The sequence below is a fragment of the Halorarum halophilum genome (genome assembly GCF_013401515.1).
In the GTDB taxonomy this organism is placed as follows: domain Archaea; phylum Halobacteriota; class Halobacteria; order Halobacteriales; family Haloferacaceae; genus Halorarum; species Halorarum halophilum.
In genome coordinates this window covers 1,551,500-1,663,009 of record NZ_CP058529.1, presented here as the reverse complement: position 1 = coordinate 1,663,009, position 111,510 = coordinate 1,551,500, and the positions used below count along the sequence as shown (strand labels likewise).

At 69.7% G+C, this 111,510-nt stretch carries 114 protein-coding genes (2 of these 114 only partly in view); 65 read left to right on the top strand and 49 right to left on the bottom strand.

The genetic code is table 11. The features are described 5' to 3' along the window. Positions 1-755 carry the 5' portion of a formate/nitrite transporter family protein gene (locus HUG10_RS08470; protein ID WP_218780667.1) on the bottom strand. It extends 91 nt beyond the left edge of the window, so 755 of the gene's 846 nt are visible here — the first part of the coding sequence; it begins with the start codon at positions 753-755; the stop codon falls past the left edge of the window. Positions 756-867: 112 nt separating this feature from the next. Between HUG10_RS08470 and HUG10_RS08465 the strand changes: the two genes are divergently transcribed. Then, positions 868-2,253, top strand: coding sequence for an oxidoreductase (locus HUG10_RS08465; protein ID WP_179169158.1), 1,386 nt, complete (start codon positions 868-870; stop codon positions 2,251-2,253). Positions 2,254-2,300: 47 nt separating this feature from the next. Here the strand turns inward: HUG10_RS08465 and HUG10_RS08460 are convergent, their stop codons facing one another. Further along, positions 2,301-3,419 (bottom strand): ABC transporter permease, encoded by a 1,119-nt coding sequence (locus HUG10_RS08460; protein ID WP_179169157.1) that lies wholly within the window; start codon positions 3,417-3,419, stop codon positions 2,301-2,303. A 94-nt stretch (positions 3,420-3,513) separates the two neighbouring features. Here HUG10_RS08460 and HUG10_RS08455 point away from each other — a divergent pair, with 94 nt between their 5' ends. Next, positions 3,514-4,500: an ABC transporter permease gene (locus HUG10_RS08455; protein WP_179169156.1), complete on the top strand. Its 987-nt coding sequence runs from the start codon at positions 3,514-3,516 to the stop codon at positions 4,498-4,500. Here the strand turns inward: HUG10_RS08455 and HUG10_RS08450 are convergent. The 7 genes from HUG10_RS08450 to ribH form a co-directional block, all read right to left on the bottom strand. Then, entirely contained in the window at positions 4,497-6,458 is a 1,962-nt protein-coding gene (locus HUG10_RS08450) for a DEAD/DEAH box helicase (RefSeq protein ID WP_179169155.1), read from the bottom strand. The genes HUG10_RS08455 and HUG10_RS08450 overlap by 4 nt on opposite strands. Positions 6,459-6,512: 54 nt before the next feature. Further along, the gene (locus HUG10_RS08445; protein ID WP_179169154.1) at positions 6,513-6,983 is read right to left on the bottom strand and encodes a nitrile hydratase accessory protein; all 471 of its coding nucleotides are present in this window, start codon (positions 6,981-6,983) and stop codon (positions 6,513-6,515) included. Continuing rightward, entirely contained in the window at positions 6,980-7,615 is a 636-nt protein-coding gene (gene nthA, locus HUG10_RS08440; RefSeq protein WP_179169153.1) for a nitrile hydratase subunit alpha, read from the bottom strand. The genes HUG10_RS08445 and nthA overlap by 4 nt, the downstream gene beginning before the upstream one ends. Positions 7,616-7,956: 341 nt before the next feature. Continuing rightward, positions 7,957-8,631 carry a nitrile hydratase subunit beta gene (gene nthB, locus HUG10_RS08435; RefSeq protein WP_179169152.1) on the bottom strand — a complete coding sequence of 225 codons (675 nt, stop codon included), beginning with the start codon at positions 8,629-8,631 and terminating at the stop codon, positions 7,957-7,959. A 64-nt stretch (positions 8,632-8,695) separates the two neighbouring features. Beyond that, the gene (locus HUG10_RS08430) at positions 8,696-9,328 is read right to left on the bottom strand and encodes a DedA family protein (protein ID WP_218780666.1); all 633 of its coding nucleotides are present in this window, start codon (positions 9,326-9,328) and stop codon (positions 8,696-8,698) included. 110 nt (positions 9,329-9,438) lie between these two features. Then, entirely contained in the window at positions 9,439-10,593 is a 1,155-nt protein-coding gene (locus HUG10_RS08425) for a pyridoxal phosphate-dependent aminotransferase (RefSeq protein WP_179169151.1), read from the bottom strand. After that, positions 10,590-11,000, bottom strand: coding sequence for a 6,7-dimethyl-8-ribityllumazine synthase (gene ribH / locus HUG10_RS08420; protein ID WP_179169150.1), 411 nt, complete (start codon positions 10,998-11,000; stop codon positions 10,590-10,592). The genes HUG10_RS08425 and ribH overlap by 4 nt, the downstream gene beginning before the upstream one ends. Positions 11,001-11,675: 675 nt before the next feature. Here ribH and HUG10_RS08415 point away from each other — a divergent pair. The 15 genes from HUG10_RS08415 to HUG10_RS08345 all read left to right on the top strand — a co-directional run bounded on the left by HUG10_RS08415 (position 11,676) and on the right by HUG10_RS08345 (position 26,974). Beyond that, positions 11,676-13,565 carry a flippase activity-associated protein Agl23 gene (locus HUG10_RS08415; RefSeq protein ID WP_179169149.1) on the top strand — a complete coding sequence of 630 codons (1,890 nt, stop codon included), beginning with the start codon at positions 11,676-11,678 and terminating at the stop codon, positions 13,563-13,565. A 92-nt stretch (positions 13,566-13,657) separates the two neighbouring features. Then, positions 13,658-14,848 carry a 5-(carboxyamino)imidazole ribonucleotide synthase gene (locus HUG10_RS08410; protein ID WP_179169148.1) on the top strand — a complete coding sequence of 397 codons (1,191 nt, stop codon included), beginning with the start codon at positions 13,658-13,660 and terminating at the stop codon, positions 14,846-14,848. Beyond that, on the top strand, positions 14,845-15,459 hold the full coding sequence (gene purE / locus HUG10_RS08405; RefSeq protein ID WP_179169147.1) for a 5-(carboxyamino)imidazole ribonucleotide mutase: 615 nt from the start codon (positions 14,845-14,847) through the stop codon (positions 15,457-15,459). Before HUG10_RS08410 ends, purE begins: the two co-directional genes overlap by 4 nt. A 30-nt stretch (positions 15,460-15,489) precedes the next feature. Beyond that, the gene (locus tag HUG10_RS08400; protein ID WP_179169146.1) at positions 15,490-15,990 is read left to right on the top strand and encodes a hypothetical protein; all 501 of its coding nucleotides are present in this window, start codon (positions 15,490-15,492) and stop codon (positions 15,988-15,990) included. A 119-nt stretch (positions 15,991-16,109) separates the two neighbouring features. Then, a complete protein-coding gene (locus HUG10_RS08395) occupies positions 16,110-16,526 on the top strand; it encodes an NADH-quinone oxidoreductase subunit A (RefSeq protein WP_179169145.1) in 417 nt (138 codons plus the stop codon). Then, positions 16,523-17,224, top strand: coding sequence for an NADH-quinone oxidoreductase subunit B (locus tag HUG10_RS08390; RefSeq protein WP_179169144.1), 702 nt, complete (start codon positions 16,523-16,525; stop codon positions 17,222-17,224). The genes HUG10_RS08395 and HUG10_RS08390 overlap by 4 nt, the downstream gene beginning before the upstream one ends. Then, entirely contained in the window at positions 17,224-18,903 is a 1,680-nt protein-coding gene (locus HUG10_RS08385; RefSeq protein ID WP_179169143.1) for an NADH-quinone oxidoreductase subunit D, read from the top strand. The genes HUG10_RS08390 and HUG10_RS08385 overlap by 1 nt, the downstream gene beginning before the upstream one ends. Further along, positions 18,903-19,970 (top strand): complex I subunit 1/NuoH family protein, encoded by a 1,068-nt coding sequence (locus HUG10_RS08380; protein ID WP_179169142.1) that lies wholly within the window; start codon positions 18,903-18,905, stop codon positions 19,968-19,970. Before HUG10_RS08385 ends, HUG10_RS08380 begins: the two co-directional genes overlap by 1 nt. A 2-nt stretch (positions 19,971-19,972) precedes the next feature. Continuing rightward, a complete protein-coding gene (locus tag HUG10_RS08375; protein WP_179169141.1) occupies positions 19,973-20,434 on the top strand; it encodes a NuoI/complex I 23 kDa subunit family protein in 462 nt (153 codons plus the stop codon). 518 nt (positions 20,435-20,952) lie between these two features. Further along, entirely contained in the window at positions 20,953-21,228 is a 276-nt protein-coding gene (locus tag HUG10_RS08370; protein ID WP_179169140.1) for an NADH-quinone oxidoreductase subunit J, read from the top strand. Beyond that, complete coding sequence (locus HUG10_RS08365) at positions 21,225-21,599, top strand: proton-conducting membrane transporter (protein WP_179169139.1); 375 nt, start codon at positions 21,225-21,227, stop codon at positions 21,597-21,599. The genes HUG10_RS08370 and HUG10_RS08365 overlap by 4 nt, the downstream gene beginning before the upstream one ends. Then, positions 21,599-21,901, top strand: a complete 303-nt coding sequence (gene nuoK / locus HUG10_RS08360; RefSeq protein WP_179169138.1) for an NADH-quinone oxidoreductase subunit NuoK — start codon at positions 21,599-21,601, stop codon at positions 21,899-21,901. Before HUG10_RS08365 ends, nuoK begins: the two co-directional genes overlap by 1 nt. A gap of 1 nt (position 21,902) precedes the next feature. Beyond that, positions 21,903-23,948 (top strand): NADH-quinone oxidoreductase subunit L, encoded by a 2,046-nt coding sequence (gene nuoL / locus HUG10_RS08355; RefSeq protein ID WP_179169137.1) that lies wholly within the window; start codon positions 21,903-21,905, stop codon positions 23,946-23,948. Next, positions 23,945-25,465, top strand: coding sequence for a complex I subunit 4 family protein (locus tag HUG10_RS08350; protein ID WP_179169136.1), 1,521 nt, complete (start codon positions 23,945-23,947; stop codon positions 25,463-25,465). The genes nuoL and HUG10_RS08350 overlap by 4 nt, the downstream gene beginning before the upstream one ends. After that, positions 25,466-26,974: an NADH-quinone oxidoreductase subunit N gene (locus HUG10_RS08345; protein ID WP_179169135.1), complete on the top strand. Its 1,509-nt coding sequence runs from the start codon at positions 25,466-25,468 to the stop codon at positions 26,972-26,974. 83 nt (positions 26,975-27,057) lie between these two features. On the opposite strand, the gene HUG10_RS08340 is transcribed toward HUG10_RS08345, so the two are convergent. Continuing rightward, positions 27,058-27,528 carry a hypothetical protein gene (locus HUG10_RS08340; protein ID WP_179169134.1) on the bottom strand — a complete coding sequence of 157 codons (471 nt, stop codon included), beginning with the start codon at positions 27,526-27,528 and terminating at the stop codon, positions 27,058-27,060. A gap of 111 nt (positions 27,529-27,639) precedes the next feature. Here HUG10_RS08340 and HUG10_RS08335 point away from each other — a divergent pair, with 111 nt between their 5' ends. The 3 genes from HUG10_RS08335 to HUG10_RS08325 all read left to right on the top strand — a co-directional run bounded on the left by HUG10_RS08335 (position 27,640) and on the right by HUG10_RS08325 (position 31,240). Then, positions 27,640-29,100 (top strand): DHH family phosphoesterase, encoded by a 1,461-nt coding sequence (locus tag HUG10_RS08335; RefSeq protein ID WP_179169133.1) that lies wholly within the window; start codon positions 27,640-27,642, stop codon positions 29,098-29,100. A 360-nt stretch (positions 29,101-29,460) separates the two neighbouring features. After that, entirely contained in the window at positions 29,461-30,234 is a 774-nt protein-coding gene (locus tag HUG10_RS08330; RefSeq protein WP_179169132.1) for a hypothetical protein, read from the top strand. Positions 30,235-30,415: 181 nt separating this feature from the next. After that, entirely contained in the window at positions 30,416-31,240 is an 825-nt protein-coding gene (locus tag HUG10_RS08325) for a CBS domain-containing ParB/RepB/Spo0J family partition protein (protein WP_179169131.1), read from the top strand. Positions 31,241-31,391: 151 nt separating this feature from the next. Here HUG10_RS08325 and HUG10_RS08320 read toward each other — a convergent pair whose 3' ends face one another. The 3 genes from HUG10_RS08320 to HUG10_RS08310 form a co-directional block, all read right to left on the bottom strand. Further along, entirely contained in the window at positions 31,392-31,619 is a 228-nt protein-coding gene (locus HUG10_RS08320) for a DUF7543 family protein (protein WP_179169130.1), read from the bottom strand. Positions 31,620-31,695: 76 nt separating this feature from the next. Beyond that, positions 31,696-31,848, bottom strand: a complete 153-nt coding sequence (locus tag HUG10_RS08315; RefSeq protein WP_179169129.1) for a hypothetical protein — start codon at positions 31,846-31,848, stop codon at positions 31,696-31,698. A gap of 184 nt (positions 31,849-32,032) precedes the next feature. Continuing rightward, a complete protein-coding gene (locus HUG10_RS08310; protein ID WP_179169128.1) occupies positions 32,033-33,010 on the bottom strand; it encodes an aldo/keto reductase in 978 nt (325 codons plus the stop codon). Between the two features lie 186 nt (positions 33,011-33,196). Here HUG10_RS08310 and HUG10_RS08305 point away from each other — a divergent pair, with 186 nt between their 5' ends. From HUG10_RS08305 to HUG10_RS08290, 5 genes are all read left to right on the top strand, one after another. Continuing rightward, the gene (locus tag HUG10_RS08305; protein WP_179169127.1) at positions 33,197-34,855 is read left to right on the top strand and encodes an acyl-CoA synthetase; all 1,659 of its coding nucleotides are present in this window, start codon (positions 33,197-33,199) and stop codon (positions 34,853-34,855) included. A gap of 115 nt (positions 34,856-34,970) precedes the next feature. Further along, positions 34,971-35,093, top strand: a complete 123-nt coding sequence (locus HUG10_RS22015; protein WP_281375717.1) for a hypothetical protein — start codon at positions 34,971-34,973, stop codon at positions 35,091-35,093. A 9-nt stretch (positions 35,094-35,102) separates the two neighbouring features. Beyond that, positions 35,103-36,020 (top strand): right-handed parallel beta-helix repeat-containing protein, encoded by a 918-nt coding sequence (locus HUG10_RS08300; protein WP_321169544.1) that lies wholly within the window; start codon positions 35,103-35,105, stop codon positions 36,018-36,020. A gap of 65 nt (positions 36,021-36,085) precedes the next feature. After that, entirely contained in the window at positions 36,086-36,307 is a 222-nt protein-coding gene (locus tag HUG10_RS08295) for a zinc ribbon domain-containing protein (RefSeq protein ID WP_179169126.1), read from the top strand. Continuing rightward, positions 36,308-36,517 carry a hypothetical protein gene (locus tag HUG10_RS08290; protein WP_179169125.1) on the top strand — a complete coding sequence of 70 codons (210 nt, stop codon included), beginning with the start codon at positions 36,308-36,310 and terminating at the stop codon, positions 36,515-36,517. It begins immediately after the preceding gene. A gap of 32 nt (positions 36,518-36,549) precedes the next feature. Here the strand turns inward: HUG10_RS08290 and HUG10_RS08285 are convergent, their stop codons facing one another. Continuing rightward, on the bottom strand, positions 36,550-36,948 hold the full coding sequence (locus HUG10_RS08285) for a CopG family ribbon-helix-helix protein (RefSeq protein ID WP_179169124.1): 399 nt from the start codon (positions 36,946-36,948) through the stop codon (positions 36,550-36,552). A 101-nt stretch (positions 36,949-37,049) separates the two neighbouring features. Between HUG10_RS08285 and HUG10_RS08280 the strand changes: the two genes are divergently transcribed. Both HUG10_RS08280 and HUG10_RS08275 read left to right on the top strand, forming a co-directional pair. Beyond that, positions 37,050-37,979 (top strand): hypothetical protein, encoded by a 930-nt coding sequence (locus tag HUG10_RS08280; RefSeq protein WP_179169123.1) that lies wholly within the window; start codon positions 37,050-37,052, stop codon positions 37,977-37,979. 215 nt (positions 37,980-38,194) lie between these two features. Continuing rightward, a complete protein-coding gene (locus HUG10_RS08275; RefSeq protein ID WP_179169122.1) occupies positions 38,195-38,530 on the top strand; it encodes a DUF7344 domain-containing protein in 336 nt (111 codons plus the stop codon). On the opposite strand, the gene HUG10_RS08270 is transcribed toward HUG10_RS08275, so the two are convergent. The 3 genes from HUG10_RS08270 to HUG10_RS22095 form a co-directional block, all read right to left on the bottom strand. Beyond that, positions 38,522-38,899: a HalOD1 output domain-containing protein gene (locus HUG10_RS08270; RefSeq protein WP_179169121.1), complete on the bottom strand. Its 378-nt coding sequence runs from the start codon at positions 38,897-38,899 to the stop codon at positions 38,522-38,524. The two genes, HUG10_RS08275 and HUG10_RS08270, sit on opposite strands and share 9 nt — an antisense overlap. Positions 38,900-39,126: 227 nt before the next feature. After that, positions 39,127-39,540, bottom strand: coding sequence for a TrmB family transcriptional regulator sugar-binding domain-containing protein (locus HUG10_RS22100; RefSeq protein ID WP_321169543.1), 414 nt, complete (start codon positions 39,538-39,540; stop codon positions 39,127-39,129). Continuing rightward, positions 39,540-39,842 (bottom strand): TrmB family transcriptional regulator, encoded by a 303-nt coding sequence (locus tag HUG10_RS22095; RefSeq protein ID WP_321169542.1) that lies wholly within the window; start codon positions 39,840-39,842, stop codon positions 39,540-39,542. Before HUG10_RS22095 ends, HUG10_RS22100 begins: the two co-directional genes overlap by 1 nt. A 386-nt stretch (positions 39,843-40,228) precedes the next feature. On the opposite strand from HUG10_RS22095, the gene HUG10_RS08260 reads away from it, so the two are divergent. Continuing rightward, positions 40,229-41,083 (top strand): TrmB family transcriptional regulator, encoded by an 855-nt coding sequence (locus tag HUG10_RS08260; protein WP_179169120.1) that lies wholly within the window; start codon positions 40,229-40,231, stop codon positions 41,081-41,083. A 145-nt stretch (positions 41,084-41,228) separates the two neighbouring features. Here the strand turns inward: HUG10_RS08260 and HUG10_RS08255 are convergent, their stop codons facing one another. After that, a complete protein-coding gene (locus HUG10_RS08255) occupies positions 41,229-43,808 on the bottom strand; it encodes a heavy metal translocating P-type ATPase (protein ID WP_179169119.1) in 2,580 nt (859 codons plus the stop codon). 181 nt (positions 43,809-43,989) lie between these two features. Between HUG10_RS08255 and HUG10_RS08250 the strand changes: the two genes are divergently transcribed. Further along, positions 43,990-44,187: a heavy-metal-associated domain-containing protein gene (locus tag HUG10_RS08250; RefSeq protein ID WP_179169118.1), complete on the top strand. Its 198-nt coding sequence runs from the start codon at positions 43,990-43,992 to the stop codon at positions 44,185-44,187. Between the two features lie 58 nt (positions 44,188-44,245). Here the strand turns inward: HUG10_RS08250 and HUG10_RS08245 are convergent, their stop codons facing one another. Beyond that, positions 44,246-44,842: a peroxidase-related enzyme gene (locus tag HUG10_RS08245; protein ID WP_179169117.1), complete on the bottom strand. Its 597-nt coding sequence runs from the start codon at positions 44,840-44,842 to the stop codon at positions 44,246-44,248. Between the two features lie 245 nt (positions 44,843-45,087). Here HUG10_RS08245 and HUG10_RS08240 point away from each other — a divergent pair, with 245 nt between their 5' ends. Continuing rightward, positions 45,088-45,744 (top strand): dihydrofolate reductase family protein, encoded by a 657-nt coding sequence (locus HUG10_RS08240; protein ID WP_179169116.1) that lies wholly within the window; start codon positions 45,088-45,090, stop codon positions 45,742-45,744. Between the two features lie 73 nt (positions 45,745-45,817). On the opposite strand, the gene HUG10_RS08235 is transcribed toward HUG10_RS08240, so the two are convergent. Beyond that, positions 45,818-46,312 (bottom strand): metal-dependent hydrolase, encoded by a 495-nt coding sequence (locus HUG10_RS08235; protein WP_179169115.1) that lies wholly within the window; start codon positions 46,310-46,312, stop codon positions 45,818-45,820. A gap of 95 nt (positions 46,313-46,407) precedes the next feature. Here HUG10_RS08235 and HUG10_RS08230 point away from each other — a divergent pair, with 95 nt between their 5' ends. After that, positions 46,408-47,568, top strand: a complete 1,161-nt coding sequence (locus tag HUG10_RS08230) for a mechanosensitive ion channel family protein (RefSeq protein WP_179169114.1) — start codon at positions 46,408-46,410, stop codon at positions 47,566-47,568. 55 nt (positions 47,569-47,623) lie between these two features. Here HUG10_RS08230 and HUG10_RS08225 read toward each other — a convergent pair whose 3' ends face one another. Further along, positions 47,624-48,421, bottom strand: coding sequence for an aldo/keto reductase (locus HUG10_RS08225; RefSeq protein ID WP_179169113.1), 798 nt, complete (start codon positions 48,419-48,421; stop codon positions 47,624-47,626). Between the two features lie 149 nt (positions 48,422-48,570). Between HUG10_RS08225 and HUG10_RS08220 the strand changes: the two genes are divergently transcribed. After that, positions 48,571-49,191 (top strand): DUF998 domain-containing protein, encoded by a 621-nt coding sequence (locus HUG10_RS08220; RefSeq protein ID WP_179169112.1) that lies wholly within the window; start codon positions 48,571-48,573, stop codon positions 49,189-49,191. Here HUG10_RS08220 and HUG10_RS08215 read toward each other — a convergent pair. Next, positions 49,172-50,794, bottom strand: coding sequence for a potassium channel family protein (locus HUG10_RS08215; protein ID WP_179169111.1), 1,623 nt, complete (start codon positions 50,792-50,794; stop codon positions 49,172-49,174). The two genes, HUG10_RS08220 and HUG10_RS08215, sit on opposite strands and share 20 nt — an antisense overlap. 127 nt (positions 50,795-50,921) lie before the next feature. On the opposite strand from HUG10_RS08215, the gene HUG10_RS08210 reads away from it, so the two are divergent. After that, complete coding sequence (locus tag HUG10_RS08210; RefSeq protein ID WP_179169110.1) at positions 50,922-51,143, top strand: CDGSH iron-sulfur domain-containing protein; 222 nt, start codon at positions 50,922-50,924, stop codon at positions 51,141-51,143. Positions 51,144-51,160: 17 nt separating this feature from the next. Here the strand turns inward: HUG10_RS08210 and HUG10_RS08205 are convergent, their stop codons facing one another. Next, positions 51,161-52,024: a cytochrome c oxidase subunit 3 gene (locus HUG10_RS08205; RefSeq protein WP_179169109.1), complete on the bottom strand. Its 864-nt coding sequence runs from the start codon at positions 52,022-52,024 to the stop codon at positions 51,161-51,163. 123 nt (positions 52,025-52,147) lie between these two features. On the opposite strand from HUG10_RS08205, the gene HUG10_RS08200 reads away from it, so the two are divergent. From HUG10_RS08200 to HUG10_RS08180, 5 genes are all read left to right on the top strand, one after another. Continuing rightward, the gene (locus HUG10_RS08200) at positions 52,148-52,303 is read left to right on the top strand and encodes a DUF7563 family protein (protein ID WP_179169108.1); all 156 of its coding nucleotides are present in this window, start codon (positions 52,148-52,150) and stop codon (positions 52,301-52,303) included. A 101-nt stretch (positions 52,304-52,404) separates the two neighbouring features. Then, positions 52,405-52,818, top strand: coding sequence for a DUF488 family protein, N3 subclade (locus HUG10_RS08195; protein WP_246310240.1), 414 nt, complete (start codon positions 52,405-52,407; stop codon positions 52,816-52,818). A gap of 64 nt (positions 52,819-52,882) precedes the next feature. Continuing rightward, positions 52,883-54,268, top strand: a complete 1,386-nt coding sequence (locus tag HUG10_RS08190) for a hypothetical protein (protein WP_218780664.1) — start codon at positions 52,883-52,885, stop codon at positions 54,266-54,268. After that, complete coding sequence (locus HUG10_RS08185; RefSeq protein WP_218780663.1) at positions 54,265-54,564, top strand: DUF7410 domain-containing protein; 300 nt, start codon at positions 54,265-54,267, stop codon at positions 54,562-54,564. Before HUG10_RS08190 ends, HUG10_RS08185 begins: the two co-directional genes overlap by 4 nt. Positions 54,565-54,792: 228 nt before the next feature. Next, on the top strand, positions 54,793-57,180 hold the full coding sequence (locus HUG10_RS08180) for a DUF7527 domain-containing protein (protein ID WP_179169106.1): 2,388 nt from the start codon (positions 54,793-54,795) through the stop codon (positions 57,178-57,180). 21 nt (positions 57,181-57,201) lie between these two features. On the opposite strand, the gene HUG10_RS08175 is transcribed toward HUG10_RS08180, so the two are convergent. After that, entirely contained in the window at positions 57,202-57,507 is a 306-nt protein-coding gene (locus HUG10_RS08175) for a hypothetical protein (protein WP_179169105.1), read from the bottom strand. Between the two features lie 293 nt (positions 57,508-57,800). Between HUG10_RS08175 and HUG10_RS08170 the strand changes: the two genes are divergently transcribed. The 3 genes from HUG10_RS08170 (at position 57,801) to HUG10_RS08160 (ending at position 60,078) form a co-directional block, all read left to right on the top strand. Beyond that, on the top strand, positions 57,801-59,123 hold the full coding sequence (locus tag HUG10_RS08170; RefSeq protein ID WP_179169104.1) for an adenylosuccinate synthase: 1,323 nt from the start codon (positions 57,801-57,803) through the stop codon (positions 59,121-59,123). A 104-nt stretch (positions 59,124-59,227) separates the two neighbouring features. Continuing rightward, complete coding sequence (locus tag HUG10_RS08165; RefSeq protein ID WP_179169103.1) at positions 59,228-59,422, top strand: methytransferase partner Trm112; 195 nt, start codon at positions 59,228-59,230, stop codon at positions 59,420-59,422. A 53-nt stretch (positions 59,423-59,475) separates the two neighbouring features. Beyond that, positions 59,476-60,078: a DUF7524 family protein gene (locus HUG10_RS08160; RefSeq protein ID WP_179169102.1), complete on the top strand. Its 603-nt coding sequence runs from the start codon at positions 59,476-59,478 to the stop codon at positions 60,076-60,078. A gap of 21 nt (positions 60,079-60,099) precedes the next feature. Here HUG10_RS08160 and HUG10_RS08155 read toward each other — a convergent pair whose 3' ends face one another. From HUG10_RS08155 to HUG10_RS08145, 3 genes are all read right to left on the bottom strand, one after another. Further along, a complete protein-coding gene (locus HUG10_RS08155; RefSeq protein WP_179169101.1) occupies positions 60,100-61,200 on the bottom strand; it encodes a DR2241 family protein in 1,101 nt (366 codons plus the stop codon). Then, on the bottom strand, positions 61,201-62,082 hold the full coding sequence (locus HUG10_RS08150) for a CbiX/SirB N-terminal domain-containing protein (protein WP_179169100.1): 882 nt from the start codon (positions 62,080-62,082) through the stop codon (positions 61,201-61,203). A 151-nt stretch (positions 62,083-62,233) separates the two neighbouring features. Then, a complete protein-coding gene (locus HUG10_RS08145; RefSeq protein ID WP_179169099.1) occupies positions 62,234-62,503 on the bottom strand; it encodes a hypothetical protein in 270 nt (89 codons plus the stop codon). 154 nt (positions 62,504-62,657) lie between these two features. Here HUG10_RS08145 and HUG10_RS08140 point away from each other — a divergent pair, with 154 nt between their 5' ends. Beyond that, complete coding sequence (locus HUG10_RS08140; protein ID WP_179169098.1) at positions 62,658-63,155, top strand: DUF7523 family protein; 498 nt, start codon at positions 62,658-62,660, stop codon at positions 63,153-63,155. A 337-nt stretch (positions 63,156-63,492) separates the two neighbouring features. Continuing rightward, on the top strand, positions 63,493-65,025 hold the full coding sequence (gene cysS / locus HUG10_RS08135; protein ID WP_179169097.1) for a cysteine--tRNA ligase: 1,533 nt from the start codon (positions 63,493-63,495) through the stop codon (positions 65,023-65,025). On the opposite strand, the gene HUG10_RS08130 is transcribed toward cysS, so the two are convergent. Next, positions 65,026-65,925 carry a universal stress protein gene (locus tag HUG10_RS08130; RefSeq protein WP_179169096.1) on the bottom strand — a complete coding sequence of 300 codons (900 nt, stop codon included), beginning with the start codon at positions 65,923-65,925 and terminating at the stop codon, positions 65,026-65,028. A 41-nt stretch (positions 65,926-65,966) separates the two neighbouring features. After that, positions 65,967-66,251, bottom strand: coding sequence for a DUF357 domain-containing protein (locus HUG10_RS08125; protein ID WP_179169095.1), 285 nt, complete (start codon positions 66,249-66,251; stop codon positions 65,967-65,969). Positions 66,252-66,570: 319 nt separating this feature from the next. Between HUG10_RS08125 and HUG10_RS08120 the strand changes: the two genes are divergently transcribed. The 3 genes from HUG10_RS08120 (at position 66,571) to HUG10_RS08110 (ending at position 68,375) form a co-directional block, all read left to right on the top strand. Then, positions 66,571-66,792 carry a hypothetical protein gene (locus HUG10_RS08120; protein ID WP_179169094.1) on the top strand — a complete coding sequence of 74 codons (222 nt, stop codon included), beginning with the start codon at positions 66,571-66,573 and terminating at the stop codon, positions 66,790-66,792. Positions 66,793-66,918: 126 nt separating this feature from the next. Next, on the top strand, positions 66,919-67,971 hold the full coding sequence (locus tag HUG10_RS08115) for an NAD(P)/FAD-dependent oxidoreductase (RefSeq protein WP_179169093.1): 1,053 nt from the start codon (positions 66,919-66,921) through the stop codon (positions 67,969-67,971). Between the two features lie 119 nt (positions 67,972-68,090). Then, complete coding sequence (locus HUG10_RS08110; RefSeq protein WP_179169092.1) at positions 68,091-68,375, top strand: DUF7545 family protein; 285 nt, start codon at positions 68,091-68,093, stop codon at positions 68,373-68,375. 264 nt (positions 68,376-68,639) lie between these two features. Here HUG10_RS08110 and HUG10_RS08105 read toward each other — a convergent pair whose 3' ends face one another. Next, entirely contained in the window at positions 68,640-69,758 is a 1,119-nt protein-coding gene (locus HUG10_RS08105) for a M24 family metallopeptidase (protein ID WP_179169091.1), read from the bottom strand. Between the two features lie 92 nt (positions 69,759-69,850). Beyond that, complete coding sequence (locus tag HUG10_RS08100; RefSeq protein WP_179169090.1) at positions 69,851-70,801, bottom strand: carbohydrate kinase family protein; 951 nt, start codon at positions 70,799-70,801, stop codon at positions 69,851-69,853. 199 nt (positions 70,802-71,000) lie between these two features. On the opposite strand from HUG10_RS08100, the gene HUG10_RS08095 reads away from it, so the two are divergent. Continuing rightward, positions 71,001-71,402: a hypothetical protein gene (locus HUG10_RS08095; protein WP_179169089.1), complete on the top strand. Its 402-nt coding sequence runs from the start codon at positions 71,001-71,003 to the stop codon at positions 71,400-71,402. Here HUG10_RS08095 and HUG10_RS08090 read toward each other — a convergent pair. Further along, positions 71,399-73,537 carry a histidine kinase N-terminal 7TM domain-containing protein gene (locus HUG10_RS08090; RefSeq protein WP_179169088.1) on the bottom strand — a complete coding sequence of 713 codons (2,139 nt, stop codon included), beginning with the start codon at positions 73,535-73,537 and terminating at the stop codon, positions 71,399-71,401. The two genes, HUG10_RS08095 and HUG10_RS08090, sit on opposite strands and share 4 nt — an antisense overlap. Before the next feature lie 75 nt (positions 73,538-73,612). After that, positions 73,613-74,755, bottom strand: coding sequence for an acyl-CoA dehydrogenase family protein (locus HUG10_RS08085; RefSeq protein WP_179169087.1), 1,143 nt, complete (start codon positions 74,753-74,755; stop codon positions 73,613-73,615). Between the two features lie 393 nt (positions 74,756-75,148). Here HUG10_RS08085 and HUG10_RS21760 point away from each other — a divergent pair, with 393 nt between their 5' ends. Then, positions 75,149-76,087 (top strand): RIO1 family regulatory kinase/ATPase domain-containing protein, encoded by a 939-nt coding sequence (locus tag HUG10_RS21760; RefSeq protein WP_246310239.1) that lies wholly within the window; start codon positions 75,149-75,151, stop codon positions 76,085-76,087. A gap of 54 nt (positions 76,088-76,141) precedes the next feature. Here HUG10_RS21760 and HUG10_RS08075 read toward each other — a convergent pair whose 3' ends face one another. Further along, positions 76,142-76,570, bottom strand: a complete 429-nt coding sequence (locus HUG10_RS08075) for a DUF4112 domain-containing protein (protein ID WP_179169086.1) — start codon at positions 76,568-76,570, stop codon at positions 76,142-76,144. A gap of 119 nt (positions 76,571-76,689) precedes the next feature. Between HUG10_RS08075 and HUG10_RS08070 the strand changes: the two genes are divergently transcribed. The 3 genes from HUG10_RS08070 (at position 76,690) to HUG10_RS08060 (ending at position 80,499) form a co-directional block, all read left to right on the top strand. Then, complete coding sequence (locus tag HUG10_RS08070; RefSeq protein ID WP_179169085.1) at positions 76,690-78,222, top strand: aldehyde dehydrogenase family protein; 1,533 nt, start codon at positions 76,690-76,692, stop codon at positions 78,220-78,222. A gap of 670 nt (positions 78,223-78,892) precedes the next feature. After that, positions 78,893-79,957 carry a D-xylose 1-dehydrogenase Gfo6 gene (gene gfo6, locus HUG10_RS08065; protein WP_179169084.1) on the top strand — a complete coding sequence of 355 codons (1,065 nt, stop codon included), beginning with the start codon at positions 78,893-78,895 and terminating at the stop codon, positions 79,955-79,957. Positions 79,958-80,253: 296 nt separating this feature from the next. Continuing rightward, complete coding sequence (locus HUG10_RS08060; protein ID WP_179169083.1) at positions 80,254-80,499, top strand: hypothetical protein; 246 nt, start codon at positions 80,254-80,256, stop codon at positions 80,497-80,499. A 24-nt stretch (positions 80,500-80,523) separates the two neighbouring features. Here the strand turns inward: HUG10_RS08060 and HUG10_RS08055 are convergent, their stop codons facing one another. The 4 genes from HUG10_RS08055 to HUG10_RS08040 all read right to left on the bottom strand — a co-directional run bounded on the left by HUG10_RS08055 (position 80,524) and on the right by HUG10_RS08040 (position 82,473). Beyond that, positions 80,524-81,336: a nitrilase-related carbon-nitrogen hydrolase gene (locus HUG10_RS08055; RefSeq protein WP_179169082.1), complete on the bottom strand. Its 813-nt coding sequence runs from the start codon at positions 81,334-81,336 to the stop codon at positions 80,524-80,526. Continuing rightward, positions 81,333-81,758, bottom strand: a complete 426-nt coding sequence (locus HUG10_RS08050; protein ID WP_179169081.1) for a CoxG family protein — start codon at positions 81,756-81,758, stop codon at positions 81,333-81,335. The genes HUG10_RS08055 and HUG10_RS08050 overlap by 4 nt, the downstream gene beginning before the upstream one ends. A 223-nt stretch (positions 81,759-81,981) precedes the next feature. Next, on the bottom strand, positions 81,982-82,206 hold the full coding sequence (locus tag HUG10_RS08045; RefSeq protein WP_179169080.1) for a DUF7123 family protein: 225 nt from the start codon (positions 82,204-82,206) through the stop codon (positions 81,982-81,984). Positions 82,207-82,287: 81 nt separating this feature from the next. Then, positions 82,288-82,473 (bottom strand): DUF7525 family protein, encoded by a 186-nt coding sequence (locus tag HUG10_RS08040; RefSeq protein WP_179169079.1) that lies wholly within the window; start codon positions 82,471-82,473, stop codon positions 82,288-82,290. Positions 82,474-82,615: 142 nt separating this feature from the next. On the opposite strand from HUG10_RS08040, the gene HUG10_RS08035 reads away from it, so the two are divergent. Next, positions 82,616-83,830: an LEA type 2 family protein gene (locus HUG10_RS08035; RefSeq protein WP_179169078.1), complete on the top strand. Its 1,215-nt coding sequence runs from the start codon at positions 82,616-82,618 to the stop codon at positions 83,828-83,830. A 218-nt stretch (positions 83,831-84,048) separates the two neighbouring features. Next, on the top strand, positions 84,049-84,402 hold the full coding sequence (locus HUG10_RS08030; protein WP_179171026.1) for a DUF7528 family protein: 354 nt from the start codon (positions 84,049-84,051) through the stop codon (positions 84,400-84,402). Positions 84,403-84,525: 123 nt separating this feature from the next. Here HUG10_RS08030 and HUG10_RS08025 read toward each other — a convergent pair whose 3' ends face one another. From HUG10_RS08025 to HUG10_RS08015, 3 genes are all read right to left on the bottom strand, one after another. Beyond that, positions 84,526-85,557 (bottom strand): phosphate signaling complex PhoU family protein, encoded by a 1,032-nt coding sequence (locus HUG10_RS08025; protein WP_179169077.1) that lies wholly within the window; start codon positions 85,555-85,557, stop codon positions 84,526-84,528. Between the two features lie 156 nt (positions 85,558-85,713). Beyond that, positions 85,714-86,778, bottom strand: coding sequence for an ATP-NAD kinase family protein (locus HUG10_RS08020; RefSeq protein WP_179169076.1), 1,065 nt, complete (start codon positions 86,776-86,778; stop codon positions 85,714-85,716). 91 nt (positions 86,779-86,869) lie between these two features. After that, the gene (locus HUG10_RS08015) at positions 86,870-87,304 is read right to left on the bottom strand and encodes a DoxX family protein (protein ID WP_179169075.1); all 435 of its coding nucleotides are present in this window, start codon (positions 87,302-87,304) and stop codon (positions 86,870-86,872) included. 274 nt (positions 87,305-87,578) lie between these two features. Here HUG10_RS08015 and HUG10_RS08010 point away from each other — a divergent pair, with 274 nt between their 5' ends. From HUG10_RS08010 to HUG10_RS08000, 3 genes are all read left to right on the top strand, one after another. Next, positions 87,579-88,301, top strand: a complete 723-nt coding sequence (locus tag HUG10_RS08010) for a DICT sensory domain-containing protein (RefSeq protein ID WP_179169074.1) — start codon at positions 87,579-87,581, stop codon at positions 88,299-88,301. 87 nt (positions 88,302-88,388) lie between these two features. After that, the gene (locus tag HUG10_RS08005) at positions 88,389-89,909 is read left to right on the top strand and encodes a COG1361 S-layer family protein (protein WP_179169073.1); all 1,521 of its coding nucleotides are present in this window, start codon (positions 88,389-88,391) and stop codon (positions 89,907-89,909) included. 3 nt (positions 89,910-89,912) lie between these two features. Then, positions 89,913-92,456, top strand: a complete 2,544-nt coding sequence (locus HUG10_RS08000) for an efflux RND transporter permease subunit (RefSeq protein WP_179169072.1) — start codon at positions 89,913-89,915, stop codon at positions 92,454-92,456. Between the two features lie 54 nt (positions 92,457-92,510). Here the strand turns inward: HUG10_RS08000 and HUG10_RS07995 are convergent, their stop codons facing one another. After that, complete coding sequence (locus tag HUG10_RS07995) at positions 92,511-92,819, bottom strand: acylphosphatase (RefSeq protein WP_179169071.1); 309 nt, start codon at positions 92,817-92,819, stop codon at positions 92,511-92,513. 300 nt (positions 92,820-93,119) lie between these two features. On the opposite strand from HUG10_RS07995, the gene HUG10_RS07990 reads away from it, so the two are divergent. From HUG10_RS07990 to HUG10_RS07965, 6 genes are all read left to right on the top strand, one after another. After that, positions 93,120-94,526, top strand: coding sequence for a phosphohexomutase domain-containing protein (locus HUG10_RS07990; RefSeq protein ID WP_179169070.1), 1,407 nt, complete (start codon positions 93,120-93,122; stop codon positions 94,524-94,526). Between the two features lie 47 nt (positions 94,527-94,573). Continuing rightward, positions 94,574-95,737, top strand: a complete 1,164-nt coding sequence (locus tag HUG10_RS07985) for a BMP family lipoprotein (RefSeq protein ID WP_179169069.1) — start codon at positions 94,574-94,576, stop codon at positions 95,735-95,737. Positions 95,738-95,924: 187 nt separating this feature from the next. After that, positions 95,925-97,601, top strand: coding sequence for an ABC transporter ATP-binding protein (locus HUG10_RS07980; RefSeq protein ID WP_179169068.1), 1,677 nt, complete (start codon positions 95,925-95,927; stop codon positions 97,599-97,601). Beyond that, positions 97,594-98,895, top strand: a complete 1,302-nt coding sequence (locus HUG10_RS07975; RefSeq protein WP_179169067.1) for an ABC transporter permease — start codon at positions 97,594-97,596, stop codon at positions 98,893-98,895. The genes HUG10_RS07980 and HUG10_RS07975 overlap by 8 nt, the downstream gene beginning before the upstream one ends. Next, positions 98,892-100,046 (top strand): ABC transporter permease, encoded by a 1,155-nt coding sequence (locus tag HUG10_RS07970; RefSeq protein WP_218780662.1) that lies wholly within the window; start codon positions 98,892-98,894, stop codon positions 100,044-100,046. The genes HUG10_RS07975 and HUG10_RS07970 overlap by 4 nt, the downstream gene beginning before the upstream one ends. A 400-nt stretch (positions 100,047-100,446) precedes the next feature. After that, positions 100,447-101,817 carry a geranylgeranyl reductase family protein gene (locus tag HUG10_RS07965; RefSeq protein WP_179169066.1) on the top strand — a complete coding sequence of 457 codons (1,371 nt, stop codon included), beginning with the start codon at positions 100,447-100,449 and terminating at the stop codon, positions 101,815-101,817. A 320-nt stretch (positions 101,818-102,137) separates the two neighbouring features. Here the strand turns inward: HUG10_RS07965 and HUG10_RS07960 are convergent, their stop codons facing one another. The 4 genes from HUG10_RS07960 to HUG10_RS07945 all read right to left on the bottom strand — a co-directional run bounded on the left by HUG10_RS07960 (position 102,138) and on the right by HUG10_RS07945 (position 104,813). Next, positions 102,138-102,395 (bottom strand): hypothetical protein, encoded by a 258-nt coding sequence (locus HUG10_RS07960; protein WP_179169065.1) that lies wholly within the window; start codon positions 102,393-102,395, stop codon positions 102,138-102,140. Between the two features lie 147 nt (positions 102,396-102,542). Further along, positions 102,543-103,820, bottom strand: coding sequence for an amidohydrolase (locus HUG10_RS07955; protein ID WP_179169064.1), 1,278 nt, complete (start codon positions 103,818-103,820; stop codon positions 102,543-102,545). Positions 103,821-104,010: 190 nt separating this feature from the next. Next, positions 104,011-104,451, bottom strand: coding sequence for a universal stress protein (locus HUG10_RS07950; RefSeq protein WP_179169063.1), 441 nt, complete (start codon positions 104,449-104,451; stop codon positions 104,011-104,013). A 44-nt stretch (positions 104,452-104,495) separates the two neighbouring features. After that, a complete protein-coding gene (locus HUG10_RS07945) occupies positions 104,496-104,813 on the bottom strand; it encodes a hypothetical protein (RefSeq protein WP_246310238.1) in 318 nt (105 codons plus the stop codon). Positions 104,814-105,258: 445 nt separating this feature from the next. Here HUG10_RS07945 and HUG10_RS07940 point away from each other — a divergent pair, with 445 nt between their 5' ends. After that, positions 105,259-106,920: a flippase activity-associated protein Agl23 gene (locus HUG10_RS07940; RefSeq protein WP_179169062.1), complete on the top strand. Its 1,662-nt coding sequence runs from the start codon at positions 105,259-105,261 to the stop codon at positions 106,918-106,920. Positions 106,921-106,966: 46 nt separating this feature from the next. On the opposite strand, the gene HUG10_RS07935 is transcribed toward HUG10_RS07940, so the two are convergent. Then, positions 106,967-107,923, bottom strand: coding sequence for a transcription initiation factor IIB (locus HUG10_RS07935; RefSeq protein WP_179169061.1), 957 nt, complete (start codon positions 107,921-107,923; stop codon positions 106,967-106,969). 308 nt (positions 107,924-108,231) lie between these two features. On the opposite strand from HUG10_RS07935, the gene HUG10_RS07930 reads away from it, so the two are divergent. Together HUG10_RS07930 and HUG10_RS07925 are read left to right on the top strand one after the other, a co-directional pair. Further along, positions 108,232-108,636, top strand: coding sequence for a hypothetical protein (locus tag HUG10_RS07930; RefSeq protein ID WP_179169060.1), 405 nt, complete (start codon positions 108,232-108,234; stop codon positions 108,634-108,636). Next, positions 108,629-109,270, top strand: coding sequence for an METTL5 family protein (locus HUG10_RS07925; protein WP_179169059.1), 642 nt, complete (start codon positions 108,629-108,631; stop codon positions 109,268-109,270). The genes HUG10_RS07930 and HUG10_RS07925 overlap by 8 nt, the downstream gene beginning before the upstream one ends. 3 nt (positions 109,271-109,273) lie before the next feature. On the opposite strand, the gene HUG10_RS07920 is transcribed toward HUG10_RS07925, so the two are convergent. Continuing rightward, on the bottom strand, positions 109,274-110,938 hold the full coding sequence (locus HUG10_RS07920) for a rhomboid family intramembrane serine protease (RefSeq protein ID WP_179169058.1): 1,665 nt from the start codon (positions 110,936-110,938) through the stop codon (positions 109,274-109,276). Between the two features lie 146 nt (positions 110,939-111,084). Next, a protein-coding gene (locus HUG10_RS07915; protein ID WP_179169057.1) for a NosD domain-containing protein crosses the window boundary here: on the bottom strand, positions 111,085-111,510 show its 3' portion. Its footprint extends 1,239 nt past the window's final position; 426 of the gene's 1,665 nt are visible here — the last part of the coding sequence; its start codon lies off the right edge, out of view; the stop codon is at positions 111,085-111,087.

Below are 111,510 nucleotides of genomic sequence, written 5' to 3'. Positions count from 1 at the left end.
ATCACGTTCCCGAGCGTCGTCCAGGCCAGGAAGTGGACGAATCCGGCCGCCGAGACCCCCTGACCCAGCAGCAGCGCGGTCAGCACCTCCGTCGCCCCGAGGATGCTGTGGTGGAACGGCGCGAACCCGATGGCGCCCGTCCCGAGCACGACGAACGCCGCGCGACCGATGGTGTCGCGGCTCGCCGCCGAGAGCCACGTGACCATCCCCATCAGCCACCCGGCCAGCACGCCGCTGAGGAGGATCGACCACCAGGGGAGCGGGACCAGCGCGCCCGCGAGGCTTCCGAACGCCGAGGCCGCGAGCACGTCGCGGGAGGCGACGACGCCCGCCAGCAGGATCGAGAACACGACGCAGCCGACGAGGTTCGACGAGTACGTGATCGCCCACAGCCGGGCGAGATCGCGCGTCGACGACCGCCCGTCCAGCACCGGCAGGATGCCCATGGTCGAGTGGGCGGTGAACAGCTCCGTCTGGCCGACGACGACGAAGAGGAACGCGATCGAGGACGCCCCCGCCAGCGCGGTCTGCTGGACGAGGTCCGACTGGAACCCCCCGGAAAGGGTCAGGACGAGTCCCATGAACAGCGCGCCGAAACTCAGGTTCAGCCCCGCCCCCACCCCCGACAGGAACAGCCCCGCCATGGGTCGGTTCATCTCCGTCAACGCGTTGTCCATCTCCCGTTCGAGGATGTTCCGATACGAGAGCGACGCGCCGGAAGGGTCCTCGGCGTCATCGGCGTCCTCGACAGCCATATCCCCGATTCACGTCGGCGCCTGTTAAGGCGCGGGGCCGAAATCGGGGGCGGAGCCTCGAATCGGGTGCCTCGGAGGTGGGTTGAAACCCTCGACGACCGTACCCCCGACCATGCCGAGCGCCCCCGGAGTCCGTCTCGACGCGCCCGTCGAGGTGGGGGACGTCGTACTCCCGAACCGGCTCTACCGCGCGCCGCTCCTCGAGTGCGCGGGCAACGCCCCCGACGCGGTCGAGACACTCGTCGCCGACCTCGAACCGGCCGCGGAGTCGGGAGCGGGGCTCGTCTGCCAGGGCGCGACCATCGTCCGCGCCGAGGGGGGCTGTGCGGCGCCGGGGATGACCCGTGTCCACGACCCGGACTTCGTCGCCGACCTCGAACGGCTCACCGACGCGGTCCACTCGCACGGCGGCAAAATCGCCCTCCAGCTCGAACACGGCGGCCTGCGCTCGATGGAGACGTGGCACCACGGGTACCGGCGCGCCAACCCGGACCTCCGACAGCTCGCCGTCTCGGAGCCGCCACTCCCCCTCCGCGCGCTCGACCGCGCCGGTTTCCTCTCGTACGACGCGCACGTCCTCACGACCGACGAGGTGTACGATCTCGCCGCGGACTTCGGCCGGTCGGCGGCGTACGCGGTCGACGCCGGCTACGACCTGATCCACGTCGCCGGGGCGAACATGGGCATCGTCCACCAGTTCCTCTCGCCGTTCTACAACCGCCGGGACGACGAGTTCGGCGACGGTGCGCGCTTCCTCGAACTCGTCCGCGAGGAGATCCGCGACCGCGCCGGCGACGTCCCCGTCCTGACGAAGGTGCCCGCGGAGACGGAGGCGCCGCCGTTCGTCCGTCGACGGCTCTCGGCCGCCGACAGCGTCCGACTCTGTCGGCGCCTCGACGCCGCCGGCTACGACGGGCTCGTCCCGGTGTCCGGCTCCGTCTTCTGGGACATGAGCATCGTCCGCGGGGAGTTCCCCGCGCGGTCCTGGCGCGACGGTCGGTTCCGTCGGGGGTACGCCGCCGCGTTCGGTTCGCGCTGGCGGGCCGCGCTCGTCGCCCTGGCGAACTGGGTCGAGTCGCGCCGGTACGGGTTCGACCCGGCCTGGAACGCCGACCTCTGCCGGCGGGTTCGCGAGCGCGTCGACGTTCCGGTGTTCTGCGAGGGAGGGATCCGCGACCGCGGAACCGTCGACGACCTCCTCGGCGACGCCTGCGACGCGGTCGGGATGGCGCGCCCGTTCTACGCCGAACCGCGGCTCCCGGCCCGCCTGCTGAGGGAGTCGGAATCAGGCGGGGAGGACGGCGTCGACTCCGGGACGTCGGTCGCCTGCGAGAACTGCAACAACTGCGTCGTCCCGCAGGCCGCGGGCGAACCGGGCGTCTGCCGGACGCCGTCGGTGCTCCGCCGGGTGGGGGAGCGTCGGCTGGCGGGCGAGTACGACTGGCCGTCGGAGTCCACCGGAATCGACACCGACGGCGACGGGGAGTCGGACGCCTGACCCGTCACGTTCGCGCGCCGGCCTACGCCTCGGCCTCGTTCAGCGGCCTACACCTCGTCCGGCCCTGCGACCGTCGAGGACCCCCGGTCGAGCGCGTCCCTGGCCGCGTCGCCGACGACGCTCGCGGCGACGGCTGTCACGACGAGCGCGACCGCCGGGGCGGCCGACACCCACCAGTTCAGCGGGAAGAACTGGTCGAGGCCGCGGGCGGCGATGGCGCCCCACGATAGCAGGTCGAGGTCGGTGAGCTTCATGTACGCCAGCGCCGCCTCGACGAGGATGAGCGCCGGCGCGCGGGCGAACGCCGCGACGATGACCGAGTCGGCGACGTTCGGGAGCACGTACCGGCGGAGCAGCCCGATCCGGCCGACGCCGGCGACCCTGCCTGCCTCGACGAACGAGGACTCGGTGACCCGGATGGTCTCGCTGCGGACGAGTCGCGCGATGCTCCCCCAGCCGAGCAGGCCGAACGCGAGCACAACCAGCCAGAGGTGTCGGCCGTACACGTACGCCAGCAGGACGTAGACGACGAACGCCGGCACGGTCTCCTGCACGTCGACGTACCGCATGAGGAGGGTGTCCGTCCACCCGCGCCGCGACCCGGCGACGACGCCGACCGCGGTGCCGACGGGGACGACGAGCGCGGACGCGACGACGGCGACCTCGAGGCTGACCCGCGTCCCGCGGACCAGCAGCAGCAGCACGTCGCGGCCGAACGGGTCGGTTCCGAGGGGGTGGGCGAGCGTCCCGTGACATCGGTTCTCGACGACCGGGCCGAGACACTCGGCGGCGACGAACGCGTCGACCGTGAACCCGACCGGCGGCAGGTAGGCGTGCGCGGGGTCGCCGAGCGGCTCCGGGACGACGACCGGTCCGAGCACGCCGACGACCGCGAAGAGGCCGAGGTAGGCGCCGGCCAGCGTGGCACCGGTGCGGCCGGCGAACGCCGCGCGGTACCGCTCCCGCCGCGTCGGGTCGCGAGCGAGCGGTAGCACGACGACACGGACGCCCGCGACCGCGGAGAGCAGGAACAGCCAGTCCGTCGGCGACTGCTCGCCGGGGACGCCGCCGCCGAGGAGGTCGACCGTCATCGCCGCCGCGACGACGACCGCGGCCGCGAGCGTGAGGGCGGTGTCGCGGCGACGGACGGCTTCCTCCTCGCGCATCGAGGATTCGTAACCCGCTTGGCATATAACGGTATCCGATACTGAACTGGTCACTTCAGCATCGTTTTTGAGGGAGGGAGTACTGTCGGAGGTCGTGTCGCTCCGTCGCCGGGTCCTGCGTCGGACCGCCTTCGCCGTCCTCACCGTCTACCTCGTCTGTTCGCTGTCGTTCCTGCTGGTCGCGATACCCGGCGATCCGAACACGGCGTCGGTGCGACAGGCGGCGGCCATGGAGGCGACGGGGAACGAGTCCGAGCGCGCGGCCTACATCGAGTCGCAGGTGGAGGCGTACCGGGCGGCGAACAACCTCGACGAACCGCTCCACCAGCGGTACGTCCGCTGGCTCGTCGCCATCACCACGCTGAACTGGGGCGAGGCGAGCAGCGTTCCCGGGAGCGTCACCGACGCCATCGGCCGCGCCGCGCCGTACACGCTCGCGTACCTGATCCCCGGGTTCCTGGTCGGCGCGACGCTGGGCGTCGCGAGCGGCGCGGCCTCGGCGCTCGCCGGCGGTCGACGAATCGGCCGCGCCGTGTCGACGACGACGTACCTGCTCGCGGGCGTCCCGAACTTCTACCTCGCGGTCGTCCTGCTCGCCCTCGTCGGTACCGCGTTCGGCTGGGACGCCACCGGCTGGCAGTCGGGACCGTGGCCGGCGCAGTACTGGCTCCGGATGGCCCTCCCGGCCGCCGTGACGGCGACCGGGACGCTCGCGGCCGCACACCGGCACACGCGGTCGAACGCGCTCGCCCGCCGGAACGAGGACTACGTCTCGTTCGTCGCGGCGACCGGTGCCGGCCCCCTGGCGACTGCGCGGCACCTGCTCCGTCCCGCCGCCGTCCCTCTGCTCACGCTGCTGTACGGCGACCTGCTCGCCGCGCTCGTCGTCACCGTCTACGTCGTCGAGTACGCGATCGGCATCCCCGGGATCGGCGCGCTGAGCTACGGCGCCATCCGGGCGCGCGACGTGCCGCTTGTCCTCGGCACGACGTTCGTCGTCGTCCTCGTCGGCGTCGCCGGTTCGTGGGTCCAGGACGTGCTCCACGCCGTGCTCGACCCGCGGGTCCGCGACGACGGCTAGCGCTGTTCCGCCGCCGCCGGCGCGAGTTTCTCCCGTGTCGACCCCAGCACCGGGAGTTCGACGCCGATGACCGCGGCCATCGCCTCGGCGGCACCGAGGAGCCACTCGGCCCGCTCGACCCGCGACTCGAGGTCGCCCGGCCCGATCCGGTAGCCTGCGACGAGTTCCTCGGTCGTGGCCCCCTCGACCCACTCCGCGAGGATTCTCGCGGTCTTCACCGACTCCAGCCACCCCTCGAAGTCGTCGGTCTCGTTCATCCCCGTCGTGAGTTCGGCGCCGTGCCCGCGGACGTACTGGTACATCGCCGCCCGCTCGCGCTCGCCGAGGTAGGTGTCGTGCATGTCCGGGGTGTTACAGACGAGTTCGAGCGCGGTGAGCGCGGTCACGTCGTCAGGGTCCATCGCCGCCGCGGTCCGGAGCCCGGCGACCAGCTTCCGGCCCGTCTCGGGCTTGACGTACTGCCGGGACACCTGCGCGCCGAGTTCGGTCGCGGCGATGCCGCTCCCGTCCGGCGCGAGCATCTCCATGTCGATGAGCTCCGCGATGACGTCGCCGACCACGCCCCCGAGGTCGGGGTTCGGGGTCCGGGAGGCGTAGAACGTCCCGCCGAGCGCGTCGAGCACGCCGGCCTGCGAGCCGGCGATGCCGGTGGCGACGAGCGCGAGCGTGTGGGTCCGGAGCGCCCCACGGTCCCGGAGCTGCGACTCGACGGCCTCGGGTTCGCCCTCGACGTACCGCGTCCAGAGTTCGTCCCGGTCGTCCGCGTCGCCGACGAGCACCGCCTCGCCGTACGGGTCGAGATGCGGGCGCCCCGCCCGGCCGCACATCTGGTGGACCTCCAGCACGGGGAGCCACTCTGTTCCGGTACCCGTGTACCGCTGCTGGTCGCGGACGACGACGCGGCGGGCGGGGACGTTGACGCCGGCGGCGAGCGTCGGCGTCGCGCAGATGACCGAGAGCCGGCGCTCGCGGAACGCCCGTTCGACGACCGCGCGGTGGTCCGACCGGAGCCCGGCGTGGTGGAACGCGACACCCCAGGCCGCGTTCTCGGCGAGCCGTTCGCCCATCTCGGTGCCGCCGGCGTCCCGGACCTCCTCGGCGACCGCCGCCGCGTCCATCCCGATGCCGGCGGCCTCGGCCAGTCCGTCCTCTCGGAGGCGGTCGGCCAGCCGTTCGGCCTCCCGGCGCGAGCGGACGAACGCGAGCGCCTGCCCGCCGGCGGCGACCGCGTCGCGGACGAGCGCGGCTGTCGCCTCGGTATCGCCGGCGTTGGCGGGGTCGTCGGCGTCGATGCCCTCGACCGCGACGGTGGTGTCGTCGTCGAACGCGACCGACGCGTCGGCGTACACGCCGGTCCGGAGGTCGACGGGCCGCCAGTCGGACTCGACGAGTTCCGCGTCGAGCCAGGCCGCGATGTGTTCGGGGTTGTCGACAGTAGCCGACAGCGCGACGATCTGGGCGTCGGGCGCGCGCCGGCGGAGCGTCGCCAGCGTCACCTCGAGGGTCGGGCCGCGACCTTCGGCGCCCAGCAGGTGGACCTCGTCGACGACGACGCAGGCGAGGTCCGCGACCCAGGCGGCGCCGTTGCGGATGGCCGAGTCCACCTTCTCGGACGTGGCGACGACGACGTCGTGGTCGGCGAGTTCAGCGGCCGGGGAGTCGTAGTCGCCCGTCGAGATGCCGACGCTGACGCCGGGGAGGGCGTCGAACTCCTCGTACTTCTCGCGGGCGAGCGCGCGCAACGGGCAGATGTACAGCCCCGGCCCGTCGGCGGTGAGCAGGCCGAGTTCGGCGATGAACGTCTTCCCGGAGGCGGTCGGGATGGCGGCGACGACGTTGCCTCCCTCGCAGACGCCGGCGTCGACGGCGGCCGCCTGCGGGGGGTAGAGCTCCTCGATCCCCGCCGACTCGAAGTGGTTCACGTACTCGGGGGCCAGCGGGAGGTCGTCGACGCGCACGGATGTGGTGTACTCCGTCGCTACGTGGTAAAAGGGTTCGCCGACTGTGGGACGTCAGTGGTCGTGGCCGTCGTCCTGAACGTGGCCGTCGTGACCGTGCTCGTGCCCGTGACCGTGCGGGTGGTCGTGGTGGTGGTCGGACCCGTCCGCGTGCCCCTCCGGGAGCCTGTCGGCGTGGGCGTGCGGGTCGCCATCGACGAACTCGTGCGCGTCGCGGTCGCCGCCGGCGAACTCGGTCGCGCGCTCGGCGAACGCCCCGGGGTCGACCACGTCGCGCTCGACCAGGAACCGTTCGAGCGCCGAGAGCCACGCGCCGTAGTAGTCGTCCTCGTCCCCCGATTCCGCGCCGGGGGTCCGGTCGAGTTCCGCGACGAGTTCGCGCTGGAAGTCGTCCCAGTTCCGGTCCCGTTCGTCCTCGTCGGTGAGCGCCACCGCGAGCGCGAACGCGCGGGCCTGCCACGGTTCGGCGAACGTCGGGCCGTCCTCATCGTCGGCCAGAGGGCGCCGGTGGTCGCGCGTGCTCACGCCTCCACCTCTCCGAGTCGCTTGACGCCGATCATCGAGTTCCGGGTGACCAGCCCGGCCAGTCCGTCCTCGCTCAGGTCCTCGGTCCCCTCGGGGCGCTGGGGGAGCACCATGTACCGGATCTCCGAGTTGGAGTCCCACACCTCCACGTCGACCGAGTCGGGGAGGTCGGTGTCGAACTCCTCGCGCAGCAGCGCGCGGGGTTCGTCGACCACGCGGGAACGGTACGCGGGCGACTTGTACCACGTCGGCGGCAGGCCGAGCACGGCCCAGGGGTAACACGAGCAGAGCGTGCAGACAACGACGTTGTGGACCTCGGGCGTGTTCTCGACCACCCTGAGCTCCATCACCTCGTCGTTCACCCCGATATCCAGTTCGGCGACCGCTGAGATGCCGTCCTCGAGCAGGCGCTCGCGGTAGTCGGGGTCGCTCCAGGCCCGCGCGACGACCCGGGCGCCGTTCATCGGCCCGACGTCGCTCTCGTAGGTCGAGATCACCTCGTCGACCGCGTCGGTGCTCAGGATGCCCTCTTCCACGAGGATGGACTGGAGGGCGCGGGCACGCGCCTGCGGGTCGATGTCGCGGAGGTCCGGGTTCGGTGTCTCCGGCGGTTCCGGCGTCTCCTCTGCCATGTGAAGTGGTGGCGTTCGCGCGGACTTAGCCGTTGGCCCCTCGGCGGTGTTCGATCAACCGTCAAGCGCGTGCCGTTCACGAGACGCACAGCGTCTCGTGAGCTCACGAGAGCTTCGCTCTCGTGAACGGCGGGCCTCCGTGCCCACCGGATGCGCGCGAGGGATGAGCACCGCAGGCGAGGGAGCGGAGCGACCGAGCCGAGGAGCGAATCGGTTGGGGAGGTACGAGGCTGCGGTACGATGGGTGCGCCTTTCAGATTCGTGTCGACCGTCGATCCGGTAGTTCCCCTGACGGACTGCGGATCGGTAGCCCAGAAAACGGAGCCGGCCCAGCGATCGATTCAGGGCGGTGAGAGGTACGGTTCCCAGAGTTCGATGTGCAACCCGTCCCCGTCGGTGTTCGCCTCGCCCCACAACTCGCTAGATTCGAACCGGACGTTGTACAGCGGTTCGGCACGCTCCTCGCCGTGCGCGTTCGCGTCCGGGAAGACGTGCGTCCCTCGAACCGCCACCACCTCGCCCTCACAGCCCCTGACGTACCGCGGGCAGCGCGTGTGCGATGACGGGTGTTCCTTCCGAACGCGGACCCGGTCGCCCTCCGAGAACGCCGGCTCCCCGCCCTCGCGCTCGCTCATGTACACGTCGCGGACGCCGTCGAGGAGCTCCGGGAGGCGCTCGGGGTCCGTCTCCTCGGTCACCTCGCCCTCGCCGGCTTCAAGCGCCCGGGCGCGTTCGCGGAGCTCCTCCGAGTCCACGACGCCCGCCTCGGCGAACAGCGACTCGATCGCCGTCAGCCAGCGCTCGTAGTACGGGGTTTCGAGGTAGTACTCCGGCTCGTGGCCCTCGAGTTCGTACCTGAAGCGGTCGAGTTCGAACGCCCCGGAGCCGAGCCCAGCGAGGTAGAGCGCCTGGACGACGCCCTCATACTCGTGATGGAACGGGCTCGCGTCGTCGGGCTGGTCCGGCGGGAGGTGGCGGAAGGAGTCCATACCGCCGACGTCGTGGATGCCGTCCATATGCGACCCTCGGGGTGTCGAGGCTAAAATCTTGGTACGAATGGGCACGGCCGGGCGGTCGCCGTCAGTCGCTGAACCGCCACCAGGCGACCGCCGTACCGACGAGGAGGACCGCGACCACCGCCGCCGCGAGCACGGGCCAGGTCGTGACGATCTGCCTGACCAGCGCGTACGCCGTCCCGTACACCGACCGGGACTCGCCGCCGCCGAGCGCGAGCGCGCCCACCGCGAGGTTGAACAGCAACCCGCCGCCCGCCGAGTAGGCTGCGAACCGCCGCACGTCCATCCCGGCGAACCCGGCGGGGACCGAGACGACCGACCGAAGCACCGGGAGGAACCGGCCCCAGAACACCGACGACTCGCCGTACCTGTCGAACGCCCGCTTGGTCCACTCCAGTTCGCGCTCCGAGACGCTGAGGAACGGGCTGTACCGGTCGGCGAGCTCCTCGCCTCCACGACCGAACAGGTAGTAGGCGACGACGCTCCCGACGACGACGCCGGCCGTCGCCGCGAGGGCGAACGCCGCGAGCGACGGCACGCCCGTGACGAGCAGGGCCGCCGAGAGCGGGAGGACCGCCTCGCTCGGCAGTAGCGGGAACAGCATCGACGACTCGAGGAACGTGAAGCAGAACACCGCGAGGTAGCCGTACTGGGCGAGCAACTGCTCGGCGAGGGGGACGAGATCGACTCCGAGCACGCCCCTCCGTAGTCGGGGGTCGGTGAAAGTCCCGCCGGCCCACGGTGCTCGAAAGGTCGGCGGTGGTTCGGGAACTTGGTGATCCGTGTTCGACGCGAGGGCCGGCCGACTCAGTCGAAGAAGCCGCCGTCGGCAAGCCGGCCGATCCCCTCGCGGAGGCGCTCCTCGCTCGCGGCGTAGGAGATGCGGGCGTAGCCCGGCGCGCCGAACGCCGAGCCCGGAACGGTGGCCACGTGGCCCTGCTCGATGGCGTCCTCGGCCCACGTCGAGTCGTCGTCGGCGACCGGGAGCATCATGTAGAACGCGCCGTCTGGCCTCGGTGGTTCGACGCCGTGCTCGGCGAGCAGGTCGAGCACGAGGTCGCGCCGGTCGCGGAACGCCTCGACCATCTGGTCGACCGCCGTCTCCGTGTTCCCGAGCGCCTCGACGCCGGCGTGCTGGACGAAGTTCGTCGCGCAGGAGACGGAGTGGCTGTGGAGCTTCCCGGCCTGGGAGACGAGGTCGCCCTTCGCGTGGAAGTAGCCCAGCCGCCAGCCGGTCATCGAGTACGCCTTCGAGAAGCCGTTGACCGTGATGGTCCGGTCGGCCATCCCGTCCAGGCTACCGAGGCTCGTCGGCTCGACGCCGTAGGTGATCTGCTCGTAGATCTCGTCCGAGATGACCGCGATGTCGTGCTCGACCGCGAGGTCGCGCACGCCCTCCAGGGCCGCGTCGGAGAACACGGCGCCGGTCGGGTTCGCGGGGGAGTTCACGACGAGGAGTTCGGTGTCGTCCGAGACCGCCTGGCCGAGCGCGTCGAGCGCCGGTTCGAGCTGGAAGTCGTGCGGGGCGAGGTCGACCCGACTCAGGTCGCCGCCGGCGAGCTTCACCATCGCCTCGTAGGACACCCAGGCGGGGTCGAGCAGCACGACCTCGTCACCCTCGTCGATCAGCGTCTGGACGACCTCGTAGAGGGCCTGCTTCGCGCCGGGCGTGACGATGACCTCGCCCGCCTCGGCGTCGACTCCGTCGTCCCGGAGCTTTCCGGCGATGGCCTCCTTGAGTTCGGGGATGCCGTTCGAGGACGTGTAGCCCGTGTGGCCGGACTCCATCGATTCCTGGCCGGCCCGGACGACGTTCTCCGGCGTCGGGAAGTCGGGCTCCCCCACGGAGAGGTCGACCACGTCGACGCCGTCGGCCTCGAGTTCGGCCGCGGCGTTGCCGATGGCGAGCGTCGCCGAGGGCTCCACGCGCCCGACGCGCTCGGCGAAGTCGTACGCCGTCATGCCGGCAGCCCCTCCGCGAGGTCGGCGGCGGCGTTCACGGCCTCGGCACCCTTGTGGACGCGTTCGCGCGCCACCGCGCCGCTCTGTCCGGGCCCGGACACGCCGAAGGTGACCGGCTTGTCGCGGTCGAGGCTCACGTCGGTCAGCTTCTGGGCGGCGGCTTGCCCGATGACCTGGTCGTGGTCGGTGTCGCCGGAGACGATGGCACCGACGACGACGACGGCGTCCACGTCCTCCCGGCGCGCGAGGCGGTCGGCGGCCAGCGGCGCGTCGTACACGCCCGGTACGCGGACGGTCTCGGCGACCTCCACGTCGCGCTCGGCGGACGCCTCGAGCGCCGCCTCCTCCATCGGTTCGGTGACGGACGCGTTGTAGCGCGCCACCACCAGCCCCAGTGTGACTGTCATACGCGGGCGGTCGGCGGCGCCGGTGAAAGGCGTACCGCTCGGGGCCGATGTCGCCCATCGAACGCGAGCAGTATTGTGATCGATTGGTCGAGCGTCGTCGGAAGGGCGTCGGTCGGCGTACCGGTGATCCGTCGGGATCGCGTGGGGACAGCGTGAACGTTACCGCGAAAGCCCCCGCGGCTCTCGGCTCGTGCGGACGGCTGAGCTCCTCGCGCTCACTCGCTTCGCTCGTTCGCGCTGCGGTGCTTGACCGCCCGTGCTTCCCCGAGTTACGGGAGAGCAAGCTCTCCCGAATTCACGGGCGCTTGCGCCCGTGAATGCCGCGGCCCCTTTCAGTCCCACCCGCTGTCGTTCCGATCCAGCGTCGTTGGCGGCTGTCCGGTGAGCGCGCCTTTGCGGTTGGCGCGCGTGACGCGAGCCGAAGGCGAGCGACGCGCGCGAGGGATGAGGGAACCGGCGCGCCCCTGTGGCGCGCCACCCGAGAGCGAATCGGCCGGGGAGGCCGGTGGTGTCTCGTCACGCCCAGCAGCAGTGGTCGGCCTGTACACACCTGAACAGACGACGGTGCTGGTCCCAGACCCGGTCGAGGTTCTCCAGAAGAACAAATCAACGCTGAACCCAACGAAAACACGCAATCACAAGAGTTGTTACCGGCGGGCCGCGACGGAGGAGCCAATGAGCGAGGCGGCCGCCGACGCGCCTTCCCCCGAATCCGGCGACTCCACACCGTCCGGCGGTCGACGCGAGTCCGCAGGCCCCCTCGACCGGCTTCCGGGCTCCCCGGCGACCCAGGGGGTCGTCCTCGTCACCGTCCTCTCGCTGCTGCTCCGGATCGTCGACCTCGGCGGCCGGGTGTTCCACTGGGACGAGGGCCGTGTCGGCTACTGGATCCTCCGCTTCGACGCCACGGGCGAGTTCTTCTACCGCCCCATCATCCACGGACCGTTCCTCCCGGTCGTGAACAACGCGCTGTTCGACGTCCTCGGCGCCAGCGACCTCGCCGCACGGCTCCCGGTCGCCGTCGTCGGCGGCCTGCTCCCGCTCGCGGCGCTGTGCTTCGTCGACCGCCTGTCGGGCCGCGAGCGGGTCGCGCTCGCGCTCGTGCTGGCGCTCGACCCGCTGTTGCTCTACTACTCGCGGTTCATGCGCGGGGACGTGCTCGTCGGCGGGTTCGCCTTCGGCGCCTTCGCGCTGACCGTCTACGCCATCGACCGACGGCGCGTCCTCCCGCTGTTCCCGGCGGCCGTCCTCCTCGCGTTCGGGGTCGCCTCCAAGGAGAACGCGCTCGTCTACGTCGTCTGCTTCGCCGGCGCCGCGTTCCTGCTCGCGGATCACTACCTCGTCCGGTCGGCCCGGGAGACTGGTTCGCTGGCCGACGCGGTCGTCGGCGGGGTCGTCTCACTCGTCGGGTTCGCCCGCGAGTGGACGGCCGGCAAGCGGACCCGGGCTGCCATCGAGCGGTCCGTCGTCGACCGGCGCGACAGGGGCTCCCCCTTCGCGCCGGAGGCGGGCGTCCTCGGGCACGTCCTCGTGTGGGTTCCGCTGGTGACGCTCGGGGTCGCCGTCACGTTTCTCGCGGTCGTCGCGTTCTTCTACGCGCCGCGCCCGGAGCTCTGGGACGCGCTCGGCGGCGCGGCCCCGCTCGAACCGGTCCTGCACGACGGGACGATCGGGGCCGCCGAGCGGTTCCACGGGACGTGGGTGTCGGGGGCCCACTCCGGCCACACGTACGTCCCCTACCTGCTGGACATCGCGGAGACGCTCGCGTACGGCTCCGCCGCCGTCGTCGTCCTCGCCGGGCTGGGGTTCCTCGCGGACGGCTACGGCGGCGGGAACCGGGCGATCGTCGCCTTCTCCGCGTACTGGGCGGCGGCCTCGCTCGTCGGCTACCCGGTGGCGACGGACATCCAGGCGCCCTGGGCCGCCGTCCACATCGTCCTCCCGCTCGCCATCCCCGCGGCCGTCGGCGCGGCGACGGTCGCGGACGCCTTCGACCGGTCGCTCGCGACCGAGGACGCCGTCGGCGTCGCGCTCGCGGGGCTGCTCGTGTTCGCGGCGGTCGGCGGCGTCGCGGCCGCGAACGTCGACTACTGGAACTCGGCGGCCGAGGAGGACAAACAGGTGCTCCAGTGGGCCCAGCCTGGCAACGACGTCCGGCCGGCCCTCGAGGACGTCCACCTCGTCGCCGCGCACAACGAGGGAACAGACGTGCTGTTCGTCGGGTCGGAGAACGGCGCCGGCGAGGTCGAACTGTACGTCTCGAACGAGTCGAGCGCGGACAGGATGCCGCCCGGCGGGCCGGCGTGGCACTCCCGGCTCCCCCTCCCGTGGTACATGGAGCGGTCGGGCGCGGTGGTGACCTCGACGTCGCCCGAGGCGCGCTACGACGGCCTCCCGGCGGACCCGCCGCCGGTCATCGTCGCGATGCCGCGCGACCGCGACGAACTGCAGGCCCGGTACGACGGGTACGAGGCGCGGACGTACCCGTTCAAACTGTGGGGTGAGGACGTCGTGTTCCTCTTCGAACGGGAGACGCTGCGGGACGCACGCGCGGCCGATAACTGAGGGGGCGTCGGGGCGCGTGATGTAACCACGAACGTGCCCATATCCTCGACGGCTTGGCAAGATTTATTCGCGGAGATGCCGAACTCGCGGCCGTGAAACCGACGTGTCCCGGTCCGACCCTCGGCGTCGTCGGCGGGGGCCAACTCGGCCGGATGCTCGCCGAGGCCGCCTCGCCGCTCGGCGTCGACGTGGTCGTGCTCGACCCGACGCCGAACTGCCCGGCCTCCCGCGTCGCCGAGCAGGTCGAGGGAACGTTCGACGACGCCAACGCGGTACGCGCCCTCGCCGAACGGGCGGACGCGCTGACCCTGGAGATCGAACTCGCCGACCCCGACGTCCTCGAGGCGGCCGGCGCGGAGTACGGCGTTCCGGTCCACCCGTCGCCGGACGCGCTCCGGACGATCCGGGACAAACTCGTGCAGAACCGGGCGTTCGAGGACGCCGGCGTGCCCGTCCCGGAGTTCGTCCGCGTCGACGACGCCGACGACCTGGCGGACGCGGTCGAGCGGTTCGGCGGCGCCGCGATGCTGAAGGCGCGGACCGGCGGCTACGACGGCCGCGGGAACCTCCCCGTCGAGGCGGGCGACGACTACGAGGCGGCGCTCGACGATGTCGGTGCCGAGGAGGGTGGAGCACTCGCCGAGGAACTCGTCCCCTTCGAGCGCGAGGTCGCCGTCATCGGCGTCCGCGGCGACGACGAGGTCCGCACGTTCCCGCTCACCGAGACCGTCCACGAGGCGGAGATCATGCGGGAGACCGTCGTCCCGGCGCGCACCGACGACGCGGTGGCCGAGCGCGCCCGCGAGGTCGCTCGCGACGCGCTATCGGTGCTCGACGGGCGCGGCACCTTCGGCATCGAACTGTTCGAGGTCGAGGGCGGCGAGGTGCTGCTCAACGAGGTCGCCCCGCGCCCGCACAACTCGGGCCACTGGACAATCGAGGGGGCGACCGCCTCGCAGTTCGAACAGCACGTCCGGGCGGTGCTCGGCTGGCCGCTCGCGCCGGCGGAGGCCCGTGCGCCGACCGTGACCACGAACCTGCTCGGCGACGTGTCGGAGCCACGGGAGGCGCGGCTTGGGGGGGTCGAACGCGCGCTCTCGGCACCGAACGCACATTTACACTGGTACGGCAAACGCGAAGTGCGCCCGCTGCGGAAGATGGGTCACGTGACGCTCACCGACGCCGACTCGGACGCCGAGGACCTCCTCGCGGAGGCGCGCGACCTGCGGGAGGAACTGACGTTCGACGCGGACCACGACGCCAGCGAGGGGACTCCGACATGATGGCCGTCCAGGACCTCATCGACCGGTTGGAATCCGAGGCGTCGGCCGACGCCGACCCGGAGACGACGCCGGACGTCGGGGTCATCATGGGCTCCGACTCCGACCTCGACACGATGCAGGGGGCGTTCGACGCCCTCGACGAACTCGGGTTCGCCGAGCAGACCGACTTCGGCGACCCGCCCGACGAGCGGTTCACCTACGAGGCGTACGTCGTCTCGGCCCACCGAACTCCCGAACTGATGTACGCGTACGGCGAGACCGCGGCGGACCGCGGAATCGACGTCATCATTGCGGGTGCCGGCGGGAAGTCGGCCGACCTGCCGAACATGACCGCGAGCATCGCCTACCCGATTCCGGTGGTCGGCGTACCCGTCCAGGAGAAGTCCGTCGACTCCGTCATCGGGATGCCGACCGGCGCGCCCATCGTCGCCGTCGACGCCGGCAAGTCGTTCAACGCCGGGCTCTCGGCCGGCCAGATCCTCGCACGGGAGCACGAGGAGCTTCGCGACGCGCTGGTCGCGTACCACGACGGGCTGGTGGCCGACGTGGCTTCGGTCTCGCGGGACCTCCACGATCTGGGCGTCGAGGGGTTCCGCGAGTCGCGGGAGTAAAAAAGTCCCCACCCGCGCTAACCCCCCGAAATGGCTACTCGACGCGCCCTCGTGAAAACGATGCTCGCCGGTTCGACTCTGGGAACCGGTTGTCTCTCGGTCGGACGGACCATCGACTGCGAGGCAAACATCCCCCTCTCTGACGAGTTCTCCAGGGTCACGTACGACGTGAGCCACGGGTTCGAGCTACTGGTGGAGACCGAGCGTGTCCAGATGGGCGGACACGTCGAGTTTCGCCTCGTCAACGTGACCGCTGAAGAGCGAAAAGCGGGGTCTAAGTACGCGTACGCGTTCCAGCAGTTAACCGATTCAGGGTATCGTGATCTCCTGTTTACGGACGCGACTGGCAACTCCAGTATCGTCACGACCCACGAACCGGACGAAGGGTTCTCGTGGACGTTCCCCGCCACGGCCGACGGATTCTCTCGCGATCACGTGATGTGCGGCGACCTGTCCACCGGAGCGTACCGGTTCGTCTACTGGGGTCTCGACGAACCGGCGATCGCAGTCCGGTTCGAACTCGTCCCGTGAGGCCGACAGGTGTGCGGAGACTGGCTCTTCCCGGAGGAGCGACGGCGGCCGGCCGGGAACTCGTAAATGAACGCTTATGTACGGGCGTTTCCTAGCCACGAACGATAGGAGAACCCCGAATGAATCCATGGATAGCTATCGGCGCGTTGGCGTTGATGGGCGTGGGAATCCCGCTGGGGATGATGGCCGCGTCCGCGATACTTCGGCCGAGCGTGCCGGAACAGGGGAAGAGCGCCACCTACGAGTCCGGCGAGATCCCCACCGAGTCGGCGATCGGCATCCAGTTTAACGTCCAGTACTACATGGTCGCGTTGCTGTTCGTCGTCTTCGACATCGAGACCGTCCTCGTGTTCCCGTGGGCGGTCATCTACAGCCCGGCACTGGAGGCAGGCGTCCCGCTGACGGACCTGCTCCTCCCGATGCTGGTGTTCATCGGTGTCCTTCTCGTCGGCCTCGTGTGGGCGTGGCGGCAGGGAGCCGTCAACTGGACGAGTAGCCCGCGGGCGACGCGGCGAAAGACGGAGCGTCAATCATGAGTAGCGACAACAGACCGTTCATCACGGACGACTCGGAGGTACTGACCGAGACCCGCGACGCCCGGCTCGCCGGGCAGGACGACCGCTTCAACTCGAAGCTCCGGGAGGCGTTCGGTTCCTCCCCGTTCATCCTCACCAAGTTCGACAAGTTCATGAACTGGGTGCGGGGCTCCTCGATGTTCATGCTGCAGTTCGGCATCGCCTGCTGCAGCATCGAGATGATGCACACCTACGGGGTCAAACACGACCTCGACCGCTTCGGCTCCGGCGTCCCCCGCGCGTCGCCGCGCCAGGCGGACGTCATCATCGTGCCGGGCACCATCGTCTCGAAGTTCGCCCCGCGGATGAAGCGCGTGTACGACCAGATGCCCGAGCCGAAGTTCGTCGTCGGCATGGGCTCGTGTACCATCTCCGGCGGCCCGTTCCAGGAGGGGTACAACGTCATCAAGGGCGCCGAGGAGGTCATCCCGGTGGACATCCACGTCCCCGGCTGCCCGCCCCGCCCCGAGGCGCTGGTGTACGGCGTCGCGAAGCTCCAGGAGCGCATCGCCAACGGCGAGTCCTCCCCGGTGACGGTGAAGCCCTACGAGCTGGAGCAGTTCGGCGACCTCGACCGCGACGAGGTCATCGACCAGCTCGCGGAACAGATCGACGAGGAGGACCTCGTCATGCGGTACAACTGGGCTGATTCACCCTAATGAGTCTCGAAAACCCCGATCCGCACGGCGTCGACGCGACGCCCGCGGAACTGTCCGCCGACGACCTGGCCGACCTGCTCGGCGAGCACGTGCTGGCCCGCGAGGAGCACCTCAACGCGCCGGGCTACGTCGTCCGCCCCGACGCGGTCCAGGACGTCCTCTCGACGCTGAAGACGGAGGCCGGCTTCGACCACCTCTCCTGTGTCACGGCCCAGGAGTACGAGGACCGCTACGAGTCGATCTACCACCTGAAGAAGTTCGACGATCCGACCCAGGAGGTCAGCGTCGTCGTCCCGACCGACCGCGAGAACCCGGTGAGCCAATCCGGCGAACCCGTGTTCCGAACGGCCGACTGGCACGAGCGGGAGGCGTACGACCTCGTCGGCATCGAGTACGAGGGACACCCCGACCTCCGGCGCATCCTGCTTCCCGAGACCTGGCAAGGTCACCCGCTCGCGCTGAACTACGACCAGGAGCGGCCGCAGGTCGTCTCCCTCCGCGAGCACGCGAACCCCCTCGCCGGGGACACCCGCGAGGAGGACGACCCGGACGCGGACACGATGTTCCTGAACATCGGGCCGCACCACCCGGCGACCCACGGCGTGCTCCACCTGAAGACGACGCTCGACGGCGAGCAGGTCGCCGACGTGGACTCGGACATCGGCTACCTCCACCGCTGCGAGGAGCAGATGTGCCAGAACGGCACGTACCGCCACCAGATCATGCCGTACCCCGACCGATGGGACTACATCTCGGCCGGCATGCTGAACGAGTGGGCGTACGCTCGAGTCGCCGAGGACCTCGCCGACATCGAGGTACCCGAGTACGCGCAGGTCATCCGGACGCTGGGCGCGGAACTGTGTCGCATCGCGAGCCACCTGCTCGCGGTGGGGACGTTCGCGCTGGACGTGTACGGCGACTTCACGGCCATCTTCATGTACGCCATCCGGGACCGCGAGAAGACCCAGAACCTGCTGGAGGACCTGACGGGCCAGCGGCTGATGTTCAACTACTTCCGGCTCGGCGGCGTCGTCTGGGACATCCCGGAGCCGCGCGAGGAGTTCTTCGAGAAGGTCCGCGACTTCCTCGAGGAGCTCCCCGAGGCGCTCCAGGAGTACCACGACCTCATCACCTCGAACGAGATCCTCCAGATGCGGACGGTCGGCACGGGCGTCCTCCCGCCGGAAGTCGCGAAGGACTACGGCGCGACCGGGCCGGTCGCCCGGGGCTCCGGCATCGACTACGACCTGCGCCGGGACGACCCGTACGGCTACTACGATGAACTCGACTGGAACGTCATCACGGAGGACGGCTGCGACAACTTCAGCCGCCTGCTCGTGCGCATGCGCGAGGTCGAGGAGTCGGCGAAGATCATCGAGCAGTGCGTCGACCTGCTCGAGGACTGGCCCGAGGACGACCGCGAGATCCAGGCGAACGTCCCCCGGACGCTGAAACCGGAGGACGATACGGAAGTGTACCGCGCGGTTGAGGGCGCGAAGGGCGAACTCGGCATCTACATCCGCGCGGACGGGACGGACAAGCCGGCGCGGTTCAAGATCCGCTCGCCGTGCTTCTCGAACCTGCAGACGCTACCGGAGATGTCCCAGGGCGAATACGTGCCCGACCTCGTTGCGGCGCTGGGTAGTCTCGACATCGTGCTCGGCGAGGTGGACCGGTAATGGTCGCCGTCGTCACGCTCCAGCAGATGCTGCCCGAGACCATCGCGGGACTGCTCCCGTTCGGCGGGCTCGCGGCGGACATCGTCGGCGCGCTGATCGGCGCGTTCCTCATCGCCAACTTCCTGCTCATCAACACGGCCGTCGCCGGGCCGTGGGCGAAGCGGAAGATCACGGCGGCGTTCACGGACCGAATCGCGGTGAACCGCATCGGCCCGTTCGGGCTGTTCGTCATCGTCGCCGACGCGGTCCGCCTGCTCTCGAAGGAGCTCATCATCCCGGACGGCGCCGACCGGCCGGCGTACGACCTCGGCCCGCTGCTCATCCCGTTCTCGGCGCTGCTCGGGTTCGCGGTGATCCCGATGGGGAGCGGCATCCAGCTCGCGGACCCGGAGACGGGGCTCGCGTTCGCGTTCGCCGCCTCCTCGATCGCCTCGCTGGGGCTGATGATGATGGGCTACGCGTCGAACAATAAGTACTCGCTGCTGGGCGGACTCCGCGCGGTGGCCTCGAACATCGCCTACGAGATCCCGCTCATCGTCACCGCCCTCTCGATCGTCGTGTTCACCGGGACGCTCCAGACCAGCGAGATCGTCGCCCAGCAGGGCGAGGCGTTCATCACGCTCGGCGGGGTCACCATCCCGCAGTGGTTCGCGTTCGTGAACCCGTTCGCGTTCGTGCTGTTCGTCGCGGCGAACCTAGCGGAGGTCGGGCGCAACCCGTTCGACGTGCCCGAGGCGCCGACCGAGATCGTGGCGGGGTACCAGACGGAGTACAGTTCGGTGTACTTCGTGCTCATCTACCTCGGCGAGTTCATCCACATATTCCTCGGCGGCGCGCTGACGGCGGTGCTGTTCCTCGGCGGCGCGGCGGGGCCCGGCCCCGCGGCGCTCGGTATCGTCTGGTTCACGATGAAGATCTGGGCGTTCTTCCTGTTCACGCAGTGGGCGCGCTCGGCGATCCCGCGGCTTCGCGTGGACCAGTTCATCGAGATCGGCTGGAAGGGCATGCTCGTGCTGGCCTTCGCAAACCTCGTCCTCACGGCGGTGCTCGTGGGGGTGCTCGCGTAACCATGATCGGACTCCTCAAAGGAATGGCGACGACGATGAAGCACGCACTGGACGGCACGACGTTCACGGTGGAGTACCCGGACGTCGCGCCCGAAGTGAGCCCCCGGTTCCGCGGGGTGCACAAGTTCTCGCAGGAGCGGTGCATCTGGTGCCGCCAGTGCGAGAACGTCTGTCCGAACGACACGATCCAGATCGTGATGGACGAACAGCGGAACGGCGAGCAGTACAACCTCCACATCGGCCAGTGCATCTACTGCCGGCTGTGCGAGGAGGTGTGTCCGGTGGACGCGATTCTGCTGACGCAGAACTTCGAGTTCACCGCCGACACGAAAGACGAGTTCGTCTACAACAAAGAGCAGCTGAAGAACGTCCCCTGGTACAAGGGCATCGACCCGCTCGCCTCGCGCGAACCGGACCGCGGCGCCTGGATCGGCGAGGGCGAGGGCGAACTGGACTACCAGTAGTCCCTCGCTCCGCTCGGCGTTTCGGTTCTCCCGTTCTTCCGCCGTCGGCTCGCTGCTCGGTGTTCTCTCGCTTCGACTATCGTAGTGAATTCGAAGGCCAGCGGTGACCCTGTCTCAGTTCCACCTTGACGGACGACGGGCGAGCGTGGTTAGTCAGAGACCGACAGCCTCCCGGTCGTGGTGGGAGTGTGTGGCACGAGCCCCCTCGTGGGGTTCACGTGAGCGACCGAATGGAGCGGGGGCGAGTTCGGCGAGCGTGCGTCGAGGTACGTGTTGCTTCCATCGCGTCGGGAGTGGCTCTCACCACCGTTGGGAGTCGAAACCCGCTCACGCTACCTTCCGGTATCCGTCCCGTAAGACCGGCTCCCGACGTTCGCACCGACCGGAACTCGACCCGCGAACTGCGCTCGACCGACCGAAATAACACTCAACGTACCACCGGTAATCCCCGCACACACACGCATACGCGCGGAACGTTCTCGAAACCTTCAAACGCCCTCCGACGGGAGTGTCGCGTAATGGTTGTAGCAGAGACTATCGCGTTCGCGCTGTTCGCCCTCGTCACGGTGGGGGCCAGCCTGGGCGTCGTCCTCGTGGAGGACGTGTGGCACTCCGCACTCCTGCTGGGGGTCGCCCTGTTGAGCGTCGCGGTGCACTACGTGATGCTGCAGGCGGAGTTCCTGGCCGCCATGCAGATCCTCGTCTACGTCGGCGGGGTGCTCGTCCTCATCACGTTCGCCGTGATGCTCGTGCGACACGAGATGCAGACGGACATGGGGGTGACGCGCACGTGAGTTCGGACGGCACGCGCGGGACGAAACCCGAGCTGAAGCTCGGCTCGCACCTCGTCCCCGGCCTCGCGGCGGTGGCGCTGTTCGCCGTGATGGCACTCGTCTTCCTCACGTCGTCGTTCCCGCTCGCGGAGGCGCGTGGCTTCCCCGAGGGGGCCTCGATCACCGCGAGCATCGGCTACGCGATGTTCAACATCGGCCAGGGGGACGTCAACGCCGAGGGCTTCCTCGTCGCGTTCCTCGTGATCGCCGTCGCGCTGGACATCGCCATCGACGGCGCCATCTTCCTCGCCAAGCGCGGCGAGGAGGGCGTCCTCGAACCGCTCCGCACCGACGGCGGCACCGACGGACGTCGGAACGGAGGGGACGACTGATGGTTCCCCCGCAGTACTACCTGGTGCTCGCGGCGGCGATCTTCTGTATCGGCGTGTTCGGGCTGCTCACGCGGCGGAACGCGCTGATGTTCCTGATGTCCGTGGAACTCATGCTCAACGCTGCCAACATCAACCTCGTGGCGTTCTCCCAGTACTGGGGGAACGTGACGGGCCAGACGTTCGGACTGTTCACGATGGCGCTCGCCGCGGCGGAGGTCGCGGTCGGGCTCGGAATCATCCTGGTGCTGTACCGGAACTTCGGCGGCGTCGACGTCACCGACGCGACGACGATGAGGTGGTAAGATGGCGGGTGCATTCGACTACGCGCCGGCCATCGTCCTGCTGCCGTTCCTGTCGTTCCTCATCGCGCTCGGGGGCGCGATGTACGGGGAGGAGCGGGGCGTGCTCCCGAAGGGCGGCGCGCTCGCCGGCATCGCAGCGACCGCTGGCTCGCTGATCCTCTCGCTCTGGGTGTTCCTCACCGTCAGCAACGGCTCCGTGTACGACGAGACGATCTACACGTGGGCCGCGGCGGGCGACCTCGAACTCACGTTCGGACTGTTGCTCGACCCACTGTCGTCGATGATGCTCGTCATCGTCTCGCTGGTCGCGCTCCTGGTCCACGTCTTCTCGCTCGGCTACATGAACGACGAGGGCGAAACCGGCCTCCCGCGCTACTACGCCGGGCTCGGTCTGTTCACCGCCTCGATGCTCGGGTTCGTCGTCGCCGACAACCTGCTGATGGCGTTCATGTTCTTCGAGCTGGTCGGCCTCTGCTCGTACCTCCTCATCGGCTTCAACTTCCGCGAACTCGGCCCGCCGTCGGCCGCGAAGAAGGCGTTCCTCGTCACCCGCTTCGGGGACTACTTCTTCCTCGTCGGCGTCGTCGCCGTCTTCGCGACCTTCGGCACCGCGCAGTTCGCGGGCGAGGAGTCGTTCCCCGCGCTTGCCGCGGCCGCCCTCGACGGCGGCGCGTCCGTGAACACGTTCCTCGGACTCGCGCCGCAGGCGTGGTTCACGGTCGTCGGCCTGCTCGTGCTCGGCGGCGTCATTGGCAAGTCCGCGCAGTTCCCGCTGCACACGTGGCTCCCCGACGCGATGGAGGGTCCCACGCCGGTCTCCGCGCTCATCCACGCGGCGACGATGGTCGCGGCCGGCGTCTACCTCGTGGCGCGGATGTACGGCTTCTACGCGATTTCGCCGACCGCACTCGGGATCATCGCGCTCGTCGGCGGGTTCACCGCGCTGTTCGCGGCGACGATGGGCGTCGTCAAGCGCGAACTGAAGCAGGTTCTCGCGTACTCCACCATCTCACAGTACGGCTACATGATGCTCGCGCTCGGCGCGGGCGGCTACGTCGCCGCGACGTTCCACCTGCTCACCCACGCGTTCTTCAAGGCGCTGCTGTTCCTCGGCGCCGGCTCGGTCATCATCGCGATGCACCACAACGAGAACATGTGGGACATGGGCGGGCTGAAGGACAGGATGCCCGTCACCTACTACACGTTCCTCGCCGGCTCGCTCGCGCTCGCGGGCATCTTCCCGTTCGCGGGCTTCTGGTCGAAGGACGAGATCCTCTACGAGGCGCTCGCACACGGCCTCGGCGGGGCGCCGCTGCTGTACGTCGGCTACGCCATGGGCCTGCTCGCGGTGCCCGTGACGGCGTTCTACACGTTCCGGATGGTGGCGCTCACATTCCACGGCGAGCCCCGGACCGGGGTGGCCGAGTCGCCCGAACCGGTCGGCTGGAACGTGAAGGCACCGCTCGTCGTGCTCGGCATCCTGGCCGCCACGGTCGGGTTCGTCAACATGGTGCCGGTCCAGACGGTCGTCGGCGGCCACATCGACTTCCTGCACCAGTGGCTCGACGGCGGCTTCGAGGGCCTGACGGCCCACCACTACGAGGACCTCACCCACGACTACGCGCACTACACGGCGGGTACCCTGGGGAGCGAGGTCGTCACCGTGCTCGGCGGTGCGGTCGTGTCGCTCGCGCTCGCGCTGCTCGGGGCCGGCCTCGCGTACTCGCTGTACGCGGTCCCGGAGCCCGAGGAGCACACCGCGAAGCTCGGCTCCCTGCAGGGCGTACTGTACAACAACTACTACCAGGACGAGTACCAGGTGTTCCTCGCCGAGCGGGTCGTCGCCCCGCTCTCGCGCGCGGCGGACACCTTCGATCAGGGTGTGGTGGACGGCTCGGTCAACGCCGTCTCCTCCGTCAGCCTCTTTTCGGGCTCGCGGGTCCGCCGCATCCAGACCGGCATCGTGGGTAACTACGCGGCGCTGATCACGCTCGGCCTGACGGCCCTTCTCATCGCCTTCGGCATCTTCGGAGGTTGGTTACTGTGATACTCGAGACACTCATCGGATTCACGTTCGTGGCCGCGCTGGCAGTGTTCCTCTCGCCGGACGAGTACGCCGGGCAACTGGCGTTCGGCCTCAGCCTGCTCCCGGTCGTCGGGAGCCTGTACATGTGGTCGCAGTTCGACGCGACCGGAAACGCGCTCGTCGAGGGCGGGAGCCTCGCGTTCGCGACGCAGATCGACTGGCTCACGGTCGGCGGCTACACGCTGCAGTGGTTCGTGGGGCTCGACGGTATCAGCCTCCCGCTCATCGTGCTGTCGACGGTGCTCACGTCCCTCGCGATCCTGTCGGCGTGGACGCCGATCGACGTACGGCAGAGCCAGTTCTACGGCCTGATGCTGTTCATGGAGGCGAACCTCATCGGCGTCTTCTCGGCGCTGGACTTCTTCGTCTGGTTCGTCTTCTGGGAGGCCGTGCTGGTCCCGATGTACTTCCTCATCGGCGTCTGGGGCGGCCCCCGCCGGGAGTACGCGGCGATCAAGTTCTTCGTGTACACGAACGTCGCCTCGCTGATCATGTTCATCGGGTTCATGGCGCTCGTGTTCAACCTCCCCGTCGACAGCTTCGGGCTGCCGGCCATCGCGGGGGCGCTCCGGGCCGGCGAACTCGGCGGCTTCCTCGGCCTGGCGCCGGACGCGCTCGCGACCGTCGCGTTCGCCGCGATGTTCTTCGGCTTCGCGGTGAAGGTGCCGGTCGTCCCCGTCCACACGTGGCTGCCCGACGCTCACGTGGAGGCCCCGACGCCGGCCTCGGTGATGCTGGCGGGCGTCCTCCTGAAGATGGGGACGTACGCCCTGCTGCGGTTCAACTTCACCATGATGCCCGACGTCGCCCAGCAGTTGGCGGTGCCCATCGCCGCGATCGCCGTCCTCTCGGTCATCTACGGCGCGATGCTCGCGCTGGCCCAGCAGGACCTCAAGCGCATCGTCGCGTACTCCTCCGTCTCGTCGATGGGGTACGTCATCCTCGGCCTCGTCGCCTACACCGAGTTCGGCATCGGCGGCGCGACGTTCCAGATGGTCGCACACGGCCTCATCTCCGGGCTGATGTTCATGGCCGTCGGCGTCATCTACAACGTGACGCACACGCGCATGCTGGGCGACATGTCCGGCATGGCCGACCGGATGCCGATCACGACCGGCATCCTGATCGCCGGCGCGTTCGGCTACATGGGCCTCCCGCTCATGGCCGGCTTCGCCGCGGAGTTCTTCATCTTCCAGGGCTCGTTCACCTCGACGGTGCTCCCGGCGGCGCCGCTGTTCACCGCGGCGGCGATGTTCGGCATCGTCATCGTCGCCGGCTACCTGCTCTGGGCGATCCAGCGCACGCTGTTCGGCGAGTTCAGCGTCGAGACCGACTACGAGGTGACCCGCGCACAGTTCCACGACACCGCGCCGCTCGCGGTGCTCCTGCTGTGTACCATCGCGCTGGGGGTCGCCCCCGAGGTGTTCTTCGGCATGATCACAGACGCCGTCGTTCCGTTGCTCGGAGGTGGTGCGTAGATGGCGACCCTCCTCTGGGGGCTCGGCGCCCTCGCACCCGCACTGTTGCTCGCGCTCACGGGCCTGCTCGTGCTGCTCATCAACGCGGTGTACCCGACTGAGGACCGGCCGACGCTGCTGGCGGTCGTCTCGACCGTCGGCTCCCTGGCGTCGCTCGTCGCTGCCGGCGCCCTGCTGACGGGCGTCGGCGGCGTCCTGTCCGGTCCCGAGGACAGCGTGACGCTGTACGCCGACGCGCTCGTCGTCGACGGCATGTCGCTGTTCTTCTCGGCCGTGTTCGCGTCCGTGACGGCGCTCGTCGTCGTCGCGAGCTACGACTACCTGGCGGAGAACCCCCACCGCGCCGAGTTCTACAGCCTCACGCTGTTCGCCGCGACCGGCATGGCGCTGATGGCGTCCGCGAACTCGCTCGCGGTGGCGTTCGTCGCGCTGGAGCTCTCGTCGCTCCCGTCGTACGCGCTCGTCTCGTTCCTGAAGGGGAACCGCGGGAGCGTCGAGGCGGGGCTGAAGTACTTCCTCATCGGCGCGCTCTCCTCTGCGGTGTTCGTCTTCGGCATCTCGCTCGTGTACGCCGCGACCGGGAGCCTCCTGCTGCCCGCCGTGGCCTCCGGGCTGACCGAGGCGGGTGCCGGGCTAGCCGGGGTGGCCGGCATCGGCATCCTGATGGTCGCCGGCGGCTTCGCGTTCAAGACCGCCTCCGTCCCGTTCCACTTCTGGGCGCCCGAGGCGTACGAGGGCGCGCCCGCACCCGTCAGCGCGTTCCTCTCGTCGGCCTCGAAGGCCGCCGGGTTCGCGCTCCTGTTCCGCGTGTTCGTCGTCGGCTTCCCGCTTCCGGGCGCCGACGTCGTCGCGTCGATCGACTGGGTGCTCCTGTTCCAGATCCTCGCGGTCGCCACGATGACGCTCGGCAACTTCGCCGCCGCGACCCAGGAGAACGTCAAGCGGATGCTGGCGTACTCGTCCATCGGGCACGCCGGCTACGCGCTCATCGGCCTCGCCGCGTGGACCACGGCCGACGGCGGCGCGGTGATGGGCGCTGCGATGGCCCACCTGCTCGTCTACGGCTTCATGAACACCGGCGCGTTCCTGTTCATCGCGCTCGTCGAGCACTGGGAGGTCGGCCGGACGTTCGAGGACTACGCCGGCCTCGGCGCGCGGGCGCCGATGGCGTCGGTCGCCATGTCCGTGTTCATGTTCTCGCTCGCGGGGCTGCCGCCGTTCGGGGGCTTCTTCTCGAAGTACTTCCTGTTCGCGGCGGCCGTGGGCGCGGGCTACTGGTGGCTCGCCGCCGTCGGCGCCATCAACAGCGCGCTGTCGCTGTTCTACTACAGCCGCGTCGTGAAGGCGCTCTGGTTCGACGAGGCGACGACCGACTTCGAACTCGGCGCGACGCCGACGGCGCTGTACGCCGCGGTCCTGTTCGCGGCGGTCGCCACGCTGCTGCTGCTGCCCGGCTTCGGCCCGGTCATCGAGACCGCCCAGGCCGCGGCGGCCGCGCTGGCCCCCTGACGGGGCCCGTCGGCCAGCCGCCGTCCTGCTCCGTTCCCGGTTCGTTCGCGATCCCGTTTTCGTTCGCGTTCTACGCGCCGCGATCAGCCGTGGCTGGCCGATTCGTTCGCCCGTCGCCCGGGTTCGAGCGCGTCCTCGGAGCACTCGTCCTCGTTCGTCGAGACGGCTATCCCCAGTCGGCCGTCGCGGTCGACCTCGACGAGGACGCCGTAGCAGTCGGGGTAGTCACGATCGGCCGGATCGACCGTTCGCCAGTCCTCACCCGGTGTTCGAGCGGAGACGGTGAACCGGCCGGGTTCGTCCGGCCACGTTCGCGCGGGAACCACGTCGTCGTCGGCGGTTTCGCCCCGCGCTTCGAGTTCGTGGGTCGACTCGTGGACCACCTCGTCGTCCCACCGGACGCGGAAGTCGACCGTCTCGTCCTCGTCGTGGCGGTTGACGACGACGACGTGACCGAGGACCGACGCTCCCCGGTCCTCGCCGACGGAGAGACAGCCCGCGAGGCTGATCGTCGTGACGCCCGCGAGGAGGGCGCGTCTGGACGTCCGCTTCACCCGGAGCGATTCTCGGGCTCGCGATTTAATTGTTGACACGACCGGAGGGGGAAATCGGCAGGCGGCGGAGTACGGTAGGGTTTTCCCACGCGGTCACGTCCTCATCCTGTAATGCGTCGGCTCGTCCTCGGGTGCGGAGCGGTCGGCCACGACATCGTCGCGTCGCTGGCCGGCGGCCCCGACGAACTCCACGTCATCACCGACGACCGCGGCCGAGTGACGGCGCTCCGCGAGGAGAGCGTGGGCGCGGTCGAAGCGGACCCGACGGACGCGTCCACCTACCCGGACCACGCCGACATGGTCGTCGTCGCGGACGACTCCACGAGCAGGAACCGGACGATGGCCGCGCTCGCACGGTCCCGCTTCCCGGAGGCGTTCATCCTCTCGTACGTCGGGGACGACGCCGACCGGGCCGACCGGGAGGAGCTCGCCGACCTCTCGGATCGCCTCGTCGACCCCGTCGGACTCGTCGCCGACAGGGTGCTCGCGTCCTCGCGCGGCGAGCCGGCAGAGCGGATGTGGAAGCTCCTGCGGGCGCTCCGGGACGTCGACGGTCCCCTCGCGGTGGTCGCCCACGACAACCCCGATCCGGACGCCATCGCCTCTGCGATCGCGCTGGTCAGGCTCGCGGAGTTCGCGGACGTCGAGGCGGAGGCGTGCTACTACGGCGACATCTCCCACCAGGAGAACCGCGCGCTGGTGAACCTCCTCGACCTGGACATGCGGAACCTCGACCCCGGGATGGATCCGCGCGAGGAGTACGACGCGTTCGCGCTGGTGGACCACTCCCGCCCGGGCGTGAACGACAGCCTGCCGAGGGAGATCAGGCCGGTGGTCGTGGTCGACCACCACCCGCCGCGGATGCCGATCGAGGCGACGTTCATCGACATCCGCTCGGACGTGGGGGCCACGTCGACGCTGCTCGCCGACTACCTCGAACGGTTCGGCCTGGCCCCCGACGAGCAGGTCGCGACCGCGCTGCTGTACGGGATCCGCGTCGACACGAAGGACTTCACCCGCGAGACCGCCGACGCCGACTTCGACGCGGCCGCGTTCCTCCTCCCGCAGACCGACCCGGAAGTGCTGGCCAAGGTGGAGTCCCCGAGCGTGAGTTCGGACGTGCTCGACACGATCGCGCGGGCGATCCGGAACCGCGAGACGCGCGGGGACGCGACCGCCTCCTGCGTGGGCGAGCTGTCGGACCGCGACGCGCTCGCCCAGGCGGCGGACAAGCTCCTCGACATGGACGGCGTGACCACCACGCTCGTGTACGGGTTCACGGACGGGACGGTGTACGTCTCGGGGCGCACGCGCGGGACGGATCTCGACCTCGGCGAGACGCTCCGCGACGCCCTCGACCAGATCGGCAGCGCGGGCGGACACGCCGACATGGCGGGCGCGCAGGTACCGCTGGGCATCCTCGGGGAGGTGGAGGACGAGACCGAGTCGATGACCGAGATCGTCCGAGACGTCATCGCCGGCCGCTTCTTCGAGACGCTCGCGGACGCCCCCTCGGCGCCGACCCACGACGTGGACCGGATCGTCACCTTCCCTGGAGAGGAGGACGACTGACCGTCCGGCAGCGGTCGTCGGAACCCCGGATGCAATCCGCGCCGCCGCCGTCGCGACTCGATCGTCCCGTGGACCGCGAGAATCGGACCTCCCGATGCACAGGATCCGTCAGTACTGCTCGAATCGGTTGTATTATGCACGATCGCGTCCCATGACAGCATGGAGCACCCGGTCGACGTTCGGGCGTGCTCGAAACGGCCCTACTGCGCGGTGTCATGAGCGTGTCCCGGGGCCGTTTTTCCCGCCTACGAATCCCATCTCCGAGCGCCGCGTCGATGCGGGCGGCGGATCGGCCGGACCGGGTTCTCAAGATGGATAATCGCGGCCAACGCTTATCTCACCAGCTCCCGATCCTGAAATATGAACCGTCAGGACGTCCTCCTCGGCGCGGTCGGGGTGGGCGGACTGCTCGTCGGTGCCGGATGCGCCGCCGACGTGGGGGACGACGCCGAGCGAACCGCGGGAGACGGGACCGTCAGGGCGGCGAACCCCCCGGTCACCTCCGTTACCGGGGCCGACGGGAACACGTCGACAGCGCCTGCCACCGGGGTGCGTTCGAACGCCCGGACCGGGCGGCCGACGTCCGTCCGGACGCCGACGAGCGGTCGAACGCCACCGACGGCCCCGACGCCGACGGGTACCTCGCAGTCGACGACCGTCTCGACCGGGACGCCGCGAACGACCCGGTCGCAGGTATCCTCGGACGTATCGACTCCAGGGGACGCACCGCCGGCCCCGAAAACGCCGTCGCCCACGGATCCCCGGACGTCCACGTCGACGCGCCAGGAGACCGCGACACCCACGGAGACGACGGTGCCGACGGGGACGCGCGAGACGCCGACGCCGGCCCCAACGCCGTCACGACCGCCGAGGCAGGGCGTGTTCGCCAGGTACGACCGGAACGACCAGTCCGGCGTGGACGCGGTCCGCTTCCGCATCGACAACGCCAACACGTCCGACGTTCGGGTGGAACTCTCCGTCACGTGGTGGCACGCGGACGGGAGCATCCTGTCGGAACGGCGGGCCAGCGAACTCGGCCCCCTGGGGACGTGGGAGGGCGAGGTCGCGCACTCCGCCGGGGACGTGCGCGTCAACCGGTGGGACGCGTCGATCGAGTCCGTCACGTGGGCTTGATCGCGGCCCGGCGATCCGGGCGCACGGCAATCCTAAGTGTTGATACCCCTGGAGCGTGAGGTTCCGGCGTGAACCGGACGGCATCGCCGCCGACCCGGCCCCGCGGAACGTTGCACATGGACGTACTACACCCCCGGACGATCGAGCCCGATCGCTCGCACACACGCCGCGACAGGTTCGTATGAGTAGCTCATCCGGCAACCACGACTTCTCGCTCGACACGCGGCGCGCCAAGGTCAAGGAGTACATGACCCGCGACGTCGCGACGGTGTCGCCCGACGACACGGTTCGGGAGGTCGCGAAGGAGGTGGTCGAGAGCGACGGGCACAACGGCTTCCCGGTCACGGACGGCCGGACGGTCGTCGGCTTCGTCAGCGCGAGCGACCTGCTGCTCGCCGACCCCGACGCGCCGCTGTTCACGGTGATGACCGACGACATCATCGTCGCCCACCCGGAGATGAACGTCACCGACGCCGCCCGGGTCATCCTCCGCTCGGGCATTCAGAAGCTCCCCGTCGTCGACGACGCGGGCAACCTCGTCGGCATCATCTCCAACACGGACGTTGTTCGGAGCCAGATCGAGCGCGCCACCCCCGAGAAGGTCGGGAAACTGATGCGGACGCTCGAGGAGATCCACGGCGTCACCGTGTCCGAGGAGCGCCGGACGGTGGAACTCGCGGACCTCATCCCCACCCAGGCGCGGGTGTACGCCGACGAACTGGAGGGGCGCCACTATGAACTGAAGCGAGGCCTCGCGGAACCGCTCGTCGTCATCGACAACGACGGGACGCTGGTGCTCGCGGACGGCCACCACCGCGTGATGGCCGCCGACCGGGCCGACATCGACGAGATGGACGCCTACGTCATCGTCATCGACGACGAGATCGACCTCGGCATGCAGAAGACGGCGCGCAAGGAGGGGCTCTCCTCGCTGGCGGACATCGAGGTGGTCGACTACGCGAGGCACCCGCTGGTGGAGACGACGAAGCGCTTCCAGAACGAGTAGGTCGTCGGGTCCTATCGGGGAACGGAAAGGCCGGTTCCCGGCCTCAGTTTTCGAGGGTTTCCATTCGGACTTCTCGCGCGCGTTTGCTCGCTCCCGGAGGCGGTCGCGTCACGCGCGCCAGTTATAATTTCCATTCGGGCGTGCACGTCACTTACTCCCCGTCGAACGCGTCCATCCACTCCTCGGCGAGCGCGTCGGCTGTCTCCCGGTCGTCGGCAGTCTCGCGCCGGTACTCCGGCCCGTCGGGGGCCTGCCTCAGACAGTCGAGCCGGACGGCGAAGCCGCCGCCCGGTCGCTCGCGGACCCTGACGGTGGCCAGGCCGTCCGCGCGCTCGTACTCGTCGTACGGTCCCGCCGCGTCGACGCGCTGCCAGCTCATGCGCGTCCGCTCGCGACGCGGCCCCGTCAATCGGCCGGTTCGACGCCGGATCCGGCCCGACCGGCCTACCGATCGGCTACTGGCCGGCCACCTGCTTCGGGGCCGGCTTCCCGTTCCGGCCACAGCCCGGACAGACGGCGTACCCGAGGTCGTCGTACTCGAGCCGCGTGGTCGCCTCCCGCGCGCCGCACGATGCACACTCGAACTGGGACACCCATACGAACCCCATGGGTGTGAACTGGTCCCTACCGAGTTAGTAATGAGTCCATTATCGGTCGCCGAACCGTTGCAACTGGTCGTTAAACGGTAACTATAGGATGACTACGATCGGCGGGAAACCGCGTGAGTGCGTCCCCCCGAAACCGTCCCATCGGCGAGGAGGCGGTCTCCGACCGGGCTGATCCGTGCTCGACCTACTCGTGGCCGGACACCCGGACCGGCTCGTACGGCTCCTCCAGGTACGCCACGTCGCTCGCGGACAGCTTCACGTCGAGCGCCTCCGCGGCGTCCTCCAGGTGCTCGATACTGGTGGTGCCGACGATGGGCGCGTCCACCACGTCCTTGTCGAACAGCCACGCGAGGCCGATCTGGGCCATCTTCACGCCCTTCTCGGCCGCGAGCTCCTGCACGCGCTCGTTCACCTCGCGGCCGCCGCCCTCGAGGTACGGGTGCTGGTGGGCGTAGGAGTCCGACTCGCCCCGCGTCGTCGACCGCGCCTCCTGGTGCGGGCGGGCGAGCCACCCGCGCGCCAGCGGCGACCACGGGATGACGCCGACGTTCTCCCGCTCGCAGAACGGGAGCATCTCGCGCTCCTCCTCGCGGTAGAGGAGGTTGTAGTGGTTCTGCATCGTGTGGAACCGCTCGAGGCCGAGGCGTTCGCTCGTCCGGAGCGCGTCGGCGAACTGGTGGGTCCACATCGACGAGGCGCCCACGTACCGCGCCTTCCCCCGGTCGACGGCCGCGTCGAGCGCGCGCATCGTCGTCTCGATGGGCGTGTCGTAGTCCCAGCGGTGGGTCTGATAGAGGTCCACGGTGTCCATGCCCAGCCGGTCGAGCGAGTTGTCGAGTTCCTGCTCGACGGCCTTCCGCGAGAGCCCGCCCGAGTTCGGGTCGTCCTCGCGCATCGGGTGGAAGCCCTTCGTCGCGACGACGAAGCGGTCGCGGTCGTAATCGGCGAGCGCGTCGCCGAGCACGCGCTCGGAGCCGCCCTCCGAGTACATGTTCGCGGTGTCGAAGAAGTTGATCCCGAGGTCGATGGCCCGCTCGACCAGTTCGATCCCCTCCTCCTCGTCGAGGACCCAGTCGCGCCAGTCGACGTCGCCGAAGCTCATGCAGCCGAGGCAGATCCGGGACACCTCCATTCCCGTGTCACCCAGCGTGGTGTACTCCATGGGTGCGGTGTCGACCTCCGGGACGAAAAAGCCGGGCGTCGGGGCGACCGCGGGTCCAGGGAGTGTCGATCCGTTCGACTGCCTTCGATCAACCCCACGTCCGGCAGGGGTGGATTGGCTGGCAACCAGCGTCGACCGAATCAGGGGGACCCAAACGATTAACCTCCGCAGTTTCCACCCTCCCCCATGGCAGTTTCGTACGAGGAGGCGGTCTCCACGTTCGAGTGGGACATCCCGGACGACTACAACCTCCCGTCGGTCGTCGAGGGCCACGCCGAGGCCCACGGCGACCGGACGGCGGTGACGTTCCTCGACGACGAGGGGACGCGCGAGGAGCGGACGTACGCCGACGTGGCGCGCGACGCGAACCGCTTCGCCAACGCGCTGGCGGGCCTGGGCGTCGGCGAGGGCGACCGCGTGATGCACCTGCTGCCGCGCCACCCCGACGCCTTCGCGATCCAGCTCGGCGTCCTGAAGCGCGGCGCGCTGCTGGTGCCGTGTTCGGCGATGCTCAAGCCGAAGGACCTCGGGTTCCGCGCGAACGACTGCGAGGCGACGACGATGGTGGCCCACGCCGACCTGACCGACATGGTCGAACCCATCCTTGACGAGGCGCCCCTGGAGACGCGAATCGTGCTCGACGGCGAGGCGGACGGCTGGGAGTCGTTCGCCGACCTGCTCGACGGGCAGTCCGGCGAGCACGACGGCCCCGACGTGGGCGCCCAGGACCCGATGAGCATCAACTACACCTCCGGCACTACCGGCCAGCCGAAGCCGGTGCTCCACCGGCACCGCTGGATGCGCGCCTTCGAGCTGGTGAACGCGCCGTACTGGTGGGGCGTCAGCGCCGAGGGCACCGCGGTACCGGGCGACGACGGCTCCGAAGACGTCGACCTCGACGAGGAGTTCCTGTGGGCCACGACCGGCACCGGCTGGGCGAAGTGGTTCTGGTCGCCGGTCGGCGTCGGGCTCACGGTGGGCGCCTCACAGCTCCTCTACGAGGGCGACTTCGACGCCGACGAGTTCCTCTCGGTGATGGAGCGGGAGGGCGTGACCAGGCTGTGTGCCGTGCCGACCCAGTACCGGATGTTCACCCAGACGGACCTCTCCGGGTACGACCTCGACCTGACGGAGGCGCTCTCGGCGGGCGAGCCGCTGAACCGCGAGCCCATCGAGGCGCTCCAGGACGCCTTCGACATCACGCCGCGGGACGGCTACGGGCAGACCGAGACGGTCGCGCTCGTGTCGAACTACCCCGGAATCGACGTGAAGGAGGGATCGATGGGCAAGCCGACGCCCGGCCTCGGCACGACCATCATCGACACTCAGGAGGAGACGGAGGTCGAGACTGGCGAGATCGGCGAGATCGCCGTCCCGGTCGGCAACCCGGGCATCTTCGACGGCTACTTCGAGAAGCCCCGGCTCGACGAGAAGACGTTCTCGGGCGACTACTACCGGACGGGCGACCTCGCGAGCCGCGACGAGGACGGCTACTTCTTCTTCGAGGGTCGCGCGGACGACATCATCCTCTCGGCGGGCTACCGCATCGGTCCGTTCGAGGTGGAGGACGCGCTGGTGAGCCACGAGGCGGTCGCGGAGGCCGCGGCCGTGGCGTCACCGCACGACGAGCGCGGGAACGTGGTGAAGGCGTACGTCGTCCTCGCTGACGGCTACACGGGTTCGGAGGACCTCACCGGCGAGTTGCAGGAGTACATGAAGGAGGAGACGGCGCCGTACAAGTATCCCCGCCGGGTCGAGTATGTCGACGAACTCCCCAAGACCTCCTCCGGGAAGACGCGACGCATCGAACTCCGGGAGCGCGAGGTCGAACAGTTCGGCGAGTAGGGTCCTAGACAGGGAGAGTCGAGCGAGCGAGCGAGTCGAACTAGGGTCCGTCGGGCGTCGGACTCGAACGGGGTTCGCGTCAGACCTTTCGACGTCCGCGTCGAACCCGTACGGGATGCCCGACGTCGACGCCGTCCGTTCGGGCGCGGTCGTGCTGGCGCTGGTGCTCGTGTCCGTGAGCGCCGTCGGCGCCCCGTCCCTGCTTCGCTCCGACGGGTCGGCACCCGACTCCCGCTAGGCGACGACGATCGACTCCTGTACGGAGATCACCCGACCGGGAAGCTACGAACTCGCCGCGAACCTCACCGACAGCGAGGCGTCCACGTGCATCCGAATCAGGTCGAGCGACGTCGTCCTCGACGGCGGCGGCCACCGTATCGACGGCGTCGGGACGTTCGGAACCGCGGGGGTCGTCGTCCGGGCCGACGGGGACGACCGCCTCTCGAACGTGACCGTGCGGAACGCGACGGTCTCCGACTGGGACGACGGCGTCCGCTTCATCGGGGTCGAGGGCGGCGCAGTCGTCGGGACGACGACCGCGAACAACCGGGTCGGACTGTCGCTGTTGAACGCCCGCGACGTCCGCGTTGCGGACAACGTCGCCCGCGAGAACAGGCTCCGGGGCATCTCGCTCCTCGAATCGAGCGCGAACAACACGCTGGCGAATAACGTCGCGTCCGACAACGCGCTGTACGGCATCCACCTCGTCGAGGGCGGCGTCCGGAACAACACGCTGGTGAACAACACCGCGTCGAACAACGAGTTCGGCGTCGTCCTGATCGGCGTCCACGACAACGTCGTGACCCGGACCACCGCGAACGGAAACCGGATCGCCGGCGTCTGGCTGTCGGGCTCGACCGGGAACCGAGTCGTCGACAACCGGGTCTCGAACCGGTTCTACGGGGTCTTCCTCGCCGACCGCTCGAACGGGAACGTCGTCTCGAACAGCGTCGCCGCGTCGAACCGGGTGGGCGTCCGCCTCCGCTCCTGCGACGGGAACCGGGTCACTGAGAACACCGTCCGCGGGAGCGGCGACACGGCGATCCTCCTGATATCGAGCGACCGCAACGAGGTCGTCGGGAACGTCGGCTCGGAGAACGCCCGCGGCGTGTCGGTCGTCAGGTCGTCGGGGAACCGGGTCGCGAACAACTCACTCTCGGGGTGATTCGACGGCCCGCCCCCATCGAGGAACGCCCAAAACTTATCCCACCTCACAGGAAACGCGGAACCATGGCATCCGAGCCCTCCACGCGCGACGACGGCTGCCCGAAGTGCGGACACATGGACGCCGAGGTCGGGAGCATCTCGACCACGGGCGGCGGCCTGTCGAAGATGTTCGACATCCAGACGAACAAGTTCCGGGTCGTCTCCTGCACGAACTGCGGCTACTCGGAGCTCTACCGCGACGTCGGCTCCTCGGGGAGCGACCTCGTGGACGTGTTCTTCGGGTAGATGGCCGCCGAGGCCGCGTTGCTCCTGCTGTTCCTGGTGTTCGCCATCGGCGCGCCGCTCGTCCTGTACGCGTTCGTTCGGGACGAGCGGAAGCGGGACGCGACGAACGTCACCGACCGCTCGTCCGCCGAACGCGCCGCACGGAAGGATCTGGACGGGCGCAGCGCGGACGGGGGCGAGCAGGGAGCGAACCGTAACGACCGGCCGTAGCCGGGCACCGGCCGCACCCAAGTTCGAACGGACTACCGGTCGTCCCCGTCGACGAGCGAGAGGACGCGAACGCGCCGAACGGCGTCGAAGTCGCGGAGGCGGTACACCAGTTCGCGGACGCGCCCTACGTCGCCCTGGCAGAACACGGTCTCCAGGCACCAGCCGTCCTGGTGGACGTGCGAGGTCGTCGTGAGCACGTCCTGGTACTCGTGCTGGACGTCGTGGAGGTCGCGGATGACCTCGTCGTGGACGTAGTCGAACGCGACGACCGCGGCGACCTCCCCGGTCGCCCCCTCCAGCCGGCTGTGGCGCTCGACGTATTCGGCCATCGCCTCCCGGACCGCCCGGGAACGCGACTCGAACCCCTCGGCCTCCGCGACGGCGTCGAACTCCGCGAGCGCCCCGTCGGGAACGTTCAGACTCGTCCGCATGGTCGCCCCTCCGCACCGGCGCCGGTTCCGCGTTTCGGTATTACGGTCCCCCCGTTCGGTTCATAACAGCCGATTTAGGTACCCGGCGACCACTTCCGGCCATGCTCCACGACGTCGCGCCGGGACTCCTGCTCGGGGCGCTCGCGCTCGGCGCGGTCCACGGCGCGGAACCGGGCCACGGCTGGCCGGTCGCCGCCGCTTACGCCTTCGACAGGACGAACGCCTGGCTGGCGGGCCTGATCGCGGGGCTCGTCATCGGCGTCGGCCACCTGATCTCGAGCCTCGTCGTCGTCGGCGCGTTCTTCCTCCTGAAGGCGCGACTCGACCTCCGGGGGTTGAGCGAACCCCTCCACGTCGCGGGGGTCCCCGTCGGCTCCGCCATCGGCGTGTTCGCCGGCGTCCTGCTGATCCTCCTCGGCGTTCGCGAGTACCGCGGCGGCGGCCACTCCCACGGGGACGGGGAGGGTCACTCCCACGGGCACGACAACGAGCACTCGGACGGCCACGATCACGAACGGTCCCACGAGCACGACAGTCACGAAGCCGCTGCGACCGGTCCCGGCCGGCTACACGACAGCGTGACCGTCGCGCCAGCCGGGGGACGCGGTCGCTCCCACGACCACGCGAACCACGACCGCTCCCGCGGCGGACTCCTCGCCCGCCTCGCGTCGGCGCTCCCGTTCGTCGGCGACGGGGACGGTCACTCCCACGACCACGCCGGCCACTCGCACGAGGAACTCTCCGCGGACGAGGGGCTCTCCGGCATCGCCGTCTCGGCGTTCGTGCTCGGGTTCGCCCACGAGGAGGAGTTCGAGATCATCGCCATCTGCGCGGGTACCGACCACTGCCTCGGCCTCATGCTGGCGTACGCCGGCACGGTCGTCGTCGTCATCACGGCGCTCACGCTGCTGCTCGTCGCGGGCTACGAGCGCTTCGAGGAGCGGATGGAGCGCTACGCCGAGCACTTCCCGACCGTCTCGGCGGCCGTCCTCGTCCTCATGGGGGCCGGCTTCGTGCTCGGCGTGTTCTGAGTCGGCGGGCGTCGTCGGTCACACGCGCCTCCCAGTGGGTGGCGGACGCCGGTTCCGGAGGGAGCGACGAGCCCGACCGTCGCGGGCCGAGCACGGGCTCTCCTCGATGTCGTGACGATCCGGGTCAACGACGGTAGTTTCGGCCTGTGAGTGCACCTAGGACGCGTCCATGTTCACACCCGTCGAAGTCCCGTTCGAACATGGGGGGACTACCAATGGCTACCGAGACGCACGTGATATCGACCGAACGCGCGCTAGAACTGGCTACCGACCGGACCAGACGGCGGGTCCTCCAGTACCTGATCGAGAACGGTGAGACGGGCGTTCGCCTCGAGGAACTGATCGACGTCATCGTCGGTGGTCGGCCCGCTTCTGACCGCGCTCGGTACGCGAACGGCGAGCAACTCGGGATCGAGTTACTGCACGTCCACCTCCCGAAGTTGGCCGAGGCCGGCGTCGTCGACTACGACGTCCGCAGCGCCACCGTTCGCTACTACGTCACGCCCCGACTTGAGAAACTCGTCCGCTTCGTCGGCGACGAACTACCCTGAGTCGACGCCTCCGAGACTCTGATCCGATCGCTCACCTCGACTGGAATCGACGAACGCCGTGATTTCGCCGGTCCCCTCGACGAGAACGCGAACCCCGTCGTAGGTGAACGATACGCGAACGTCCGCCCCGGTACCGTCCTCCGGCGACGCGACGAGCGCGTCGAGGGCGTCGGTGTCCAGGTGGTCGTACAGGGACGCGACGTCGAGCGGGTCGCGGTCGGTCGCCTCGGCGACGGCCTCCACGACCGCGATACTCGGTTGCCCCGTGGCTCTCCAGTCGGTCCGTACAGTGGTGACGTCGGGATCCGGGTGCCCAGTCGATTCTGGGCCCAGCGTACCCACGTCCCGGTATGGCTTGTCCTCGCTCATGGCTCGCGTTTCCTCCGGTCAGGGCCGTCCTCCCGTTCGCACGGTCGCGAGAAGATGACCGCTGTCGCCCGCTGATTCGCCGCAGTATTCCCATGCTACCGAGACACATAGGTGTTTTGTGACCATCCGAGTCACAGCGCGCCCGACCCTCGGTCACGATCCCCGTCGAGTTGCCACGTGAACACCGCCTTCAGCACGGTCACGAGACTGTTGGTCTCGCCCGACCCTCAGATCGCCGTCTCGTCCCGGGCCTCCGACGGCCGATCGCCGGACCCCTGGACGAGCACGCTCACGAGCGTCCGATCCTCGTCCACCATGAGAAGCCGCCCCGTGGGCGTGTCCGACCAGTTCCACAGCGATTCGAACACCTCGGCGTCGGGCACCTCCTCGCGGATGTCGTCCTCGGCGGTCCGCGACATGCTCGCGATCCTGATGGAGACGCCGCGCTCGCTCGCGGCTCGCAGCTGCTCGACGATCTCGTGCGTGAGCAGGTCGCCGACGGTCATGTAGACCACCTCCTCCTCTGCCGCCTCGATGAAGTCGAGCACCCGACCGGTGACGGTGTCGCGTCCCGTGACGGTCCAGACGCCGCGTTGTTCCTCCGTCCGGTGGACCGATTCGAGCGAGTCGAGCGCCTCCATCAACTGTTCGCCCGGTCCGTGTACTCCCGCTCGAACTGCCGTCCGGTCGTCTCCGCCGAGATTGCCCAGAACCGCTTGGGCGTCGACTGCTGTACGTCGACGAGTCCCCGACTCCGAAGTTCCTCGACCGCGTCGTACACGCGCGTCCGGGGAACGTCGGACACGTCGCTCACGTCCTGCGCTGTCCCTTCCCCCAAACTGACGAGCGCGACGAACGTCCGCGCGGCGTAGGCGCTCAACCCGAATGCCTCCAGTTGCTCGATCACGACGGAACGCGGCTCGTCCGAGGGGTCGGAAACCATAGTGAACTCACTGACCTCCTCCGTAAATCTACCCTGATGGGTAGGTCGGACGCACGGTAACAGAGTGGTTGGGACCCGTTCCGTGACCGTGCGCCAGTACCTGCTTACCACCCACGCCCTTTATCCTTATTGTGATTATGTGAGTGAATCGGACGCAACCCGTCTGAGAGGCGCTCACTGGGACCGATGTGCCGGCTGGTATTTTAACTATCTCAGTGACACTCGAACGCCGGCTGCTGTGCGACCTCGACGGTCCGGACGGAACCGTCGATCGACCGCTCCGAGTCCCGTCTCTCCGGCGCGATACCGGAGCGGAAACCCCTTTCCGCTAGGGCACATATCCGGTAGCGAGGCTACCGGTTTCCCGGTGGCAATGGTTGGGACCCATGAATGAACTCACGAATCAACAGCAGGCAGTCGAACTGCTTCAGCAGCTCGGGCTCAAGGAGTACGAAGCGAAGTCGTTCGTGGCGCTTTCACGGATTTCGGGGGGGACGGCGAAGGAGATCAGCGAGATCTCGGAGGTCCCTCGAACCCGCGTCTACGATGCCATCCGGGTGCTCGAAACGAAGGGACTCGTCGAAGTGCAGCACTCGAGCCCTCAGCAGTTCCGCGCCGTCTCGATAGACGAGGCGGCCGGGACGCTCCGGACCGAGTACGAGGAGCGAACCGAAACGCTTCGGGAGACGCTCGGCGGTATCGAACCGGTGACGGTGGAAGCCGAATCGTCGACCACGCACGAGGTCTGGTCGCTCTCGGGGGAGTCGGCGATCGCGAACCGGACGACGCAACTGATCGACGAAGCCGACCGGGAGCTCGTCCTCGTCGTCGGACACGAGGGGGTGCTCACCGACAAGCTGCTCGACCGGATACTGGCGGCTCAGGAACGGGGCGTCGATATCGTCATCGGGACCATCGCCCCCGGGTTACAGGAGGTGGTCGAGGAGGCGCTTCCCGACGCGGAGGTGTTCGTCTCCGGGCTGGAGTGGCTGAGCGAGTCGAGCATGGCCTCCGACGACACGGAGATCAGCCGGCTCCTGCTCGTCGATCGGAGCACGATCCTGGTGAGTTCGACCCACAAGGACGATGCGGGGAACCGGATGGACGAGCAGGCGGTGTTCGGCCGGGGGTTCGACAACGGGCTCGTCACGATCGTCCGCCGGCTGATGGCGACCGGGCTGCTGCCGATCGACGACCCCGCCACGCCCGAACCCGACACTGGCAGTGCCGGGGACGAGTAAGTTCGACGGTTCTTCGAACCGCACTCGCGGTCGCTCGTGCGGCTCCGCCCGTATCGAAGCGATCGAGTCGTCGCGTCGTCTCCCTTCTCACCCGTAACGGTCGCGTCGTCCCGACTCACACCGAGAAACCGCCCGCGAACGACCGCTATCGGAACCGGCCGAGCAGCCGGTAGCGCTCGTCCGGGTCGTAGTTCCGGAACAGCATGCTGTTCGTCAGCACCGACACCGAGGAGAACGCCATCGCCCCGGCCGCGAGCACCGGCTGGAGCAGGCCGAGCGAGGCGAGGGGAATCATCGCCGTGTTGTAGCCGAGCGCCCAGAACAGGTTCTGCTTGATCTTCGTCAGCGTCCCCTCGGAGACGTTGATGGCCTTCACCACGTCGCGGGGGTCCGAGCGCATCAGCGTCACGTCGGCGGCCTCGATGGCCACGTCGGTGCCCGAACCGATGGCGACGCCGACGAAGGCGGTCGCGAGCGCCGGCGCGTCGTTGACGCCGTCGCCCACCATCATCGCCCGCGAGCCGTCGGCCTGGATGGCCTCGACGGCGTCGGCCTTGTCCTCGGGGAGCACCCCGGCCCGGACGTTCGCCTCGTCGATGCCGACCTCGCGGGCGACCGCGCGGGCGGTGCGCTCGTTGTCGCCGGTGATCATGTGGACCGTCACGTCGCGCTCCCGGAGCGCGGAGACGGCCTCGCGCGCGCTCGGCTTCACCTCGTCGGCGACCGCGAGGACGCCGAGGAGTTCGCCGTCGAGCGCGACGAGGACCGCCGTCTTCCCCTCCTCCTCGAGGTCCGCCATCGCGTCGCGCGCGGGGTCCGTCTCGACCCCCTCGTCGGCGAGCAGGTCGGGCTTGCCGACGACGACCGTCCCGTGCTCGGTCCGTCCGCGGATGCCCCGGCCGGAGACGTTCTGGAGCACGTCGAGGTCGCCGACCCGGGTGCCGCGTTCGCGGGCCCCGGCGACGATCGCCTCGCCGATGGGGTGCTCGCTGCCGCTCTCGGCGGTCGCAGCGACCTCGAGCAGGAACTCCTTGGTGACGTCCGCCGGCACGTCGGCCTCGGCGTCGGAGGGAACCGCGCCGTCCGCTGCGGGCGTGACGACCCGGGCGTCGGTGAGCGTCATCTCGCCCTCTGTGAGCGTCCCGGTCTTGTCGAAGACGACCGCCTCGACGTCCTTCACCCGTTCGAGGATATCCCCGCCCTCGAACAGGACGCCGTGCTGGGCGCCGATGCTCGTCCCGACCATCGTCGCCGCCGGCGTCGCCAGGCCGAGCGCGCAGGGGCAGGCGATGAGCACCGCGGAGGCGAACACGAGCACGGCGAACTCCGTCGCGCCGACGGCGCCCGGCCCGCCGGCCGCGAGCCCCCACAGCGGCAGGCCGCCGACGAACCCGGCCAGCGCCTCGGGGAAGAGGAACCAGACCGCGCCCCAGAGGACCGCGTTGCCGATGACCGCGGGGACGAAGTACGCCGAGATGCGGTCGGCGACGTTCTGGATCTCCGGCTGGCGGGCCTGCGCCTCCTTCACCCGCTTGACGATCTGCTGGATGGCCGTCTCCTCGCCGACCTTCGTCGCCTCGACGACGAGCACCCCGTTCTCGTTCACGGTCGAGCCGATGACCTCGTCGCCCGCCTCCTTCCCGACCGGCATCGACTCGCCGGTGACCATCGACTCGTCGACGGCCGACTCGCCCTCACGGACGACGCCGTCCGTCGGGATCTTCTCGCCGGGCCGGACCTTCAGGCGGTCGCCGACCTGGACGTCCTCCAGCGGGACCTCCTCCTCGGTGCCATCTTCTCTGACGACCGTCGCCGTCTCGGCCTCCATCTCCAGCAGCGAGCGGAGCGCCTCGCTCGCCTGGCCCTTCGAGCGCGCCTCGAGGTAGTTGCCGAGCGTGATGAACACGAGGATGAGCGCGGCCGTGTCGAAGTACAGCCCCGCCTCGGGGAGCACGCCGAGCAGGGCGACGACGGAGTAGCCGTACGCCGTCGTCGAGCCGAGCGCGATGAGCACGTCCATGTTCGCGCGCCGGTTCCTGACGAGCGCCTTGTAGGAGTTCTCGTAGAACGGCTTGCCGAGCACGACCTGGACGGGCGTCGCGAGCGCGAACGCGACCCAGCCGAACGGGAGGCCCGTGCCCGGAACCTGTTCCGGAACCGTCCCGGGGGCGAACAGTTCCAGGCCGAGCATGACGAGCAGCGGCGTCGCCAGCGCGGCGCCGAACAGCGTCAACCTGAGCTGTCGGCGGATCTCCGACTTGCGGGCGGCGTCGCGGCGCTCCGACTCGTCGGCCTCCCCGCCCTCGTCGCGCACGGGTTCGTAACCAGCGTCCTCGATGGCGTCGTAGACGGCGGCCCGGGAGGTCGCCGACGGGGCGTACCGGACGGTCGCCTCGTCGGTCGCGTAGTTCGCGTCGACCGAGAGCACGCCCGGCAACCCGCCGACGGCGTCCTCGATGGTGGCCGAGCAGTTCGCGCAGGTCATCCCGGTGATGCCCACGTTGACCGTCTCGGCGATCGGTTCGTAGCCGGCACCCTCGATCGCGTCGAACACCGCCGCGAGGGGGGTTCGCTCGGGGTCGTACTCGACCGTCGCCTCGTCGGTCGCGTAGTTCACGTCCGCCGAGACGCCCTCGAGGTCCGCGAGCGCGTCCTCGATGGTGGCAGAGCAGTTCGCGCACGTCATGCCCCGTATCTCGATCGTCACCCGGTCCCTGTCGTTCATGGCTAGCCCTAGGGGCTCCCCATTCAAGCACGTTGTCCCTTCGAGGGTGGGGGTAAGAGCAGACGTTGCTTTGGATTCCTCGGGTGGGGGGCATGCTCGACATTACGAACGAAACCGGCTCCGCGTTCGGACGACCGGCCGGACCGTAACTCGCTTGAGTCCACGGCGCCTACTGTCGCCCATGACGACGAACCTTCGCGTCACCGGGATGACCTGCAGCGGGTGCGAGGAGAACGTCGAGAACGCCCTGCGCGAGGTCGAGGGCGTTGAGGACGCGTCCGCGGACGAGGAGACGGACACCGTGACCGTCGAGGGCGACGCGGACCCGCTCGACCTCATCGCCGCGGTGCCCGACCCGTACGAGGCGGACTCGGCCTGAGACGACCGACCGCAGGTCGCGCTTCCCTTCCGACGGTCCACGCGCTCGCGAGCGACGGCTACCTGCCGAGCGTGTAGAACTCCTCGTTCGGTCGCCAGTCGGCGAACGTCGCCATCCGGTTGCTGAGGTTGAAGAACGCGGCGACGGCGCCGATGTCCCACACCTCCTCCTCGCTGTAGCCCGCCTCCACGAGCATGTCGAGGTCGTCGGTCGTCACCCCATCGGGCTCCTCGGTGAGCTTCACCGCCACGTCCAGCATCGCCATCCGCTGGTCGCTCACGTCGGCAGTGCGGTAGTTCGAGACGAGCTGGTCCGCGAGCGCGGGGTCCTTCGCGTAGATGCGGACGAGCGCGCCGTGGGCGACGTTGCAGTAGAGGCAGTGGTTCCGGCCGGAGACGGCGACGACGATCATCTCCACCTCCTCGCGGTCGAGCTCCGTGTCGTCGACGAGCGCGTCGTGGTAGGCCATGAACGCCCGGAAGTGGCTCGGCTTGTACGCGAGCGCGGCGAACACGTTCGGCGTGAAGCCGGCGCGCTCGGTCTCCTCGGCGATCCGGTCCCGCAGGTCCTCGGGGACGTCGTCGTAGTCGGGGACGGGGAACCGTCGCTGGGCGTCGTCGTTCAGTCGGGGTTCGGGGGAGGTGTCGTCGCTCATGCGTACCGTCCCGTGGGTTCGCGGAGATGTGGCTTAAAGCGTCGGCCCTCCCCGTCGGGTGGCGCTTCGCCCGCTTGGCCGGGTTCGGTTCGGCTCGATGCGGCTGTGTGGCGTCGCTCGCTACCGACCCGTTCGACTGTTCAGTTCACGATTCGACCGCTCGGTTCACGACGCTTCCGGGAAACGCCCCGTGAATCGCTTGGTGGACGGTACAGCTATCGCCCGTTCTCACGTTAGTCGGATGCATGAGCGATGATCACCCGAACGAATCGGCCGGAAAGCTCGTCGTCGGAACGTTCCTCACGCTCGACGGCGTGATGCAGGCACCGGGTGGTCCCGACGAGGACCGCGACGGCGGCTTCGAGCACGGAGGGTGGACGGTCGACTACTGGGACGATAAGATGGGCGAGATCATGGACGATCAGTTCGCCGAGGCCGACGCGCTGCTGCTCGGCAGGCGGACGTACGAGATCTTCGCCGCGCACTGGCCCAACGTCGACGCGGAGGGCGATCCCGTGGCGACGAAACTGAACAGCATGCCGAAGTACGTCGCCTCCAGGACCCTCGACGCGGTGGAGTGGAACAACTCGACGCTCCTCTCGGGCGACGTCGCGGAGGCCGTCGAGGACCTCGAGACGGAGCGCGGGGACACGATCATGGTGCAGGGGAGCAGCGACCTGATCCAGACGCTGCTCGCACACGACCTCGTCGACGAGTTCTGGATCTGGGTGTTCCCCCTGGTCCTGGGGGACGGAAAGCGGCTGTTCGGCGACGGGACGATCCCCGCGGCCCTCGAACTGACGGACGTCGAGACGTCGAGCACGGGGGTCCAGATGCTCCGGTACGAGCGGGCGGGGGAGATCGATTACAGCTCGTTCGCGCTCGAGGACGTGGCGGAGTAAGCAGCCGTAAGAGCGGTACCCGACTATTACGAGCACTCGACCGGGCAGCGACGTCCGAACCCGAAGTTCGTACTCACAACAACCCGAAGGCGTGCCCCATCGACCACCCGGTCGAGACGACGCCGATGACGAACAGCCCGACGTTCCACGTCGGATCCTTCGACGGGACGACGTTCAGCGACGACCGGTGCGGGTGCGGCCACAGGAAGTTCACCCCCATCGGCGTGATCACGTCCGCAAGGAGGTGCGCCAGCACCGACCCGAACCCGAGCAGGAAGCCGAAGCCGGACATGGAGAGTCCGGCCGGGACCGCCACGTCCAGCACCGGCTCGACCTGCGCGCCGAGGTACGCGAAGGCGCCCCCGACAAGCGCGGCGAACAACAGCGAGTGGGTCGGCCCGCGGTGAGAGACCCCCGGGAGGCGGTGGTCACAGTCCGGCAGCATCGCCAGCGCCACGAACGTCGCGCCGACCAGGGCCGCGAGCGCGATGTATCCGCTGGTGACCAGCCAGTAGCCGACCGGCGCGAACAGCGACAGCGACACGCCGACGTGTCCCGTTCGGTACACGGCGTGGAGTTGTGCGGAATCACGGATAAGGGGACGGAACGAGAACGGCGGACGTGACGGGGAAGGTATATGTCCTCAGCCGGCTTCCGAGCGGCATGAATCTCGTCACGACGCTGAACGCCCTCCCGCCGTGGCAGGCGGCGGCCCTCGTGCTCGTCGCCTCCCTCGGCGCGGCCGTAGTCACGGAGGTCGTCCTCGTCAGGGTCGCGCGGCACGCGGTCGCCCGGACGGAGACGGAACTGGACGAACTCGTGCTCGAATCGCTCAGGCTCCCGCTCGTGCTCACCTTCGCGCTCGTCGGGGTCTTCGCGCTCACGCGGATCCCGGGCGTCGTCGCCGCGGTGCCCGTTTCAGCCGAAGCCCTCGAGTTCTACTTCGGTCGCCCCGCCCTCACGACGGTCGTCCTGCTGTGGGCCTGGGCGCTCAACGGCGTGGTGAACCGGACGGTCGGCTACCTCCAGGAGTCCGGCGCCCGCTACGACTTCGCGCCGGTCATCTCCAACGTCTGGACGCTGGTCGTCCTCGTGGGCGCGCTGGCGATCACCCTCTCCATCTGGGAGATCGACGTCTCGCCGCTGCTCGCGGGCGCCGGCATCGCCGGCATCGCGGTCGGCTTCGCCGCGAAGGACACCGTCGCCAACTTCTTCGGCGGCATCGCCCTCTACTTCGACGACACCTACCGCGTCGGCGACTACGTCGAACTCGACTCGGGCGAGGCCGGCACGGTCGTGAAGGTCGGCGTCCGCTCGACGACGCTCCAGACCCGCGACGAGGTGCTCGTCACCGTCCCCAACTCCGTGCTCAACGCCGCGAAGGTGATCAACCAGTCCGCGCCCGGCCGCCGCCGTCGCATCCGGGTGCCGATCGGCGTCGCCTACGGCACCGACCTCGACGAGTTCGAGTCGCTCGTGCTCGACGTCGCGGCGGACGAGTCGCTCGTCCTCGACTCGCCGCGGCCGCGGATGCGCTTCCGCTCGTTCGGCGACTCGGCGCTCCGGTACGAACTGCTCTGCTGGGTCGCCTCGCCAACGAGGAACGCGAAGGCGACCCACCGGCTGAACCGCGGCATCTACGACGGGCTCCGGGAGGCGGGGATCGAGATCCCGTTCCCACAGCGGGTCGTCACGATGCGGGACGACGTGCGGTCGATCGAGGGGAACGGGTCGATGGCGCCGACCGCGCCGGTCGAGGGCGCGACGTCGAGCGACGAGACGATGCCGGGCGGCAGGTCGGAGGGTCGGTTCGGCGACGATTAGCGTCGGAAGGGAGGAGCCGACCCGCCGGTAGCCGACCCGATCCCCCGCTCGCCGATCACCGGTTCCAGGCGGCCGAGTCCGGGTCGACGAACCGCTCCTCCGCCAGGCCGTCGATGCGCTCGAGGGCCGCCTCGTCGAGCTCCACTTCCCGCGCCGCCAGGTTCGCCTCCACGTGGTCGCCCCGTCCCTTGGGGATGGGAACGAGGGCGTCCTGGGCGAACGCCCACGCCAGACAGACAGCTGCGGCCGTGGTGTCGTGCTCGTCGGCGATCTCCGAGATGTCCGGGTCGTCGAGCAGGTCGCCGCGTCCGAGCGGGGAGTAGCCGACCAGGTGATGGCCGTGTTCCCGGGCGTACGCGCGGAGTTCGTCCTGACGGAAGCGCGGGTGGCACTCGACCTGGTGGGCGGCGACCGGCGAGTCCAGCAGGTCGTGCGCCTCGTCGAGCAGGTCCGGCGTGAAGTTCGACAGGCAGACGTGGTCACAGACCCCCTCCTCGCGGAGTTCGTCCATCGCCTGAAGCGTTTCCTCGGGGTCGTACGCCTTGGTGGGCCAGTGGACGTACAGCATGTCGACCGAGTCGACGCCGAGTCGGTCGAGCGACTCGCGGGCGGTGCGCTTCGCGTCGTCGTACGCGAGGTTCCCCGGTTCGATCTTCGTCGCGAGCACCACCTCCTCGCGCGGGACGTCCGCGCGGGCGATGCCCTCGCCGACGCCCGCTTCGTTGTCGTACATCTGTGCGGTGTCGACGTGGCGGTAGCCCGCTTCGAGGGCGCGTGCGACCGTTTCGGCGCACTCCTCGCGGTCGTCGATGTTGGACGTACCAAGGCCGAGCGGCGGGAGCGAGAGCGTCACGGGACTCCGTGGGGGCGGAGCGCGCAAAAGCGTGCGGGGCCGGAAGGGGGTTCCGCGGCTCAGGAAGTGTCCGCGGTCGGCCGGAAAACTGTCCACGTGGTTCCGGGCGTTCCAGTATCACTATCGTCCCCGGCTGACACCGTCAGGCGATGGGTTCTGACGGAACCGCTCGCACCGACCAGACTCCAGGGCGGACCAGCGTCGCCGCCGCGGTTGGCGCGGCGGCGGGCGTCGGTACGGTCCTCGCCATCGTCGGGGCCACCGCGCTGGCCCCGTGGTTCTCCTGGTCCGCCAACGCGCTCTCGGATCTCGGGGTCGCGGGGGGGACGGCTCCCCTCTTCAACGGCGCCCTGATCTGCGGGGGGCTGCTCGCGCTCCCGTACGCCTGGGCGCTCCACCGTGAGGGGGACGGACAGTCACCGGTGCCGGCGGTCACGTTCGCGCTGGCGATGCTGTCGATGGCGGGCGTCGGCGCGTTTCCGGCCGGCACGCCGCTCCACTTCCCGATGGCGCTCGCCTTCTACCTCCTGCTCACGGTCACGCTGGTCGCCGACGGCGTTCGGCGCCGACAGTCCCCGACCGGCCGGGCCGCGCTCGTGGCGGCCGCGGTCCACGTGCTCGGGTGGGCGGCGTGGCTGGCCGGGGTTCGACCCGGGCCGGGGCTGGCGCTCCCGGAACTCCTCGGCGCGCTCCTGTTCGTCGGGTGGGCGGTCGCGGGGTCGCCGGTCGCGCCGATCCGCCCGTCACGGATCAGGCGAGCCGCTCGTTGAACCGTGCTACCGCCTCGTCCGTCCCGGCGATGACGAGCGTGTCGTCCTCGCGGACGACCGTGTTCGGTCCGACGTCCCCGCGCATCTCGCCGTCGCGCTCGATGGCGACGACCGAACAGCCGGTCCTCGCCCGGACCTCGGCGTCGGCGAGCGTCCTCCCGCCCAGGTTCGGCGCGGTGACGCGGACGAGCTGGACCTGCGACTCCGGCCGGAGCACCTCCTCCTCCAGGAGGTGGGAGGCGAGCATGCGGCCCGCGACCGTCGAGAGCGCCAGCACGTAGCCGGCGCCGGCGCGGTAGAGCTTCGGCACGCTCTCGGCGTCGTTCGCGCGAGCGATGACCTCCACCTCCGGGGCGACCTGTTTCACCGCGAGTGCCGCGAACACGGTCGTCGTGTCCGATCCCAGCGTGATGAGGACGCTCCGGGCCTCGTCGATGCCGGCCTCCTCCAGGGTCGAGCGCTCGGTCGCGTCGCCGACGACGTCCACGCCGCCCTTGTCCTCGAGGTCGACGACGACGACGTCGTCGGTGGCCGCGAGTTGCGAGGCCGCGGCGCGGCCGACGACGCCGTAGCCGGCGACGATGACCGGCCCCCGCCGGTGCCGGCGAGTCTCCGAGAGGGTCAGCTGTTTCAGCGCCTCGAGCTGTTCCTCGCGGCCCGCCACGAGGATCACTGTGTGCTCGTCGAGCACGCGGTCGGGGGCGGGCGGCGACTCGAACTCGCCCCGGACCCAGGCGCCGATGACGTTGGCCCCCGTCCGTTCGCCGATCCGGGACTCGGCGACGGTGCTGTCGGCGAGCGGGCTATCGCGGTGGATCAGCAACTCCGCGATCTCCAGATCCTCGCCGAGTTCGACGGCCTCGCCGAGTTCGTCGGAGACGATCTGGGTCGCCTTCCCGCCGAGGCTCCGTCCGAGTCCCCGCCGGGGGGAGACGACCTCGTCGGCTCCGGCGTAGCGGTGGTAGTCGGCCACGTCCTCCTTCTCGACGAGGCTGATGATTCGGAGGTCCTCGGAGACCTCGCGGGCCGAGAGCACGATGCTCGCGTTCGTCTCGTCGTCCGCGTCGGCGACGAGCGCCCGTGCGTCCGCCGCGCTCGCCGCCCGGAGCGTATCCACGTCCTCCGGGTCGCCGTGGACGACGGAGTGCTCGGCCGCGAGTTCCACGGCGCGGTCGCGGTCGGGCTCGACGATAGCGTACGGCTGGTCGTTGGCGTCCAGTTCCCGAACCAGGGTCTCCCCGCGCGGGGTGAACGAGCAGATGACGACGTGGCCGGTCAGGTCGACCGATTCGGGCGGGGAGGAGGAGAGCGCCTCGTCGACGAGCGGGACGATGACCGCCGGGAGCGCGAGGAAGATGAGCCCGACCCCAGCGAGCTGGAGCCCGATCATCAACAGGTACATCCGGTCGGTCGTCCACCGCTCGACGTCGAGGCCGAACCCGGTCGTCGTGAACGTCTCCACGACGACGTACAGCGCGTGGACGTAGTCCACCTCCGCACCCTCGAACGTTGACAGTCCCCACTGGTAGACGAACGCCAACAGGACCATCAGACCGAGCGCGCCGAGCAAGTATTCGACGACGCGCCGGCTGGCATTCGTCATACCGGGCGTTGCGTGACCAGCCGTTAAAATCCCCGTCGACTCCGGCAGACCAAATCAGTGTACACCACCGCTCGCCGCAACCGATCGCGGCGACACGGTTACGTCCGCGACCCCCGGACCTCCCGCCATGCGCGAAGTCACCCACGAGGCGACCGGACCGGTGAGACTCGACGAGTCGGACATCGACCCCGAGTACGGCGACGTGGCGGTGTGCATGTGCGGGCTGAGCGCCGAACGGCCGTTCTGTGACGGCTCGCACCGCGCGACGGAGGACGAGGAGGACGGCGTCCGCTACAAGTACGAGGACGGCGAGCGGCGGGAGATCGAGGAACTGCGGCTGCGCGAGTAAGGGCGGGTCGCCGGTGGTCAGATCCCGGCGTTGAGTTCGGCGCCGACGTACAGCACCGCGACGAGGATGATCCAGACGGCGTCGACGAAGTGCCAGTACATCGAGGCGGTCGTCACGGAGACGTGGCGCTCGGCCGAGTACTGGCCCATCAGCGCCCGGGCGAACACGATGCCGAGCAGTACGGCGCCCATCGAGACGTGGAGGCCGTGGAGGCCGGTCAGGCCGTAGAACGCCGAGCCGAAGACGCCGCTCGTGAGCGTGAACTCCTCGTGTGCGATGAACTCGTAGTACTCGTACACCTGGCCGCCGATGAACACGATGCCGAGGAGCAGCGTCGCGCCGAGGAGGCCGAGGAAGCGGCCCCGCTTGTCCTCGCGAATGGCCTCGTGGGCGAAGTGGAGCGTCACCGACGAGGCGAGCAGGAGCGCCGTGTTGATGATGACGAGCGAGCCGAGGAGGGGTGGGAGTTCGGCACCTTCGGGGGGCCACGCGTTCGCGCGGATGAAGATGAAGTAGGTGAAGCCGGCGCTGAAGGTCGCGACCTCGGAGATCAGGAACGCGATCATCCCCCACCGGAGCTTCGAGGCGCTGTGTTCGTCGGCGCCGCGCTCCCAGAAATGGGTGACGAAGGCGTGGTACAGCCAGCCGTACAACCCCACGAGGAACACGCCGATGCTGCCGACGAAGATGACCGGCCCGGCCAGCGTCGGCACGATGCCGGAGGTCCCCATCAGGAACAGCGCGGCGCCGACGTAGATCCCGGCGGCGCCGAGCGCGGTGACGAACGGCCACCAGGAGGCTTCACCGAACCCGCGCGGCCAGTCCTCGACCGCCGGGAGGTGGTGCCCCTCGTCGTGGGCGTCTTCCGTTTCCGTAGCCATGCTCCGGGGTTGCCCGTCCCGAACCAAAAATCCCTCCATCCGCGTCGGAGGCCGTCCACGTCTGTCACTCACCCGCACGACTTTCGATAGGACTACGGTCGTCCGGAACGCAGGTGGCGACGTATGCCGGAGTGCCGGAACTGTGAATCGTTCGTCACCGAGCGATACGTCCGCGTGTTCGCCCCGCAGGGGATGTCGACCGTCCGCGTCTGCCCGTCGTGTGAGGACATGGTCCGCGACGGTTCGGGGGTGCGAGAGGCGCGTTCGAAACGGGTGTAGCGACGGGCCGCCGGACACGACACCCCGGCCCCGCGACGGCCGCCCTCCCGCGAACCGGGCTCCCACGAACCCTTTTGTCCGATTACGTCTCACCAGTGAACGTGGCGCTCCACGACACGTACGTCGCCGCGCTCCAGCACGACCTCGTCGACCTCCCGGCGGGGACGCGATTGGTCGGGGTCGTTCGGCGCCCGACCCGGTGGTTCGCGGGCGCGGTCGACGAGAATCGCCCCGCGCTCGGACCGCCGGAGGACCTGTTAGACGACGTGAAGCAGGCCGAGGAGGACCTCAAGATCGCGGGGCTCTGCGACGAGGAGGCGCACAACGCCGCGTGGGACCAGGTGGATTTCGCGGACCGCTATCGCGAGCACCTCGGCTCGGCGCCGGCGGCCGCGGAGGCCGTGGACGACCTCCGCACGGCGCTCAACGGCGGCGAGGACGTCGCGCTCGTCTGCTACGAGAACACGGCGAAGAAGCGGTGCCACCGGACGATCCTGCGCGAGGAACTCGAGTAGGGCCGACCGGGACGACGACGTCGATTCCGGAAGCTACTCCCGACGCCCGTTCGAACCGTCGCCGATGACCCGACGCGCCCTCCCGCGCCCCCGCTCGTTCCTCGTCGGGATCTCGTTGCTCACACTGCTGTCCCTGTCCGGACGGGCGCTCGCACACGCCGGCGGCGTCCGGGGCGCCGGCGCCGGGAGCCTCGCCGTCCCGACGTGGCTGTTCCTCGCCACGGGCGGCGGCGTCATCGGGGCCTCGTTCCTGCTCGCCTCGTTCGTCACCGACCGCGCGTACGTCCGACGACTGGACGCCTGGGGCGACGTGGTGGGAGGTCCCGGCCGCCTCGTGACGCTCGCCGGCAGGGCGCTCGGGCTCGGGGCCCTCGCGCTCGTGCTCGTCGCGGGCGCGTTCGGCCCCGACGTGGGCGGTCGGAACGCGGCGGTGCTCCTCGTGTGGGTGGCGTGGTGGGGCGCCTACGTCGCGACCGCCTACCTCGTCGGCGACGCCTGGCCGGTCGTCAACCCCTTCCGGACGATCGCGATCGCGCTCCCCTCGATCGATCGCCCGTACCCCGACTCCTGGGGACGCTGGCCGGCCGTGGTCGGCCTGCTCGCGCTCGTCTACCTCGAGGTCGTGACGCCGCTCGCGGACGATCCGCGGCTGCTGACCGCCGTCGTCGTCGCCTACGGCCTGGTCTCGCTCGCCGGCAGCGTCGTCTTCGGCGCCGGGACGTGGTTCGCCAACGCCGACCCCGTCTCGCGGCTGCTGGCCGCCTACGGGCGCGTCGCGCCGCTCGCGAGAACCGACGACGGCCTGCGCCTCCGGCTGCCGGGGATGGGACTCACCGACGCCGGGTGGATGCGGGGCCGGTGCGACGTGGCGTTCGTCGTCGCGGTGCTGTTCGTGACGACGTTCGACGGCTTCGTCGGCACCGCTGCCTGGGCGGAGTTCGCCCGGGCGCTGTTCCTGGCGGGCCTCCATCCGCTGGTGATCTACGCGACGGGGATGGTCGGCGGGTTCGCGCTGTTCCTCGCCGCCTACCTCGCCGCCGTGCGGGCCGCCCGACGCTACGCGGACACGTTCGTCTCGACGGCCGCGCTCGCCCGCCGGTTCGCCCCGTCGCTGCTCGCAATCGCGGCGGGCTACCACCTCGCGCACAACCTCGGCTCCGTCCTCGCGCTCGCGCCGACGCTCGTCACCGTCGTCGCCGCGCCGCTCTCGCCGCCGCCGTCGCCCCCGCAGCTGGTCGTCCCGGGGTGGTTCGGCGGGGTCGGCATCGCGGCGGTGCTCGCGGGCCACCTGCTCGCTGTGTGGGTCGCGCACGCGACCGCGTACGACCTGTTCCCCGACCGCCTGCAGGCGATCCGTAGCCAGTATGGGGTGACGGCGGCGATGGTCGCCTACACGATGGTGAGCCTCTGGATCATCACGCGCCCGGGAGGTGCGCCGCCGTTCGTATGACCCGGAACGCCGACCCGGACGCCGATTCCGCCGCCGACGCCCGCCCCGCACTCGACATCCCCGACGGGGCGACCGTCCACGAGTGTCCCCGGTGCGGGGCGCCGTTCGCCCGCGAGCGTCACCGCGACCTCCACCTCGGACTCGACCACCGGGACCTGACGGAGGACGAGCGCGCCGCCTACGCCGCAGCCAGCGAGGATGAAGGGGCGGACCTCCGGCGGTTCCAGATCGTCGCGCTCGGCCTGCTCGTCCTCCTCTATTTCGGGTTCCTGTTCACGTACGCGGTGGCCGGCTGACCGATCGGTGCGGATCGACCCGCCCGCCCATCGATGCCGACGGTCCGAGGCAACTTCAGGTGGGTGCGGCGGGTGATTCCAGGGTAGGAGTCGGCTACACTGGCAGTAGGAGTTGGATACTATCGCTCCCTCTTGACTGAAAACAGACACGCGACGCTCCGAGAGGACGTAAGACGTCCGTCACATCAGGCGGAAAGTATTTGCGTGGCACGCGGCGAACTACCGGCAATGGACAGCGAAACAATCGATACGGTGACCGGCTGGAGGTCGGAGCCGTATTCGGGGGGATACGACGGCCTCCACGAGCTCGCGGACCGGGAGTTCACGGGGGCGGTCACCGACGGGACGGCGTGGCTGTTCGTCCTGAACGGCCGCTTCGTCGGCGTCTCGGACGGGACCGTCGAGTCCTTCGAGGACGCCGACGGGACGGCGTACGCCGCGCCCGACCCCTCCCTCCCCCTCCTCTTCGCGATGCGCGAGCGGGGCGGGGAGACGAAGGCGAAGTACTACACGAACGACACCCCCCTCTCCGAGGCCGACCGGACGCTCTCGGCCGGCAACTTCACCGGCTTCGTCGAACTCTCCGAGAACGTGCTCTCGGGCGACTACTACGTGGTCTACCACGGCGGTCGCAGGCTCGCGTGCGCGTTCGTCGGCACCCGCCGCGAGACGCTCACCGGCGACGAGGCGTTCGAGCGCGCGGACGACGAGGTGGGCATCTACGAGGTCCGGACGGTCGACGTCGACGTCATAGACGTGCCCGAACCCGAACCTGAACCGGAGCCGACCGAGTCGGTCGCGGCGGGCGCCGACGAACCGTCCGAGACCGGCGCGGTTCCCGACGCCGGCGGCGCGGGTGCTGGCGCCGCGGGTGTCGGTACCACGGCGGCGACAGTGGACGCCGCGGAAAGCGGGGAGGACGCGGAGGGTTCGGTCGGGTCGACGGGGGAGGACCCCCGGAACGAGGGGCCCGCGGCGGACCAACCAGACGTCGCGGACCCCGGGAGCGTCACCATCGAGTCCGATCCCTCGCCGGCGGTCGAGGAGTCGGCGGACGACGGGAGCGCCGAGGGGCCGGCACCCGAACCGGGGGAGGACGACGCCGACCGCCCGGATGCCGAGTCACGGACGACGGGGGCCGAAGCGGTGGACGCGTCGACGGACGAACCCTCGGACGCGGCCGCGGGGACGTCGGCGGTCGAATCTCCATCCGGGGAGGCCGCCGGTGCCGACGCGACGGACGCCGATGGGAGCGAAGCCGGCGGTCCCCCGCCGGCCGCTCCCGGGGAGTCGCCGCCGCGGTACCGGGAACAGACGCGCGAGGAGAAACTGCGGCGCGACGCCGAACCGACCGACGCGGTCGCGGCCTCCGAGTCCGACCCGTTCTCCGCCGAGGAGCAGTGGCGCGAGACGCGCTCGATCCCGTCGCTCGATCCGGACGAGACCGGGGTGAGCGTACCGAGCGGGGCGGAAGGGACGGCGTCGAGCGACGCGGTCGCGGGGAGCGCGGCTGCGAGACCGCGGCCGCGGAGCGAGGCCGACGACGAACGGCAGGAGGGACCGGACGCCGCGTCCGCCGACGAGCCGTCGAACGCGGTGGGGGAGTCGGCTTCCGAGTCCTCGGCCCAGTCCCCGCCGGAATCGGCGGAGGGAAGCGACGCCGCGGGGACGGCGGAGCTCCGTCGCGACCTCCAGCGCGCCCGGAGCGCGCACGAGGAGGTCGCCGGGGAGCTCGCCGCGACCCGCGAGGAACTGACCGAGGCGCACGCGACGGTCGAGCGACTCCGGGAGGAGAACGAGCGGCTGGAGGGTCGCGTCGAGACCCTGCAGTCCGAACTGGCCGACGCCCGCACGCGGCTCTCGGAGGCCGACGGGGACGCCGCGCCGGAGGGGCGGACCGTCCAGCCGGAGCGGGCGCTGTCCGGGACGAACCTGTTCGTCCGGTACGACTCGAAGGGTGCCGGCACGCTGGAGAAGGCCCACGCGGGCCACGCCTCCCGCGAGGAGGTCGACGAGAACCTCCGGATGGAGGTGCACACCGAGTTCGACGACGACTACGCGGTCGTCGACGGGCGCCCCTACGAGGAGTGGCTCCGGGACACCATCGAGTACGGCTTCGTCGCGTGGGTCGTCAGGACCCTGCTGTACGAGATCCAGGACACGGGGAACGTGTCGGCGATGCGGGACCTGTACGAGGCCATCCCGAAGATCGACCGGGCCGAACTCGACGGCGTCGTCGACCTCGTGGACGAACAGGGGAAGAAGAGCGAGGAGCGGACGTTCGACGTCGTCCTGCGCGACCGGATGGGTGACCCGCTGTTCGTCGCGAACGTCACCGACTCGCGGGAGGCGACGAACGAGTCGATGCTCGACGGCCTCGTCGAGGGGTCCAGCCAGGTCGCCGACCAGTACGACGGGCTGGCGGCGGCGTTCCACGTCACCGCCTCGTTCTTCGAACCGGGCGCGCTCGAGGCCGTCGCGGACGCGACCGGCGGCGGGCTACTCAGTCGCGGCAAACAGAAGAGCTTCGTGAAGATGTCGCGAAAGCGCGGCTTCCACCTGTGTCTCGTCGAATCGCGAGACGGGGAGTTCCACGTGAACGTCCCGGAGCTGTAGAACGAGAATTCCGTCGTCCGCTCAGTTCTCGACTTCGGGCGCGTTCTCGATGCGCATGCCGCCGATCTTGTCGGTGATGTCGTCGAGTTTGTCGTCCAGTTCGTCGACGAACTCGGCGGTCCGCTCGGTCGTGATGGCGCCCTGACTCGACGGCTCGATGAGGTTCTCCTCCTCGAGGACGCGCAGGGAGTACCGGACCTTGTGGTGCGGGTAGCCTGTTTCGTTCGACATCTTCACGATGCCGATCGGTTCGTTCTCGATGACCATCCGGAGGACTTGGAGGTGCCGCTCCAGCATGTCCACCTCCTTCTCAAGTCGATCTATCATGCCACATGTTAACTTGTGCGTGCGGGTTTTAAACGTTGCCCTCCGACCCGGGGCCGGGACGGAAGACGAGAACGGAGTGGTCCGACTTTCGGGTGTGAAGAGTTAACAGTTCCGTTCGCGGCCGCTGAGACGGCGGTCGCGCCCCTCGCCACCGTCGGCCGGGCTCGCCGGCGGTCGATACACGTCCGAGGATAGGGGACGGCTGGGCGACGGGCGCTTCCGGCACGAACGTGCCCACTCAACGCCGCAGGACCGTAATCGGTTTACCGGGTGGCGCGGAAGTGAGCGACGGAATGACCGTAACTATCGTCGGCTCCCAGCTCGGCGACGAGGGCAAGGGCGCGCTCGTCGACCTCTGGGGCGGGGACGCCGACGTCGTCGTCCGGTATCAGGGCGGCGACAACGCCGGCCACACCGTCGTAGAGGGCGGCGAGGAGTACGCGCTCTCGCTCGTCCCCTCGGGCGCCGTCCGCGACAAGGTGGGCGTGCTCGGCAACGGCTGCGTCGTCAACCCTCGGACCCTGTTCGACGAACTCGACACGCTCCGCGAGCGCGGGCTCGACCCCGACGTCCGCGTCGCCCGCCGTGCGCACGTCATCCTCCCGTACCACCGTCGGCTCGACGGCATTGAGGAGGAGGCGAAGTCCGACTCCGACCTCGCGGCCGGCACGACCGGCCGCGGCATCGGCCCGACGTACGAGGACAAGGCGGGCCGGCGCGGCGTCCGCGTCGGCGACCTCCTCGACCCCGACGTGCTTCGCGACCGGCTGGAGTACGTCGTCCCCCAGAAGCGCGCGCTCATCGAGGACGTGTTCGGCCTCGAGGCGGGCGACGAGTGCGACGTCGACGCGCTCCACGAGGAGTTCGCCGCCATCGGCGAGCGCCTCGCCGACGAGGACATGACCGTCAACAGCAGCGACTTCCTCCACGAGCAGCGCGAGGCGGGGCGGAACGTCATGTTCGAGGGCGCGCAGGGAACCTCCATCGACATCGACCACGGCATCTACCCGTACGTCACCTCCTCGAACCCGACCGCGGGCGGGGCAGCAGTGGGCACCGGCGTCGGCCCGACCGTCGTCGGACAGGGCGAGGTCGTCGGCGTCGTGAAGGCGTACCTCTCGCGCGTCGGCACCGGCCCCCTCCCGACCGAACTGGTCGGCGAGGACGAGGAACTGGCGGACTTCATCCGCGAGAAGGGCGGCGAGTTCGGCACCGTCACCGGTCGGCCGCGCCGCATCGGCTGGCTCGACGTGCCGATGCTCCGCCACGCCGCGCGCACGAACGGCTTCACCGGCATCGCCGTCAACCACGTCGACGTGCTCGCCGGCCTCGACGAGGTCCAGGTCGGACACGCCTACGAACTCGACGGGGAGACGCTGGAGTCGATGCCCGCGACGACCGAGGAGTGGGGCCGGTGCGAGCCGGTGCTCCGGGAGTTCGAGCCGTGGCCCGAGGTCGACTGGTCCGCCGTCGCCGAGGAGGGCTACTCGGCCATCCCCGACGCGGCCCGGGAGTACCTCGAGTACGTGGAGGAGCAGGTCGACGCGCCCGTCTACGCGATCGGCGTCGGCCCCGACCGCGCGGAGACGGTCGTCCGGACGAACCCCTGGGAGTAGGTCTGCACCGGGGCCTCGCCGGCTCTTGTCTCGCCGCTACTCGACCCGGTCCACCGATAATCGAACCCGTAGGCTTTTGGCCGGTCCGGGCGACCAAACGCGTAATGAAGGAGTCCCTCTTGGACATCGTCTGCTGCCCGCTCGACAAGCACGACCTGGAGCTCTCGGTCGACGAGCGCGACGGGGAGGACGACGGCGAGATCCTCTCCGGGACGCTCACCTGCACTGACTGCGGCGAGGAGTACCCGATCGAGGACGGCATCCCGAACCTCCTCCCGCCGGACATGCGGGAGGCCTGAACGGTTCGGCCAGCCACGAGAACCTTTATTCCCGAGACCCGCAATCTCCGGACGTGCCCTCGGAGACGCTGAGCGTCGTTCTCAACCGCCGGCGGTTGAACGAAGCGGACGCACCGGCCTCGTTCACGGCCGACGGGCCGTTCACCGTGGTGCTGGACAACCAGGGGAAGGCGGTGCACGTCCACCTCCGGTTCCGCGACCGGCTCGCCGACCTCACGGCGGTGGGCGAGACGAACCACTACGTCGAGGAGGGGCGGACGAGCCGCGTCCACGTCGACGTGGCCGACGTGGACGAGCCGGTGAGCGGTACCCTCGAACTGATCACGGGCCACGGCGCGGACGGAACCGGCGTGGAGATCACGCTCGTTCCCCGGGAGCGCCCGAAGAGCGTCGACGTCGACGAGTCGCTCTCGCACCCGGGGGGGAGCGCCGTCGACGAGGGGGAGTCCGACGAGGAGGACGACCCCGCCACGATCGTCGGGAGCGTCGACCCGCCCGACGCCGACTCGGTCACGCTGCTCGTCGCCGGGTTCGCGGTACTCGCGCTGCTCCTGGCCGCGCTCGCCGCGATGCTGCTCGACAGCCTCGTCGTGATGCTCGGCCTGTTCGCGGTCGTCCTCTCGGTCGGCGCCGCCGTGTACGTGCTCCGGTCCTGAGCTACTCCGCGCCGTCCCCCGTTACTCCGCGCCGTCCTCCGTCGGACCCCCGTCGAGGTTCCCCTCCTCGTCCATCCGCTTCGCGCGGAGGTACCGCGCCCGGTAGCGGTTCGCGCCCTCGCCGACGTCCGCCTCGCGGATCTCCCCGACCCGGCCGTCGGCGACGGCGTCGACGATGTCCTCGACCTGCTCCTTCTCGCTCGGCGTCAGCGTGAACGTGTACTCCCGCTCCTCCTCCCGCTCCAGGAACGTCCACTTCCGCGCCGCCGCGACGACGAGCGAACACGGCTCCCGACACGGGAACGGGCCGGTGCCGCCGTCGGCGGCGAGCTCGTCGCCCGCCTCGTACTCCCACTCCCGGCGCTTCAGGCACTGGGAGTCCACGCAGCAGGCCTCGGCGACGTGCTCGACGGCCTCGCGGGGGAGCTCGTCGACCACGTCGTAGATGCCGGTCTGTCGCTCCGCGGTCTCGCGCCAGTGGCTCACGTCCAGGTCGCCCTCCCGCTCGCGGTACCAGTTCGCCACGGTGGCGGGGTAGAACGCCTCGATGGCCTCGAGCGCGGCGTGCCAGTCGAGCGACTGGAAGACCCACCCGGTCCGGAGCGTGGGTGCCGTCTTGAGCGGCCGGTAGCGGCCGTCGTCGTCCAGTTTCGCCAGCACGCGAGCGTCGAGGGGGTCGTCGTGGTGATCGAGTTCGTCGGCGTCGCGGCCGGCGTCGTCGACGTGTCGCAGTTCGTACCGACGGGCGCCGTGGTCGCCCAGCGTCGCCTCGATGCGGAGCTGTCCCCACTCGGTGACCATGCCATCGCGGAGCGCCTCGTACCGCTCCGGAACCGGGAGGTCGTCGGCGGCTTCGGCTCGGCGAAGGAAGGCACGTCGGGGCCGCCCGTGTCGCCGCACGTCACGCTCCCAGACGTACCAGTTGGTCACGTACGGCGAGCCCTCCGCGTGGGCGCGGAGTTCGGCCTCCGAGAGCCCGGTCGCGGTCACGTCCGGCGTCTCGAACCGGAAGCCGCCGTCGGCCCCGCGGCGGACGCGCAGGCCCTCGAAGTCGACGCCCTCGCTCCCGTCGTCACCCCCGGCCGCGGCCTCGACGAGGGCGTCGAACTGGGCGGACTGCATTCAGTCGTCGGCCTCCGGGGTCGCCACCCGCGTCGTCTCGCGCACGTCCTCGACGGCGCTCCCCACGTCGGCGCCCGCGTCGGCCGCCCGTTCGAGGACGACGTCGGCCAGCAGGGGTTCCGTGCCGACCGCACCGGCGTACCAGACGCGGTGGCCCTCGACCGCGGCCGGCACGTCGTAGCCGGTCCGGTAGTCGTCGGTGAGGCCGACGTCCTCCGGAATGTCCTCCTGGGTGTGGAAGCCGTCGGCGACGAACAGCGGGACGAGCACGACGTCCTCGGTCTCGAAGTAGTCGGGGAGGTCGTCCACCTCGGGTTCCTCGTCCATGTACAGCGCCTCGACCTCGTCGAACCGATCCATGTCGCGGACGCGGTCGGCGTGGTACTCGATGGCCTTCGCGGAGTTCTCGTTGCGCTCGGTGCCGTGGCCGACGACGGCGAAGCCGAACCCCTCGCCCACGTCGGGGTCCCCGGTGACGCTCTCGGCCCGGCGCACTAGCACGTCGGTCATCGACCCGTGGGTGCCGACGGGGCCGCAGTAGTGGACCGTCTGACCGGTGTCCGTCGCGGCGTAGGTCGCCACGTCCGCGGAGAGGCCGTCGGAGTCCCAGTCGGTCACGTCCCAGCCGTCGAGGCGGAGTTCGCGGGGGATGACCTGCTCGGTGAAGTACCCCTCCGAGATGAACATCGGGACCACGACCACCTCCTCGGCCTCGACCGTGCGGAGCACCTCGCGGAGGCTGGGCTCCTCCTTCCAGAAGCCGGTCCGGACCTCGTCGAACGCGCCGGTCGCGCGGATGGTGTCCGCGTGCCGGAAGGTGGGGGCGCTCGAGTCCGGGTTCAGGTGGGATCCGTGGGCGACGATCACCAGCGCCTGACTCATGGCCGAAGGCAAGGTGTGGCCGGCCTTATCGCCTTCGAACGCGGAGTGCGTCGAGCGGCCTGTGAGAACTCGAAACCGGGTCGATGTACCGGGATTGGGTGGAGGGCCGAAGGGGGACTACGACGACCGGATCGACGTCTCGTCCGTCGTCTCACACCTCCACGCAGACCGTCGTCCGGGGGACGCAGAGCCGTCGCTGCCGCCCCGTCCCCTCGCGAGCGCGCCGACGCACCCCCGCGAGGAGGTAGCCGCCGGCGACGAGCGCGACCGCCGCGAGCGCGGCGACCGGCGCCGTCGTCGCGAGGACGCCGAGTACCACGGCCAGCGCGACCGCGAGCGATACCGCGAGCGAACCGTTCGGATCGGGACCCCGGAGCGACTCCAGGAGCGGGTCGTCCGTGTCCGGTGCCTGTGACCTCATGCACGTGAACGACGGGCCCCCGCGCCCAAAAGGGTAATCTGAATTACCTTTCTGTAGGGGCCGATACAGAAACTCGCTTCAGTCGGCGGGCGTTCCCGAACCCCTCCACCCCGAAACCGTCGGTGTTATCGCCGGGGACCGCGACCGCGGAGGTATGACAGTCGCGGAGGACGCCCGCGAGGCCGTCCGGGCCAGGCCGTACCTGTTCGACGCGCTCCGCGCCGGCGTCGTGAACTACGCCGCCGCGGCCGAGACGCTGGACATCGACGCGGAGACGGACGCGGTGGCGACGGCGCTGCGCCGGTACGCCGCTGACCTCGACCCGCCCTCGGTCGCCGCCGACGCTCGGGTCACCATGCACAGCGGAGTCGTCTCCGCGGAAGACCGAGACGCGGACGACGAGAACGCGGAGGACGACGCGCTCCTCGGGGTCGGCGGGGCGAGGTTCGCCGAGGACGGCGGAGCCCTGACGGCCGTCGTCGCCCGAGGCGACGTCGACGCCCGGGCACTGGAGGCCGCGCTCGGCTGTCTCCGAACGGCTGACGTGGCCGTCGAGGCTGCGGGCGTCGCCGACGGGGAAATGGTCGTCGTGGTCGGGCGGCGCGACGGGGCGACGGCGGTCCGGGCGGTCGAGGCGGCGCTGGCGTCGTAGCCGGGAGTGGACGTTCTCTCACCGGATCTCCCCCAGCGGTCGCGTCGTTCAGGAGGGGACCCGTCGTCCTCACGTCCGTCAGTACGCGAATACCTGGTCGGTGACCGCGTGGCGCCCCCGCCCGGATTCGCGACACAGCCGGCGGACGAACCGATCGCGGCGGTACCGCCGGCGCGCAGGAACAGTCTCTGTTACAGCGAGTTCATACCCAGGGGTGACGACGTATCGTGACAAGTACCCGGTGTTACGTGAGATGCCCGTTTCACCGACCGGCGACGTCGTCCCGACGCGACGAACTTCGACGTTTTAAACCGGAGGCCCGCCTAGCGACGACCGAATGAGCCTGTCCGTGACCGACACCCTGTCGGGTGAGCGCCGACCGTTCGACGTCGAAGACGACGAGGTCCTGCTGTACGTCTGCGGGCTGACGGTCTCGGACGAGGCGCACCTCGGACACGCGCGCCTCTGGTTCCACGCCGACATCCTCCACCGGTGGCTCGAGCACCTCGGCTACGACGTCCGCCACGTCGAGAACGTCACCGACGTGAACGAGAAGATCGCCGCCCGGGTCGGCGAGCGCGAGGGCTGGGACACGGAGGCCGACGTCGCCCGCCACTTCACCCGGGAGGTCATCGAGGACATGCGCGGGCTGAACCTCCTCCGGGCGGAGGTGTACCCCCGCGTCTCCGAGCACGTTCCGGAGATCGTCGACCTCGTCGGCACGCTCGTCGAGCGCGGCTACGCCTACGAGGCGAACGGTTCGGTGTACTTCGACGTCACGCGGTTCGACCGCTACGGCGAGCTGTCGAACCAGAAGCTCGACGAACTCGAATCCGACGCCGACGCGGACGAACTCGCCGAGAAGCGCCACCCGACCGACTTCGCGCTGTGGAAGGCCGGCGGCGTGAGCGAATCGGCCGTCAGGGAACACCGGAAGCACGAACACGACGACGCGCTCCCGTCCGGTATGACCTGGGACTCGCCGTGGGGCGAAGGCCGTCCGGGCTGGCACATCGAGTGCTCGGCGATGTCGATGACGCACCTCGGCGAGACGCTCGACGTCCACATGGGCGGGCGCGACCTCGTGTTCCCGCACCACGAGAACGAGATCGCCCAGAGCGAGGCCGCGACGGACCGCACCTTCGCCCGCTACTGGCTCCACAACGGCCTCCTGCGCACGAAGGAGGACAAGATGTCCTCCAGCCTCGGCAACTTCTTCACCGCGAGCGACGCGCTCAAGGAGTTCGGGGTGAACGTGATCCGCACGTTCTACCTGGGTGCACAGTACCGCGGCGACCAGACCTTCTCCGAGGACGCGATCGTCGAGGCCGAGGAGCGCTGGGAGCGGCTCGAACGCGCCTACGAGGCCGCGGTCGACGCCTGTGACTCGGTCGACGCCGGATCGAAGTCCGCGGACGACGATCTCCGCGAGTCGGTCGAGACGACTCGCGAGGCGTTCACCGAGGCGATGAACCACGACCTCGACGTGCGGACCGCGTACAACGCGCTGCTCGATCTCGCAACGGCCGTGAACCGGCACGTCGGCGCGAACCGGCCGGACGATGCAACCGCCGACGCGAACGCGGACGGCGACGACGACGGGTCGGCGAGCTACGACTACCGGGGACTCCGCCGCGCGGTCGAGACGTTCGAGGAGCTCGGCGGCGACGTGTTCGGGCTCGAACTCGGCCGCGAGGCCGACGGCGACGTAGAGCTCGCGGGCGACCTGGTCGAACTCGTGCTCGACGTCCGCGAGCGGGAGCGGGAAGCAGGCAACTACGAGCGCGCGGACGAGCTCCGGGACGACCTCGAGGCGCTCGGCGTCGAGGTGGAGGACTCGGCCGAGGGCGCGACCTACCGGTTCGAGTAGCTACCCCGCCGTCCCGCCCGCGCCCTCGGAGGGAACCACGAGCACCGGTCGGTCGGCGAGCCGCAGCACCTTCTCCGCGACGCTCCCGAGGACGAACCGCTCGACGCCGCCGCGACCGTGGGAGCCGATCACGATCAGGTCGGCGTCGCGTTCCTCGGCCGCAGTGAGGATGCGCTCGTGCGTGCGGCCCTCGCCGACGGCGGTCTCCACGGTCACCCCTGCCGCCTCGCCGTCCTCCTCGACGGACTCGACGGCGTCCTCGGCCTGCTCGGTCAGTACACCCCGGACCTCGTCGATGGCGTCCCCGGTCATACCGGCCGGGTCGCTGGCGGTCGTGAGCGTCGGGGTCTCGACGACGCTGAGCGCCTCGACGGTCGCACCGTACTCGTCGGCGAGCCACAGCGCCACGCGCTCGGCCGCGGCCGCGGCGTCGCTGCCGTCCGTCGGGAGCAACACGCGGTCCGGCCGGAACTCCGGGATCGGTTCCCGGACCGTGAGCACGGGTACGCCGACCCGACGGACGACCTTCTCGGTCACGCTCCCGACGAGCGCACGCTTCACGCCGGTCCGGCCGTGGGTCCCCATCACGACCGCGTCGATCCCGTGCTCCTCGACGTACTCCCGGATCTCCTCGTGTTCCGAGCCCTTCCGCACCGCCGTCTCCACGTCGACGCCGGCCTCCCGGACGCGTTCTGCCGCGTCGGAGACGAGTTGCCTCGCCTCGGCGCGGTGCTCCTCGACGTCGGTCACCCTGGAGAGGACGTAGGGGTTCACCACGGAGAGCAGGTGCACCCTGGCGCCGATGTGCGAGGCGAGCGATACCGCGACGTCGAGCGCGGCGTCGGCCGTCTCGCTCCCGTCGGTCGGAACGAGGAGCTCGTCGAACTCGTGGGTCGTCATGCCCGGGGGTACGCAGGGCAGGTGGAAAGTTCCAGTGACGGTCAGGTCGTGAACAGGTCGGTCCCCTCGGGCACCGAGAACAGTCCGAGGCGGACCCCGCAGTCGAGCCAGCCGTACCCGTACGAGTAGGCGGCCAGCGCGTTCACCAGGTCGTCCGCCTCGCGGAAGTGGCGGCCGTCTTCGAGGTACGAGACGGCCATCTCGCGGCACTCGACCGCGGCGTCGTGGAGCGGCGTCCCCGCCGGCACGCACACCTCGGCGGCGGCGAGGGCGTCCGCGAGCATCTCGCCGTACCGCGCCGTCTTCTCGTCGAGGTCGGCTGGCATCGGTCTACGAGTTGGTGTCGTCGGGACGTTCGTGAGTGCTTCGGCTCTCGTCGATGGGTCGTGAGGCCGTCGGTCCAGCCGACGGGTACTGTCTCGTCAGCCACCGCGACTGCCTTGGAAGCCCGTGCGGCTTCCCTCCGGTTCCGGGCCTCGTCGTGGTCCCCACCTTGCTCTCTCCGATCACCCGGTCACGGTCCTCACCAGTGGGTGTAACATGATCTGTGTCATCCCGAGTCGAGCCGACAACCGGCTCACCCTCCACAGGACGCCATTCGTCGACTACCCTCGGAATTATACGAGGAAGCGTGTTAGCGCAACTATGTTCGGGGACGTCTCGACGAGCGCTTTCAGCGGGTTGCAGACCGTCGTTCTCGGCGTCTTACTGGCGGCACTCGCCGGGACGCTCGGACTGTACGTCCTCGGACTACCGATCGAGATGACTGCTGTCGCGTTCCTCGTACTCTTCGTCGGCACGTTGGTCCTGTCGATACCGCTCTGGAAGCGGGTAGGGCCACGGTTCGACCACGCCGACCGTGAGTGAGTGTCGACGTTCCCCGTCCGCTCGTGAGGATCAGGGTCCGGACCTGCGTGTGACGGTTTCACGGGGGTGCGCCCCGTCCGGCCGACAGCACAACCTACAAACCGTCCTGTCGAGTAGTTGCGCTCAATGAGTGACGCCGCCGACATCGTCGAACACCGGAAGTTGATCATCGCCGGGACGGGCTCCGCGGGGCTGACCGCGGCCATCTACGCCGCCCGTGCGAACCTCGACCCGCTCGTCCTCGAGGGTGACGAGCCGGGCGGTCAACTGACGCTGACCTCGGAGGTCGAGAACTTCCCCGGCTTCCCGGAGGGGATCAACGGCGCCGAGTTCATCAACCGGACGAAAGAGCAGGCCCAGCGCTTCGGCGCCGAGGTGATAAACGGCGTCGTCGACACGGTGGACGACTCGGTGCGCCCGTTCCGCGTGGAGCTGACGAACGGCGACGTGTTCACTGCGGACACCGTCATCGCCGCGTCCGGCGCCAGCGCCCGGACGCTCGGTATCCCCGGCCAGGACGAGCTGATGGGGTTCGGGCTCTCGACGTGCGCGACCTGTGACGGCGCGTTCTTCAGCGGCGAGGACATGCTCGTCATCGGCGGCGGCGACGCGGCCTGCGAGGAGGCCGTCTTCCTCACGAAGTTCGCGGACACCGTCTATCTCGTCCACCGGCGCGAGGAGTTCCGCGCGGAGGACTACTGGGTGGACCGCGTGATGGAGCTCGTCGAGTCCGGCGACATCGAACTCGTGCTCAACACCGAGGTCACCGAACTCCACGGCTCCCAGGAGGAGGGCGTCGAGTCGGTGACGTTCGTCCGAAACCCGGAGGGCTACCCGACCGACCGCCTCGACGACCCCGAGACCGAGGAGTGGGAGTTCGAGGTCGGCGCCGTGTTCTACGCCATCGGTCACACCCCGAACACGGCGTACCTCGAGGACACGGGCGTCGACCTCGACGCGGAGGGCTACATCAAGACGCTCGGCGGCACCGGTGGCGGCCAGACCGCCACCGACGTCGAGGGCATCTTCGGCGCCGGCGACGTGGTGGACTTCCACTACCAGCAGGCCATCACCGCCGCGGGGATGGGCTGCAAGGCCGCGATGGACGCCGACGACTACCTCGAGGAGAAGGCCCGCGCCGAGACGGCGTCCGGCGAGACGGCGACCGCCGACGACTGAGGCGCTCCCCGGATCGTTCTCACCTTCCTTCCGTCCGCGACGATCAGGTCGACCGGTCGCGAGTGGAACCGACGCGAAACAACCACGGACCTTTAGGCCCGGCACGCGAGGTACGAGCCATGGTTGATACGGAAACCTACACCGTCGAAGGACCGGACGGCGATTCCGACACCGTTGACCTGCCCGCCGGCCTCGTCGACATGATGGCCGAGCAGGGTGAGGAGCCGAGCCACGTCATCAGCGACGTCGTTCTGCAGGCGTTCGCCCAGCAGGCCCACGCCATCGCCCACCACTCGCAGGGCGAGACGCCCGCCGACGTCGAGGAGATCAACGCGAAGGCCGAGGAGCTGTTCGAGGAGCGCTTCGGCCGGAGCCTCCAGGACGCGATGGGTCACTCGCACTAGAACCACAACCTCTTTTGACGGGGGTTCGACGAACGAGCGCGCCGAAGGCGCGCGAGCGAGGAGGACCCCCGCAAAACCCGTTGGTGCTCTCAGAACGCACGCGTTCTGACTGCTGACGGGAAATCTTCGATTTCCCGTAATGCCAAAATACCGCGAGGGCGGTCACTTCGCTCCCTTCCTCGCGGTACACCCCTGATTCTACAGCACTCCTCTAAATCCACAAGCAACGGCACCCTCGAGCACGCCCGCGGCGACGCCGGCGGTTCAGCAGCGCCACCCGCGGTCGGTGTCGTTCAGCCGCTCGCAGCCGTCGTCCGTGACGACGATGAGGTCCTCGATCCGCACCCCGAACTCGTCGGGGAGGTACACCCCCGGTTCGACGCTGAAGACCATTCCCTCCTCCAGTTCGCGGTCGCTCCCGGCGACGATGTACGGCTCCTCGTGGACGTCCAGGCCGACGCCGTGGCCCGTCCGGTGAATGAACTGCTCGCCATAACCGGCGTCCTCGATGACCTCGCGTGCGGCGGCGTCGACGTCGCCGGCCGTGACGCCCGGTTCGACAGCCTCGACGCCCGCTCGTTGCGCCTCCCGGACGACGTCGTGGACCTCCCTGAACCGCTCGCCCGGGTCGGCCTCGTCGGCGCCGAACACGAGCGTCCGGGTCTGGTCCGAGGGGTAGCCGTCGACGCGTGTCCCGAAGTCCAGGACGACCGGGTCCCCGGCCTCGACGACCCGGTCGCCGTGGCTGTGGTGGGGCATCGCGCCGTTCGGCCCCGACCCGACGATGGTCTCGAAGGAGACGCCCGTCCCGCCATGGGCGGTCAGGCGGTCGGCGATGTACTCCGCGAGCTCCGCCTCCGTCGAGCCGACCACGTCGCCGTCCCGTTCCCGGAGGTCCCCGATCACCGCGTCCGCGACAGCGCCCGCCCGCCGCATCGCGTCGAGTTCGGCCCCGTCCTTGCGGACCCGGAGGTCGGCGAGCACCTCGGAGGCCAGGCCGAACTCGGCGTCCGGGAGCGCCGCACGGAGGTCGAGGGAGAACCGCGCGTGCATCGTGTCGTCGACGAGGATCCGACCGCCGTCGACGTCGAGGTCCGCGAGCACGTCCCGGACCGCGGCGCGCGGGTCCTCGTCGTCAGCCCAGGTCCGCACGTCCGGCACCCACGACTCCCGGCGCACCTGCTCGCCGTACAGTTCGGGCACGAGGAACGTCGCGTCGCCGTCGGCCGGAACGAACAGCAGCAGGTGCCGCTCGCCGGGATGTTCGTCGAACCCCGAGACGTACAGCAGGTTCGTGCTCGGGAAGAGTATCAGACAGTCGTCGCCGCGCTCACGGAGGCGAGCCTGCGCCTCGCGCGTCCGGCGCTCGTGGGGGTCGCTCATGGGCAGCGGTTCCCCGGCGGCGGGCAAGAACGTGGCGGGGTCATCGGCCTCCCGGGATTCGGGCTGCTCGTCGCGCGTCCAGTACTCGGTGTTCACCCCTCGCGTTCAGATTCCCCCGCTAGAACCGATTCGACCGACTCGCGGTCGGGAAGCGCAGCCATCGCCCCCTCCGCGGTCGTCGACGCGGCGCCGACGGCGTTGGCGAACCTGATCGCGTCCGCGAGCGCACGGCCCTCCGAGAGCGCGGTGATGGCGCCCGCGGTGAAGGCGTCCCCGGCGCCCGTGGTGTCGATCACGTCGACCGCGAAGCCGCCGTGGTCCGCCTCCCCCGTACCCCAGGGGGCATCTGCTGTCGCACGCCCGAGTGCCCCGTTCGGACCCAGCGTCAGGAGCGCCGTGTGCGGCCCGGCGTCGACGAGTCGTCGGGCGAGTTCCGAGGCGTCGCCGGCGAACCCGGCCGGCCTGAGGTCCTCGGCGGAGGCGACGACCACGTCGACCGCCGGGAGCACCCGGTCGAGCGTGTCGGCGTAGTCGAACTCGCGCCACAGACCCGGGCGGGCGTTCGGGTCGAACGAGACGGTCGCGTCCCCCGACACGCGGTCGAGCAGGTCGAGGACCGCGGACCGCGCGGGTTCGAACGCCAGTTCGACGCCGCCGACGTGGACCCACTCGGCCGACGCGAGGGCGTCGTCGACGGTACCCGGCCGGAGCTCGACGCTCGCCGTCCCGTCGAGGTAGAGGGAGAACGAACGTTCCCCGCCCGCGTCGCGTCCGACGACCGCCAGCCCCGTCGGCGCCTCCTCGTCCCGTTCCACGAGGTCGTCGGGGACGCCCTCGGCCGCGAGCGCGTCCGCGAGGAAGTCGCCGAAGCCGTCCCGCCCGAGCCGGGTCCAGAACCGGGGTGCGTCCCCCAGACGGGCCAGGCCGACCGCGACGTTCGCGGGCGCGCCGCCAGGTCGCCTGGTGTAGGTGGTCGCGTCCCCCACGCCTCCCGCTTCGCTCGGGTGGAGGTCCGCGATGCACTCGCCGACGACCAGCCGCACCGTCAGGCACCCCCGCGGACGGGCAGTCGGTTCCGCCGTTCGGCCGGCCGTTGCCACCGTGCGGCCGGTCCGTTCGGTAGGCTCGTCGTACGTCCGTCCCCGGCGGTCGATTCACGTCGAATGTCCATATCGCCCCTGCGCCGGCGCGGCACTTCGACCCACCGGACGCTTCTTGCCGGTCCGGCGGCTACCGGGGCGCATGACCGACTCCGACCCTGTACCCGCGGACGGCGGCTCCGCCGACGGCGCGCCGCAGGTGCTGGCGACCCACGTCCCCGCCGTCGCCGACGAGGCGGGCCTGACGGAGTCGGAGCTGCGCGCGCTCGTCGGGGAACTCAACGCCTCGGTGGCCGACTACCCGGGCGTCTCGGACCTCGTCTTCGAGTACCGGCGCGCGTTCTCGCACGACCCGCTGATCGAGCGGGCCGGGGGAACGTACTTCCTGCTGGTTCCGCCGCGCGTCTGGCCCGAATTCGGGACCGCGCTCGACGTCGACGACCGGTCGCTCGCGGCGCTCCGGGCGGTCCACGAGCGGGCGTTCTCCGCCGGCACGGAGTTCGAGGAGCACGGCGACTGGGTCCCGCTCGTGCTGGTCGGCTAGTCCGCGCCCCCTCGACTGCCGTTCTCCCCGACCCGTCGGCCGTCCGTGTACGAAGGGGTGCCGGCGCCGGCCCAGTCGGCCGGGGTCGACGTCCCCACGCGCTCCGCCTCCGCGGGGTCGGCCGCGCGGAGGCGCAACACGACCGTTCCTCCCGCTCCAGCGTCCGTGAACCGCAGTTCCCCGTCGACGCCGTCGAGCACCCAGCGGACGAGCCAGAGGCCGAGCCCGCTGGCGTGTTCGAGCTGCGTCTCCCGGCCCGATTCGATGGCGGTTCGCTCGGAGGCGGGGATGCCCGGCCCGTCGTCACGGACGGTGAGTTCGACCGTCCCCGCCTCCTCGCGGACGGCGACGGAGACGGTCGGGGTGTCCCCGTCGTTGTGGACGATGCCGTTCTCGACGACGTTCCACAGCGCGGTCGCGAGCAGGTCGTCGGCGTAGGCTGCGATGCCGTCCGGAACGTCGGTCGTCACCGTGGCGTTCGGGTACTGCTCGGCCGCGAGTTCGGCGACCGACTCGACGACCTCGTCGACGTACACCGGCCGGCCGCCGTGGTCGGCGTCCCGAAGGGTCCGGTCGACGCCGCGGACGCGCTCGCCGAGTTCGGCGAGACGGACGGCCGCGCGGCGGATGGTCGTCCCCTTGCTCGCGATCGGCTCCGGCTCCGACTCGGCCAGCGCGTCGGCGTACCCCATCACGACGTTGAGTTCGTTCCGGAGGTCGTGTCGGAGCACCCGCGTGAGCACGCGGAGGCGCTGGTCGTAGCGGTTCCGGGTCGTCGTGTCCCGCAGCGTGACGAGGAAGCCGCCGATGTTGGGGTCCTCGAACCCGTTGACGCCGACGCCTTCGAGGGTCCGCCAGCCGCCGTCGGCGTGGCGCGCCCGGAACGTGACGCGGACGGCCTCGCCGGGGCTGTCGAGCGACTCCGCGAACGACGCCGCGACGCCCCGCCTGTCGTCCGGGTGGATGTGGTCGGTGAGCGCGCTCCCGCCCACCCGTTCGGGGTCCTTGCCGAGCACGTGCTCCACGGCGGGGCTGACGTACTCGAGCACCCCGTCGGCGTCGGTGACGACGACGACGTCGTGGCTGTGCTCGACGTACGCCCGGTACCGGCGCTCGACCCGCGTCCGCTCGGTCACGTCGCGGAAGGAGACGACCGTCCCGCCGCCGGAGTGGGGGAGCGCCCGCCACTGGGGCTCGAGGAAGCGCTGTTCGCCCTCGACCGTCACGGTGACGGTGCGGGACTCGTGATCAGGGCACACCACCGGCACCCCGTCGGGGAGGAGTTCGGAGGCGTCCCGTCCGAGGTCGTCGTCGTCGAGGTCGAACGCCTCCCGGGCGGCCGGGTTCGCGTCGGTGAGCGACCCGCGGTCGTCCACGACGACGACGGCGTCCCGGAGCCCGTCGAACACCGCGTTCCGCGCCGTCGATAGCGAGCCGAACAGCCCGTATCGCCGCGTGGCGACGTGGACGCAGACCGCGGAGACGCCGAGCGCGATGGGGGTGTAGTCGTACGCGAGCGCGCCGTCGAAGTCGAGCAGCCAGACGCCCCAGGTGACGCCCGGAACCAGCGCGGCGACCGCCAGGAGCCCCGCCCGCGTGCGGGTCCCCGAGCGGCCGTTCCGCGCCTCCCGTGCGAGGAGCGCGACGCCTCCGATCGCCAGTCCGGCGGTGTAGAGCGCGTGGAGCCGGAGGCCCGTTCCCGGCAGCAGCACGGCGAGCGTCCCGCTCCCCGTCGCCGGGAACTGCCTGCCGGCCACGAACAGCTCCGACCCCGAGACGACGCCGAGCGCGGTAATCGTCGGCTCGATCGCGAGCAACGCGACCGCCCGCCGGCCGAGCCGCCGCCGGGTGCAGCACTCGCGGTACACCAGCGCGAACCAGCAGGTGACGAGCGGGGCGCCAACGGCGATGCCGATGACCGCCCATGTCTCCTGCTCGGGGAGCGTCGACGCCGTCAGCGCGAAGGCGTGGGCGAGCGCCCACAGCGTCGCCGCGACCGCGGAGCCCGTCGCGAGCGTCCGGACGTGGCCGGGGCTCCAGCGCGTCGCCCGGTGGACGACGGGGACGACGCTCATGCAGACTGCCGCCGCGAGGAGGGACGCGGCGGCGAGCCCCGTGACGATGTCGACACCCATTCCCTGTCTACGCTGACAGGAACTCGGTCAACGGAAAAGGCTACCTCCGCCGATATCGCGGTTGATACTGCCGGTTCAGAGGCCGAGTTCGCGACCGATGACGACGTGCTGGATCTCGCTCGTTCCCTCGCCGATCTCCATCAATTTCGCGTCGCGGTAGAACCGCTGGGGGGCGAAGTCGGTGGTGTAGCCGTAACCGCCGAGCACCTGCACGGCGTCCTCGGCGACCTCGCGGGCGGCCTCGCTCGCGTCGAGTTTCGCCAGCGCGGACTGCCGGGTGACCGGTTCGCCCCGGTCGTACAGCGTCGCCGACTTGTGAGTGAGCAGGCGGGCGCGCTCGGTCTTGCGGTGCATGTCGACCAGCTTGTCGCGGATGGCGTCGAACTTCGAGATGGGCCGGCCGAACTGCTCGCGCTCCCCCGCGTAGCCTTTCGCGGCCTCGTAGGCGCCCTGGGCGAGCCCAACCGAGAGCGCGGCGATGGACACGCGGCCGCCGTCGAGCGTCTTCATCGTCTGTTTCCAACCCTCGCCGGTCTCGCCGAGCAGGCGGTCCTCGGGGAGTCGAACGTCGTCGAACCGGATCTCGCAGGTCGGCGAGCAGTTCAGCCCCATCTTGTCCCACACGGTCGTCACCTCGAAGCCGTCGTCCGCCTCCGGGTCGACGATGAACGTCGAGATGCCGTCGTAGCCGGCGTCGGGGTCCGTGACGGCCTTCACGAGCACCGAGCCGGCGACGTTGGCGTTCGTGATGAACTGCTTCGTCCCGTTCAGCACCCACTCGTCGCCCTCCTTTTCGGCGCTGGTCTCCATGTTCGAGGCGTCCGAGCCGGAGCCGGGTTCGGTGAGCGCCCACGAGCCGAGGTACTCGCCCTCGGCGAGCGGGCGGAGCCAGCGTTCCTTCTGCTCGTCGGTGCCGAACAGTTCGATCGGCTTGGAGGCGAGCGAGACGTGCGCGGCGTACGAGAGGCCGATGCCGCCGGAGACGCGGCCGAGTTCCTCGGTGACCAGCGCGTACATGAGCTGGTCGCCGCCGAGCCCGCCGTACTCCTCGCCGATGGGGACGCCGAGCATGTCGAGGTCGGCGAGCTGGTCGAACACCTCCGCCGGGAAGCGGTGCTCGTCCTCGATCTCCTGGGCGATCGGGGCGATCTCCTCCTCGCAGAACTCCCGCACCTGGTCCCGCACCATGCGGTGTTCCGCGGGCAGGTCGAAATCCATAGGCAAGTGTTGCGAGCTACGGGTGATAAAGTGCGTGGAGTCGGGTCTGTTCGTGTGCTACTGTTCTCGTTCTATCTTCGACGCTACCTTCGGTTGCGTTACTGGCCACAGTTCGGTGATGCGTGGTCAGTCGGATATGAGACGTCAGACTACTAGATCCGAGCGTGATGAGAGCCACGCCCTCCCCAGCCGATTCGCTCACTGCGGCGCGCCACAAGGGCGCGCCGGTTCACTCATCCCTCGCGCGCGTCTGCTCGCCCTCCGGGCTCGCAGTCACGCGCGCCAACCGCAACTGGCCCACTTCAGACGGTACACGTTCAGAAGACGCTCACGTCTCCCGGTCGTCAGGAACTCCGCAGACCTTTATTGCCGTCCGGGGCGTTACCGAAATCGATGGAACTGCGCCGGTTCGTCCGGGGGAACGTCGGGTGGCCTCGCCTGGAGACGATCGCCCGCGAACTCGCCGAACGGTACGACTGCGAGGGAGCCCACGTTCGATTTCTCGACGCGGACAACTGGCTCTCCACGCCGTTCGTCCTCGACGACCGGTACTTCGTGAAGGTCATCTCGAAGCAGAACTCGCTCGTCCACGCGCTGTTCACCACCGGCCGGAACCTCGGCGCGTTCACCTCCGGCACGGAGGGGTTCTTCGAGCACTTCGGCACGCCCTACCAGATGGCCGAGCACGAACTCGAGGCGACCCGGCGGATGCGCGAGATCGGCCTGAACGCGCCCGAACCCGTCGAGGCGCTCGAGATCGACGGGCTCGGCGTGCTCGTGCTCGAGTACCTCCCCGAGTTCCGCCCCCTCGACGAACTCGATGTCGAGCGCGAGCGCGAACTCGCGCCCGAACTGTTCCGGACGCTCCACACGATGCACGATCACGGCCTGGCCCACGGCGACCTCCGGGCCGAGAACGTGCTCATCCTCGACGGCGACCTCTACCTCATCGACGCGACGAACATCCGCGGCACGGTGGGGGACGACGAGGACGCCGGGGAGGAGGAGGACCGTGGTGTGACCGGCCTGCTCGGGGGAGGCGACGAACCCGATCGGGGCGAGCCGACCGACGAGCCGACGACCATGGGCGACGCGGGCGAGGATGCGCGCCGGTACGACCTCGCCTGCGGGCTCGCGGCGCTGGAACCGCTCATCGGCGCGCCCGACGCGGTCGACGCCGCGCTCTCGGCCTACTCCCTCGAGGACCTGCTCGGCGCGCGCGAGTACCTGGACTTCGTCCGCGTTCGCCCGGACCACGACTTCGACGGGCCGGCGCTCAAGGGTGAGATCGAGAAGCGTGCCGACGGCGACGAGGACGTTCGAGCCTCCTGACAGTCCGAGACCGCGAAGAAGAACTACCGTCGTACCTGCGGCGCACCCGATGCTTCAGTCGGACTCGGTCACGTCGATGCTCACCGGCTCGTCCGGGTCAGCCGTCTCCTCCTCGCCCTCGACGCCGAGGTACTCCTCCAGCGTGTCCACGTTCCACTTGTTCGCCTTCCAGTACGCGTCGAACAGGGTCCCGAGGACCGGCACCGACCCGCCGACCACGTCGACGGTGACCGTCCCGAGCATCTTGACGAGCGTCGAGAGGGGGACGCCCAGGTAGGCGGCCTCGGCGATGATGTACAGCGAGATGCCTGCGGAGACCAGGTCCCCGCCGCCGGGCACGATGCCGAGGATCGGGTCGAGTCCGACCTTGTAGTCCGTCCCGGGGACGCGCACGGCCTCGTCCATCAGGCCCGCGACGGTGCGGACGCGTCGGAGGGCAGCCTCGTCAGCCTGTTCCAGCGCTTCGCGGGTTTTCTCGTCCATACTGGACCACGGTGCCCTGGAGGAAAAGGGCTGTCGGCAGGTAATCTTCCCCGACTCGTGGCGGCCACGTCACGGCCGATTCCCGCACCTATTTGAGTACCCTCGCGCAAGTTTTGCCCATGAGTCGAAGCTCCGACGAGGTCTACCAGCAGTACATCGGCGGCGAGTGGGTCGACGGCGCGGGCGAGGGGACGTTCGAGAGTATCAACCCGGCCACGGGCGAGGCGCTCGGCGAGTTCCACCGCGGCACCGAAGCCGACGTGGACGCCGCGCTCGTGGAAGCCGAGGACGCGTTCGAGACGTGGCGCGACCTGAGCCACATCCGGCGGGCGGAGTACCTCTGGGACATCTACCACGAACTGCGCGAGCGTCACGACGAACTCGGCCAGATCGTCACGAAGGAGTGCGGGAAGGAGATCTCCGAGGGGAAGGCGGACGTGACCGAGGCGTGGCACATGGTCGAGTGGGCTGCGGGTGACGCCCGCCACCCGAAAGGCGACGTCGTCCCCAGCGAGATTCCGAGCAAGGACGCGTACATGCGGCGCAAGCCGCGGGGAGTCGTCGGCTGTATCACGCCGTGGAACTTCCCCGTCGCCATCCCGTTCTGGCACATGGCCGTCTCGCTCGTCGAGGGCAACACGGTCGTCTGGAAGCCCGCAGAACAGACGCCGTGGTGCGGGCAGATCATCGCGGAGATGTTCGAGGAGGCTGGCATCCCCGACGGCGTGTTCAACATGGTGCAGGGGTTCGGCGACGCGGGTAACGCAATCGTCGAGGACGACCGCGTCGACACGGTACTGTTCACGGGCTCGGCGGAAGTCGGCCAGGAGATCGCCTCGAAGGTCGGCGGCGAACCCGGAAAACTCGCCGCGTGCGAGATGGGCGGCAAGAACGGCATCGTCATCACGGAAGAGGCGGACCTCGATACGGCGGTGCACTCGGCGGTGATGTCGAGTTTCAAGACGACGGGCCAGCGGTGTGTCTCCTCGGAGCGCTTGATCGTCCACGAGGACGTATACGACGAGTTCAAGAGCCGCTTCGTCGACATCGCCGCGGACGTGGCCGTGGGCGATCCCCTGGAGGAAGACACGTTCATGGGGCCGCTCATCGAGTCGGGCCACAAGGAGAAGGTCGCGAAGTACAACCAGCTCGCCGAGGACGAGGGCGTGAACGTGCTCGTGGACCGCACGGAACTGCCGGCCGAGGAGATCCCCGAGGGCCACGAGGACGGCCACTGGGTCGGGCCGTTCGTGTACGAGGCGGACGCCCACGAGAACCTCCGAAGTACGCACGAGGAAGTGTTCGGGCCGCACGTCGCGCTGCTCGAGTACAGCGGTGACATCGAGGAGGCCGTGGAGATCCACAACGACACGGACTACGGCCTCGCTGGCGCGATCATCTCGGAGGACTACCGCCAGATCAACTACTTCCGGGACAACGCCGAAGTCGGCCTCGCATACGGCAACCTGCCGTGCATCGGGGCGGAGGTGCAACTCCCGTTCGGGGGCGTGAAGAAGTCGGGCAATGGCTACCCGAGCGCGCGAGAGGTCATCGAGGCGGTGACCGAGCGGACGGCGTGGACGCTGAACAACAGCTACGACATCGAGATGGCCCAGGGGCTCTCCGCGGACATCAAAACCCGCGAGGAGTAGCGTAAGTCCGGGAACCACGACTAGAGCCGTGGACGGGACCGGAGTGCGAGAACGCCTCAGTGGTCCGACCCGTCGACGGGCCAGCGGTTTCGAAGTGGGTAACTCACGTCGAACCCCGTTCTGCTAATCCTCTCTACTACGTCCGGATAGCAATCGAACAGGAGCGCCTCGTTCTCGACGGCAGTTGCTCGTGAACCAGGTTCGACCACCGAGAGGGGACATTGGTCGGTCGGAACAGTACGAAACGCGAACGACGCCCACCGCCGCTCCCGTGGAGTGGATGGCGTGTCTCACGCAGTATCGGTGTCGCGGGGACGCCGGTGTGGCGGCCGAATGCGGGAGTGGGAGCGGGAGCAGCCGGACCGCCAGTCCCGCGGCGGATGGGCCGAAGGCCGTCGCCGCGGAACGCCCGCGTCCCCGCGCCGTCGGGAAAGGTCCCGACGTCCCGCGAGCCGAACCGAGTCGGACCCGGAGTGGGTACGATAGTGTCGAACGCGCTGGGGAACGCGCTCGACGGGACCGCCAGTCGTCGCCGACGGCGGCGTTGCGGCGGTCCGGTTCGCGGCGTTTCGTGAGCAGCCTGCGTACCACTTGACTCTACCGTCCCGGTTCTCGAAACTGATTCTCCACCGGCGTCGCCCTTTTCGTGGACGGGATCGACTATACACCCGTGCTCGAGAACCTGTTCGCCGACGCGGTGGCGCGGGACTGGGACGACTCCCCCGAGGGGACGCTCCGGATAGCCGTCGTCGGCTGCGGCGGGCACGCCCGGGCGGTGTCGCTCCCCGCCATCGCGACCGCGGACTACTGTGAACCGACCGTCATCGTCAGTGGGAGCGCGGAGAAGCGCGCCGAACTCGGGGAGACGTACATGGCGACCGCCCTCGACTACCACGAGTACACGGCGGGGCAGGCGGTCGACGAGTACGACGCCGTCTACGTCTCGACGCCGAACAGGCTCCACCTCCCACACGTCGAGACGGCGGCGCGGCTGGGGAAGGCCGTCATCTGCGAGAAGCCGCTGGAGGCTACCCTCGAACGCGCCGAGCGCCTGGTCGCTGCCTGCGAGAACGAGGGCGTCCCCCTGATGACCGCCTACCGGATGCAGGCCGCCCCGGTCGTTCGGCGCCTCCGCGAGTTCCTCCGGGGCGGCGGCATCGGCGAGCCCCAGCGGGCGTTCGGCGACTTCACCTACCCCGCGCTCGACGGCGAGCGCGGCCCCGACCAGTGGCGCCTCGACCCCGAACTCGCGGGCGCCGGCGCGCTGTTCGACCTCGGCATCTACCCGCTCAACACGGTGCGGTTCCTGTTCGACAGCGACCCGGTGGCCGCCTGGGGCGACACCCGTTCGACGGGCGAGGCGTTCGCCGAGGTGGACGAACACTCGGACTTCAGCGTCGACTTCGGCGAGTACGTCGGGAACTTCTCGGCGTCGTTCTCCGGGTACACCACGACGAGGCTGACGGTGCAGGGGACCCACGGGCGCGTCGTCGTCGACCCGGCGTTCGGATCCACCGAGGACCGGGACATCATGGTGGAGACGAAAGCCGGACGGGTACGACTCGTCGGCGTCGGCGCGAACGAGACCCGCGAGGAGTTCGACTACTTCGCGAACGCCGTCCTCACCGGCGGCGAGATCGAGTCGGACGGGGAGGACGGCCTCGTCGACATGCGGACGATGACGGCTGTTCTCGAATCGGCGGAGACTGGCTCACGCGTCGACGTTCGAAACTGAGCAGGAACGACGGTACTCCCGGCGCTCGCGAACGGTGACGGTACGGTGAAACGAAAGGCGAAGGTGGGAGTGGCGCGCGGAACTCGCGCCGCGATCCCCGGATTCGCGGCGCAGCCGTGTGCGGTCAGCACGGCGGTGTCGGCGCGGGTGGCGGTTTGTTGGTTTGCCGAGTCACGACGAGAAAAGCGTCGTTTCGTCGGCACACGTCCGTAGCGCGCTGTCACAGATAAACCCTCCGGGACGGCGAGCGGTGCCGTCGGCGGAAGGGCTATGCCGCCCGCCGCGAAGGCAGTGTCATGCCACGGCTGCGGGCCGACGCGCTCCTCGGTGGCGCCGACCGCCTCCTCGCCGAACCTCGACGGTACATCCGCACCGAACGGCTGGGCGACCCCGGCGAGGTCATCGACGAGGACCCGGACGGCCGTCTGATCGCCGTCGAACGGGTTCCGCTCGCACACCTCGACCTCCCGCCGGACGAGCGCGAGCGGCTCTGTGACGCGCTCGGCAACCGTCGCCGGGTCTTCGTCCACTACGTGGAGTAACGTGCCCCCTGGGGCGCCCGGTTCTCAGTAGTCCCGCCGGTCCCGAAGCGCGGGGAACTCCTCGCGCACGCGCTCGACCCGGCCGGGATCGATCTCTGCCGTGACGAGCGCGGGTTCGTCGTCGGTCGAGGCGATCGTCGTTCCCCACGGGTCGTACACCGTCGAGCGCCCGAGCAGTTCCGCGTCCTCGAACGCCCCCGCGCCGTTCACCGTCGCGACGTACGCCAGGTTCTCGACCGCCCGTGCCCGCGGGAGCGTCTCCCAGTGCTCGACCCGCGGGTACGGCCACGCGCTCGGCACGAGCACGAGCGTGGCGCCGGCGTCCGTCAGCGCGCGGAACTGCTCGGGGAAGCGCAGGTCGTAGCACGTGATGGCGCCGATGCCGAAGCCGAACATGTCCACGACGGGGAGCGCCTCGCCGGGCGTGAGCAGGCGGGTCTCGGCCGACTCGTAGCCGAACAGGTGGTGTTTCCGGTACACCGCGCGGCGCTCGCCGTCGGCGTCGAACAGGACCGCCGTGTTCGCCAGCCCCTCGGGTTCGGGGACGTCGACGCCAGCGTCGGCGGAGGCGGCGAGGTCCTCGACGATGCTGCCGGCGAGCAACGCCAGGCCGCGTTCTGCGGCCGCGTCGGAGAGCTCCGACAGCGTGGACCCCGTGATGGACTCGGCCGCGCGCGGATAGGCGTCGAACGAGAAGTAGCCGACGTTCCAGAGCTCCGGGAGCGCGAGGAGGTCCGCGTCCCGCGCCGTCGCCGCGTCGATGGCGGCGAGTGCGCGGTCCAGGTTCCCGTCGAGGTCGGTGGCCTCGACGCCCAGTTGCGCGAGCGCGAGCTTCACGCGACGCCCACCTCCGCGCGGAGGGCCGCCTCGAGGTTGTCGAGCTCCCGTTCGAAGTTCCGCTCGAAGAAGCGCTCGACGCCCGGGAGCTTCCCGTCGACGACGAACTCGTTGTCGAGGCGGGTCCCGCCGTCGACCGCCTCGACGGTGTGTTCGCCGGTAACCCGGAACGCGGCGGAGGTGCCGACGAACTTCACGTGTCTCGGCGGGTCGCGCTCGACCTCCCTCGTCTCGACGGCGATGGTCGACCGCATCATGGGGATCGGGAGGCGGACGTGCCAGGTCGCGTCGCCGGCGTCGTGGACCTCGTAGTCGTCGACGACGCTGATGGCGCCGGCGCGTTTCGCGGGATCGGCGATGAACGCCCAGATGTCCTCGGGCGGCGCGTCGAAGACGAACGCCCGGCGAACGCGCATGGTCATGAGTATCTCGGCTTTTGGGCGGCAGGCGAAAAAGTCGGTGGGTTCCGTCAACGGACGGGGGACTGCCGGGTCGGGGACGGGGAACGGCTCGGTCGGGTCGATGACGGACGACCTCGGAGCTGTGGGCGGGCGGTTCGAGCGGGAACTGGCAGGCGACTGGTCGGACGGGGAAGGGGTACGCGCGGGTGATGACGGGTGGTCGGACGTGCTTGCGGGGTCCGGATCAGGCCAGTTCGACGCGCCAGGTGGTCGAACGGGCGCGACCCCACTTCTCGATGTCCATCTCGTCGGACTTCTCCGCGAGGTGCGGGAGCCGCGAGCCGACCTGCTTGGACGACAGGCCGATCGCCTCCGCGATGTTCTTCGCGCGGAAGTACTCCTCACCCCGCGAGACGCTGTCTCGGAGGTACGCGAGAATCCGCTTCTCCTCGGATGTGTAGTCCGTCATCGCTGGTCTCGTCGCCCCGTACGGGACGAGCGTGCTTAACGCTTTACGGAGCGGTTACGGCGTCCGGTAGTCGTCGGGTTCCTAGGCGTCGTACAGGTGGACGGCGCTGACCGAGAGCGCCCCCGCGAGCATCGCGAGCGCGAAGCCCCAGGCCATCACCTGCTGGCTCCCCCCGGCGAGCATGAACCCGACGCCGACCGTCGCGACCGCACCGAACACGATGGCCAGCCCGGTTCCCATGTCGGAGGAGACGGATTCGGTTGCCATACCCGGGACTCCGCCGGTGTGCACTTAGTTCGCCCGATTGCGGCGGGGTCGAACGGCGCGCCCGATCCGCCGTCCCCGCCGGATTCCGTCGTCCCAGTCGGGGAACGCTCGGTTTAATTGGGGGGAGCGAGAGCCCCCGCCCATGAGCGACACGCGCGGACTCGTCTCGGCGCTCTCGATCGTCAAGGTCGTCGCCGTCGTCGCCGTCGTGCTGGTCGGCTCGGTAGGGGCCGCCTTCGCGCTCGGGCTCGTCGGCGCGCCGTCGGTCGTCGCCGTCGAGAATCGGTTCGGCGAGGTGACCGACGAGACGTCGACGATCCGGACGGACATGGTCGTCCGCAACCCCAACCCGATCGACGTCCGGCTCGGCGGGACGACAGTGGACTACGCCGTCAGGATGAACGACGTCCGGATGGCCGAGGGGACGAAGGAGGGAGTCGAGATCGGGGCGGGCAACAGCACGCTGACGTTCGAGACGGGGATGAACAACTCGAAGATCCCGGAGTGGTGGGTGAGCCACGTCTCGAACGACGAGCACACGGACCTCGAAGTGGACGCGAGCGTCCACTCCTCGCTCCTCGGGCGGACGTTCGGGGCACCCCAGGTGAGCCGCGACATCGACACGAACCTGATCGGCGCGTTCCGGACGAACGAGTCCCAGCCGATCGAGGCGGACGCCGCCGCGGTGACCAACCCCGTGATGATCCTCGAGCGGACGGACGCGTCGTGGGGGACCGTCGACGAGGAGACGACCGAGATCCGGATGACGCTGTTCCTCCACAACCCGAAGGCTTACCCGATCACCCTCTCGTCGCTCGGCTACAACATCACGATGAACGGCGTCGACGTCGGCGACGGCGAGGCGGGCCGCACGACGACGATTCCGCCCGGGGAGACGGTCCCCGTCGAGGCGACGACACGGATCGACACCCAGCGACTCGACGAGTGGTGGGTCTCGCACCTCGAGCGGAACCAGGTGACCGAGCTCCGGATGGAGCTGTTCCTGACGTTCGACCTCTCGGCGGCTGGGGCGGGCGAGCAGCGCGTGAAGCTCGACGAGTTCACCGAGACGATGGAGACCGACGTGTTCGGGACGAAGAACGAGAGCGACGGCGGATCGAGTGAGGGATCCGACGACGCGAGCGACCCGGACGGCGGGGACTCCGACGACGCCGGTACCGGGGACGGCGGCGCGACGGACGCTCCGGCCGGAACACCGACCGACGCGCCGGACGACGGGTCGACGTCGACCGGAACCGAATCGCAGACGGCGACCCCCGGCGGGACCACGACCACCGAGGACGACGGCCTGCTCTCGGACCGTCGGTCCGCGGTCGCCTCGTCGGGCGGTAACTGAGACCATCTTCTCCCGCCGCCGTTCTCCCGTGACCTCTTCGGAGCCGATCACGCACACCCCGCTATTTGCACCCGCCGACAGGGCTTTATCCTCCGCGGCATCAGGGCGTAGTATGTCTCGGAGTATCACCGCTCCTGATCGAGTTCTCGGACGGTAACGTAGCCGTAACCACCGATGGCGACGCGATCCTGGTCGACGTCGACGGGCGGACCTGCGAACTGAGCAGGGACGCCGCCGCCAACCTGCAGGACGCCATCGGCGACGCGCTGACGGAGCGCCGGGAGTTCTTCCGGACCGTCGGCGAGTACCGCACGGACGGCAGCTACGTCGTCTCCAGAAAGGCGGCCGACTCGGCGGGGAACGCGAAGGTGTTCTCCTCCTTCGACGAGCTGCGCCGGCTGTACGACCGCCTGCCGGCGGAGTTCTCCGCCGAGGAGGTTGGCCGGACCGGGATCACCGGGTCGCGCCGGCACATGCTGATCCGCCACTTCGCGGAGCACCCCGGCTTCGACTGTTCGATCGAACGCCGGAACCCGCTGACGGCGCGGAAGGAGAGCGAGGGGGACCGGTAACGGGCCCGGAGAAGCAGGGGACGGTAGCCGTCGACGCGACCGGTCCGTCGAACGATTCGGCTCCGTCGGCGTTCGGTCCCTCGACCGCGCCTCCTCGCGTCGCGATCGCCGTTCCGTCGACGCTCAGACGATGCTGACGTGTTCGTTCTCCTCGTTCAGCGAGAGGTTCGCCGCGACCTCCGCGATGCGCATCGCGTACTGTGCGGTCTCCTGCAGGCTCACCAGAACCTCGCGCACGCGGAGGAGCTTCTCGTTGTCCATCTCGGGGAGGTCGGTGAGGATGTCCTGCTCGCGGTCCTTCAGCTCGCGGAACAGGTAGCGCACCTCGATGGTGAGCGAGTAGTCGCGCTGGACGACGGACTCCACGGCCATCGCGGTGATGTCGTCCACCTGGTCGGTGACCTCGCGGATCTTCCGCATCGTGGCGGAGTCGACGTCGAGCGTGTGGTCCTCCGCCTCCATGACGATCTCCGCGATGTCCTCGGCGTTGTCCGCGATGAGTTCGAGGTTCTTCGCCACCGAGCGGTAGCCGATGAGCGGGAAGCCCGAGTCGAGCCCCACCGCGCGGGCGAGGTTCGGGTTCTGGTAGGCCGTGAAGATGAGCCTGAGCAGCAGGACGAAGATCTTGTTCGCCTGTCGCTCCCGGTTGAGCGCCCGCTGGGCGAGGTCGGGGTTGCCGTGCGCGAGCGCCTTCACGGCCTCGCCGCGCATCGTCGAGCCGGTGTTCTCCAGCCGCTGGAGGAGGTTGTCGAGCGTGAAGTCCTCTGGGTCGACCGAACAGCGGATGGCGATGTTCTCGGGCGTCTCCTCGATGACGCCGAGGCCCATGAGCTGGGTCTCGGCCTTGTAGACCGCGTTGATGTGGTCGGAGTCGAGCGCGCCCTCCTTCGTGGTGATGTTGATGACGCGGCGGCCGAGCACGTACTGTGCGAGGATGGCCCGTTCGAGCGCGTCCGCGTCGAGGTTGTCCGCGTGGAGCGTCGCCTCGGCGTCCTCGGTGCTCGCGGACTCCGGGAGCACGGTGAGCGTCCCCTTGCCGCCCATCCGGAGCGACACCTCGTCGCCCTTCTCCACGTTGTGCTCCTTGGCCCACTCGGCCGGCAGCGTCATCGCCAGCGTGGAGGGGCCCAATCGCTGGACCTTACGGGTTTCCATGTCGAGGGGATACCCCTTGGTCGACCTTAACCTTGTTCCTATGTTCATTATACGCTCGAGCCGAACCTCTAGTGACAACTCCACCCACGAAGCCCCACCTTGAGCCCGAACCACGCTGTGAGCTCGACCCGAACGCTCCCGCCCCCACCTCCGGGTTCAGACGATCTTCATCATCCGCCGCTCGAATTTGCCGACGCGCACCTTCACCCAGCCGCGGAGCGACTCGTCGAGTTCGGGGTCGTCGGTGTCGACGCGGAGGACGCGCAGGTCGTCGAGCTTGTCCCGCGAGGCGACGATCTCGACCTCGCACTCGCGGATCACGGTGGGCGAGAGCTGGGGGTTGCCGCGGCCGAACACGAACCCCTGTCCGCCGATCGGGGTGACCACGATGACGTTGTCCTCGCCGAGCGACGAGAGGATCTCCGACTCGCTTGCGTCCGCCACCAGCACTTCCCCGTCCCGGTACACGTCGACGCCGATGGGCGAGCCCTCGAAGCCGAGCTCCTCCTTGACGGCGCCGACCGTCGAGCCCGGACCGAGCACCCAGGTCCGGTCGGGGCTCGCGCGGACGTCGTCCGCGACACCCTCGGCGAGAGCGTCGACGGTGCCGCCGCCGAGCTGCTTCGAGGACTGGAGCCGGTCGGCGACGGGGACGAACGCGACCGCCCGGAGTTCGGGGTTCACCTCGCCCTCGCGGTAGTCGTCCTCGTCGATGTCCATCACCTCGCGGCGTTCGGCCCGCTCGAAGGTGGCGGCGACGTACGCGGCGTCCTCCGGCGAGACGGCGAAGACGGAGGAGTACACCTTCACGCCCGCTGGGACGCCGAGCATCGGCGTCCGACTCCCCTCGAGCGCCTCGGCGACGTCCGCGGCGGTGCCATCGCCGCCGACGAAAAGCACCAGATCCGCGTCGGCATTCTGGAACGCCTCGACGGCTGCCCGGGTGTCGGCTGGTCCCGTCTCCTCGCCGTCCGGCGCGCCGAGGACCTCCGGGTCGAACCCCGCCTCGCGGGCCTCCGTCGCGCCCATCGGCTCCCCCCACGCGAGCAGGTCGACGTCGGGGGCGCGTTCGCGGAGGGCCGTCAGGGCGCGGCGAGCGCGCTCCGGGGCGCGGGGCTCGGCGCCGCGGGCACGCGCCTCGGCGACCTTCCCGTCGGTCCCCTTCAGGCCGACCCGGCCGCCCATGCCCGCGATGGGGTTACAGAGGAACCCGATTCGCATGGCTGGGCGTGGGTGCGGACCGCGGAAAAACGGCGCGGTCGGAGGTGCGGTCGGTCGAATCGAAACGCGGCGACGACGGACGACCGGTCGTCTACAGACTGTACGGCCACGGCACGGACGAGAGGGCGAGGAACGCGAGCGCGCCGCCGGCGATGACCGTGTTCTTGATGAACTGGTTCATCTCGTCCTGCTGCTGCTCCTCGGGGGCGGCCCAGAAGTCGTGGAACACGACGGCCGAGACGATCATGAACAGCGCGATGGCGCCGGCCGCCCACGGGACGAGCACGCCCAGCGTGATACCGAGGCCGCCGAAGATCAGCATGCCGCCCGAGAACAGGACGCCGAGTCGGGGCGCCGGGAGCCCCTTCGCGTCGGCGTAGCCCGTCATCGCGTCGGTGTTCCGGAAGTGGTTCAGGCCCGTGTACACGAGCACGACGCCGAACAGCAGGCGACCGAGGAGGAAGACCTCGGCGGCGCCCGCGCTGTCGAACACGCTCTCCGCCTGCAGGACGATGGTGGGATCCATTGCATCCGTCCCTAGTTGCCGGCCACTCTTATCTATTTGCTGACAACCCGGTCACCGGGTTACGTCCGTGTCACTACCCCGCTGAACGGGTATCGACTGGAGAGAACCGACTGGCTCGCCGACGAGCGGAAATTCCCGACAATACGTTTATACTATCTCGGGCGCCGATCGGGCGGTCCGAGCAGTCACGTCTCGGCTCTTTCACCCCACGAGTGATGGCCCGCCCCTGGGTGGAACCCTTATACGAATCCGCCGTCAACCCCGGACCAACCCGATGTCTCTCCGGGACGTGATCGACGACGTGGAGGGCCGGGAGAAACGGCTCACGCTGTACGACCCGCCGACGGAGTCCATTCGGACCGAACTCGAGGAGTACTTCGCCTCCCAGCAGGTGCGCATCGAGGTCGCCACCACCGACAGCAACCGCTCCGGATACGCCGTTCTCACTGCCGGGGACGACGGCAGGGTGCTCGCCGCCGTCGATCTCCGTCGCCTTCGGGGGCTGAGGGTGGGCCGGCCGGACGACGGGCACCCGTTCGCGCCCATCTTCGAACACCTGGCGGACACGACGTTCACCTCCTTCGACGTGGGACAGCTGCTCGCAGCCTCCAGGGAGATGGAGGACCGGGCCTGGCGACACGGCGTGGGCGAACTCCACGCCGGCTTCCAGAACGCGGGGGCCCTCCGTGACCAGACCGAGGTGTACGAGGGCCTGGCGACGAGGGACCTCGACGTCCACGTGTACTGCGCGCCGGAGCCGTCGGTACCCCCTCTCGAGGGCGTCACCGTCCACCAGGAAGGGACGGCGGAGATCCGCGAGTCGTGGTTCGTCGTCTACGACGGCGGGGGCGCCCCCGACTCCGCCTGCGCGCTGCTCGCTCAGGAACGGGACCCCCCGGACGAACGACGCTTCTACGGCGTCTGGACGTACGACCCCGGGACGGTGCGGTCGGTGCTCGACCACCTCACGGAGCGGTACGGGTCGGAACCTGGATAGCCCAATTCGCTGACTGAACGGCCATTCAGTTTCCGCTGGTTTGGGACGACTTAAGAAACGGGGGCGACAAGCGCAGGTATCGAACCTATGTCACGTCGATTCCTCGTACTTTCTCTCGTCGTCATGCTCGTGACGGTCCCGATCGCCGCGAGCGCGGTCGACGCGCGATTCGAGACGAGCGTCCCCGAGCCCACCCTCCAGCCGGGGACGACGCAGGAACTCACGTTCCAGTTGACCAACGACGCGGAGGACCCCGACGACCGCGCCGACACCGCCGGCGACGTGGAGGTGACGGTCCGCGGCGGCGACACACCCATCTCAGTGCGGTCCGGGCCGCGCTCGCTCGGGACGATGCAGGACGGCGCCCCGCAGTCGGTGACCGTCACCGTGAACGTGCCGGCCAACATCTCGGCCGGGACCTACGACCTCCCCGTGACCGTCGACTACGTCGACGATACGGACGACCGGGAGACGACGACCGTCACGGTCCCGGTCCGCATCGAGGAACGCGCGCGGTTCGTCGTCGAGGACGTGGACGCGAACGTCCCGGTCGACGGCAGCGGCACCGTCACCGTGGACGTCACGAACGCGGGCGAGGAGACGGCCTCGAACGCCGTCCTGACGTTCGAGTCGGCGAACGCCGACGTGACGTTCTCGGAGTCAGCGAGCACCCGGCGGTTCGTCGGCGAGTGGGAGCCGAACGAGACGAAGTCCGTCGAGGTCGACGCCACGGTCGCCGATTCGGCCGAGACGCGCGAGTACGCCGTCGACATGACGGCCCAGTACGACGACGTGGACGGCATCGCGACGAGTTCGCGGACGCACTCGTTCGGCCTCACGCCGCTGTCCGAGCAGACGTTCGACGTCGAGGACGTCGAGAGTTCGCTCCGCGTCGGCGACGACGGCACGCTCTCCGGGACCGTGACGAACACGGGCGAGCGGACCGCCCGCAACGTCGTCGTGCTGCTCGAGACGTCGAACCCGAACCTCTCGCCCCTCGAGACGGAGGTCGCCGTCGGCTCGCTCGAGGCGGGCGGGTCGGCCGAGTTCGACTTCGACGTCGAGGTTGCCGACGCCGCCGAGGCGGGCACACGCCAGTTCGGGCTCTCGATGCAGTACCGCGACGACGAGGGCACACAGCGGACGACTGACACGACCGACGTCCGCGTCGACGTCGCGGAGAAGCGCGACGAGTTCGTCGTCGACCCGGTCGACGCCGAGTTCGCTCCGGGATCCGGCGGCGAACTCCGGATCGAACTGACGAACAACCGCGACACCGCCGTCACCGACGTCTCGGCGAAGCTGTTCGCCGACGCGCCGCTGTCCTCCGCCGACGACGAGGCGTTCGTGTCCGAACTGGGGCCGGGTGAGACGAGAACGATCACGTTCGACCTGAGCGTTGGAGGGTCCGCTCTCGAGAAGACGTACCCGCTGAGCATGGACTTCCAGTACGTCACGGCCGACGGTGACACCCGCATCTCCGACGCGTACAAGGTTCCGGTTACCGTCAACGACACCGACAGCGGCGGGCTCCCGCTGCCGGTTCTCGGCGGCGTCGCGCTCCTGCTCGTCCTGCTCGGCGCCGGCACGTACTACTACCGGCGATAACCGATGGTCGAGTTCGACCACGAGCGCCTCGTCGAGCGTGCGAGCGACCTGATCACCGACCGGCCCGGCCGGGTCGTGCTCGCGTTCCTGCTCGTAACTGCCGTGTTCGCCGTCGGTCTCAGTAACGTGTCGACGGAGGCCGGTACCTCGCAGTTCGCCTCCGGGATCCCGGCGGAGGAGGCGCTTTCGGACGTCCAGCGCGAGTTCGGCCCGTCGTTCGAGGCCGACACGGGGAGCACGCAGCTCATCCAGCGGAACCGGAACGTGCTCTCGAAGCAGGCGATGCTCCGGATGTTGCGGACGCAGGACCGGCTCGAGGAGCGCGAGGACCTGCGGGTGGCGAGCACCTCCAGCGCGGCGGCCGTCGTCGCCCGGACCATCGACCCGTCCGCGCGCACGACCGAGGCGCAGATCCGCGCCCTCGAGCGGTCCACCCCCTCCGAGGTCCGAGAGGCCGTCCGGTCGAACGCCGACAACCCGGCGTTCACGGGCTCGGTGTCGTCGGACTTCAACCGGAAGTCCGCGAGCGCCTCGGCGACCATCGGCGTCGTCACGCACGAACTCCCCGACGGCCTCTCGTCCGGCTCCGCCGCCGGTCAGGGCGGGACGAGCCCGCTGACGCCCATCCAGCAGCGCGTCGAACGAGTCGTCGCGAGCGATACAGGCGACATCACCGTGTTCGGGTCGGGCATCCTCGCCGACGAGTTCTCGAAGGTCATCGTCGACTCGCTGCTCATCGTCACCCCGGCTGCGGTGGTGTTCATCGTCTTCTTCCTCGTCGTCGCCTACCGAGACCTGCTCGACCTGCTGCTCGGGACGGCGACGCTCCTGATGGCCATCGTCTGGACGTTCGGGTTCCTCGGGCTGGCGGGCATCCCGTTCAACCAGATGATGATCGCGGTGCCGCCGCTGCTGCTCGCGGTCGGCATCGACTTCGGCATCCACGTGGTGAACCGGTACCGGGAGGACCTCGACGCCCTGGGCGTCGATGGCGCGATGGAGGCGACGACCCGACAGCTGCTCGTCGCGTTCTTCATCGTCACCGGGACGACCGTCATCGGCTTCCTCTCGAACCTCGTCTCCGACCTCGAACCGATCAAGGACTTCGGCGTGGTCGCGGCGGTCGGCATCGTCTTCACGTTCCTGCTGTTCGGGGTGTTCCTCCCGGCCGCGAAGGTGTGGATCGACCGCCGACGCGACCGGATTCCGATCCCGACGTTCAGTCAGAAGCCGCTCGGGGCCGAGGGCAGCCGGCTCAGCCGGGTCCTCTCGGGCGGCGTCTCCATCGCCCGGGCCGCCCCGACCGTTTTCCTGGCAGTCGTGCTCGTCAGTTCGCTGGCCGCGGGCGCCTACGCGACCGGCGTGGACACGTCCTTCTCGCAGGAGGACTTCCTCCCGCCCGAGGAGACGCCGGCGTACCTCGAATCGCTCCCCGAGCCGTTCGCCCCGGCGGACTACTCGGTGGTGGCGACGCTGAACTTCCTGGACGACAACTTCGAGAGCACGAACGACGGGCAGGTGACGGTGTACGTGGAGGGACGGATGCAACGGGACACCGCGCTGGAGGAACTCCACCGGATGGGTGAGTCCCCACCGGACTCGATCGTGAGCGAGGGCCGACAGGCGGAGTCGACGAGCATCGTCACCGTCGTCCGGTCGCACGCCGAGGAGGACGAGGAGTTCCGGCAGCTCGTCGCCCGTAACGACGCGGACGGCAACGGTATCCCCGACGACAACCTCGGCCAGGTGTACGACGCGCTCCTCTCCTCGCCCGCCGGCGCCCAGGCCGCCCAGTACCTCTCGGACGACCGCCGGTCCGCGCGCGTCGTCTACACGACGAAGGCGAGCGCCTCCCAGGGCGAGATCACCGACGACGCCCGAGCGATGGCCGACCGCCACCGCGACGACGCGACGGCGACTGGGAACACCGTGGTCTTCAAGGCGGTCTCGGACCTCATCTTCCAGTCTGCCGTCCAGAGCCTGGCGATCGCGCTCGGGTTGACCGTCGTCTTCCTGCTCGTGGTCTACCGGATCCTCGAGGGGTACGCGTCGCTGGGGCTGGCGAACACCGTCCCCATCCTCGTCGCCGTCGCCGGCGTGGCGGCGACGATGCGTCTCGCGGGCATCTCGTTCAACGCCTTCACCGCGACCATCCTCGCGCTCACGATCGGGCTCGGCATCGACTACTCGGTCCACGTGACCCACCGGTTCGTCGACGAGCGACGGGAACACGGACTGTTCGTGTCGCTCGACCGGACCGTACGCGGCACCGGCGGCGCGCTCGCGGGGAGCATGCTCACCACGACGACGGGCATCGGCGTGCTCGTGCTCGCAATCCTGACCGTGCTCGGCCAGTTCGGTGTGCTCACCGCGCTGTCGATCCTCTACTCGTTCCTCGCGTCGCTGTTCGTGCTCCCGTCGGCGCTCGTCGTCTGGGACCGCACACTCGGATTCGATCCGGATCGGCCGCTACCGGAGTCGAAACCGTCGCCCGACGACGGGACCGAGGAGCGGGCGAAGTCGGGCGACGTCGCGGCGACGGACTGATAGCTCCCACCGGTCACCCGTCGCTCGGCGCCCGGCGACCGACGGCGGCCCGACTCAGCGCCGGACGACGAACCCCGACTCCCCTTCGGGGTCGCCGTACTCGGCGTCGACGTCCTCGACGACGGCGGCGTCGCTCCCGGTCCGGCACCACTCGACCATGGCCTCCACGTCGTCGCGGCTCCCCTCGAAGACCGCTTCGACGCGGCCGTCGTCCAGGTTCCGAACCCAGCCGTGGACGCCGCGGTCCCTCGCGGCGTCGCGGGTGCTCGCCCGGTAGTAGACGCCCTGGACTCTCCCGGAGACGAACACGTGCGCGCGGACGCGGTCCCCGGTCGCGTCGCTCCCGTCTGTCGCGTCGCTCATGGCGGATGCTGCGTCCCCTGGCGCCTAAAGTCGGACGGCGGTGCCGAGGGGGTTGGCTGGTGGTTTCGGGGCTGGCAGGTGGCACTTGTCGCGTTCCCCGAATAGGGTTCTCTCCCCGTCGTGTCCACCCCTCCGGCGTGCCACACGCCCGCGTCGACCACCGCTTCGATGCGAGACACCACCGCTTGCCGGGAGGGGGCTGCTCGTCAGGTCACGGGGGCGCTGGTCGGGTCCCGGTATTCGAACCTTCGGCGGACGATTTCGGGGGAGTCTTTTAGCGTCGCAGCCGTGGCCTCGGGTATGGACCTGTTCGGTACCGCCGGTATCCGGGGGAGCGCCGAGGAGCGCGTCACGCCCGAACTCGCGCTCGACGTGGCGCGCGCCGTCGGCGCGGCGGCGGTCGAGGTGGGCGACCACGAGTTCGTCGTCGCACGCGACGGCCGCGTCACCGGCCCGTCGCTCGCGGCCGCGGTGGAGGCGGGACTCACCTCCGCCGGCGCCGACGTGATACGCCTCGGCCAGCTTCCGACGCCGGGGCTCGCGTTCGCCTCGCGCGGGCGCCGCGGCGTGATGCTCACCGCGTCGCACAACCCCCCTGCCGACAACGGCATCAAGGTGTTCAGCGACGGCGTCGAGTACGCCGAGACGGCCGAGACAGACGTCGAGGAGCGGGTCGCGGGGGGCGTCCCGCCCGCCCACTGGGACGAGTGGGGCGACGTCTCCGCGGCCGACGTGCTGGAGACGTACCGCGACGCGGTCGCCGCGTACGCGTCGGGGTTCGGCGCCGACCCGGACGGCCTCCGCGTCGCCGTCGACTGCGGCAACGGGATGGCCTCGCTCGCGACCCCGCACGTCCTCCGCGCGCTCGGCGCCGACGTGGTGACCCTGAACGCGAACGTGGACGGGCACTTCCCCGGCCGCGAGTCGAAGCCGACCGCGGAGTCACTCGCGGACCTCCGGGCGTTCGTCCGGGACGGCGGGGCCGCGTTCGGCATCGGTCACGACGGCGACGCCGATCGCATCGTGCTCGTCGACGGCGAGGGGGAGGTCGTCCACGAGGACACCGTGCTCGCCATCCTCGCCGAGTTGTACGTCAGGGAGAGCGACGCGGCCGACCCCGTCGTCGTGACGACGCCGAACGCCTCGGGCCGCATCGACGAGCGCGTCCGCGAGGCGGGCGGGCGCGTCGAGCGCGTCGCGCTCGGCTACCTCCACGACGGCATCGCGTCGGCCCGGGACGACGGCGGCGACGTGGTGTTCGCGGCCGAGCCGTGGAAGCACATCCACACTGGGTTCGGCGGCTGGATCGACGGGGTGACGAGCGCGGCGGTGCTGACCCGTCTCGTCGCCGAGGCGGCCGCCGAGTCCTCGGACACCGACGTCGGGGCCATCGGCGGCCTCGCCGGCCTCCGTTCCCCGGTGACGGAGCGACCGTACCGGAAGCGGAGCGTCGACTGCCCGGACGGGGCGAAGGAGGCCGTCATGGATCGTCTCGGGACGACGCTCCCCGAGCGCTTCCCCGGGGCGACCGTCTCGACGGAGTACGGCGTCCGACTCACCTTCCCGGACGACGCGTGGGCGCTCGTCCGGCCGAGCGGGACCGAACCGTACGTCCGCGTGTACGCCGAAAGCGACGACGTGGACGCGCTGGTGGCGGAGGTGACCGGGGTCGTCGAGGCGGCCGTCGAGGGGGCGGGCGAGCGGTAGCGCGTGGAGACGACGATTTTAAACGGGTTAACTACGGGAGTACGTGTATGTCCCGAGACATAGACAGACGCACGTTCGTGAAGGGAGCCAGCGCGGCCGGCATCGTCGGCCTCGCAGGTTGTACCGGCGGCCCGGAGGACGACGGTTCCTCCGGGAACGGCGACGGCTCGACCGACGAACCGACCGACACCGAGGCGACGTCGGACGAGGGGACGGGCGCGGGCGGCTCCGCGGAGGGCTCGGCCGAGCTCAACGTCGGGATGGTGTACGCGACCGGCGGCCTGGGCGACGGCTCGTTCAACGACCAGGCACAGACCGGCATCAAGCAGTCCGCCGAGGAGTTCGACGTCTCCTACGACGAGTCCCAGCCGGGTTCGGTCTCCGAGTTCGCGACGTACCAGCAGCAGTACGCCCAGTCGACCGATCCGGACTACGGGCTGGTCTCCTGCATCGGCTTCCTGCAGGCCGACGCGCTCTCGGAGACCTCGGGCAACTTCCCGGACCAGGACTTCATGATCGTCGACTCCGTGGTCGAGAGCGACAACGTCGCCTCCTACGTGTTCGCGGAGCACGAGGGCTCGTTCCTCGTCGGCCAGCTCGCGGGCATCCTCACGTCCCAGTCGTTCTCGGCGGGGTCGGGCTCGACCCAGTCCGACTCGACCAGCGTCGGCTTCGTGGGTGGCGTCGAGAGCAGCCTCATCCAGAAGTTCGAGGCCGGCTACAAGGCGGGCGTGAAGCACGCCAACTCGGACGTGGACATCAAGACGACGTACGTCGGCGACTTCAACGACCCGAGCGGCGGCCAGGAGGCCGCGCTCGCGATGTACAACGACGGCGCCGACATCGTCTACCACGCGGCGGGCAACACCGGGACGGGCGTCTTCCAGGCGGCCCAGGAGGCCGGCTGCTTCGCGATCGGCGTCGACCAGGACCAGTCCAAGACGCGGTCGAACTACGCCGACGTGATCCTCGCGTCGATGGTCAAGCGCGTCGACACCGCCGTCTACAACGCCGTCGAGGCGAAGGTGAACGGCGAGTTCCAGTCGGGTTCGACCGTCGCGCTCGGTCTGGAGCAGGAGGGCGTCGCCGCCGTCTACGGCGCGGAACTCGGCAGCGAGATCTCCTCGGACGTCAAGACGCAGATCTCGGAGTCCCGCCAGTCGATCATCGACGGGGGCCTCGAGGTCCCGCAGACCCCCGGCGAACTGTAAGTCGGCCCACCCGCCGACCGCCCGGCCGCGTTTTCACGACCTATCGGGACTTTCCGACTGTCGACTCCCTCACGACCTGGCAGGCCCGGCCTCGAGCGGAGCCGCTCGTCGGCCGCGATTCTTCCTCGACCGACCGACCCGGCCAGAAACGGGCCGTTTATGGCGTCACCGTCGAAAGCGGTGACGAATGACTGAGGCGGTTCGTCTCGACGGGATCACGAAACGCTTCCCCGGAGTCGTCGCCAACGACGACGTGACGCTGTCCGTCGAGCGAGGGACGGTGCACGCCCTGCTCGGCGAGAACGGCGCCGGCAAGACGACGCTGATGAACGTCCTCTACGGGCTGTACGACCCGACCGAGGGCGAGGTGTACGTCGACGGCGACGGGCTGGAGACGGACGAGGACGGCGAGTACGCCGACCCGCCGCGCCGGTTCGACTCGCCGCGGGACGCAATCGACGCCGGGGTCGGGATGATCCACCAGCACTTCATGCTGGTCGACCCGATGACCGTCGCCGAGAACATCACGCTCGGCAACGAGCCGCGCAAGTGGGGCGGGCTGGCGATCGACCGGGACGCCGCCCGGGCCGCCGTGCTCGACCTCTCCGAGCGGTACGGCTTCGACGTGGAACCCGACGCGACGGTCGCGGACGTGAGCGTCGGCGTCCAGCAGCGCGTCGAGATCCTGAAGGCGCTGTACCGCGGTGCCGACGTCCTCATCCTCGACGAGCCGACGGCGGTGCTCACGCCCCAGGAGGTCGAGGACCTGTTCGGGGTGCTCGAGGAGCTGACCGAGCAGGGGAAGACGGTCATCTTCATCACGCACAAGCTGGGAGAGGCGCTGGAGGCGGCCGACGAGGTGACGGTGCTCCGCGACGGGCGAAACGTCGGCAGCGTCCGGACCGACGACACCTCCCGGGAGGAGCTCGCCGAACTGATGGTCGGGCGCGAGGTGGTGCTCGAGACCGACTCGGCGCCGGCCGACCCCGGCGGGCCGATCCTCGACGTGTCGGGCGTCTCGGCGACCGACGACCGGGACGTGACCGCCGTCGACGACGTCTCGTTCACGCTCCACGAGGGCGAGGTGTTCGGCATCGCCGGCGTCGACGGCAACGGACAGTCCGAACTCGTCGACGTGATCACCGGCCTGCGCGAGCCCGAGGCGGGCAGCGTGACGCTCGCTGGCAGGGACGTGACGGAGGCGTCGCGGCGCGAGCGAACGCGCTCCGGCATGGCGTACATCCCCGAGGACCGGCAGGAGCGCGGGCTCGTCATGGACTTCGACCTGACCGAGAACGGCGTGCTCGGCTCCCAGCACGACGAGCCGTTCGCTCGCGGCGGGCGCCTCGACTGGGAGCACGCCGGCGACCACGCCGAGGACGTGATCGCGGAGTACGACGTGCGGCCGCCGGACGCGGCCGCGACCGCGAAGTCGCTCTCCGGGGGCAACCAGCAGAAGTTCATCGTCGGGCGTGAGTTCGCCCGCGAGCCGACCTGCCTCGTCGCCTCCCACCCGACCCGCGGCGTCGACATCGGCTCGACGGAGTTCATCCACGACCGGCTCGTCGACCTCCGGGACGACGGCCGGGGGGTGCTCCTCGTCTCCTCGAAGCTTGACGAGGTCCGGGGGCTCTCCGACCGCCTCGCCGTGATGTACCGCGGCCGCATCGTCGCCGTCGTCGACCCCGACGAGGTGACCGAGGAACAGCTCGGGCTGCTGATGGCGGGCGAGGAGCCCGAGTCGGTGCCGCACGCCTCGACGGGGGCGGTCACGGAGGGGGGGAGTCCGGGCCGGACCTCGGAGTCCGACGAGGTGGGTGACCCGAGCCGGGATCCCGGCTCGGGCGAGGTGAGCCATGAGTGAGGGCGGCCCGCCGTCGGACGACGATGCGGGCGACGGCCGGTTCTCGGCGTTCCGCGAGCGGGCGACGCCGCTGCTCGCCCGGCTCACGCGCGCCTCCGCGACCGAGCGGCTCCTCATCTCCGGGTCGGCGCTGCTGCTGTCGGTCGTCATCGGCTTCTTCCTCATCCTCGGCGCGGGTCGGATGACGTCGTGCCAGTCGGCGGCGTACTCGCTGCTCGGGGTCGGCTTCTGCTACGACCCGTTCGTCGTGTACGACCGGCTGTTCCTCGGCGCGTTCGGGAACCTCGCGGAGAACCCGCTGAACGGCCAGTTCGCCACGACGCTCGGGGAGACGACGGTGCTGCTGTTCACGGGGCTCGCGGTCGCAGTCGCGTTCAAGGCCGGCATCTTCAACATCGGCGGCCAGGGCCAACTCGTCGTCGGCGCGCTGGCGACGGCGCTCGCGGTGCTCGCCGCCTCCTCGTTCGTCTCGGGGCTCGTCGGGACGCTCGTGCTCGTCCCGTTCGGCCTCGTCGTCGGGGCGGTGGCGGGCGGGCTGTTCGGGGCGATCCCCGGCGCGCTGAAGGCGTACGCCGACGCCAACGAGGTGATCACGACGATCATGCTGAACTTCGTCGCCACCTCGGTCGCGCTGTATCTCGTCCAGAACCACTTCAAGGACCCCGACAGCTTCGCGACCCAGACGCGTGCGCTGCCCGAGTACGCCGTGTTCCCGCGCGTCGTGTTCCCCGACCGGGCGAACGTGTCGCTGCTCGCGCTCGGCTTCGCGCTGGTGCTCGCGGCCGCGATGGCGTACCTGCTCGTCCGAACCGCGTTCGGCTACGACCTCCGGACGAGCGGGCTCCAGCCCGAGGCCGCCGAGTACGGCGGCGTCGACGCGGCGCGGACGGTCGTCGCCAGCATGGCGCTCTCGGGCGCGCTCGCCGGCATCGGCGGCGCGGTGTACGTCATGATGATCCTCGGCAACTTCCAGACGGGCGTCCCCGACTACGGCTTCGACGGCATCACCGTCTCCATCCTCGCGGGGAACAACCCGCTCGGGGTGGCGGCCGCGGCGCTGCTGTTCGGCGTGCTCAAATCGGGCAGCATCGTCGTCGACGTGGGGACGGACGTGCCGCCCCAGCTCGTCGGCGTGCTCCGGGGGCTCATCGTCCTCTTCGTCGCGATGCCGGAGTTCTTCCGGATGGCCGGCCGGTACGCCGGCCTCGACACCGCCGAGCGCGACACCGTCGCCGCGGACGGCGGACGGGTCGTCGACGACGACGGCGGGAGCGAGGGAGGTGAGGACCGATGAGCGGGACCGACGCGGACGACGGAGGCGATTCCGACGGGAACGGGACGCTCCTCGATCGGTTCTCCTCGCTCGGGCTCAGAACCGGTATCGGCCTCGCGGTGCTGGCGATGTTCGCGCTCGTCGTGGTCGCCGGCCAACTCCTTCCTGACACTCCCCTCGGACGATTCGTGGACGTATTGTTCGCGAACACGACGATGTCGTCGGCGCTCCGGCTCTCAGTGCCCATCGCGTTCGCGGCGCTCGGGGGCATCTTCGCCGAGAAGTCCGGCGTCATCAACATCGGGCTCGAGGGGCTGCTCATCATCGCCGCGTTCGCGGGCGTGTACGTCACCGACATCACCGGGAGCGTCTGGTTCGGCCTGGGCGGCGGCATCGTCGCCTCCGCACTCCTCGCGCTGCTGTTCGCGGTCGTCTGCATCGAGTTCCGCGCCGACCAGATCATCGCGGGGCTCGCGGTGTGGCTCATCGCGCTCGGGCTGGCGCCGTTCCTCTCGCAGGTCGTCTACGGGAGCACGAACACCGACGGCGTGGCGACGTTCCGAACGGTTCCGGCGATGCTGGCGGAGAGCGGGGTTCCGGTGCTCTCGACGGTCGTCGTCGACTGGATGGCCCGGGCGGCGGGGCTCCCCACCGTCGGCGCGCTGTTCAACGCCACCCCCGTCGTGTACCTCATGTTCGTCGCGGTCGCGGTCTGCTGGTGGGTGCTCAACCGCACCGCGTTCGGCCGGCACGTTCGGGCCTCAGGCGAGAACCCGAAGGCGCTCGACACCGCCGGCGTGAACGTCTCGCTCGTGCGCTACAAGGCGGCCATCCTCTCGGGCGTGCTCGCCGGTATCGGCGGCGCGGCCCTGGCGCTCTCGCTCGGCCAGTTCACGGGCAACGGCCCGACGATGGTGAACGGCAAGGGGTTCATCGCCATCGTGGCGTACCTGTTCGGCAACTACAACCCGATCGGCGCGCTGCTGTCGACGCTGCTGTTCGCGGGACTCGACGCGCTCCAGCTCACCCTGCAGGCGCGGGACATCTTCGCCGTGCCGGCCGCGCTGGTCCGAACGGTTCCCTACATCACCGTCATCGTCGTGCTCGCGCTGTTCGGCCGGACGCGCATCCCCGAGGCCGCCGGCGATCACTACGAGTCCGGCGAGGAGTAGCGGGTTTTCGCGTCCATCGCCGCCGACGCTCTGGCTGATTTCGTAACGTCGGACTGGCCCGTCGATTCCCTCAGTCGCGCGTTTCGGAATCGAATCAGCGACGCCCTACCCGACTACCGAACGCGGTACATTCGGTAGTCCGCCTGCGACCATAACCGACACACTGGCGGGTGGGACTGAAAGGGGCCGCGGCTCTCGGCGCTGGCGCGGACCGACAAGCACCGCAACGAGGCGAGCAAAGCGAGCCGAGTGAGGAGCGCAGCGGCCGCCCCGAGCCGAGAGCCGGGGGGCTTTCGCGGTCTGCACCCCGTTCTCGCCGACCAAGAGACCATCCACCGATCGGAATCGGCGCCGTTCAGGGAATAAAGAGTTTAGGCGCGTCGGGAGGGAGTTTCGGCCAATGAGTACCTACGAGCCGGACATCGCGGTCGTCGGCGCTGGCACGGCGGGCTGCTACGCGGCGGCCACGGCCGCCGAGGCGGGCCTGGACGTCGTCGTCGTCGAGCGCAAGGACGAGGAGGAGGCGGGCCACATCGCCTGCGGCGACGCGCTGAAGGGCGCGGACGCGTTCCCGGACGCCATCCCGAAGGAGGCCATCGAGCCGGCGTTCACGAACACCGACGTGACCCACGGCCGCTTCGAGATCCCGAGCCACGACACGGTCCTCGAGATCCCCGTCCCCGGCGAGCTCGCCGTCATCGACCGGTGGGAGTACGGCCGGCGCATCATCGACGGCGCCGCGGCCAAGGGCGTCGACTTCCACTACGACACGGTCGTCCAGGACGTCACCCAGGACGACGACGGCCGGGTCACCGGCGTCCGCGCCAAACGGAAGGGCGACGTCGTGGAGTACGACGCCGAGGTCGTCGTCGACGCCGCCGGCTCGCTCTCCATCCTCCAGGACAAGGCCGACCTCTCGGACGCGACGTTCGACACGAACGTCTCCTACTCGCAGTTCTGTTCCGCCTACCGCGAGGTCGTCGAGGTCCAGGAGCCGGTGGAGTGGACCGACGCGCTCGTGTTCAAGCCGACCACCACGGCTGCGGGTTACGTCTGGTACTTCCCACGCACGAGCACGGAGATCAACGCCGGGCTCGGCTTCCAGATGACCGAGGAGCCGATGAAGCTCGTCGAGGACCTCAAGCAGGACCTCCGCAACCGCGCGGAGTTCGCGGGCGCGACGGTGAAGGACAAGCTCGGCGCCGCTCTCCCCACGCGCCGGCCGTACGACTCGGCGGTCGCGCCGGGGTTCGTCGCCGTCGGCGACGCCGCGGGCCACGTCAACCCCACGACCGGCGGCGGTATCGCGGGCGCGGCCTACGCCGGCAAGTACGCCGCAGAGCAGGCCGTCAGGGCCATCGGCGAGGGCGACACCTCCGAGGAGGCGCTGTGGCACTACAACGAGCGCGTCATGGACCACTTCGGCGGCCGGTACGCCGGGCTGGACGTGTACAACATCCTCGCGACCGCGGTGGACGTGGACGACCTGATGGGCCTGCTTGCCTCCCTGCCCGGCGAGAAGCTCGCGGAGGCGCTCTACTCGGGGAAGACGTCGATGGGGTGGAAGCTGAAGCTCCGTACCGCCATCGACAGCTACGGGTACTGGCAGCAGATCAGGGACTTCTACCAGGTGAAGGGCTACGCCGAGGAGCTCATCGAGCACTACGACCGATACCCCTCGAAACCGGGCGCGTTCGAGATCTGGCAGGAGCAGCGCGACGACCTGATGGACGAGGTGTACGCGGTCACGGGCGCGGATCCCAAGTACTAACGAACCTCTTTTGCGGGGGGCATGTCCTCGCGCGTCGGCTCCGCCGACGCGCTGCGGCCAGACCCCCCGCAAACCCGTTCATGTTGTGGGATTCCTCCGGAATCCCACTACTAACGGGAAATCTTCGATTTCCCGTGATGCCAAAAAGGCCGCGAGCCACGGTCGGCCTGGCGAAGCCACGCCTCCCTCGCTCACGGTACCGACGCTGGTGCGAACCGCAACCGGTTGCTGGGCCTCGTCGACACCTCACCACTAATCGTTACGTACAGGTGAATCACTGATTGCTTAGTGCAGTAAGTAGTATTCCAGCGGTATCCAATTTAGAACCAGGGGCCGCCAAATATGAGCCTGTACAATATTGCGACGATGGAAGTAGCGATGGTGAGAGAAATCAGGGCACGTCCAACATCAGGCCAAGACCGGTCTCCGAAGAGGACAAGGACTATTCCCACAAGCAAAAAGGTCGCTGCTGAGAACTCAACTGGGAAGATGAAGCTCTGGACAACCCCCACGAGAATGCCAATAAGAGCCCCTGTTTGAACTGGCGAGTTTGTAAATTCAAAACGGTCAGATTCCATACTACTCGTAGTGGTTTTGAGTTTCTAAGAGTTTGTGATTTGACTTGATACGAAGGATGATTAAAGGTAGATTCGCGGACCTACTCACCGGCTGTTTCGAGCAATCCAATCCTCCAAAATATCGAAACTACGACTCTCCTTCCGAACTTACGGCCGCTGCTCCGCCACCGCTAGTACCGCCTTCGAGAGCAGCTCGACGCCGATGTCGAGCGACTCCTCGTCCACGTCGAACGTGCTCGTGTGGTGGCCGCCGGGGTGGTCCGTCCCGATGCCGACGTAGGTCGCGTAGCCGCCGTTGTCCTGTACCGCCTGCATCAGGAAGGTGGCGTCCTCGCTGCCGCCGAGTTGGTCGCGTTCGAGCACCGAATCGACGCCGGTGACGTCGCGGGCGACGTCGGCGACGACGTCGACCAGTTCCTGGTCGGAGGTCGCCGAGGGGGCCCGTCCGAGGCGTTCGGTCTCGACCTCGACGTCGTGCATCCGCGCGGCCGACCGGAGGACGTTCTCGGCCTTGTCGTTCATGTACTGCATCAGTTCGGTCGTCTCGCCGCGTACCTCGCCCTCGATGAACGACTCCTCCGGGATGATGTTCGTCGCCGTGCCGCCGCCGACGAGGCCGGCGTTCACCCGCGTCGCGCCGTCCGAGTGCCGGGGGATGGCGTAGAGGTTTTGGATCGCTGCAGCCATCGCCTGCACCGTGTTCCGCCCCTCCTCCGGGTGGCCGCCCGCGTGGCTCGGCTCGCCCGAGAACTCGGCGAGGAAGTGCGAGACGGCGAGGAAGCCGTCGACGCCGGCGACGACCTCGCCCGTCGGGTGGTCGAGGCCGACGTGGGAGGCGATGAGGTACTCGACGTCGTCGATGAGTTCGGAGTCGGCCATCGGCTCGCCGCCGACGATCTGCTCCTCGCCCGGCTGGAAGAACACCTTCAGCGTCCCCTCGAAGTCGGACTCGAGGATCTCGTCGATGGCGCCGAGGCCGAACGTCGCGTGGGCGTCGTGGCCGCAGGCGTGCATCCAGCCCTCGTTCCCCGAGCGGAAGTCGCCCTCGGCGGGCGCGTGCTCGGCGTCAGCCTCCTGGATGGGGAGCGCGTCGATGTCCACCCGCAGGCCGACGACGGGCCCGTCGCCCCGCCGAATCACCGCGACCGCGCCGGTGTACCCGCCCTCGAGCTCCGCGAGGATGTCCTCGCGGGCGCCGGCGTCCTTCGCCCGCTCGAACCACTCGGCCAGTTCGTCGTCGTCTGGCACGTTCATGCGCTCGGAGCCGAGGATCCCCGGGCCGTAGTGGATCTCGTCCACGTCGCGCGTCTCCAGCTCCGAGACGATGCGGGCGGTCGTGTAGAACTCGCACCACGCGGGTTCGGGGTGGCGGTGGAGGTCCCTGCGGAACGTCACCAGGTCGTCGTGCTCGACGGCGAGGCTCATAGCTCGGTGTTCGCGTCGACGGGGATAAAGGGCGCCGTCCCGGCGACCTGCGTGTGTGACCCGCGTGACGGGTCGGTGGTGACCAGCGATCGCGACGGCGACCCCGCGTCTGGGTTCGTCCTCGTTCCCTCCGCCGTCCGCTCGCCCTCGGGAGCTCCCTCCTCCCCCCCCGATCACCCTCGTGGGCTCCCTACTCCGCCTCGTCCTTATGGTACCTGACCGTGAGCACGGGCTGGTCGGCCGAGCGGACGACCCGCTCGGTGACGCTCCCGAGCAGGTAGCGGTCGATGCCGCGTCGGCCGTGGGTGCCCATCGTGATGAGGTCGATGTCCTCTTCGCCGGCGTACTCGAGGATGGAGCGGTACGCCGTCCCGGAGACGACCGACTCGACGACCGGCAGGTCGGCGTCGTTGGCCGCCGCCGCGATGCGGTCGACGGCGGCCTCGCCCTCGTCCTCCAGCGCCTCGGCGACCATCTGGCTGCCGGCCTCCAGCGAGGAGTACGCGGTCGAGTCCACGACGTAGAGCGCGTGGAGCGTCGCGTCGAACCGCTCCGCGAGCGTCACAGCGTGTTCGACGGCCGCGTCCGCGGCCGCGCTCCCGTCGGTCGGAACGAGGATGTCGTCGTACATACGACCGGAAATTGCCGGACTGCCACCTAAAGCCCCCGGCCGGGTCAGTCGTTCTCGGGGTCGTCGGTAGCCGGAGCGTCGGCGTTCGCGTCCGCCTCCTGGGCCTCGCGCACGGCGTCCTCGCAGGCGCGGAGCGCGTCGTAGCGGTCCTCCTCCCCGTCGATGTCGACGGTCTCCGTGACCTCCCAGGCGCCGCCGAGGAAGCGGAGCCCCTTCACCCAGTCGTCGGTGGCGAGCAGGAGCCCCTCGGTCGGTCCGGACTCGTCGACGGCGACGGCGAGTTCGACCGAGTCGGCGCGGTTGAGCGAGGCGACCTCGGCGTCCGAGAGCGGCCGGCCGGGGAGCGAGGCTACGAGCGACATGGTATGGGGGTTCGCGCGGGTCGGAAAGAGGGTGTCGAAGCGGACGGACTCTGTCGGGTTCGATCGGGGTTTGCACGTTCGGTCGTCCGGTTGGTCGTTCCGCGGGCTGTCGGTCGTGTGTCGTCCGCCGGCTGACCGGCACCCCACCCAGTCGCGGTTGGGGCGTGTGACGCGAGCGCCGTTGGGCGCGAGCACACGCGATCCAGGGATGAGCATCGTAGCGCGACCGAAGGGAGCGCGAGACGCGCAGTCGGTTGGGGAGGCCGGTGGTGCCTCACTGGAGCTAGCAGTAGCAGTCGTCCAGTTGACCATACGGTGGTCGCCGTTCAATCGACCATCCCCACCACCGAACCGATGAAGATCTGCCCGATGCTCTCCGTCCGGACAACCGGTGAAGCGACGAGGAATCCGAAGACATACTACCGAGGCGGCGACACGGCCGGGTATGTCGGACACCGGGGACCGCCGGACGTCGCCCCGTCGACGCCCGGATCGTGTCGCCCTCGCGGTCGCCGGCCTCGCCCTCCTCGCGCTCGTCGCCCGATTCGTCGCCCTCGGCGACCGCCCGTTCCACTGGGACGAGGGCCGCGTCGGGTACTGGACGCTCCGGTACCTCGAGTCGGGCGCCTACGAGTACCGCCCGGTCGCCGGCGGCCCGTTCCTCTACCTGGTCAACCGCCACGTGTTCGGACTGTTCGGCGCCACCGATACCACGGCCCGCGCCGTCGTCGCGCTCGTCGGCGGCCTCCTCCCGCTCGCCGCGCTGCTGTTCCGGGGGGCGCTCCGCGACGACGAGACCGTCGCGCTCGCCGGCCTGCTCGCGTTCGAACCGCTCCTGCTGTACTACTCGCGCTTCCTCCGCGGCGACGTCCCCGCTGCTGCGTTCGGGTTCGTCGCCGTCGGCGGCGCCGTCCGGTACCGCCGAACCGGCGAGCGCTGGGCGCTGTACCTGGCCGCCGCGGCCGTCGCGCTCGCGTTCGCGTCCTCCGGGTTCGCCGTCGCCTACCCGGTGCTCTGGCTCGCCGGCGGCCTGCTGGTGCTCGACGAGGCGCGCGTCCGGGGCGTCCCCGGGGCGGCCGTCACGCGGCTCCGCGGATCGGTCGTCTGGTACCGGGAGCACGCGACGCCGCTCGCCCGCGCCCTGTTCGTCTTCCTCGGCGTCTTCCTCCTCCTCTTCGCGCCCCGCGCGGGCGGGCCGGGGACGGGGCTGTTCAACCCGGGGACGTTCCCCGAGGTCGTCACCTGGACGTTCGCCGGGTCGGCCGAGCGGTTCTCGCAGCTCCGCATCGCCGCCCGCATCGACCTCGGTTATCCCGGCGGGCGCGAGTTCGTCCCGGCGCTCGCCGGGTACGTCCGGACGCTCCTCGCCACGTCGTGGCCGGTCGTCGTCCTCGGGCTCCTCGGGTTCCTCGGGGAGCGCTACCGGAGGGAGTCCCGGGGGATCGTCGCCTTCGGCGCGTACGTCGCGGGCCTCGGGGTGCTGTTCTTCGCCATCGCGTCGATGTACTCCGAGACGTGGGCCGCCGTTCACGTGCTCCCGTGGCTCGCGCTTCCCGCCGCGGTGGCGCTCGCGGGGGGTGCGCGCGTGCTCCTCGCCAGGGCGGAGGGGGCCGACCCGGCCCGCCTGGTGGTGGTCCTGCTCGTCGTAGCCGTGGTCGCCGCCGGCGCGGGAACGGCCGTCGCGGGCGCCTACGGGCCTCCGGAGCCACGGTCGCCGTTCGCGCAGTTCGGTCAGCCTGCCGACGATCCGGACGCCATGCTCACGGCCGCCGAGGGCGCGATGGCGGGCAACTCGGCCGGCCCCGACGTGGCGTACGTCGGGGAGGAACTCGCCACCGGGCAGGAGTACGACCGGCCGCCGGTGTCGCCGTCGGACCAGGCGGCGTGGGGCGCTCGGCTCCCGCTACAGTGGTACTTCGAGCGGCTGGACGCGGAGGTGACGAGCGTGCGGGAGCCCTCGCAACTCGCGAACGAGGCGCCGCCGGTCGTGGTGACGAAGCCAGCCAACCGCGTCGCGGTGACCGACCGACTCGGTGGCGGCTACGAGGCGTTCGAACTCCGACTCGGTCTGTGGAACAGGAAGGTCGTCGTGTTCGTGGCGAGGTAGTCGGACGCCAGTAGAAAACGTGTGTGAAACGGGTGCGGTCCGAGACTTAGCGGAAGCCCATCGCCTCGATCTGCTCCTGGTAGCGGTTGCGGATGGTGACCTCGGTCACCTGGGCGACGTCGGCGACCTCGCGCTGGGTCTTCTTCTCGTTGCACAGCAGCGACGCCGCGTAGATGGCGGCGGCGGCGAAGCCGGTCGGCGACTTGCCCGAGAGCAGGCCCTGCTCGGCGGAGACGTCGATGATCTCGGTGGCCTTCGCCTGCGTCTCCTCCGAGAGGTCGAGCGCCGAGGCGAACCGGGGGACGAACTGCTTGGGGTCGACGGGCTTCAGTTCGAGGCCGAGTTCCTGGGAGATGTAGCGGTAGGTCCGGCCGATCTCCTTCTGCTCGACGCGGGACACCTCGGCCACCTCGTCGAGCGAGCGCGGGATGCCCTCCTGACGGCAGGCGGCGTACAGCGCGGCGGTCGCGACGCCCTCGATGGAGCGGCCGCGAATGAGGTCCTCCTTCAGCGCGCGTCGATAGATGACCGAGGCGACCTCGCGTACCGAGCGCGGTACGCCGAGTGCCGAGGCCATGCGGTCGATCTCCGAGAGCGCGAACTGGAGGTTGCGCTCGCCGGCGTCCTTGGTCCGGATGCGTTCTTGCCACTTGCGCAGGCGGTGCATCTGAGACCGCTTCTCGGAGGAGAGTGACCGGCCGTAGGCGTCCTTGTCCTTCCAGTCGATGGTCGTCGTCAGGCCCTTGTCGTGCATCGTCTCGGTGACGGGCGCGCCGACGCGGGACTTCGACTGGCGCTCGGAGTGGTTGAAGGCACGCCACTCCGGACCGCGGTCGATCTGGCGCTCGTCCAGCACCAGTCCGCAGTCGTCGCAGACGAGTTCTCCCTGGTCCGCGTCCATGACGACTTCGTCCGACTCGCACTCGGGACACGTCACCGTCTCGTCCGACTGAGTCTCCGACTCGCCCGCCTCGCGCTGTCGCTGTCGACTCGGACCTTCCATTATAAGGTTTGTGGTGACGCCAGTATATAAATGTTGGGCCGGACTCCCTCTTCGGGTTCGCATGAACGATCGGGCTCTGTCGGCCCGGAGGTTCCGTCCGCCGTCGACCGCCGCACGGAACGGCGTTTCGACGGAGGAGGGCGTTCCGAGTCGTCGTTCGTGCCGACTCGATACCGTTCTTTCGGTCCGGGTAAGTCCCCGATCGACCGGTGTTCTCGTCGGTCCGGCCGATCCGGTTCGGCGGTCGTGGAATAACTGTGGGACATTTACAAACTCTTTTGTATTATCAGCGTATATCCGTTCGTAACATGAGCACGAGCGTGAAGCCGAGCGTGGAACGGGCGGTCGCGGCGAGCGAACCGGCGGACGTCGAACCGGTGGCCCTGGATGCGGAGGCGCTGGACTCGACGGCGCCCGAGTACCTGCGCGACCTGAAGGCGGACCTGTCCGAGGCGGGCTACCTCCCCGCCGGCCTCCGCGTCGAGGCGTGTTTCTCCGAGAACTGCTCCATCGAGACGCAGGCCGAGGCCGACCGGCTGCGCGGACTCGTCCGCGCCGCGTCGTTCCTCGGCGTCGGTCGCGTGTCCGTCCGTGCGGACGACGTCGCGGAACCGACGAAGGTCGAACCCGCGCTCGCGGCGCTGGCCGAGCGCGCCGAGCGCGAGGGCGTCACGCTCACGGTGGAGGGGCCCGTCACCCTCGACCGTGAGTAAGCGGGCGCTCGAAGGGAAACTCGCCGTCGTCGCCGGGTTCACCGACCCGACGGCCGCGCTCGAACAGTACCCCACGCCGCCGGACCTGGCCGCGCACATCGTCCACCTCGCGGACCTGCGGGGCGACGTCGCAGGTCACACCGTCGTCGACCTGGGTGCGGGCACCGGCATGTTCGCGCTCGGCGCCGCGCTCCGCGGCGCGGCCCGCGTCGTCGGCCTGGAACTCGACCGCGACGCGCTCGCGGTCGCCCGGGCGAACGAGCGCCGCGTCGGCGCGCGAACGCCCATCCACTGGGTCAACGCCGACGCGACCCGCGCGCCGCTGTGTTTCGGCGAGCCGGACGCCGCGACTCCCGACGCTATCACCGTTCTCATGAACCCCCCGTTCGGCGCCCAGTCGGGCAACGAACACGCCGACCGCCGGTTCCTCGAAACCGTCGCGTCGTTCGCGGACGTCTCCTACTCGCTGCACAACGCCGGCAGCGAGGAGTTCGTCGAGTCGTTCGTCGACGACGCCGGCGGCGAGGTCACCGACGCGTTCCGCGCCACGTTCGCGCTCGACCGCCAGTTCGACCACCAGACCGCGGAGCGGCGCGAACTCGACGCGGAGGCGTACCGGATCGAGTGGGACTGACGCTCAGTTGTACGTCTCGCGGGTCGCCACGCGAACGCGCGTCTCGTTGTCGTCGGTCAGCGCGAACACCCGCCGGCCGTCACGGACGAACGAGAGGCCGCCGGCGGTCACCGTCTCGTTCCCGGAGGGAACGGGCGCGCGAGCGGACTCGTTGTCGCGGGTCACGACGAGCTGGAACCCCGTCCCGTTCGCCTCGACGGAGACGTTCTGCCCGTCGATCTGCGGCTCCGCCTCGGCGGGCGGTGACGTGTAGGCCACCCGCCGTTCGCCGTCGTGTTCGAGGGTGATCCGGTAGACGACGTCGCCCCCGGGCGTCGAGTAGCCCCGCCTGATCGCCGTGACGCTGTCGCGCCAGCCGAGGCCGCCGAGGACGACCTGCGACCGGCCGGCGAACGCCAGCCTGCCCTTCGTGGTCGCCGTCGTCCACACCCCCCTGTCCGGGTTGCGGACGACGACGCCGGAGGTGTTCACGCTCGTCGTCTCGCCGAACGCCTCCACGTCGACGACCGACACCATCCCGTTCTCCACGTCCTCGGCGTACGTCACGGTGTACCCCCGGACCTCGATCGGATCGCCCGGTAGCGGCTCGTCGTCGACGGTCGTGAGGTTCACCGGGATGGCGGCTCCCGCGAGCGCGGCGGTCACGACCAACAGACAGACGACGGCGGCGTTCTGCGGCGTCAGCGTGGCGAGGAACTCCCGGGCGGGGTTGAGCCGAAGCGTCCGCCAGTCCCCGACGGCGAGGGTGCCGAGCAGGACGGCGAACAGCAGGACCATCGAGAGGCCGACCGCGCGGTACAGCACGTACGTCTCGCCACCGCGGTACCAGTACAACGTCCAGAGCGACTGGCTGACGCCGAAGAGGAGCGCGCCGAGCGCGAGCCGCCGAGGTCTGGGGAGGTCGTCGCCCCGGCGGGCCGCGAGCGCGGCGGCGAGGAGGATGCCAGCGAGCAGGCCGAGCGCGTGGCCCTGGATGGCGATGTCGGCCCACCAGGGCGTGTAGAACGAGGGCCTGCTGCTGGCGACGACGACCGGCTGGCGGAGCGACTGGTAGGCGAGGTTCAGCACGCTCGTCGCGCTCAGGGCGACGACGGTCGCCAGCGGGTAGTACAGCAGCGCGACGCCCGCGAACGAGTAGACGACCCCCGAGAACCCGATGACCGGCCCGAGCGAGAAGGCGGCGGAGACGAGCGCGAGCAGCACCGCGAGCGCCGGGAAGACGACGAACGCCCTGACGTAGGGGTTCCGCCGGACCGCGCCGAACGTCGACTCGCCGCGCCCGGCCGCGAAGTGCCCGAAGGCGTACTCCGCCAGCGGCGCGAGCACGAGCGTCCCCATCAGGTTGCCCAGCAGGTGACCCGGTCCCCCGTGTGCCAGCCCCGCCGTGAGTATTCCGAGGGGTGCGAGGTACGACCAGGCGCGGAACGGGATGACGATCGGGGAGTTCCAGTGGGCGAAGCCGCCCTGGACGAAGAGGTACACCGCGAGGACGACCGCGACCGTCGTCAGCGTCCCCCACGGGACACCGAGGACGAAGCGCCGGCGGAGGATGGTACCCAGGCCGTGGGAGTTGCCGCCCCGCGCCCGCTCGAGCAGGGCGAGCGCGACGAGCGCGACGAGCGCCGCGAGGACGACGGCGGCGCGCATCGCCAGCGTCGCGTCGTTCATGGATTCGCTGGGAACCCACGCCACTTCACCGTCCCGGTCGGGCACCGGCGGGCGTGTTCGACCGAGGGCACTCGGCGGGCCATCGCTGGCCACGACATGGGATTCGACGTCGAAAAAACAGGACTCGAAATCGGGCGATCGGGCGGTTACGATGCCGACTCGTTACCAGCACCCGCGTCCTCGGGGGGTTGCTGGAGCCACGAGTCGAAGTGGACGTTCGACTGTCCGGCGGCGTTCGGGTCCTCCGAGACGGCCGTGCCGCTGCCGTTCGCGAGTTCACCCGTCACGGGGTCCTCGAACGGCGCGTCGGCGTCGTCGGCGCTCGACGGCCCGTCGCTCGCACCCCAGAAGTTCCCCGTCGCGTTCAGCACGTCCCCGTTCTCGTTCAGCACGCCGTACGCCGCGTTGTCGGCGAGGGTGTTGCCGTGCACCGAGAGCAGTTCTGCACCCTCGGCGCCGGCCGAACAGACGGCGGATGCCTGGACCTTGATACCGTTCTCGTTGTCGCTGATCTGGTTGGACTCGACGACGAGCGGCTGATCCGTCGCCTCGACGAAGACGCCGTTCTCGTT

Bases quoted from the DNA above. Each gene is read 5' to 3' on its own strand.
- HUG10_RS07990 (WP_179169070.1), top strand. From the start codon at position 93,120: ATGGACCTGTTCGGTACCGCCGGTATCCGGGGGAGCGCCGAGGAGCGC.
- HUG10_RS08380 (WP_179169142.1), top strand. From the start codon at position 18,903: ATGGTCGCCGTCGTCACGCTCCAGCAGATGCTGCCCGAGACCATCGCG.
- purE (WP_179169147.1), top strand. From the start codon at position 14,845: ATGATGGCCGTCCAGGACCTCATCGACCGGTTGGAATCCGAGGCGTCG.
- HUG10_RS08020 (WP_179169076.1), bottom strand. From the start codon at position 86,778: ATGCGAATCGGGTTCCTCTGTAACCCCATCGCGGGCATGGGCGGCCGG.
- HUG10_RS08310 (WP_179169128.1), bottom strand. From the start codon at position 33,010: ATGGAGTACACCACGCTGGGTGACACGGGAATGGAGGTGTCCCGGATC.
- HUG10_RS22100 (WP_321169543.1), bottom strand. From the start codon at position 39,540: ATGGAGGCGCTCGACTCGCTCGAATCGGTCCACCGGACGGAGGAACAA.
- nuoK (WP_179169138.1), top strand. From the start codon at position 21,599: ATGGTTCCCCCGCAGTACTACCTGGTGCTCGCGGCGGCGATCTTCTGT.
- cysS (WP_179169097.1), top strand. From the start codon at position 63,493: ATGAGCCTGTCCGTGACCGACACCCTGTCGGGTGAGCGCCGACCGTTC.
- HUG10_RS07965 (WP_179169066.1), top strand. From the start codon at position 100,447: ATGAGTACCTACGAGCCGGACATCGCGGTCGTCGGCGCTGGCACGGCG.
- HUG10_RS07955 (WP_179169064.1), bottom strand. From the start codon at position 103,820: ATGAGCCTCGCCGTCGAGCACGACGACCTGGTGACGTTCCGCAGGGAC.
- HUG10_RS08465 (WP_179169158.1), top strand. From the start codon at position 868: ATGCCGAGCGCCCCCGGAGTCCGTCTCGACGCGCCCGTCGAGGTGGGG.
- nthB (WP_179169152.1), bottom strand. From the start codon at position 8,631: ATGGACGGCATCCACGACGTCGGCGGTATGGACTCCTTCCGCCACCTC.
- HUG10_RS08315 (WP_179169129.1), bottom strand. From the start codon at position 31,848: ATGGGGTTCGTATGGGTGTCCCAGTTCGAGTGTGCATCGTGCGGCGCG.
- HUG10_RS08070 (WP_179169085.1), top strand. From the start codon at position 76,690: ATGAGTCGAAGCTCCGACGAGGTCTACCAGCAGTACATCGGCGGCGAG.
- HUG10_RS08010 (WP_179169074.1), top strand. From the start codon at position 87,579: ATGTCTCTCCGGGACGTGATCGACGACGTGGAGGGCCGGGAGAAACGG.
- HUG10_RS08050 (WP_179169081.1), bottom strand. From the start codon at position 81,758: ATGACCATGCGCGTTCGCCGGGCGTTCGTCTTCGACGCGCCGCCCGAG.
- HUG10_RS08210 (WP_179169110.1), top strand. From the start codon at position 50,922: ATGCGCGAAGTCACCCACGAGGCGACCGGACCGGTGAGACTCGACGAG.
- HUG10_RS07920 (WP_179169058.1), bottom strand. From the start codon at position 110,938: ATGAACGACGCGACGCTGGCGATGCGCGCCGCCGTCGTCCTCGCGGCG.
- HUG10_RS08245 (WP_179169117.1), bottom strand. From the start codon at position 44,842: ATGAGCGACGACACCTCCCCCGAACCCCGACTGAACGACGACGCCCAG.
- HUG10_RS08090 (WP_179169088.1), bottom strand. From the start codon at position 73,537: ATGGGTGTCGACATCGTCACGGGGCTCGCCGCCGCGTCCCTCCTCGCG.
- HUG10_RS08075 (WP_179169086.1), bottom strand. From the start codon at position 76,570: ATGGACGAGAAAACCCGCGAAGCGCTGGAACAGGCTGACGAGGCTGCC.
- HUG10_RS08155 (WP_179169101.1), bottom strand. From the start codon at position 61,200: ATGCAGTCCGCCCAGTTCGACGCCCTCGTCGAGGCCGCGGCCGGGGGT.
- HUG10_RS08295 (WP_179169126.1), top strand. From the start codon at position 36,086: ATGGCATCCGAGCCCTCCACGCGCGACGACGGCTGCCCGAAGTGCGGA.
- HUG10_RS07945 (WP_246310238.1), bottom strand. From the start codon at position 104,813: ATGTCGCTCGTAGCCTCGCTCCCCGGCCGGCCGCTCTCGGACGCCGAG.
- HUG10_RS07980 (WP_179169068.1), top strand. From the start codon at position 95,925: ATGACTGAGGCGGTTCGTCTCGACGGGATCACGAAACGCTTCCCCGGA.
- HUG10_RS08425 (WP_179169151.1), bottom strand. From the start codon at position 10,593: ATGACGGCGTACGACTTCGCCGAGCGCGTCGGGCGCGTGGAGCCCTCG.
- HUG10_RS08280 (WP_179169123.1), top strand. From the start codon at position 37,050: ATGCTCCACGACGTCGCGCCGGGACTCCTGCTCGGGGCGCTCGCGCTC.
- HUG10_RS07935 (WP_179169061.1), bottom strand. From the start codon at position 107,923: ATGGAAGGTCCGAGTCGACAGCGACAGCGCGAGGCGGGCGAGTCGGAG.
- HUG10_RS07930 (WP_179169060.1), top strand. From the start codon at position 108,232: ATGAGCACGAGCGTGAAGCCGAGCGTGGAACGGGCGGTCGCGGCGAGC.
- nthA (WP_179169153.1), bottom strand. From the start codon at position 7,615: ATGGCAGAGGAGACGCCGGAACCGCCGGAGACACCGAACCCGGACCTC.
- HUG10_RS08320 (WP_179169130.1), bottom strand. From the start codon at position 31,619: ATGAGCTGGCAGCGCGTCGACGCGGCGGGACCGTACGACGAGTACGAG.
- HUG10_RS08325 (WP_179169131.1), top strand. From the start codon at position 30,416: ATGAGTAGCTCATCCGGCAACCACGACTTCTCGCTCGACACGCGGCGC.
- HUG10_RS08285 (WP_179169124.1), bottom strand. From the start codon at position 36,948: ATGCGGACGAGTCTGAACGTTCCCGACGGGGCGCTCGCGGAGTTCGAC.
- HUG10_RS08130 (WP_179169096.1), bottom strand. From the start codon at position 65,925: ATGACGACCCACGAGTTCGACGAGCTCCTCGTTCCGACCGACGGGAGC.
- HUG10_RS08110 (WP_179169092.1), top strand. From the start codon at position 68,091: ATGGTTGATACGGAAACCTACACCGTCGAAGGACCGGACGGCGATTCC.
- HUG10_RS08150 (WP_179169100.1), bottom strand. From the start codon at position 62,082: ATGAGTCAGGCGCTGGTGATCGTCGCCCACGGATCCCACCTGAACCCG.
- HUG10_RS08330 (WP_179169132.1), top strand. From the start codon at position 29,461: ATGAACCGTCAGGACGTCCTCCTCGGCGCGGTCGGGGTGGGCGGACTG.
- HUG10_RS07940 (WP_179169062.1), top strand. From the start codon at position 105,259: ATGTCGGACACCGGGGACCGCCGGACGTCGCCCCGTCGACGCCCGGAT.
- HUG10_RS08190 (WP_218780664.1), top strand. From the start codon at position 52,883: ATGACCCGACGCGCCCTCCCGCGCCCCCGCTCGTTCCTCGTCGGGATC.
- HUG10_RS08460 (WP_179169157.1), bottom strand. From the start codon at position 3,419: ATGCGCGAGGAGGAAGCCGTCCGTCGCCGCGACACCGCCCTCACGCTC.
- HUG10_RS08115 (WP_179169093.1), top strand. From the start codon at position 66,919: ATGAGTGACGCCGCCGACATCGTCGAACACCGGAAGTTGATCATCGCC.
- HUG10_RS08125 (WP_179169095.1), bottom strand. From the start codon at position 66,251: ATGCCAGCCGACCTCGACGAGAAGACGGCGCGGTACGGCGAGATGCTC.
- HUG10_RS08060 (WP_179169083.1), top strand. From the start codon at position 80,254: ATGCCACGGCTGCGGGCCGACGCGCTCCTCGGTGGCGCCGACCGCCTC.
- HUG10_RS22015 (WP_281375717.1), top strand. From the start codon at position 34,971: ATGCCCGACGTCGACGCCGTCCGTTCGGGCGCGGTCGTGCTGGCGCTG.
- HUG10_RS08025 (WP_179169077.1), bottom strand. From the start codon at position 85,557: ATGGAAACCCGTAAGGTCCAGCGATTGGGCCCCTCCACGCTGGCGATG.
- HUG10_RS08335 (WP_179169133.1), top strand. From the start codon at position 27,640: ATGCGTCGGCTCGTCCTCGGGTGCGGAGCGGTCGGCCACGACATCGTC.
- HUG10_RS08180 (WP_179169106.1), top strand. From the start codon at position 54,793: ATGGACAGCGAAACAATCGATACGGTGACCGGCTGGAGGTCGGAGCCG.
- HUG10_RS08385 (WP_179169143.1), top strand. From the start codon at position 17,224: ATGAGTCTCGAAAACCCCGATCCGCACGGCGTCGACGCGACGCCCGCG.
- HUG10_RS07950 (WP_179169063.1), bottom strand. From the start codon at position 104,451: ATGTACGACGACATCCTCGTTCCGACCGACGGGAGCGCGGCCGCGGAC.
- HUG10_RS08275 (WP_179169122.1), top strand. From the start codon at position 38,195: ATGGCTACCGAGACGCACGTGATATCGACCGAACGCGCGCTAGAACTG.
- HUG10_RS08035 (WP_179169078.1), top strand. From the start codon at position 82,616: ATGAGCGACACGCGCGGACTCGTCTCGGCGCTCTCGATCGTCAAGGTC.
- HUG10_RS08185 (WP_218780663.1), top strand. From the start codon at position 54,265: ATGACCCGGAACGCCGACCCGGACGCCGATTCCGCCGCCGACGCCCGC.
- HUG10_RS08390 (WP_179169144.1), top strand. From the start codon at position 16,523: ATGAGTAGCGACAACAGACCGTTCATCACGGACGACTCGGAGGTACTG.
- HUG10_RS08220 (WP_179169112.1), top strand. From the start codon at position 48,571: ATGGGTTCTGACGGAACCGCTCGCACCGACCAGACTCCAGGGCGGACC.
- HUG10_RS08140 (WP_179169098.1), top strand. From the start codon at position 62,658: ATGACAGTCGCGGAGGACGCCCGCGAGGCCGTCCGGGCCAGGCCGTAC.
- HUG10_RS08170 (WP_179169104.1), top strand. From the start codon at position 57,801: ATGACCGTAACTATCGTCGGCTCCCAGCTCGGCGACGAGGGCAAGGGC.
- HUG10_RS08095 (WP_179169089.1), top strand. From the start codon at position 71,001: ATGACCGACTCCGACCCTGTACCCGCGGACGGCGGCTCCGCCGACGGC.
- HUG10_RS07995 (WP_179169071.1), bottom strand. From the start codon at position 92,819: ATGAGCGACGCGACAGACGGGAGCGACGCGACCGGGGACCGCGTCCGC.
- HUG10_RS08305 (WP_179169127.1), top strand. From the start codon at position 33,197: ATGGCAGTTTCGTACGAGGAGGCGGTCTCCACGTTCGAGTGGGACATC.
- HUG10_RS08255 (WP_179169119.1), bottom strand. From the start codon at position 43,808: ATGAACGACAGGGACCGGGTGACGATCGAGATACGGGGCATGACGTGC.
- HUG10_RS08240 (WP_179169116.1), top strand. From the start codon at position 45,088: ATGAGCGATGATCACCCGAACGAATCGGCCGGAAAGCTCGTCGTCGGA.
- HUG10_RS08205 (WP_179169109.1), bottom strand. From the start codon at position 52,024: ATGGCTACGGAAACGGAAGACGCCCACGACGAGGGGCACCACCTCCCG.
- HUG10_RS22095 (WP_321169542.1), bottom strand. From the start codon at position 39,842: ATGGTTTCCGACCCCTCGGACGAGCCGCGTTCCGTCGTGATCGAGCAA.
- HUG10_RS08375 (WP_179169141.1), top strand. From the start codon at position 19,973: ATGATCGGACTCCTCAAAGGAATGGCGACGACGATGAAGCACGCACTG.
- HUG10_RS07960 (WP_179169065.1), bottom strand. From the start codon at position 102,395: ATGGAATCTGACCGTTTTGAATTTACAAACTCGCCAGTTCAAACAGGG.
- HUG10_RS08215 (WP_179169111.1), bottom strand. From the start codon at position 50,794: ATGACGAATGCCAGCCGGCGCGTCGTCGAATACTTGCTCGGCGCGCTC.
- HUG10_RS07975 (WP_179169067.1), top strand. From the start codon at position 97,594: ATGAGTGAGGGCGGCCCGCCGTCGGACGACGATGCGGGCGACGGCCGG.
- HUG10_RS08290 (WP_179169125.1), top strand. From the start codon at position 36,308: ATGGCCGCCGAGGCCGCGTTGCTCCTGCTGTTCCTGGTGTTCGCCATC.
- HUG10_RS08005 (WP_179169073.1), top strand. From the start codon at position 88,389: ATGTCACGTCGATTCCTCGTACTTTCTCTCGTCGTCATGCTCGTGACG.
- HUG10_RS08105 (WP_179169091.1), bottom strand. From the start codon at position 69,758: ATGAGCGACCCCCACGAGCGCCGGACGCGCGAGGCGCAGGCTCGCCTC.
- HUG10_RS08040 (WP_179169079.1), bottom strand. From the start codon at position 82,473: ATGGCAACCGAATCCGTCTCCTCCGACATGGGAACCGGGCTGGCCATC.
- ribH (WP_179169150.1), bottom strand. From the start codon at position 11,000: ATGACAGTCACACTGGGGCTGGTGGTGGCGCGCTACAACGCGTCCGTC.
- HUG10_RS07970 (WP_218780662.1), top strand. From the start codon at position 98,892: ATGAGCGGGACCGACGCGGACGACGGAGGCGATTCCGACGGGAACGGG.
- HUG10_RS08200 (WP_179169108.1), top strand. From the start codon at position 52,148: ATGCCGGAGTGCCGGAACTGTGAATCGTTCGTCACCGAGCGATACGTC.
- HUG10_RS08120 (WP_179169094.1), top strand. From the start codon at position 66,571: ATGTTCGGGGACGTCTCGACGAGCGCTTTCAGCGGGTTGCAGACCGTC.
- HUG10_RS08145 (WP_179169099.1), bottom strand. From the start codon at position 62,503: ATGAGGTCACAGGCACCGGACACGGACGACCCGCTCCTGGAGTCGCTC.
- HUG10_RS08165 (WP_179169103.1), top strand. From the start codon at position 59,228: ATGAAGGAGTCCCTCTTGGACATCGTCTGCTGCCCGCTCGACAAGCAC.
- HUG10_RS08085 (WP_179169087.1), bottom strand. From the start codon at position 74,755: ATGGATTTCGACCTGCCCGCGGAACACCGCATGGTGCGGGACCAGGTG.
- HUG10_RS08250 (WP_179169118.1), top strand. From the start codon at position 43,990: ATGACGACGAACCTTCGCGTCACCGGGATGACCTGCAGCGGGTGCGAG.
- HUG10_RS08260 (WP_179169120.1), top strand. From the start codon at position 40,229: ATGAATGAACTCACGAATCAACAGCAGGCAGTCGAACTGCTTCAGCAG.
- HUG10_RS08270 (WP_179169121.1), bottom strand. From the start codon at position 38,899: ATGAGCGAGGACAAGCCATACCGGGACGTGGGTACGCTGGGCCCAGAA.
- HUG10_RS08370 (WP_179169140.1), top strand. From the start codon at position 20,953: ATGGTTGTAGCAGAGACTATCGCGTTCGCGCTGTTCGCCCTCGTCACG.
- HUG10_RS08400 (WP_179169146.1), top strand. From the start codon at position 15,490: ATGGCTACTCGACGCGCCCTCGTGAAAACGATGCTCGCCGGTTCGACT.
- HUG10_RS08415 (WP_179169149.1), top strand. From the start codon at position 11,676: ATGAGCGAGGCGGCCGCCGACGCGCCTTCCCCCGAATCCGGCGACTCC.
- HUG10_RS08395 (WP_179169145.1), top strand. From the start codon at position 16,110: ATGAATCCATGGATAGCTATCGGCGCGTTGGCGTTGATGGGCGTGGGA.
- HUG10_RS07985 (WP_179169069.1), top strand. From the start codon at position 94,574: ATGTCCCGAGACATAGACAGACGCACGTTCGTGAAGGGAGCCAGCGCG.
- HUG10_RS08175 (WP_179169105.1), bottom strand. From the start codon at position 57,507: ATGATAGATCGACTTGAGAAGGAGGTGGACATGCTGGAGCGGCACCTC.
- HUG10_RS08345 (WP_179169135.1), top strand. From the start codon at position 25,466: ATGGCGACCCTCCTCTGGGGGCTCGGCGCCCTCGCACCCGCACTGTTG.
- HUG10_RS08045 (WP_179169080.1), bottom strand. From the start codon at position 82,206: ATGACGGACTACACATCCGAGGAGAAGCGGATTCTCGCGTACCTCCGA.
- HUG10_RS08000 (WP_179169072.1), top strand. From the start codon at position 89,913: ATGGTCGAGTTCGACCACGAGCGCCTCGTCGAGCGTGCGAGCGACCTG.
- HUG10_RS21760 (WP_246310239.1), top strand. From the start codon at position 75,149: ATGGAACTGCGCCGGTTCGTCCGGGGGAACGTCGGGTGGCCTCGCCTG.
- HUG10_RS08230 (WP_179169114.1), top strand. From the start codon at position 46,408: ATGAATCTCGTCACGACGCTGAACGCCCTCCCGCCGTGGCAGGCGGCG.
- HUG10_RS08015 (WP_179169075.1), bottom strand. From the start codon at position 87,304: ATGGATCCCACCATCGTCCTGCAGGCGGAGAGCGTGTTCGACAGCGCG.
- nuoL (WP_179169137.1), top strand. From the start codon at position 21,903: ATGGCGGGTGCATTCGACTACGCGCCGGCCATCGTCCTGCTGCCGTTC.